Raw genomic sequence first — 114,052 nt, forward strand, 5'->3', positions numbered from 1 at the left:
GATATATTCTCAAACGCCAGCGCCAAAGCTTCCAACGCGCTTTTCCGCTCACTCTCCGCTGTAGCGATCCCTGTCATGTCAAAACAGGTGCCGCGATAGCCTGCCAATTGCGCGCTACTATCAAAAAATGGCTTACCCGACATGTCGATCAGGCGTTCCCGCCCATCGGCCAATGGGATCACCAGCCGCAAATCGCGAAACGGCGCCTGACGGGCCAGCCGCTGTTGCAACACATCATAGTCGCCCTTGCGCCGTGCAATATCGGCCTCCGTGAGTGTCTTGCCCAACTCGAAAATCGGTTTTTCGGCTTCGGTTTGACGGCCCCCGCCTGAAAGAAACGTAAACCGTCGGTGGACATCCATCTCCCACACCCAATCGGTCGCACTTTCGGTGAAATCGCGGAAACGGGTTTCGCTTTCGACCAGATCGCTCAGAACGTTCTGCTGGTCGGTCACATCTTGGATCGCGGCCAAAACATGCACGTTTGGCCCTCGGTCCACGCGGCGAATGCAGGCGCGTGCCTCGATCTGGCGGCCATTGGCGGTCAGAAACTTTATATTTTCGATCACGTCGCGCGTGCGGCTGTCCGCCATATGCAGATTGTTGCGGATAGTCGCACGGCTGCGCGGTTCAACGAACCCCTGTCCCTGTTGCCACATCTCGCGCAGGGTCTGCGCATCACGCCCTAGCAAAGTTTCTACCTCGGGTGAGACATCAATCAGTGCGCCCTCCTGATCCCATTCCAAATAACCCACCCCTGCGACATCGGCGGCAAGCGCATGTTTTGTCGCGCTGATCTCGGCCTCATAAACCGCGTCCTGCAAGGCGGAGCGCTCCATCACCATGACCAAAACGCCCACCACCTGCCCCCGGTCGGACAGCGGTTGATAGATCGCCGCCCCTTGGTTGCGGGTCAAAACCGGGCGGGAAAAATCAAAATGCCATGTCACCTGCCGCCCGGCCAAAGCCTTTTCAAGGTTGGCGGTTATTTCGTCCAACAATTCAGGTGGAACGATCCGAGAAAGATGCTGGCCCACAATATCACGCGCCGGTCGCCCAAAGGACGCGCTATAGGCATCGTTGACAAAAGCGTAAGTCATATCAGGCGTGAGGAAGGCCGCTTGGACAGGCAGATCATTCAGCAGATCGGGCAATTTCCTGCGGGTCTCTTCGCTACCGCCGCCGCCCTGCTGTTTGCGGTGGTTGCGCGCAACCCGCCAGACTTGGGCCACCAGCACAGCAAACGCCGCAGTCGCCAAGACAAGTTCAACCGGATCACGATAGAAAACGCCGCGCGGATCTTGCGCCGATGCAAGCACCACAAGGATGTCCAATAGTAATACCGCAACTGCGCCGAACACGCCAAAGCGGTTCACCGGGTCGCCGATTTGTCTGGCGATCATCACGCAGGTCAAAACCAGTCCGCACAGCGCAATCATTGTGAACGCTGCGACAAAGCTCATGTGGCACCTCTACTTTCACAAAGAAAGTCGGTCTTTTCCGCCGCCCTGTCTATTGGGGAAAACCCTCATAGCGGCTAGCAAGGCTATCCCTGCAACCTCATCGTACCGCCATGCGAAACAAATGCGTAAAAATAAAAGGCGTAATTTCAGCGCCTTGCTTCGGATTATTAGGGATAACCCCGATTTACTTGGGGACAACGCCCAATTGGCGCAAAAACTGTAGGGCAGTAGTTTGCCCCGCAACCACGGGTTCTGCCGTGCGATTTGGGTTCAAAATTCGGATTAGCTAAATGAAAAATAGCCAACGCTGCGCGTCAGAAACATCTGACGAAGTGCAAAAGCCATACAAACCTCCGACGGAAACAGATCTGGTGGAAATTCGCAGTCTCTATGCCCAAGCCGATGCAATGGCCGAAGCCGCAGAGGAGTCACCACAGTGTTGCGGCGAAGGGGAAACCCCACACAGCGCTTCGCCCCCGATGTCATCGCAGCAGGGCGATGAACGGGGTGACACCGACTGAAACGAGTGCCGGTCACTTTTGGCTGTTGGACACCACATGTTCACTGTCGATGCTGCCGAGCGAGTGAAACAGCCCAGAGGTATTGTTCACGCCGAATTTCTTTAGCAATTTGGCGCGATAAACCTCAACCGTGCGGTGGGAAATTTCAAGCTTGATGGCAATTTCCTTGCTGGTCAGCCCCTCGGCCAGATGGCTTAAAATTTCACGCTCTCGCCGAGTGAGCGGCAGATAGGGCCGCTCACCCGACAGGTCGGCAAAGCTCCAAACTGCGCGGTCCAGCGGGCTTTCCGGGGTAAAGGAATGGCCCCGCACCCGGCACCAGAAGAGGCTACCATCGCGGCGCGCCATGATGCGCTCATCCCAATAGGTGTTGGTCTCGCGCAGTTGCACCACGCCCCGGTCGCGGATGTTTACGAACTCTTCATCCGACGGATATAGCACCGAAAACCATTGGTCGCGCAGGGCCGTACGTTCATAGCCAAACATCTGTGCAAAGGCGATGTTGCATTCGCGGATCACCCTGTTCTCCGTCACCACCAGACCGATGGGTGCATGCACGAAGGCCAGTTCAGCGAATTGCCCATCGCGGAAGCAGTCATCGGTACGTATTTCCACCATCTTGCCCCAATCATCTCTTTCTCGGATGCTCGAAACTCAAGCTAGTCGACGGGGGGAGACGGTGCAACAACGCGCTGGCCCGTCCAGGGAGGATACCATGAAGACACTCACGCGGATTGCCGCCGTGACGGCAAGTGTTGCGGCATTTGCCAGCGCGGCATGGGCGCAAGACCCGATCAAGATCGCACTCGTGCACGGGATCTCGGGCAGCAGTTTCGAAGCCTTCTCCAAACAGGCGCAAACCGGTTTCGAGCTGGGCATCGAATACGCCACCGACGGGACCAATACTGTCAAAGGCCACAAGATCGAGCTGATCGTCAAGGACACGCAATTCAAACCCGATGTCGCCCGCGCCGTATTGGCCGAAGCCTACGGCGACGACGAGGTTCTGATGGCCATCGGCTCGACCTCATCAGGCGTCGCCAAGGGTATGCTGCCCATCGCCGAGGAATATGAGAAGATCTTGATCGTAGAGCCTGCGGTCGCTGATAGCCTCACCGGGCCAGACAGCAACCGCTACGTCTTCAAAACCTCGCGCAACTCTTCGATGGACATGCAGGCGCAGGCCTTGGCGCTGAAGCCCGATGAGAACCTCTTTGTCGCCACCATCGCCGAAGATTACGCCTTTGGCCATGACGGGATCGACGCGTTTAAAGCAGCGCTTGACGGCACAGGCGCAACCGTGGTGACCGAGGAATTCGTGCCCCAAGGCACCGCTGATTTCACTGCCGCAGCCGAGCGTATGTTCAATGCGCTGAAGGACAAGGAAGGCCGCAAGGTGATCCTTGTCTATATCGCTGGGGGCGGCGACGCGCCGGGAAAAATTCAGGCGCTTGATCCATCGCGACATGGCATTGAGATTTCCATGGGCGGGCATATCCTGCCTGTACTGCCAACCTACAAGCGTTTCCCCGGCATGGAAGGCGCGGTTTACTACTACTATGAAGCCTACAAAAATCCGGTGAACGATTGGCTGGTCAAAACCCATCAGGAACGGTTCGACGGCCCGCCAGACTTCTTCACTGCGGGTGGCATGTCGGCAGCGCTTGCCGCCGTCAAAGCGATTGAAACAGCCGACAGCCTAGAAACCGAAGACCTGATCGCCGCGATGGAAGGCATGTCTTGGGAGACACCCAAAGGCACCATGACCTTCCGCCCCGAAGACCATCAGGCGCTGCAGTCCATGGTCCACTTCAAAATCCGCGTTGATGAGAACGTCGATTGGGCGATCCCCGATCTGGTGCGCATCATCGAAGCGGACGAGATGGACATCCCCATCGGCCGCACCAACGACTGATCGCACTCCCGGCTGGCCTGCCCGACCCGTCGCATGCGGTGGGCCAGCCCCTCTGTGCCAATTTCCGTACCAAAGGTTTTTCAGATGTCCACGCCGTCACTCATCACGCGCGATCTGACCATTCGCTTTGGCGGTCACGTCGCCGTCAATCAGGTCTCTTGTGCCTTCCATCCCGGTGAACTCACGGTGATCGTCGGGCCGAACGGGGCCGGGAAAACCACCTATTTCAATCTGATCTCAGGCCAGCTCACCGCGACCTCGGGCAAGGTATTGAAAGGCGAGGTCGATCTGACCCGTATGCCACCCTCGGCGCGCGCGCGGCAAGGTGTGGGCCGCGCCTTTCAATTGACCAATCTCTTCCCGCAACTCTCTGTTTTGGAGAACATTCGCCTCGCCGTTCAGGCGCGTGAGGGGGACGGCTGGCGGCTGCTGCGCCCGGTATATCGCTTCACCAAACTGACCCAAGACGCGGAGCACTACCTAGAGGCGACCCGCCTATCCCGCGTCGCCCATCTGCCCGCCGCCGCCCTGCCCCACGGTGACCAGCGCAAGCTGGAAGTGGCGCTGCTGATGGCAATGGAACCTGACATTTACATGTTCGATGAACCCACCGCGGGCATGTCACTGGACCACGCGCCCGATGTGCTGGAGTTAATCGCCCAGATCAAATCCGACCCGTCCAAAACCGTGCTGCTGGTCGAGCATAAGATGGATGTGGTGCGCGCGCTGGCAGACCGGATCATCGTCTTGCACAACGGCGAATTGCTGGCCGATGGCGCCCCAACCGAGGTCATGGAAAGCCAGATCGTGCGCGATGTCTACCTCGGCACCGCCACGGAGGAGACGGCATGAGCCTGCTGACCCTCAACCAGATGAAAACCGACATCGGCCAATATGCCGTGCTCCATGATGTGAGCCTTGAGGTGCCCGAGGGCGGCGTCTTTGTTCTTCTGGGCCGCAATGGAGCGGGCAAGACAACCACGCTCCGCTCGATCATGAGGCTGTGGAAACCCGCGCCGGGTTCGGTGCGCTTTGACGGCCAAGACATCACCGGGCTGCACACCGCCGACATTGCACGCCTTGGCATAGCCTATGTGCCCGAGAACATGGGGATCTTCGGCAATCTGACAGTTGAAGAAAACCTGATCCTCGCCACGGCGAAGGGGCATTTCGATGCCGCGCGCCTGAAACGCATCACTACACTTTTCCCGGCTCTAGAGCGGTTCTGGACCAAACAGGCTTGGTCACTTTCGGGCGGGCAAAAGCAGATGCTGTCTGTCGCCCGCGCCATTGTTGAGCCGCGCCGCTTGATCTTAATCGACGAGCCGACCAAGGGCCTCGCCCCTGCCATCGTCGCCGCCATGGCCGAAGCCTTTACCGAGATTTCACGTGAAGCAACGCTTCTGCTTGTCGAACAAAATTTTCATTTCGCCCGCAGCATTGGCCGCGACATGGCAGTGATTGACGACGGCCGCGTTGTGCACAGCGGCAGCATGGCCGAATTCGCCGCCGACAAACCATTGCAAGACCGGCTGTTGGGCCTGTCGTGATGAGGAAGAACATGGACCGCATTTCAGATATCATGGGCCGGTTCGGCGGGGTCTACCTGCTCCCGCTCGCCCTCGCCGCTTTGGCCTTTCTGCTAATCGGCGCGCCTTCTTCTTGGGCCACGCTGACCGTCGCGGGGCTGGCAATGGGAATGATGGTGTTTCTCATGGCTTCGGGCCTCAGCCTGATCTTTGGGCTGATGGATGTGCTGAACTTCGGCCACTCGGCCTTTGTAAGCTTTGGTGCTTTCGTCGCCGCCTCTGTCCTCGCGGCCCTCAGCGGGTGGCTGGGAGCTGATAACGTGCTCCTTAACATCGTCGCACTGACCCTCGCGATCATCGCGGCCATGTCCTTTGGCCTTGCCGCCGGGTGGTTCTTTGAAACGGTCATCATCCGCCCCGTTTACCACGACCACCTGCGGCAAATCCTGATCACTATGGGCGCGCTGATCGTGTCCGAGCAGATCATCCTCGCGGTTTGGGGCGGCACGCCGATCACCGTTCTGCGTCCGCAGTTCCTTGAAGGGGCGTGGATCATTGGCGACGTGAGCATCGAAATCTACCGCATCTTTGCCTTTGGTCTTGGTCTTGCTGCCTTTATCGGCCTCTACCTTGTGTTGAACCGCACGCGTCTGGGCCTACTGGTCCGCGCAGGCGTCGAAAACCGCGAGATGGTAGAGGCGCTTGGCTTTCGTATCGACCGGCTTTTCATCGGCGTCTTTATGGTCGGCTCGGCGCTGGCAGCTGTCGGCGGTGCGATGTGGGCGGGGTATGAGACGCTGATCACGCCTGCGCTTGGGGGCGAGATGATGATCGTCGTTTTCATCGTCGTCATCATCGGTGGGCTTGGCTCTATCGAAGGCACGCTCTTGGGGGCGCTGTTGGTCGGGCTGACCGCGAATTACGTAGGGTTTCTGGCGCCAAAGCTGGCTTTGGCCAGCAATATGATCCTGATGACGGCGATCCTGCTGTGGCGGCCTAACGGCCTGCGTCCGGCGGTGAAGTGAGATGAATATGCACAGCAAATCAACCTATGGCACCATTGCCGTGAAAACCGCCGTGTTGCTGATCGCCGCCCTGCTGCTGTTTGCGCCGTTTCTGTTTCAGGACGTGCGCGCGCTAGAGGTCGCCGCCCGCATCTGTATCTTCATTGTGTTAGTGGCCAGCTATGACCTGTTGATCGGCTATACCGGCATCGTCAGTTTTGCCCATACGATGTTTTTCGGCTTCGGCGCTTACGGTGCCGCCATCGCCCTGCGCCAGATGGGGCCGGGCTGGGACGCTGTGGCTATAGGCGCTTTGGCGGGTGTGCTGGTCTCGCTGGTGGTGGCCACGGGCGTCGGGCTGTTGAGCCTGCGGGTCAAAGCGATCTTCTTCGCGATGATCACATTGGCGACCGCTTCGGTCGCGCTTGTGCTGGCCTCGCAACTGTCGCAATTTACCGGTGGCGAAGACGGCATCACCTACCGCGTGCCGGACCTGTTCAAACCCGCGACAAAACTGATGGTGGATGAAACCGGCAAGGTGGCGCGGCTTTTCGGCGTGAAACTCAATGGCAAGCTTGCGGCCTATTACTTTGTGTTTTTCACCTCGCTGGCGCTGTTCTTGCTGATGTTGCGGGTGGTGGCGGCGCCGTTAGGGTCCGTTCTGAAAGCCATCCGCGAGAACGAAGCCCGCGCCGAAGCCATTGGCTACCGCGTCGTGGCCTACCGCACATTCGTCTTCTGTCTGTCAGCCGCCGTCGCGTCGCTGGCGGGAACGATATATGCCGTCTGGCTGAAATACACCGGGCCGGACACCACGCTGAGCTTTGCCATCATGATCGACATTCTACTGATGGTGGTGATTGGCGGCATGGGCACGATGTGGGGCGCGGTTGTTGGTGCGGTGCTGATGGTCATGGCGCAATACTATTTGCGTGACCTCATGGGGGCTGCCGCAGAAACCACCGCCAACATTCCATTGCTACCCGATTTGCTCGACCCCGACCGCTGGCTCTTCTGGCTTGGCATTATATTTATCTTGCTGGTCTATTTCTTCCCTCGGGGGATCACCGGCACCATCATGCAAAAGGGTGCGCGCTTATGACCTCCCCCTGTTTTCGCTTTGTCCCTGTAATGGACCACGAAATTCACGTCACCGAATGGGGCGATCCCAGCAAACCTGCGCTGATGATGCTGCACGGGCTGGCGCGCACAGGGCGCGACTTTGATGAGGTCGCAGCCGCGCTATCGGATAATTTCTATGTGCTTTGCCTCGATATGATTGGACGGGGCATGTCGAGTTGGTCGCGCAACCCCGAAGCTGAATACGCGGTCGAATACTACGCGGGCATCACAACTGATGTGATGGATCACTACCAGATTGACCGCGCGGCGTGGTTTGGCACCTCGCTTGGCGGTATGATCGGGATGCACATCGCCTCTGGGCAAGACTCTGACCGGATCAGCGCCTTGGTGGTGAACGACATCAGCCCCGAACTGCCCGCCGCGGCGGTTGATCGGATCTTGTCCTATGTCGGCAGCCTGCCGGATTTTAGCTGTTTTGCCGAAGGAGAGGCGTGGCTGCGCCAAACCTACGCGCCCTTTGGCCCGGCTGCGGATGCCTTTTGGCAGCGCATGGCGCGGTCGTCGCTGCGGCGCCGTGGCGACGGGCGGCTGACGCTTCATTATGACCCACGGATCACCGTGCAATTCACTGCCTCTGCACATGAGCTTTCTACTTGGGACCGCTGGGCGCAGATCACCACGCCAACCCATCTGCTGCGCGGCGCGCAATCCGATCTGTTGCTGCCTGAGGCCGCCAAGCGCATGACCCAAAGCGGCCCGCGCCCCGACGTGACCGAGTTTCCCGATTGCGGTCACGCGCCCAACATGTCCAACCCCGCGGATATCTCCCTGCTGCGCGGTATTCTCCTTGAAACGCTGGGTTAGACTGACGTGCGGTGCTGTCCCTGCCTTTTGCAAAATTGACGCTGTTACAGCTTTTGCCAACATTTCGCCATTTTTTTTGCACCCGCAACCGGCAGTACAGTCTATTAAGCAATAAGGGGGCGGACCCGGCCCATAGAAGGCCGGGGCGCGGAGGATAGGGCAGGTTTGGGCAAACTCGGCATGAAAATGATTAGGAATACGCTGTCACAGCGTGCAAAAAGAATATGTGTTCTGCTGATATTGGCGGGCGTTGTCCTTGGCTTTGGCCACCGGATTGAGACGCTTTCCTATCAAACCTACATGCAGGATCTCGAACTTGAGACCACGCTGGAATTGATAGAAGTGCGGGAACGGATTCGTACTGATATCTTTGACCAAATTCTTAAGCTGCGTGAATTGGCCACCATCATCAGTGAAAACCCTGATATCAGCCAAGCAGAGTTCAGCGCACGCGCAACCGAGTTCATGGCCAAAAACCCCGATGTCATCAACCTTGCTGCCGCACCCAACCTCGTGGTCAGCATCGTACACCCTTATGAAGCCAACCAAAGCGTTTTGGGGCTGGATTACCGCAAGAACCCAGCACAGCTTCCCAAGGTAGAACAGGCCATGCAGAGCGGCGAAGGTTTGGTGACCGGGCCGGTGGACCTTGTTCAGGGTGGACGCGGGCTGATTCTGCGCCACCCGGTCTTTTACGCGAATGACACCACTCAAGGGGCTGGCGCCCCCGCCCGCCCTTGGGGGCTTTTGTCGATGGTTATCGACTACAACGCCTTCCTCACGCGCCTGAACATTCCCGAACTTGCAGAAAATTATGATCTGGCCATTCGCGAGATGACCGCAGATGGCGAGGTTGAGCAGACCATTGTCGGTGATTTTGATTTCACTGGGACTGAGCCCATATCTCTCGATTTTAACTTCGCCTTTGGCGTTTGGGAAATGGCCGCCACGACCAAGGGAGGCTGGCCCGATCACCGACCCGATTTTTGGTTGCACTGGCTGCTCCGCCTTCAAGGCGCGGCAGGCGTTGTTATTTTTGCGTGGTATATTATGCGCTTAACCGACAACCGAAAACTGGCCGAAGAACGTCTCCGCACAGGTGTCGAAGCGTTGGACCATGGTTTTGTGATGTACGATCCCAAGGGCATATTGGTGCTGTGCAATGAGAAATACCGCGAAATCCACGACTATAGCGAAGTGGTAAAACCCGGATCAACCTACGAAAAGATCGTGCGCGACAGCATCCGCCGGGGGCTGGTGCCCGATGCCATCGGCAAGGAAGAGGAATGGATCCGCGTCTGGCTGGAAAAGCGTGAAAACGGCGCGTTTGAAACCGAACAGCGAATGCCGGACGGCCGCATCATCCGCACCTCAGATCGGCGCATGGAGGACGGCAGCGTTGTAGGTCTAAGGATTGACGTGACCGATTTGAAAAGGGCGCTGCTGACAGCCGAGGATGCCAACAAAGCCAAGACCGATTTTATGGGCGTGCTGAGCCATGAGTTGCGCACCCCGCTGACCGTTATCTTGGGCCATGTTCGGCTGGCACGGCATTTTGATCGCACCCCGGCGGCGCGCGATCTTGGCGCTGCCATTGATGCTGATCCGCAAACCCGTGAAACGCTCGCGCCCAAGTTTGCCGCTACCCTCTCCAAGCTGGGCGACATCATGCAAACCGTGGAACGTTCGGGCAATCATCTGCTCACCTTGATTAACGAAGTGCTCGACTTTGCCAAGATCGACGCGGGCAGCCTGTCGATCACGATGGAACCGGTGAAAATCGACGACATCGTAGCACCGACCGCCGATCAACTACGCCCGATGATCGAAGACAAGGGGCTGGAGTTGAAAGTGAAATCAGCGTCCGGCGTGATGTTGGCCGATGGCAAACGCATTCAGCAGGTGTTGATAAACCTACTCAGCAACGCCACGAAATTCTCGGATCAGGGCACGATCTCGCTCACATGTCGCATCCGGGGGGAAGTGGTAGAATTCCGCGTCACGGATTCTGGCATCGGCATCCCCGAAAATGAGCTGGAGCGCGTTTTTGAGCCGTTCCATCAGGTCGATTCCACCGCCACCCGCCGTTTTGGCGGCACTGGGTTGGGCCTTGCGATCTCGCGCGATATTGCCACCGCCCATGGTGGCAGTCTTGTGGCCACCAGCGTCATGGGCAAGGGCAGCAGTTTCCTGCTGACCCTGCCCCTGCGCCCTGCCATTGCCGTTGCAGCGGCCGCCGCCGAAACGCGCGAGGTTGAGGACGCTTAGCGATCCGCCAGTCGCTCGACCACCTGCTCTTGCTCGCCCAGACCTTCGACCCCCAGTCGAACCCGGTCACCCGGGCTGAGGTAGCGCGGTGGTTTGAGGCCCATTCCCACCCCCGGAGGGGTGCCGGTGCAGATCAGATCGCCCGGCTCTAGCTGAATGAATTCAGACATGTAGGCGATGATCGTCGCCACATCGAAGATCATCTTCTCGGTGGTGCCGTCTTGCAGACGTTTGCCGTTTATCTCGGCCCAAAGCGCCAATTTCCCAGGATCGCCCAATTCATCCCCTGTCACCAGAACCGGTCCTGTGGGGCAGAAATTGGGAAAGCTCTTGCCTTTGACCCACTGGCCGCCCCGCTCGGCCTGCCAAGCACGCTCGGACACATCATGAACCACGCAATAGCCCAGCACGTAATCAAGCGCGTCTGCACGGCTTACATTCAGTGCTTCGCGCCCAATCACCACGCCCAGCTCGACCTCCCAATCAAGCTTGCTCATCCCTTTGGCATACAAAAGCGGATCGTTCGGCCCGCAATAGGTCCGGCTGGCCTTATTAAAGAGGATCGGCTCGGTGGGAACGGGCATCCCCGATTCCGCTGCGTGGTCGGAATAATTCAACCCGATCCCCCAGATGTTGCGAGGTTGGCTTACAGGCGGGGCGACGCGTTTTCCTTGGGTTTCAAACAGCGGCAGCCCCTCCAGATCAACACCCTCCAGCGTATTGCGGATCGCCGGAATCGTCTCAGGTGTGAAATCACCAACAAGGCTTGAAACGTCTCGCGCCTGCCCCGCGGCATCCAGCACCACTGGCGTTTTCGCCCCGTCGCGCGTTCCGTATCGCATCAATCGCATGGTCTTGCTCTCCCTCTTTCAACCGTCGCTGGTGGCACCATACCCAATGACACGGCGCTGGCCACAGCTTTGAAACGGGGCTCGTTAAGACGCACGCTTGCTCTACGGCTGAGGAACCGACGATACGCGAGCGGCGTTGGTTCGTAGAAGGGGGTTCCCATGAAAAACCTGCGCGCTGATCTGCTTACCAAACCGATATACCGCTGGGCCAAGAAATCCCTGCCCGCCCTATCTCAAACCGAAAGCGAAGCCCTGACCGCTGGCGAAGTCTGGTGGGAGGCCGAACTTTTCTCGGGCAACCCCGACTGGTCAAAGTTGCAGGCGGTCAAGGCACCCCAGCTAAGCCCAGAGGAACAGGCCTTTTTCGACGGTCCCGTGCAAGAATTTTGCACCATGATCGACGATTGGAAGATCAACCATGAGGCCGCCGATCTGCCGCCAGAAGCATGGACCTTTCTACGAGACAAAAAATTCTTTGGCATGATCATCCCGAAATCTCATGGGGGGTTGGGCTTTTCCGCCTTCGCTCATTCCGAGGTGGTCCGCTATATCTCCACGCGCTCCGTCGCAGCAGCAGTGACGGTGATGGTGCCCAACTCACTCGGACCCGGTGAATTGCTGCACCAGTTTGGCACCGATGCGCAAAAGGATCACTGGCTCCCGCGCCTTGCCGATGGGCGTGAGCTGCCTGCCTTTGGCCTTACCAGCGCCGAGGCGGGTTCTGACGCCTCAGCCATGGTCGATGAGGGCGTGATCGCAAAAGGTATGTGGGAGGGGGAGGAGGTTTTGGGCATCCGCCTCAACTGGGCCAAACGCTATATCACCCTTGCCCCGGTTTGCACGGTCCTTGGGCTGGCCTTTCAACTGCGCGATCCTGATGGCCTGCTGGGCGACACGGCTGACATTGGCATTACCTGCGCGCTGGTGCCCACCGATCTGCCCGGAGTGGAAACCGGGCGGCGACACCTGCCGTCTTCGACGATGTTTATGAATGGGCCAACCACTGGCACAGACGTTTTTATCCCCCTTGATCATATCATCGGTGGGGCGGAATACGCAGGCAAAGGCTGGATGATGCTGATGTCCGCGCTCGCCGCTGGACGTGGCATCTCCCTGCCATCAATGGGCTGCGCTGCCATCGCATTTTCGGCCCATACCACTGGCGCTTATGCCCGTATTCGCCAGCAATTCAATCTGCCGATCGGCAAATTCGGCGGCGTTCAGGCGCGGATGGGGCGGCTGGCTGCGGATGCCTATGCGATGGACGCCGCCCGCCATCTGACCTGCGCCGGGCTTGATGAAGGCCGGGCGCTTTCCGTAATTTCGGCGATCATGAAGGCCCATGCGACCTTTAAAATGCGCGAGGCGCTGAACGATGCGATGGATGTGCATTCGGGCAAAGCCGTGATCGACGGGCCTCTGAACTACCTGCTGCCACTCTACCGCGCCGTGCCGATTGGCATCACCGTGGAAGGAGCAAATATCGTCACCCGCAGCTTGATTATCTTCGGCCAAGGGTCGATCCGGGCGCACCCCCATATGCTCGATAACATGCTAGCCTTGCAGAAGGAGGATGAGGCAGAGTCTCTCGCCGCTTTCGACAAATCTCTGTGGGCGCATGTGGGGCATACCACGAAAACCCTCTTCCGCGCGTGGGGTCGCGCCCTGACGGGCGGCCGTTTTGCTCCTGCCCCTGATGCAGGTGCCGCAACGCCAATCTACCGCGAGCTTTCGCGCTGGTCGGCGGCTTATGCACTCACGGCGGATTTTCTGTTTCTCACCCTCGGCGGAGCACTGAAACGTGAAGAGATGATCTCAGGCCGGATGGGCGATATCTTGTCCGAAATGTATAACCTCTCCGCCGCACTCAAACGTTGGGAGGACGAAGGCCGTCAAAAGGCCGATCTGCCGCTCCTCAAGTTCGCCGCTGCCGATGCCTTTTCGCGCATTCAAACCGCGCTTGATGGGGTCATCGCCAATCTACCTGCCCGCTGGGCGGCGTGGGTGCTACGCGCCATTACCTTGCCGGGACTGGGCCGCCGCGGTCCGGATGACACGCTCACCACAGAATGCAGTGCTTTGATTTATGCCCCGTCTGCCACCCGCGACCGGATCACTGGGCGGTTATTCGAAGGCAGCGCTGGCGACGGGATCGACCTGTTGAACCGCTGCTACGCCAAAGTGATCGAAATGGAGCCGGTCATGAAGCGCCTGCGCGACGCCAAGAAGACCCCCACGGAAGCACAACAGTCAGGCATCCTAAGCGACAGCGATATGGCGGACCTGACCGCGATGAACGAACTGGTATCAAAGGTCATCGCCGTTGATGACTTCAGGCCTGCCGCGCTGGCCCATTACTTCCCTGACTTAGATGTCCCGCAGGAAAATCTTGACGAAACCCCCAACCCTAGAGAGGCCGCCGAATGACCCACCCTAAAGCGCAGCGCGTCTTTCTTGTGGATGGGGCCCGCACTCCATTTTTGAAGGCACGACAAGGCCCCGGCCCCTTTACCCCGGTCGATTTGGCCGTGCAGGCCGGGCGGCCCCTGCTGGCGCGACAGAGCTTTGATCGCGCGGCATTTGATCTGGTTATCCTCGGTTGCGTCAATGTGATCGCGGATGAGATGAACCCCGCCCGCGTTGCGGCATTGCGGCTGGGCTTGGGTGAACAGACGGTCGCTTTTACCGTGCAAATCAACTGTGGCTCTGGCATGCAGAGCATCGACACCGCCTATCGCTATGTCCGCGACGGCAGCCACCAAATGATCCTTGCCGGTGGGGCCGAGGCGCTCAGCCACGCCCCGCTCGTGCTGCGCCAATCAGCGGTGGAATGGTTCGGCCGGATGAATGCCGCCAAGGGCCCGATTGATACGGCTCGCGCCATGACGGGCCTCAGGCCAGAGTTTTTCAAACCCGTCATTGGGCTGGAACGCGGTCTGACCGACCCGATCACTGAACTGAATATGGGCCAAACCGCCGAAGTTCTAGCGCATCGGTTCGGGATCGACCGCGCCACGGCAGATACCTATGCAATGCAAAGTCACCACCGTCTTGCCGCAGCGCAAAACGACGGGCGACTTGCGGATGAAGTCATGCCCGCCTTTGACAAAGATGGCACTGTTTATGATCACGATGACGGCGTGCGTCCTGACAGTGATATGGAGGGCCTTGCCAAGCTGAACCCGGTGTTTGAGAAGCCCCACGGCAAAGTCACTGCAGGCAATTCCAGCCAGATCACCGATGGGGCAAGCTGGGTCATCGTTGCTTCTGAACGCGCTGTTGAGGCGCATGGGCTGACCCCGCTGGCTGAGATTACCGACAGCGAATGGGCGGCACTAGATCCGTCGATCATGGGGCTGGGTCCGGTGCTGTCCGCCACCCCCATCGCGCAACGCCATGGGCTTGAGGTGGGCGACATTGACCTGTGGGAATTGAACGAAGCCTTTGCCGCACAGGTGCTTTCCTGCGTGGCCGCTTGGAACGACGAAGACTTCTGCCGCAACGTATTGGGCTATGACGCTGCTTTTGGCCGGATCGACCGAGACAGGCTGAATGTCGACGGCGGCGCAATATCACTGGGCCACCCGGTCGGCACCAGCGGCAATCGGATTGTCTTGCATCTGGCCAATGCGATGAAAGCGCGCGGTGCGAAACGGGGCATCGCCACGGAATGTATTGGCGGCGGCTTGGGTGGCGCGATGATGCTGGAGGCGGTGTGATGACGGGACATGTTCTAAAGCATTTGGGCGAGAGCAAACTCGAACTTGGCACCGAAAACGCGCGCAAAGGCAACTGGCGCGCGGGACGTGATGCCAATGGCATCTTTTGGCTGGCGCTTGATAAGGCTGACAGCAGCACCAATACGATTTCTGGCGACGTGCTGCGTGAGTTGGAACATCACGTCACCGCAGCCGAAAACGACCCGCCTCATGCCCTCGTAATCCGCTCCGCCAAACCGGGCGGCTTTGCTGCTGGGGCCGATATATCAAGCTTTGCAAAGATGAGCGATGAGGGCGCGGCAGAGCTTCTGACCCAAGGCCATGCGGTACTGGACCGGCTTGAACAACTTTCCTGCCCGACGATCTGCGTGGTGCACGGCGCAGCACTTGGCGCGGGATTTGAGCTGGCGCTTGCCTGTGACATCCGCATCGCAGTGCCGGGGGCCTCTTTCGCCTTTCCTGAGGTACAGCTTGGCCTGCATCCCGGTCTTGGCGGCACTTTCCGCTTGCCCGCGTTGATCGACCCGACCGAAGCGATGACCATGATGCTGAGTGGGAAAACCGCGCATACCAAGCGCGCAAAAACACTGGGAATCATTGATGAAGTGGCCGAAGAACGCCACATCGCCGCCGCGGTTCGCGCATTGGCCGAAACCGGGGTTGAGCGGGCTGAACCAGGCCTTAAAACCCGGGCGCTTGGGCTGGAACAGGCCCGAACCTTGCTGGCCCGTCAAATGCGCAACCGCACCGAAGAGCGTGCGCCGGCGGCCCATTATCCGGCCCCCCATGCGCTGATCGAACTGTGGGAGGAACACGGCACCGACCGGGCAACCATGCAGCGCGGCGAAATCCGGTCTTTCGCCAACCTGTTGAAAACGCCTAGTTCCAAAAACCTACGCCGGGTGTTCTTCCTGCGGCAAAAACTCAAAGAAGCCGCGCGGGGCGACGACGACATCGCCCATGTGCATGTGATCGGCGCAGGCGCCATGGGGACTGAGATTTCGGCCATGGCCGCGATCCGGGGCAAGCGCGTCACCCTGAGCGATCTTGACAGCGCCGCCCTTGGCCGCGCCATCAAACTGGCGGCAAAACTTTGTGCTGACAAACATCTGACCGGCGCAGAAACGCGCGATGCACTCGACCGCCTGATGCCCGACCCTCATGAATATGGTGTGGCCCGCGCTGATCTGGTGATTGAAGCCGCCCCGGAGCGGATGGAGGTCAAAGAGAGGATTTATGCAGGGTTGAAGACCGAAATGAAGGACAGCGCGATCCTTGCCTCCAACACCTCTAGCCTCGCGATAGATGCCCTAAGCGCCCACGCCCCCAACAAAGCGCATTTTGCGGGGCTGCATTTCTTTAACCCCGTCTCGAAGATTCCGCTCGTCGAGGTTGTCGCTGGGGCGGATACAGCAGCGCAGACGGCGCGCCGCTTGGCCGCATTCTGCGGGGCCATTGGCAAACTGCCCGCGCGCGTCGGTGATTATCCCGGCTTTGTCGTGAACCGTATCCTCACCCCCTACCTAATGGAGGCGATGGTGCTAATGGACGAAGGTGTGCCGAAAGAGGTGATCGACAGCGCCGCCCTGCGCTTTGGCATGCCGATGGGCCCGGTGACGCTGGCCGATCAGGTCGGGCTTGATATCGGGTTGCATGTGGCCGAAAGCCTGCGTGACAGGCTGGGCACGTCTATGGCTGAGATTACCGATATGCTGCAAGAACGCGTCGAACAGGGTGATCTGGGTCGCAAAACCGGGAGCGGCTTTTATGACTGGGCCGATGGCACGCCGCATCCTGAAACCGAAGAACCCGGCCCCGCGGATTTGACCGATCGCCTGATCCTACCGATGCTGAACGCCGCCGTCGAAGTGATGCGCGAAAACGTGACAAAGGACGCCGATCAGATCGACGCCGCAATGATCTTTGCCACTGGCTGGGCTCCTTTCCGGGGCGGGCCATTGCACTATGCACGCACGCGCGGTGCGCGTGAAGTGGCCCTCCGCCTGCGCACATTGGCCAAGGCGCATGGCCCGCGATTTGACCCCGATGAAGGATGGAAGAACTTCAGCTAATGTATCGGCAGGGCTGTGCTTCATTCTGTCCAGCCCCTTCGTGCATAGACCCCGCGCCGCTGGCCCGAATTGTGGCAAGACTGAGGTGCTCAGCGAAGACATGCATCAGGACAATAGCCGGGGTCAGTTTGATTAATCTCAAGTAAACCACGCCGCGGCAATTGGTTAGCCGCCTTTGAGCAGGCCCCACATTCCCGGCCCCAGTTTGGTTTTTGAGGATAAAGCGCCCAAATGTCGCCCTAATTCACCCCTGCGGCATTGGCAGCGATGCTTCGCGGGGATACCTAGGGTAAACATCTGACTGCCAAACGAGACCAGATAAGAAGAGCGCGAGCAACCAGAGGCCCATATGAACGACTTTTACAGCGCCTTGGCGGATTTCGATGATCCGCTGCGGCAACTCTACATGCTTGCTGTCGAACCTGATCTTACGACCGAAGACAAAATCGCCAAACTCCTCCGACTGGGCACCGAGGCGCTTGAGCTTGAGCTGGGTATTGTCAACCGCGTCGATCAGCCAGTTTACGAATGTCTGTACGTATATGGACCGGATTGGGCCCCTGCGCCCGGCACCACTTTCGACATCAATGGCACCTATTGTCTGCAAACGCTTTCCAGTGCCGATGTGACCTCTTTTCACCACGCCGGGCAGCAAGAAATTTCGAGCCATCCGTGTTATGAAACCTTCAAACTGGAAAGCTATATCGGGGCGCCCCTGAAATGCGGTGGCGAACTGTTTGGCACAATCAACTTTTCAGGCCGCGCGCCCCGCTCTGGGCCGTTCAGCAGGGCGCAGGTGCAATTCGTACAGTTCCTTGCACGCTGGCTCAGCAGTGAGTTGACCCTTCAATCTGAACGCCGTGAATTGCGCGAACAGCGCGGGCTGCTTAGCGCCATGGTGGATGCCGTGCCCGAAGCAATCATCATGGCAGACCCGAACCGCCGTGTAGCGCTTGTAAACCCTGCGGTTGAGACGCTTTTTGGCTATGAGCCCGAACAGCTATTGGGGCGGCAAACAGCGGTTCTTTATGAAACGCTCGGTGGTTATGAACGCGCGGGCGAAGAGCAGTTTAACCCGCAAGCCTCGACCGCGCCGGGCGCGCTTTCGATTGCCTGCCGCCGCGCCGACGGAACAACATTCGAGGGCCAAGTCTCGACCGCCAAGGTCGAGACGGATCGAGGCGAGCATTTAGGATTTCTGGGTGTCGTGCGCGATGTGAGTGAGCAGCGCGAGTTTGAGCGCGCCAAGGATCAGTTGATCGCCACTGTAAGTCACGAGATGAAAACGCCGCTGACGTCGCTCAGCGGGGCGTTGCGCCTCCTTGAAGTGGGGCAAGACGACCTGCCCCCGCAAAAACAAAAACTTCTACGGCTCGCCCTGCGCAATGCGCGGGCAATTGATCAGATGGTCGCGGATATTCTAGATGTGGAAACCCTGCGCAGGCCAGACCAATCTGGTTTTGCCGAGCGACCATTAGCGCCCTTGCTAACGCAGGCGTCCGAGACACTGATCCCCTATGCGAAAGATCGCGGTGTTCGCCTAGAGATACATCCGACAGCGGCCCCCGCGACCCTACTGCGCCTACACGAAGGACGGCTGATGCGGCTGTTGTCTAACCTGCTTTCCAACGCGATCAAAGCGTCTGACGAAGGCGGCACCGTCAAGCTGGGCGTTTCTGAAAACGGCATGGGGTTTTGGGTACGTGATGAGGGCAGTGGCCTGCCGCTTGATCTTCAGCCGGTCCTATTTGAGCGGTTTTCCCGTGGGTCCAGTTACCGCGTCGAAGAGGGCCACGGTCTGGGCATGAGCATCGTAAAGGCCATCGTCGACCAACACCTCGGCAGCATCAAGTTTGAAACTGCCGAGGGCAAGGGCACCACCTTCTTCGTCGATTTTCCGGCGCTTGAATCTCAGGCAGACGCCATGGCCGCCAATTGACGGCGCATCGCGGGCTGCACCAAGCGTCAAGCCATGAAGGCGCGCAGCGCTTGCAGTGTCCGTTCGATCCCTGCGGCAGTGGTCAACACCCCCGGTGACATGCGCAAGATCTGGCTGCGGTTGTCGACGTAAATGTCCAAGGCGGCCAATTGCGCTACCACATCAGGGGCGTCAATGTGATCTGGCAAAACCACCATCAGACTACCGCCGCGCTGGTCGGGATCGGTGGGGCTTGCAAGGTTCAGCCCCATCTCTTCCAGCCCCTTCTGTAACTGGCCCGTCAATTTGCGATTATGCGCCGACAGTGTCTCTGTATTCTGCCCCATGCGCCATTTCATCGCTGGCAGGCTGGCCACCGCTGGCACCGTCGACGGCGTGCCACTGTCGAGCCGCCGAATGTCGGGCGCAAATTCGAAAGCGTCCAAATCCCACGAAAACGGATTGCCCTGCGAAAACCATCCGCGCATCTCTGGCGCGCATTGCGGGATCAGATCAGCATCCATATAGACGATCCCCGCCCCCGGCGTGCCACACATCCATTTAAGGCTGGTCGACAGCGCGAAATCCACTTTGGGCGCGGTCACGTCATAGGGCAGCAGGCCGACTGCTTGGGTCATATCAACCCCAATGAGCGAGCCCATCTTGCGCCCATGCGCCACCAGTTGAGGGATATCCAACCGGTGCGAGGTGGTTGAGCTGACCCATGTCAGCAGCGCCAGCGCCACGTCTTCGTCCCAATCGGCAATGATATCTTCGGCCTCGACCCAATGCCCACCTTGGCGGATCGGCACAGTGTTCAACGTGAAACCAAAGCGTTTCGACAGGCCGGTGAGCAGGAAATGCAAAGAGGGAAAGCCATCCTCGGCCACCAAGACTTTCTTGCCGCGCAGGGTGCCTTCGGGCAGCGCACCGATGACGGCCATCAGCCCGGTTGTGACGCTCTCTGTCGTGGTCACGGTGCCCTTGGGCGCGCCGATCAGTTCTGCCCAAAGGTCAATGAACTGCTGGCGTTTGGGCAGGACATCCGCCCATTGATCGCCGTTCGGCGCAGCCCATGCATCGGTGAAATCGGTGAGCCCGGCCAGCATATCCGCATGTTTGCCGGGGTATTGGCCGATGGAGTGATAAAGGAGATAGGCGTCGCCCGTTCCTGTTTCTGTGGACATTGTAATCTCCGTAGGATGTGGGCCGCGCAGGCGCGCGGGACGGTAGGATGGTGTGAAATTTTTCGGAAGGGTTCAGCGATAGCCGCGCTTGTAATGTTGCTCTAGCCAGCCGGTGAAACGGACCAAGGGCCAAAGGATTGCGATATAGATCAGCGCGGCCAGCAGCAGCGGTGTGGGGTTAGCGAAAAGCGCCTGCGCGTCGGTGGCCTGTTTCAGCAGATCATCCATAGCCACGACCGAGGCCAGCGAGGTGTCTTTCATGATCGCAACGGCATAGGAGGCCAGCGGCGGGATCATCATACGAAACGCCTGCGGCAGGATCACCTTGCGCATGGTGGTAAAGAAGGACAGGCCAAGCGCATCGCAGGCCTCGAACTGGCCACGCGGCACGGCTTCGATCCCGGCGCGCACGACCTCGGCCGTATAGGCCGCCAGCACCAGCGCCAGCGCAATGGTCGCCGCGACGAAGGAGGAAAAGACAATTCCGGCAAACGGCAGCGCGTAATAGACGAGGATCAGCACCACCAGAACCGGAATGGCGCGAAAGATATCCGTATACAGAACCGCCAGCAGCCGGAACGGCTTGGCCGCGTAAAGCCGCACCAGACAGACCAACACGCCAAGGATGCCGCCAAAGAAGATCGCCGCGAAACCCAGCAGGATCGTGTTGACCAACCCGCGCATCAGAATGGGGAAAGCGCGGCGCATCACGTCGAGATTGAAGAAGATGTCGAGGATTTCCATAGCGCATTCCGTCAGTTTGATCGCAGGAGGCTAGTCAAAAAGCCGCAAGCGAGTGATGCCCCGCCCGCGGCTTCAACTTCGTTAGTCAGCAGAAGTCGGCACAGGCAATGGGGTGACGGCAAGGCTGCCCTCAGCAGGTGCCACGCCCAGCCATTTTTCATAGAGCGCCGCCATGGTGCCATCCTCTTTCATCGAAGAGATCGCGTCATTGACCGCCTCCAGATGTTCGGAGCCTTTGGGCATCATGATCGCGAATTTATCGCCCGTCGGGATCTCGACAGAGACCTGAAGCCCCTGCATCGTCGGCTGGGCAAAGGCATAGCGCAGGCTGACGATATCGTTCACGGCGGCATCAATCCGGCCACTGCGCAGATCGGTCAGCATATTGGCCGTGGTGTCATAGCTGGAATAGGATTTATACCCGAGCTCGGTCTCACGCTCCTTCAACCAGTTCTCCGGGAACGACGTGGCGATGGAGCCGATGCGCTTGCCTTCCAGCCCGTCCAAATCAGCGATACTTGCGTCGGTCTTTGTGCCCACACCAAGCGCGCCTGAGAAATAGGGCTGCGTGAATGACTGGGCCTCAAGCCGCTCATCGGTGATGGTCAGCGAGGAAATGACCGCATCCACACGGCCCGATGCTGTGGCGACAAACAGCGCGCGAAAATCGAGACCGGTGATCTCGGTCGTCTTGCCAAGGCGGGCGGCGACTTCGTTGATGATGTCGACCTCAAAGCCTTCAAATTCGCCAGCTTCGTTCTTGAACTCCCACGGCGGGTTTGCCGGGTAGGAGCCAATTTTCAGCACATCCTGCGCCATGGCAGAGACGCCAGACAGTGCCGTGAAGGCCGCAACGGTGAGGCCAACGATCAGATTTTTCTTCAGATTCATGTTTTTCTCCCTGTGAACATCCCCGCGCAACGCGGCAAGTTTCACAGTATGGCTGCCAGCTTTCGTATACGAATTCAATTGAATTTTACAAGTATGCAAACTTATACCTAGCCATATGCGTATTCCTTGCGCATGCTCGGGTCACAATCGAATACTTTTTCAGAGGTCCGAATGCCCCGCACCACCAAGCGCCACATGAAAGATCAGATCTATGACATCTTCCTTGGGCGGATTCAGCGGGGGGAGATCAACCACGGCGACCGCTTTGTCGATACCGCCGTCGCCGAAGAGTTCAACGTCTCGCGGATGCCGGTGCGCGATGCCCTGATGCGCCTGTCACATGAGGGCTATCTCGACAGCACGACACGGGGCTTTACCCTGCCCAACCTATCGATGCGCCAGATATGCGAGATTTTCGAACTGCGCCGTCTGCTGGAACCCCGCGCCGCCGCGCTGGCGACCAATCAACTGACCGAAGACGACATCGCCACCCTCACCCGCGCGGTCGAGCAGTCCGAACGCACCCTAGAGACTGGCGAAATTGAGAGCCTCTACGCCGCCTCGGAAGACATCCGCCGCACATGGATCATGGCCGTGCCCAATATCGAGCTGCGCGACACGATCCTGCGCTACATGGCGCAAATCCAAGCCGTTCGCATGGCAACCCTGCGCGACGCCACCGCGCATGAAACCCTCGTCGATCTTCAACGCGACATGCTGCGCGCCTTTGTCGAACGCGACGCGGCCAAGGTTGAGCTTTTGCTCCTGCGCTATGTTTTGGCTGGGGAGGATAGCTTCCTGCGCCTCAAAGCCCGCGAGCAGGATTAACCTGCCTCGCACTTCGCCACCGCGCAAAGCCAATCGCGCACGATAATCCCGGCGCTTGAAACCCCTTGGCGCGGGGAGAGCAGGTAGAAGTCCAAGCCGCCCGCCATCACATGAGACACCGGACGCACCAATCGCCCCGCCTCAAGATCGCGCTGGACCAAAAAGCGGCTTGCCAAGGCTACCCCCTGCCCTGCTAAGGCCGCATCAAGGCTCAGTGTCGTCTGATTGAACCGCAACCGCCGCGCCGGTTTTGCGGCGTTGCCAAATGCTTCTTCCGCATAGCGCGGCCAAAGGTCATGCGTGTCGTGCAGCAGGGTCAAACGCGCCAAACCTGCCGCATTCAACGGCGCGTCCTCAACAATCAAACTGGGCGAGCAGACCGCCACAACCTCCTGCGCGAACAGCAGATCAGCCCGCAGGCTTGCACCGAAAGGCGGACGCGCCTGCCGAACGGCGAGGTCGATCCCATCTGCATGAAAGCTCGCCACCCTCTCTGTCGCTGTGATGCGCAGATCGATGCCCGGATGGGCTTCGGTGAAGTCTGACAGGCGGGGGATCAACCATTTCGACGCGAAGGTCGGGGTCACGCTGATTGTCACCCGCGCGGGCGCACTGCGTAGGGCGTCCGTTGCCTCGACCAACTGCTCGAAAGCGCGCGACACAGAGGCATGATAGGCGCGCCCCTCTTCGGTAAAGGCAAGGCCGCGCGGCTCGCGCAGGAACAGGCGCAGCCCAAGATGATCCTCCAGCCCGCGCACCTGCTGGGCGACCGCCCCTTGGGTAACGCCTAACTCATCCGCAGCCGCGCGGAAGTTCATATGCCGCCCCGCCGCGGCAAATGCACGTAGCCCGTTCAGGGGCGGCAGTGGTACGTCACTGGGCACAATAGAATTCCTACAGTCATACGACAATGCATCTGGCTGGTTGCGACTGCCTTCAACGCCTAATTAACAAGACATATCCCCGCAGCGCAATCGCTGCACAGCATAAGGAGCATATCCGATGACAGCAGAAAAAGTAGCACTTGTGACAGCAGGCGGCAGCGGCATGGGCGCGGGTGCGGCCCGCAAACTGGCCGCTGATGGCTTCAAGGTCGGCGTGCTTTCCTCCTCCGGCAAGGGAGAGGCGCTCGGCACAGAATTGGGCGGCTTTGGCATCACCGGCTCGAACCAGTCGCAAGAGGCGCTGGCCCAATTGGTGGACGGCGCGATGGACCGCTGGGGCCGCGTCGATGTGCTGGTGAACTCTGCCGGACACGGGCCGAAGGGCGACATTCTTGAGATGACCGACGAAGATTGGCACGGCGGTCTGGATGTCTACTTGATGAACGTGATCCGTCCCACGCGTCTGGTGACGCCGATCATGGCGGCGCAGGGCGGCGGCGCGATTATCAATATCTCAACATTTGCCACCTTTGAGCCGGATCCGCTCTTCCCCACCTCCGGCGTCTTCCGCGCCGGTCTCGCGGGTTTCACCAAGCTCTACGCAGATCAATACGCGGGCCAGAACATTCGTATGAACAACGTCCTGCCGGGGTTTATCGACAGTCTGCCCGAGACCGAAGACCGCCGGGCGCGCATTCCCATGGGGCGCTATGGCACCGAGGCTGAAGTGTCTTCGCTGATCGGCTGGCTCGCCTCCGAAGGCGGCGCCTATGTCACCGGGCAGAACTGGCGCATCGACGGCGGGCTGACCCGTGGCGTCTGAGGCGATCGCGCGCGCAGCCCCGGCGCGCCTAGCGTTCTGGGTCAAATGGGTGGCTTCGGTGATCCAGATCCTTGGCTATGCCGCCACCGGCTTTGGCTGGACGCCATGGAACCTCTACCTCTTTGTGGTGGGGGTTCTGGGTTGGTTGATCGTCGGGGTGCTTTGGAACGATCGGGCGATTACGCTGGTCCATCTCGTCGCCATGTCCGCGATGCTGGCGGGGATGGCGAGCCAGTAACACGCAGGCGGCCCACGGGTTTTCATCCGGGGCCGCCTTATAGATCGCCCTTGCAGATTACCCACGCCCTCGGAATAGTGCGGAGGAGCGTGCAATCTGAGGCGGCCATGACTGACCTACCAAAACACCCCATGCGCCGCCTGCTGACAAGCCTTGCCATCTGGTTTCTGGTGGTGACCTTCGTGGTGCTGATTTATGCCAAAGGAGACGACCCCATGCCGCTGAGCGTCCTCAGCCGTCTTGGGATTGCTGCAGCCATCGTTGCCTTTGTGAACATTCCACTGATCCGCAAGATCGGCCATATCTACCTGCACACGACACCCGATGACGGTGATCTCGACGACTAGCCGCTCTGCCGCCGCCTGCCTTGCACCCTGCGAAAATCGACCCATATTTCCTTTACAACGGACAACCGCGAGAGACCAAAATGGGCTATGTAAAGACAGCGATGCTGATGGCGGCGATGACCGCGCTTTTCATGGGGGTTGGCTATTTGATTGGCGGGTCAGGTGGCGCGCTGATCGCGCTCGTGGTGGCGGCAGGGATGAACGCCTTCACGTGGTGGAATTCCGACCGCATGGTGCTCAAGATGCACAATGCGCAGCCCGTCTCGCCGGGGGACCGCGCAGGGCTATATGCCATGACGGCTGAGCTTGCCCGGAATGCGGGCCTGCCCGAGCCCAAGGTCTATCTGATCGACACGCCCCAGCCCAACGCATTCGCCACCGGGCGCAATCCGGCCAATGCAGCCGTCGCGGTCACCAAAGGGCTAATGCAAAGTCTCAGCCGCGAAGAACTAGCGGGTGTTATCGCGCATGAGCTGGCGCATATTCGAAACCACGACACCGCGATCATGACCGTGACCGCGACTTTCGCCGGTGCGATTTCGATGCTGGCGAACTTTGCGATGTTTTTCGGCGGGGCGCGGGAGCGGATGGGCATGATCGGCACGCTGATGATGATGTTCCTCGCCCCCATGGCCGCAGCATTGGTGCAGATGGCGATCAGCCGGACGCGGGAGTATGCAGCGGACAAGGCCGGGGCAGAGATCTGCGGTCACCCGCTTTGGCTGGCCTCCGCGCTTGAGAAGATCGCGATGGGCGCCGCGCGGATCGACAATCACGCCGCAGAGCGGAACCCGGCCACGGCGCATATGTTCATCATTAACCCATTGCACGCGCATAAGCATGACAGCCTCTTCGCCACCCACCCCGCGACCGAGAACCGCATCGCTGCCCTGCGGGCGATGACGCCCACCGCACCCCCGGTGCGGGAGCCAAGCCCCCAACCTACCAGCAGCAGCCGCATTCCTAAGAGCGGAAGACGCGGCGACGCAGGACCGTGGAGCTAAGCCGCGCTCAGTCCCGACGCCAGTAAGCTGTGCAAATCTGCCGGGTCTTATCCATGCCGAGCGCGCTTTTGAAATGGCCGCGCAACTGCTGGGCGTTCTGAAACTCTCCGGCAAAAAAGGCATAGCCCAAACCGTCATCAGTCAGCGCCTGCGCGTGACCAAGAACAGCAGTTTCGAATTCTGCCGGTGGCAGGGCGTGAACGCGCAACTTGGTCTTTGGCAGGTAGTCTCGATAGGACACACCGCGCGGCAGGGCGGCCACCACATCGCCCACGGCACCCTCTGGCAAACGCGCCAAAAGCTGCGCAACGGCGGGCAGGCCCGTGCCATCTGCGGCTAAAAAATACGAAGACGCTGACGGCAAGGCGCTGATCCCCACCGGGCCCATGGCACCAATCTTTTGGCCCGCAATCGCGTTCTGCGCCCATTGCGAAATCAGACCAGAGCCATGGCGCACCACGTCGATGTCGACCTCTTCGGTCTCTGGGCGGATGTTCTTCAACGTGACATAGCGCGCGTGCAGCTCATCCGCGCCTTTGGGCCAGACCGGCGCGCCATTTGCACCCATCACGGGCCAAACCGGCGTGCGGCTGGGATGGCGCGGTAGGATCAGCCGCAGATGCAGCCCCTGCGCCGCAAGTGTTGCAATGTCAGGGTAATGCAGGGTGACACGCTGCATCCCCTCAAAAAGAACTTCGCTGTTGAGGACGGTCAGCAACCGGAAGTTCTGCGGCGCGACACCCGCCTCCTGCGTTATACCTTGCCAGCGGATACGCTCGGCCAGCAGCGGATCAAATTCTGCAACATGATGCACCATGCCCTCTTTCGAGAATTGCATGGCGTTTTCACCGGGCGCTTGGAGGTTCACTTCCAACTTGCCCGGGCGAAGGTCAAATTCCACGCGATAGCCGTCTTGTTCAAACACATGGCCGGTCGCCCCTTTGGCGCGGAAAACCATGCCGTGATCATCGACGAGATGCGACAGGATCTGCGAGAGCATCTCCTGAGGGGCGTCGAGGGGGATTGTGGTCTTGGCTTTGGCGATGGTCATCTGTGGCTCCTCCCGGTCAAAGAAAAGCGCGGCACACGAGGGTGGTGCCGCGCTTGAGGCTCACCAGCTGTGGGCCAGCTTCACGGTGACTTCACGGCCGGGGCTGTAGAAATCAGCGTAGAAACCGCCGTAGGAGGTGTGCTTTTCGTCAAACAGGTTGGTGACATTGGCCGAAAGCGATGTCTGCTCGGACAGGTCATAGGTCACTGCGGCATCCACAACGACAAAGCTGCCAGTGTCGCCTGCGGTGTTGCTGTCGCTGTAGTAATAGCCACTGTTGAACCGCGCGCCCAGACCGACAGTCAGATCACCGCGGCCGAGGTTTTCCCACGTCCGGCTGGCCCAGATCGAGGCGACATTCTCAGGCACCAGACCGGGGCGATTACCGACGTTGCCGGATGTCCCGTTTTCTTTGATCTCGGCATCCAGATAGCTGTAGGCGGCGGTGAGGGTATAGGCACCGACCTCGGCCTTGGCTTCCAGATCAATACCGCGCACGCCGATCTCACCAATGGTTTCCGGCAGGTTGGTCGCCGGGTTGGTGCGGGTGATGTTGCTTTTCGACAGGTCATAGACCGAGGCTGTCAACAGTGCATTGGTGCCCGCCGGTTGCCATTTGGTGCCCAGTTCGAACTGCTCGCCTTCTTCCGGTTCAACGCCAAAGCCTGCAGGCACGACCGACTGCGCGTAGTTCCCAAAGACCGCGATATTCGGTTTGATCTTATAGGTCAGGCCCGCCCGGCCTGTCGTTTCGCTGATGTCGTTTGTCTGGACCGTACCCGCAAGGTTATTCGTCTCGGTTACATCGATCCAGTCATGGCGCAGGCCGAAAGAAGCGATGAAACGCTCGTTCCAGTTCAGCTCTTGCTGGACATAAAGCGCCTTGCCTTCTGTTTCGGTGTCGAGGTCGGCAAACATCGGAACGTCAGTTGGGCGACCAGTGTAGGTTGGATTGTCTAGATCAACCGAAGGTGCCGCACCGTAATAGCGTTTGTCTGTGTCATCGGACCAAGAGAATTCGACCCCCGCAGTGGTGGTGCTGGCCGCCCCGCCAAAGAACCCTTCGTAAGTCAAATGCAAGTCAGAGATCATGTTCTCGCTGGTGCCATCGCTGGCAAAGAACGCGCGATCCACGGTGTCATCATCCGGGGTGCCATCGCTGACGTAGGCATAGCCAAAGTCGTCTTCACTATCGCTATAGCGCAGGGTGCCGCCAAAACTCAGCCCATTGCCAAAGTCATGCGTGCCCAGCACAGAGACGGTCGTCCGGTCGGTGCCGCGATAGTTGTAGTCAGGCTCGCCATAGAACACGTCGCCGCGGTCGAAATCGCCGCCCGCTGGGAAGCCACCGCTGCCCGGTACTGAATCGCGGTCAAGATGGTCGACGATCACGGTCAGTTCTGACGCATCGGAGGGCCGCCATGTCAGGCCACCCATCGCGAACAACTCATCATTCTCGGAATAGGGATATTCCAGTTCACCGTTGCGCAGAAGACCGGTGAAGCGATAACTAAGCGTGCCCTCTTCATCCAATGTGTCGCCGAAATCTACGCCGGTTTCCAAGCTGCCGTAAGAATCCACCGATGTGTAGACGGTGCCGAAACGTTCGGCGCGCGGTCTTTTGGTAACATAGTTGACCGAGCCGCCGGGGTCCGACAGACCAAAGGTCGAGGAAGACGCGCCCTTGATGACTTCAACACGTTCAAAGGCAAAAGGCTCTTCCCGGACGGCACCAAAGTTTGCACCCAGCGTCAGGCCGTCACGGTAGGTATAGGCCTCGAACCCGCGCAGGATGAAATAGTCAAACCGGTCATCCGCGCCATAGCTGTCCGTGGTGGCACCGGCGGTGTAGTTCAACACCTGCTCCACGCTGTCCGCGCCGCGGGCTTCGATCTCGCGGCTGGTGATGACTGAGACACTGGCCGGGATGTTGATGATCTCACCCGAAAGCTTGCCGCCGCTGCTGAGTTCGTTGGCGACAACCGTTTCCGCATCCGCCGCGCCCGAGTTTTGAGCGCTTGCCTCAAGGATCACATCATCCAATTGGTACGTCTCTTGCGCGGATAGCGCGCCGGGCACCAGTGCCGTGCAACACAAAAGCGCCGTTTTGATAGAGCCGCGCCCCAGTTGAAGATGAGTGAATTTTGAAGAGGACATGGCGGTCTCCGTAATAACCTAGTTAATCAGTCGGGATTCCCTTACGCCTATGATACGGAGAGCGCCAGAGTCAATCTGACTAATTTAGTAAGTTATTCTCAGGCTGCGGCATCTTTGTGGGAATGCACAGTTTTATGGCGCCCAATCGGCACCATGCAGGGGGTCTGCGAGACGGGGTCGCTGACGATACGGCACGAAAGGCCGAAGACAGTTTTCACCATCTCCTCTGTTAGAACGTCAGCGGGCGGCCCCTCGGCACGGATGCCGCCATCGCCCACGGCGATCAGGTGATCGGCATAGCGAGCAGCAAGGTTGAGATCGTGCAACACCATGATGATTGTTGTGCCCTGCGCGGTGTTAAGGTCGACCAAAAGGTCCAGAACTTCGATCTGATGCGCCACGTCCAAGAAGGTGGTCGGCTCATCCAACAGCAGCAGATCGGTCTCTTGTGCCAGCGCCATGGCGATCCAGACACGCTGACGTTGCCCGCCTGAAAGCGTATCAAGGTCTCGCTCAGCCAGCTCTTCGGTCCCGGTCGCGGACAGCGCGCGGGCCACGGCGCTGTCATCCTCTGCCGACCAGCGCGAAAACAGCCCCTGATGCGGATGCCGCCCGCGCCCGACCAGATCAGCCACGGCAATGCCCTCAGGCGCGATGGGCGATTGCGGCAGCAACCCCATGACTTGGGCCAACTTACGCGATTTCATGCGGTGAACCGACTGCCCATCAAGCAGCACCGCACCGGATTTCGGCTGTAAAATACGCGCCAGCGTCCGCAATAGCGTCGATTTGCCCGACGCATTGCCCCCCACGATCGCCGTGATCTTACCCGCTGGAACGGTAAGGGAGACATCCTCCAGAATGATACGCTTTTCATAACCTGCGCCCAGATTGCGCGTTTCGAGACGGTGATCGTGGGTCATAATGTGCCCCCATTTCTATTGGCGCGAACGATGAGATATAAAAGGAACGGCGCGCCGATCGCGCCAGTGATGACACCCACAGGCAGGCGCGCGGGCAATAGGAACTGCCCTGCGTAATCCCCAGCGATGACGAGCACAGCGCCCACCAGTCCGGCCCCCAAAAGCAAGCCGCGCGAGCCCGGCAAAAGCCGTGCTGCGATGGGGCCAGACAGAAAGGCAACGAATGCGATTGGCCCGGTGGCCGACGTGGCGATGGCCACAAGCCCCACAGCCGCAAGCGTAACCCTTAGCCGCGTGACATCCGACCGGACACCAAGCGCTTCGGCGGTGTCATCGCCAAGACGCAGCACCTCCAGATCACGGGCGGTGCAGGCCAAAAGCCCGCCAAACACCAGCAGCGCCCCGGCCACGGGCAACGCCTGCACCAGTTGCACGCCATTCAGGCTGCCGGTCAGCCAGCGCATCGCCTCGGCACGGTCCCACGCAGGGGCCTCTAGCAGGACATAGGCCGTCACACTGTCGAGCATGGCCGAGACGCCGATCCCGATCAGAATCAACCGCGCACCAGCAGCACCCCGGCGCGACGACAGAGCCCAAATCATGGCGGCCACGCCCAATCCCGCTAGCACCGCGACAAGCGACACAAGCCAGCCATCGAAGGCCAGAATAACAATGGCAAAGACCGCCGCCGCGCCCGCGCTGGCGCTGATGCCAATGATGTCAGGGCTGGCCAGCGGGTTGCGCAGCATGATCTGAAACGCCACCCCGCCCAAGCCAAAACTGAACCCCGCCAGCAACCCCATCACCGCACGGGGCAATCGCAGCTCGGACACCACGAAAGATGCATTGGCCCCCGGCGTACCGGTCAGCGCGGCCACAACATCGCCCGGTGCCAGACAGCCGCGCCCGCAGCTGAGTGTCAGCAAGACAAGGCCCAACACCAGCGCTGCCAGAAACACCAATACCTGAAGGCGACGCGTGCCTGCTTTGCGGGGCACCAGAGGGGCGGCAAGGCTCATATCACTCATAACCCGCGCATCCTGTGATTGCGCACCGTCCAGATAAAGAAGGGCGCGCCGACAAAGGCGGTAACAATACCAACGTCCAATTCATTCGGCCGCGCGACGATACGGCCAAGCACATCCGACAGCCCCAACATCGAGGCGCCTGCCAGCGCCGACAGCGGCAGCACCAGCTTGTAATCCACCCCGGCAATCATCCGGCACAGATGCGGCACCACCAGCCCGACAAAGCCAATCGGCCCGCAAAGCGCCGTCGCCGTGCCACATAGGATCACCGCCCCCGCCGCAGCCATAAGGCGCCCCAAGGCGACGCTTTGACCAAGGCCAGTGGCAAGCTCTTCGCCCAGAGCCAGCGCATTCAGAACGCGGGCCGACGCAAGGCTTAGTAGCAAGCCGACCAAGGCAAAGGGCACGGCAGGCAAAAGTGTCTCGAAACTTGCACCGCCAACACCGCCGACCTGCCAAGATTGCACAGAACCCGCGATATCGTTGCGCGGTAGCACTACCGCGATGATAAAGGCCGATACCGCGACCGAGGTCGCCGTGCCCGCAAGGGTGAGTTTCAGCGGCGTCGCCCCGCCCTGCCCGGCTGAGCCGATCAGATAGACGAAGACCGCCGTCACCCCCGCCCCGGCGATCCCGAGCCACAGATAACTATGCGCGCCGCTGATGTCGAACCAAGCGATGCCCACAACGACAAACAGCGCCGCCCCCGCGTTGACACCTAAGATGCCCGGATCGGCCAGCGGATTGCGGCTGATGCCCTGCATCACCGCCCCCGCAAGGCCAAGCGCGGCACCCGCCAATATGGCCAACGCCGTGCGCGGCATCCGCACTGCAACCGCCGCAGCCCCGATGGTTTCGATCTGGCCGGTTATCCCCGCCCAGATCTCAGCCCATGGGACAGAACGCGCGCCCACGGTCAGCGACAGGCCCGTCATCAGAGCCAAAAGGCCGAGCAAAAGCGCAAAGCCTGCCAACCGTTGGGGGCGCTGCACCTGCATTATTCGCTGCGCGTGGCTGCGGCGCTCAGACGCGCGAGGTAATCGTCGAGCACATAGTCAATCGACAGCGGCGTCGGGTTGGCAGCGGTGCCCATTGGATCATTCGCTAGCAGTACGACCGACCCACGGGCAACCGCCGGAAACCGCGCGATCAACGGGTTCTTCGTCAGCTCATCCAACCGTGCCTGATTGCCATAGGTGACCACCACGTCCACGTCTTCAAATAGGTCGATCCGTTCTGCACTGACGCGGCCTGAATATTTTCCTGCCTCACTGGCGTCACGCACCGCTTGGGGTGTGGCCATGCCAATATCGGTCAGGAATTGCACGCGCTGGTCGGCGGCAGCATAAAAACCGATGGTGCTGAGGTCACGCGGATCAAGGTGAGTTACGAACATGCCGGTTTTGCCTGCCAGTTCAGGATGCTCTGCGCGGGCGGTTTCGATGCGTGTTTCGATTTCGGCGACCATCGCGTCGCCCTCCTCGGCCATGCCAAGGCCCGCAGCATTCTGGCGGATCATCTCGCGCCATGTGGTTGTCCACGCCGCTTCGGGATAGGCGATAACCGGTGCGATACGGCTTAGCGTTTCATAGTCGGATTGGGACAGACCGGAATATGCGGCGAGGATCACATCAGGCTGGGTGCTGGCCACGGCTTCGAAGTCAATACCGTCGCCCTCGTCGAAAAGCGTTGGCACCTCAGCGCCCAATTCGTCGAGCGCTTCGGTCACCCATGGCAGCAACCCATCGCCATCGTCATCGCCCCAGGAGGCGCGCGCGAATCCGACCGGGACAATGCCGAGGGCCAAGGGCACTTCGTGGTTGGCCCAACCAACCGAAGCCACACGCTCGGGGCGCTCTGCGACAACCGTTTCGCCAAAGGCGTGTTCAACGGTGACGGGAAAGTCCTGCGCCATGGCCGCAGTCGCGCCAAAAGCCACACAAATGATTGACAAAGTTCTGAGCACTTTGGCCCCCTTTAATCCGATTCTTTTAGTAAACTATTGCGTGTTAAGCCGCAGCGCGCGGGGATGCAACAGGGCACATCGTCGGATTAGGGATCTGGAGGGTGCAGGGCCGCCCGCAAAAGCGGCCCGTGTTTTGGCTATTGAATGCTGACTTCGAAGGCAACAAATCCCTGCGCGCCCGGTTGCAGCACCCCCGTGCAGGACCAGCGCAATGCACCATCATAGCCCGGCGCATTTGCCAGTGGTTCATCCAGCGTGCACTCCACACCATCGGCCAATGTAATCGGGCTGGGCACCGCAGATGACAGCGCAGTATAGGGCGGCGTTCTGTCGTAGACGACGATATCACGCGCGGGCACGGTGCCGACGGTTTCGACATAGATGCGGTATTCCAGCACATCCCCGGCAGAGGCACCGTTGCTGACCCCTTCGGGGCTGCCTTGGGTCACATTACGGACGGTTTTGGTCAGTTGCAGCGTGCCTTGGGCCGCCTCTACCACCAGCCGATCAGTGTTGTCGTTTCGCTGGCTCAACCCGCTGGCACCATAGCTGGTATCGGCCAAAAGGTCGAAACGATAGGTCGATCCCTGCGTCGCGGCACCTGAGGCAGTGACCCTTGCCAGCACGCAAATCAGCGTGCCCGCATCGGTTGGCAGCGGTCCGGTGATCGCTTGATCGGCTGTACCGTCGCAATCTGTGTCTTCGTAAAGCGCGGTTGAGAATGCCCCGTCGGGGGTAGAGGCTTCGCCCGCGATATTGAACGATACGCTGCCCGGTGCGGCGGCGATATACTCATGCCGCAACACCAAGACCTGCCCGGCTCGGATGGTTCGCTCTTGCGACTGGTTCAACCGGGCCGCTTCGACCATGCCGAAATCGAGCGTAGCATAGGACGTGCCCGCGGCAGGTGTGAAGGTGATGCTGCCATCATGCGGGTCACTGTTGACCAGCCCCGGCAGTGCGGCGTCGCCCTCTGACACGTTCAACAGGCCGCCGCCGGGCAACGCTGTGACGGTGACCGCACCGCTATACCCATCAGGCAATGTCGCGCGCCACATGCCATCCGCCGCCATGGCGGGCGTAGCAAGCAACACGCCTCCCGCATCAAATATCTGCACTTCGGCGCGATCTGTGCCCTGTTCACCGCTCTGCTGCGTCCCGTCATAGGCCGCGCCGCTGGCACCGATGTCAAAAAAGACTGTACCTGAAAGGACGGGTCCGGTTGTGCTAAGGGTCACGCTGGCGCGGGCCTCATCATCGTCCGCCAACCCGTCGCCCAGATCATCCACCAGCGCGCCGGTGTCGGGATCACTGTCTAGGTCGATCAGCGAGCTGCCAATGATCTCTGCCTGATTTTCATATGTCCCATCGCTCTGCATTGTCACGCGGATCGTCAGACTATGGCTGCTGCCCGCAAGAACATCGCCGAGCAACCACACCCCGGTCGCGGGGTCATAACTATCGCCCTGTGCCGCCGCATCATCAGAGACATAGGCAAAGCCATCAGGGATCAGATCAAGCACGCGAACATCTGACGGGCTGCCGGGACCACTGTTCGATAGGGTCAGCACAATATCCAACGCATCCCCCGCCGCTGCCTCGGTCGCGGGCGTACCGTCCCCGGCGTGCAGGATGGTCTGAGCGAGCGCCAGATCGGCCTCTGTCGGCGCATTTTCAAACCCAAAGTCATAGCTGACGGCGCTGCCGCTTCCGATATCAACCGCAAGACTTGCGATCGGGTTGCCAGTGGTCAGGAGCAGCCCCGCAGGAATCTCGGGGTCGGTCTCATCCACTTCCACCAAATAGCCACGCGCCGGGTCAAGATTGCTGAACAGATAGGCCCCCGCTGCATCGGTTTCGGTGGTCCCGACAACCGTGTCATCCGCAGGATCAACCGGGGTGCCCGCATCATCGAAAAGCGTCACGCCAATGCCAGCAGGCAGTGTGGTTTCCGCCCCATCGCGGCTGCCAGAACTGTCGGCGTCTTCGTAAAGTGTGCCTTCTATCGCGCCTTGCGGAAGCAGGTTGACGAGGGTCACAAGGTAATCCTCGACCTCCCCATCGAAGTTCAAACCGCTGAACGGGTCTTGGGTTAGCGCGCTTGAAGTCGACCAACGGACGCGCGCAAAGCTGGTGCCATTGCCGACGTCCGCAGGCACCGGGATATTCAGGGTGATCTGGTTATTGAAGCTGCCATCAGTATCGCCAAGACCACCATCGCGGAAGTTGACGGCAACCTGTTCGGTCGGGTCAAAGACATTGTTCTGGTTGAAGTCGATCCACACCTGAAGGTTTGTGATGCCTTCGGTCACAGGTATGCCAAGGGCAAGCTGCACACTTAACGTCTCATGAGTTTGAATGGTCAGCGGCACGATCGTGCCTGCCTCAAGCACCGGGAAGACGGCGATGGAATCCTCATCGTCAATCCCATCAAGATCGTCCCCATCCGCGTTAGCGCTATACATGGTTTCAGTCTCGGAATCGGGCAACCCACCGCCAAGATAGATGTCCGGCGCAATGATGTGACGCGGTTCGCCATAGCTTGCAGGGGCATCACCCCGGTCCACCAGATCGGCAGCCGCGATCACAAGCGAGTAATCCTCGACCTCGCCGTCGACGGCAAAACTGGCGACAGGCAACCCGGCCTCGGAAGAATAACGGAAGCGTGCGAAAGTGGTGGAAGTGGTAGCGTCGCTGGGCACGCTCACGTCGATCTGGATCACGCCATCGCCCGCTACGTCATCGAACCCGGTGCCATCGTCGCGCAGATCACTTGCGATGTTTTCGCCAAAGGAGCCTTCGAAAACCCCATCCCCGTTAAAGTCGATCCACGCCTGAAGGTAGCCCGCACCGGTGACCGGAACGTTGAGCGTGCTGATCACACCTTGGGTCATTACAGGGAAAACCACCGCATCTTCGTCATCAGTATCCAGCAAGTCATCCGCCGTGGCCGAAGCGTCAGATTGTGCCACCAGTTCAATATCTGGCGGAACGCTTCCAAGGTAGATGAGGGGCGTATCGCTTACCCCATGGGACGCCGTCAGATATGAAATCGGCGCATCGCCAAAATCGACGCCCAAGCCATCAAAGACAGCGATGATTACCCGCGCCCGGTCACATTGCGTGAGGTCTAGGTTATCGCAAAGCTCATACTCGATCTCATAGGTGCCAGAAGGCACGCCGGGCGGAACGATCACCCGACCCGCATCTGCGCCTTGTGTCTCAAGTACGGGCACCGGGTCGCCGGTGTTTTGAGGCACGGCCTCGGTCAGGACATCCAGCGTTGCGGTTGGGAATGCGGCTGGCAAGCCGTTGATCGTGTCGTTGGACATGACCTCTCCGGCGGTGCCGCCCAGCAAGCTGTTAAGGGGGGTCGCCGTATAGTCATCGTCGCCCGCCACCACGCTGGCCGAGGTATTCGTCACCGCGCAGAGCCGGATCGAAGAACCGCGCGCCGCATCATTTTGCGAAGTTCCGGTATAGCCGTGAATGAATTCTCCTTCCGTAAAGGTGCCGTATTCATAGGTCACATAGTTGTCGAAACTGCTCTCATTCGGCTCATCAATCCAATTGGTCGGATCGCCGGTCTTGGCGGGGTCCATCGTGATGGCCTGCCCATTGGCCGGGAATGAGGCCAGAGGTGCGGTGTGAAAATATGAAATTCCATCGGGCGCAAGCAAAGGGCCAACAACGTCAGAACTGTCATCCGTTGTGCCGCGGCTGTCCACGTCCGTCTGCTGAATGATCACACCGTTGATGCGGCTTTGCTCGACCGGCGTCCCTTGAGGATTGGACGGGGTCGCACTGCCGTCTTGGACAAGACGTAGCCGGTAGGTGACAAAGCCATTGTCGATCGGCGTCATCCGCGCTTCGAGCGACCCGTCGATATTGATGTTTATGGCGTTACTAATTTGTGTCGCCTGAAACACGACATCCAAATCGTTACCGTTAATGTCTGTGGTGACATTGTCATAAACGAAGATGTCTGAGGTGGTCAGCGCGAAGGCGCTCCCCGCCCCTGCCAATTGGGTGCGCGGCTGCCCAAAGACGGATTGCGGCGTACAGGTTTGCGGCCCCGTATCGGTCGACAGAACATTGGCGACGATGCTGGCATTCTCTGGGTTGGATTGAAGGCGGGATACGAAAGGCGTACCAATTGCGCCAATCCCTGCCGTGGCCGTGCTATCGACCGCACCCGACAACGCATCAGCCGCCGTAACAGTATATTCCGCCGTACAGGTTACCGTGCCACCGGGTGCCACGGGCGCGGTGATCGCAGGGCAAGTGACCGTTCCCACAAGACTGTCTTGGATCACCACATCTTGGTTCGGGTTAAAGGGCAGCTCGCCCGTGTTCGTCACCTCATAGATAAAGGTAATCGTATTGCCTTGCAGCGCAGACAGCGGGCTGGTGAAACGCGTAAGGCCGATGGTCTGATCCGTGGTGAAATTCACCTCCGCAAAAATGCCAATCCCGCGCGCGCCCGCATTGTAGGGCAGCGTCACAGGATTGTAGTAGCTGCGCACCTCACCGATGCTTTCATCGTACCAAATTTCGATCCGCGAGGTTGCATCGGGATAGGTCAGCCGGATCGACCCGTTCGAATCGTTATTGGATGTAGGAGAAAGAACGGCGCTCCCGTCAATGAACAAACACTGCGCCTCATTTGCATTCAGCAGCCCCGTATCGCCAGAGCCTAGACCAGGGCCAACAACCACGGTGGGCGCGGGGCCTAGCGTGCTAATACTCGGATTGCCGTTGTCACCAAAGGCGGTGACGAAGTCGCACCGGTCGGCCGTGCTGTGCGCATCAGAGGCATCCATGTCGAGAATGTCGACCAATAAGTTGTCAACCTGAAACGCCACTCCGCCAGAGCTTGCCGTTACGCTGGCAGTGATCCTGTCATCCCCGCGCCGCCCCGCGTTCGGCGCGGCATCGCCGATGACAACCAAAGATTCCACGCCGCCGCCGAAAATGTCTACGTCATCCGGGCTAAAAATCGGGTTGCCCTGCGCATCAGTACTATAGGAGCGCAGCGACCCTGTCATCTCTACGGTCGCATCAATCTCAAAGCCGTATTGATCATCTAGGGTTCGCACCAACGGCCCGGCAAATCCTGCGGGCCAGTCGAATGTCGACCAATCGATAGAGAAATCCCCGGCTTCCGCGGCTGTCATGGCGACTGTGGCGCAAACGGCTAAGGAAACGCCGCACAGCATTTTCCGACAATGAAGATGTTTCACAATATACCTTTCGGTCCCGGCCATTGAATCCGCAGAAACAGGCACCCAAACGATGTAACGAGCTTAATTTTCCCTACCTTTATCGTGAATTTCCGTCCTCAAGACGAAGGTGCATTCGATCAGACTCAACAGCCCAGTGGATAGCGCGATATACTTGAGGATAGGTGAAAGTCCTGACAAACCTCGTCGAATGCGCCCCCGGCCTTCCCCCGAGGGGAGGGATGGAGAAAGCCGGAGGGGCGCATCGCTGCAAGACAATCAAGGAGCCGCTCCCTGGGGTGGGGGAACGGGTAGCAGCTCCTGAGAAGGCCCGCGCGCCGAAGCATTTTTCAGACAGATCGGTCGAAAAAGCCGACTGTCAGCTTAGGGGAGCGGTCATTGAACTGGTCAACGATGCCTTCATGCAGACCCGTCGATTGGCGGGTACATCTCAACATAGTCCGTGCCGCGCGCTGTTGCATTTCAGCGGGGGTATAATCGGGCTAGCCTTAAGGATAGGTTACAATGTGCTTGGATTGGTTCCCGTTCTCAGGGACCAACCTGCGCCTGCATCGCCGCCTCTGTGGCGTTCCACGTATCCGGCAAAGCATTGCATAGGCCGCGTGCCTCTTCGGGTTTGTCGGTCTTGCATGCGGTCTCGATCTCTTTGAGCAACCCATGGAGCCGATCCGCTCCGAGCATCCCGCACATCCCGGCCATGGCGTGGGCACGCGCCTGTAGATCAGGCAAGGCGTCGGCCGCCATCAGGGCTGGCAGATCATCCGCGACCTGATCGGACAGCTTTTGAACCCGTTCGCGCAGTTTCTCTTCGCCCAGCAGGTCGATCAAATCTACCATCTGTTGGTCGTTCAACAACGGGCGTTTCGCGGATTTCCCCTGAATTGGTGATGGCACACTTTGCGCCTGTTTTCGCAACGCCTTTTCAAGCATAGCCGTGCGCACCTGAACCTCTCGCAATTCAGCGCGCAACACTTTCATATCCAAGGGCTTTTGCAAGAAACCCGACATGCCGACTGCACTAAACTCCTCGCGCTCTTTGGGCATGGCATGGGCCGTTACGGCAATAATCGGCGTCGCGTGGTTCGGGCCACTGCCGGATAGAATTGCCTTTGTCGCCTGAATGCCATTCACCTCTGGCATAGAGATATCCATCAAAATCGCGTCGAAAGTTGCGCCTTCCGCGATATCAATCGCTTCGCGCCCCCCGGTCGCCAGGGTGACATCATGGCCGATCCGCTCGAGCATCGCTTTGATAAGCTCGCGGTTGATCTCATTATCATCCACCAACAAAAGGTTCAGCCGTTGTGCTGGGGCCTGCTCAACACGTTTGTTATGCACATCAATCGTCTCATCACAGCAGGTCTCTACCATCACAGCGAGTTCCACCGGCAGGCGCAGGGTGAAGCTTGTCCCCTCCCCCACCGTGGACTCGCAGGTGATCTCGCCGCCCAACCGTTTCACCAACCGGCGCACGATTCCAAGCCCCAGCCCGGTGCCCCCGGTTCGGCGCTCATACCGGCTGTCGAGCGAAACGAAATCTTCGAAGATACGATCAATATCATCGGCCGGGATTCCAGAACCGTCATCTTCGACCTGCAGGAGAAATTCCTCCCCCGCGTCTGCCTTTGCGAACCACCCTCTTAGCGTCACATCGCCGCCGGGGCTGAACTTGATCGCGTTGCTTAGTAGATTGACCAGCACCTGCTGGATCGCCCGAGGATCGGTGACGATAGATTTATCGTCCAGCTTTGTCAGATCAAGATGCAGCCGGGTGCCGCCAGCTTCGGCCAGAGGCTCCATCGTGTTGATGATCCCCGCCATCAGCGCGGTCATATCGCAGGCCTGCCGCACCTGTTCATATGTCCCCGCCTCGCTGCGCTCAATCGCTAGCACGTCATTAATATGCCCCAGCAGAATTTCCCCCGAGGTCATTGCCGCATCAAGATAGCGTTTCTGCTCATCATCAAGCCTATCATCCAGCAACAATTGCAAAGCAGAGATCACACCATTGAGCGGGGTGCGCATCTCATGGCTCATCATGGCGAAGAAACGTGATTTTTCTTGATAGGCGTCCAAGGCCTCATCACGTGCGGCGATGATTTCGGCTTCGCGCAGACGCTTTTCGGTAATGTCACGAATATAGGCGATGAAAAGCGACCCCTGCGCCGACGGCGATTGCGAGACGGACATCTCTACAGGGAAAATGCGACCGTGTTGGTCGATCATCTCGAATTCGCGTCGGCCTTTGTCAGCCACCTCCGTCTCACCAGTTTGGCGGAATTTCATAAGGCGTTCGCGGTGCGCCATACGGTCAGCAGGGGGAATCAGCAGACTGATATAGTCACTGCCCTTTGCCGCCTCATGGGTGATCCCAAATATCTCTTCAGCTGACCCGTTAAAATCTTCGATCTCTCCCTGCGCGTTGATCACCACGATAGCGTCCAATGAGGCTTGGAGTGTCGTGGCGAGGCGCAGGTGGTTTTCTTCGACCATCTGCGACGTGCTGTTCAATCGGCTGGCCTGCCGCGACAGGCGATAAACAGCGCCAACCAATGCCAAGGTGACAATCAATACAATCGCCGCCATCACTTCGATCAGGCGCACAATTTCATGGCGTTCGTTTTGGGACATTTCACTTGCGATCGCGATGGAAGCCAAAGCAATTTCGCGCGGGATATCCTCTACTGCGCGCAGCATCCCATCAATATCGCCCAGCGCGGCGGCCAGTTCGGCATCCGTGCCATCAATCGTCGGCAAGAAACTATCGAGTAGAACCCGCAACTCGCGGATCTGCGGCTTGGCCTCGGCATTGTTGCGTACCCGCTCGGCCAAAAGAACGCGGCTGTAGAAGATGTCGAACCGTTTGCGAAGCTCATCCAGTGCTTCCGGCGTGGCGGATTGTGCCTCGGCCAACGCACGGTCTGTCTTGAGAAACTCAATCTCAATTTGGGTAAAAACCCATTCGGCGTGATCCTGCTGCGCACTATCAAGCGCCTGAATCCGATCCCAGATGTTATAGGCCAGATAGGCGGCGATACTCATCCCTACAACAAGGATGAGCATCAGAACCTGCCGGCTTCTGGCCCCTGTTGGCCCAACTCTTCCTGCGTCGTTCATCTGGGCCCTCTGAACCATTTTCAATTACTCGACACTAATTCGGTCAAGCTGCCAGATCGACCGGCTGTAGACCAGTTCAGTCTGGTAGGCGATGTCGCTGTCATAGGGGTACACAACCCAGAGCGGCCCTTTATCCCGGCGCGACATCTCTTCACCGTTAGTGTGGTAGGCGATGATCGGGCCATCCTCGCCGGCGTCGGACATCGGGATTTCCACGGCGTAGTCATTGATCGCCGTTGCGGTAATCGTTCCCTCATCGACGTTTAGGGTCTCAAACAGGTGCTTAAGAGAGACGCCTTCAAACGCCTGCGCGCCATCGGTCCAGATGGTTGTCGTCTCAAAGCGGGAGACCGGCATCGACTTAAGGTCCGATAGCGTAAAGCTGTGAGTTTCTTCGGCCAGCGTCACATTAAGCACTGCTTCTTCGTCTTGGGCGACCACCGCAGAGGCAAGGCCGATTGTGAGTGCGGCAGCGGTGATGGTCTTGCTGAGAGTTCGAGCGATCATGTCCAGTTCCCTTATCTAGCGTTATGACCTGACCATAACCTGCGCGAAAGGAAGGGGCGAAGGCGCAAGAGTGCATCCCCCCTATACCAAAGGATAGGTACGCGTGCCTTTGCGACCTCTTCACTCCAGGCTTTTATCTTTCTTTTCAAACAGGCACCCTCTACCAATAAGAGTACCCCGGCCACGTTAGGCTTCAGGAGATCTATTATGTCTTTGCGTATTTTAATTGCCGATGATCACGACATGGTCCGAGAGACCATCGCTATGTTTCTTGATGCAGATGGTGCAACCGTCACTGAAGCGGCAAGCGATCTGGCAGGAGCACTGGACAAGATCAAAACCCAACCACCCTACGATTTGGTGCTGCTTGATTATACAATGCCCGGCATGAAAGGCCTGCAAGGTCTGCAGACCGTACTTGATATCAATGAAGGCCGCCCCGTCGGGCTGATCTCTGGCACGGCGACCAGACTAATTGCAGAACAAGCGCTGGAAATGGGGGCTATTGGCTTCCTGCCAAAAACACTACCCGCGAAGTCACTGGTCAATGCGGTTCGCTTTATGGCCGCGGGTGAAACCTATGCCCCGGTCTCGTTCATGTCGGGCAAAGATAACCCTGAAGAGACCGATTTTGAGAAAGCCCTGTCAGAACGCGAGCGCCAAGTGCTGCGCGGATTGATGACTGCCCAGTCCAACAAAGAGATCGCGCGCGACCTCGATCTGCAGGAAGTAACGATAAAACTGCATGTCAAAACACTTTGCCGCAAATTGGATGCAAAGAATCGCACGGATGCTGCGATTATTGCACGTGACGCTGGCTTCGTCTGAAACTGCGTTTTCACGCTTGCCCCCCTCTGCGTCTCTAGCGAAAGCGTGGCGTAACCCGCCTCAGTCTACACCGCCTTTGTAAACCTTGCTCGCCCGCCTTGCGCGGGCGTTTTTGCGTTAGCTTTATGGCCTTGGCCAGCGAATCAAAGGTTCGCGGGCACCATTTTTCCCTTCGAAATTAACCATTTTTGCGCCTCATCACCGCGCCAATTGATAGCCCGCAGCGCGACTTGATAGGCCCTCCTATCCTTTCGAATAAACGCCTGACCGCAGGCTCAGCGCATTAACCGTTCGCTCAGATGAACTCGGTATCCGTTTCCCCGAAGATCAGAACAGGACAACGCAATGGGCGTGTCCGTTCATTGCAACTGCCGGCGCTTCACCGGTCAACAAGGGAACTATTAGATGCGTATCCAGATCTCCCAGTTATCCAAAACACTCATTGCCAGTACGGCCTTGTCCATCGCTGGCTTCGCCGCTGCCGCGGAGGCACTGTCGAGCGAATTTTCCTTCCGCGTGGTAGAAACCAACGCCGAAGGTGAAGAGGTTCTCGTTGAGCGCGAAACCATTCGCCCGGGCGAAGTGATCTCCTATGAGCTGCGTCACGAGAACATGACCGACGGCGCGATGGAAGGTCTCGTCATTGCCGCACCGGTTCCAGATGGCGTTTCTCTCGCACTCGGGTCCGAAGTGACCTCTGTCGCCGCTGTGTTTGAAGTCCAGGCCGAGATGGACCCAGAGCAGGAAGGGCTGGAATGGTCGACCGTTCCTGCCACCCGCAAGGTCGTCGATGCCGAAGGCAACATGATCGAAGAGCCGCTCCCCGAAGAAGCCGTCGCCGCTGTGCGCTGGACCCTGTCGGAACCGCTCGAAGCAGGCGGCTCTGCCTTCAACAGTTACCGCGTGCGCCTGAACTAAACCGGCGCCTCTCTCTCCAACCTCCATAGAACTAGGAATATTAACGTGAAATACCAAACAACCTTCCTGCGCTCTGTCAGCGCTATCGCATTGACTTCCGTGATTGGCACCGTCGTTTTCGCGGCCCCAGAAGCGGGCTCGGTGATCGGCAACCAAGCTGTCGCGACCTATACCAACGGTGCTGGCGATACGATCACGGTAACCTCCAACACAGTTGAGACGATCGTTCAGCAGGTTGCTGGCGTGTCTATGACCTCCGACAACACTGAAACCATCGCCCCCGGCGGTAAGGCCTTCTTGCCTCACATCATCACTAACGATGGTAACGGCGCAGATGCGTTCTTGCTGGAAGCGGCGGAAAACAACAGTGGTACGCTCAATTTGCAACCGTTGGTCTTCTACCCAGACGCCAACATGGACGGCGTGGCAGATAGCGCCACTCCGCTGTCTGAAACACCGACCCTGGCCCCGGGCGAGCAGTTCGGCGTCGTGATCGAAGCCACGGCCCCTTCTACGGCTTCCGGCTCTGACACGATCACCGTCACAGCGACTTCCAATCTCGATGGCACAGTGCTCATCACCAACACAGACACGCTGACAATCTCCAACGACGCAATCGTCGAACTCGTTAAATCCATGACGGCGGACCCGGCCTCGGGCGGGAACCCCAACATCATCGACGCAGGCGACGAAGTGACCATCACCTTGACCTATTCCAGCACCGGTCTGGCCGCAGCCAACAACTACTCCGTGCAGGATGTTCTTGATGGCCGCTTGACCTACGTGCCCGGCTCGGCCCGCTGGTCTGACTCTGCAGTGCCCCTGAACGATGACAACGGCTCCACCGTCGTCGATGCCACAAACGGCTCTGGTGAGACGATGGCTTGGGACTATGATGATGGCCAGAACGTCAACTTCTTGATCTCTTCGGTAGGCTCCGGCCGTTCGGGCGAGGTGACATTCCGCGCCGTGATCGCCGACACCGCGAATGCGGGTATCATCACCAACGTGGCGACCCAAGACGTAGACGGCACGGCTTTTCCCCCGTCGAACACAGCCTCCGTTACCGTCGACAACCAATATGCGGTGGCCATTGCCGATACGGCGATTAACGCCAACGGCACCGCGAACCCGGCGATTTCATCGGCAACCGATGATGACGCGGCCAACAACGATATCGTCACCGAAACCGGCGATGTCTTTCAGGGCGGCGTGATCCGTCAGGAATTCGTGCTGACCAACCTTTCAAACAGCCCGGACAGCCTTCAGCTTGACGTGGCCAATGTGGACTTCCCGAACGGCACCACCTTCCGCTTTGTCGGCGCTGACGGTGTCACACCGGTGGTAAGCTCTGTTGGCCCGCTCGGCATTGGTGATAGCGCCAAAGTGACGTTGATCGCGACTTTGCCAACAAACGTCACACCAACCGCCACCACCAACTATACCGCGACGATCACCACGACTTCGGACAACTCTGGCGTCTCTGACGTGTCGACAGCCGAATTCTCAGGTGCGGTGCTCGCCGCTTCGGTCGACCTTGAAAACGACGTTGCTGGTTCCGAAGGTGATGGAGCCGCGCCGACGAACGGTGGCAACCCGTGGGTGACACAAACGACAGACCCCGGCGAACCCGTCATCTTTGAGATGCTGGTCGAAAACAACGGCCCCGTCTCGGACAGCTTCAACCTCTCGCTGGATCAAGCGTTGCCCCCAGGCTGGACCGTTGAGTTCCAACTGCCCGATGGCTCGGTTGTGTCCAACACAGGCACCATCCCGGCAGGGGCTTCGCAGTCAATCCGCGCGGTGATCACGCCGACAGATGATGCCCTGCCCGGCGACACCTTAATCGACATCGCGGTTGTCTCTTCTGTCTCGGGACAGGGTGACCGCATCGTTAACCAAGTGTCGGTCAACGAAATCTACGACGTAAAGATCATCGACGATCAAAGCGCGCAGGCTTCGCCCGGTGGTATTGTGGACATCCTTCACACGATCTCGAACGAAGGTAACGTGGCCGTCACCGAAGGGACGATCACTGCAGGTGGCCTGACGAACTTCTCCGGTGCGATCTTCTGGGATCAGGACGGCAACGGCGTTATTGATCCAAACGAGCCGGTCATCGATAACTTCAATGATCTGGGTGTAGGCGGGCTGGCCCCCGGTGATAGCATTTCGCTGATCTACCGTGTGCAGACCCCATCTACAGCAACCCAAGGTGTGTCCGAAATCGGTACGATCACCATCGGAAGCACTCTGAACGGGACCGGGACCGACATTGACCTGACCAACAACGCCGTCGAAGACCGCGTGGTCATTATCTCGGGCGATGTCACGCTGAGCAAGTACCAGTACATCGACGCTCAATGCGACGGAACCGCGGGCACCTTCACCAAGACGCGCCTTGATGTCGAGCCCGGCCAGTGCATCCGCTACATGGTCGAAGCCGAAAACACCGGGGCTTCTCCGGCGGACAACGTGAACATCTCGGATGCGGCCCCAGCCTATACCACAGTCACTGACTGTGGCGGCGCCTGCTCTGAAAGCCTGTTCCCGGGGGCCAGCACGGCAACCATCACCTCGACAAACGTGTCGAGCGCGCATGGTACGATCCTTCCCGGCGGCTTTGCCCGGGTAGAGTTTACCGTAAGGGTCGACAATTAATCGACCTCCCCGGCACCCCCGGCTGAGCCATGCTCACCGGGGGTGCCACCTCCTCCCCCCGTTTTCGTCTCCCCATTCTATTCACGCCCTTCGCAGGGATCGCAACAGGAGCAAAACTGATGCGCAGTTTCCTTATGTCTACAGCCCGCTCGGCTCTGGCCCTGATAAGCGCCTCCGCATTGGGTCTCAGCCTTCTGCCCCAATCCACCGCAGCTGACGCGGCACTCGCCGGAACCTTCATCCGCAACGTCGCAGAAGTAAGCTATTTCAACACGTCGCTCGGCATCATGGAGCGCGTTCTCTCTAACCCGGTACAGGTCGAAGTCGCCTCGGTTCCTGGGCTCGAAGTGACAGGCTACTCTGACCTTTTGCTGACCCGTGGTGCGTTTGGCCGCTATCACTTTGACGTGGTCAACAGCGGCAACGTGCGCCTTTTCACATCGCTCAGCATCGACGAAGAGAACCAGTCCCCGCTGATGTCGCACCAAACGCTTTACCCCGATCTTAATGGCAACGGCCAGATCGATGGGGAAGACATAGCAGCAGACATGTCAGCCCCGTTCCTGCTGGCCGTGGGCGAGCGGCTCCAACTGATCTATGACTTCCGCATTTCCGCCGAAACCCCGGTGAGCACCCGGTTCTCCAGCATACTGACGGCAGTTGGCGTTGCCGACGATGGTCGGAGCCTGACAGGTCAGGCGATGGGTATCTCGCGCGTCGAAGAAGGCGGGCTTGAGATCGCCAAAGGGCAGGTCATCTCCGAAAACGAAGAAGGCGCGATCATCACCTACACCCTGCGCATGCGCAACGACTCTGAGCGCGACGCTTTTGGCTACCCTGAGATCGACGGCCAGCCCATCGTGATTGATGGTGCACCCCAGACGGGGGTTTTGCTGCGCGATGCGATCCCGCTGAACACGGCCTTCGATGCAATACAAAACGCAGGCGGCATGACGGCGCTGGTCCACATGCGGGGCGCGCCTGTCCATACCTACCGCAGCGCCGTTCCTGCGGGTCTTGCCGACGACGTTGATGCGGTGGCCTTTTTCCACGAGGGCGACTTTGCTGTCGGCCACGCCTCTGCCCCCAGCTTTTCGGTGCGCGTGCCAATGGCTTTGGGCGCGGTCGAAGTGCACAACACCGCTTCTGCCTTTTACAACAACCAAGAAAACACATTGTTGTTGGACTCGAACACCGTGGTCTATGAGCGCGAGACTGATACCCCCGGAACGCTTGTATTCGAGCACCCCGAAACCGGTGCAGACCAACCCTACGGCACACCGGGCAGCGATACGCGCCTGCGCGTCACTGCTGGCATGTGCAACGGCACCACCGAAATCGACAGTACTCCGGTAACCGTCCGCAGCGTACTGACCAATGATGTCGAGACGCTCATCGCGACCGAGACCGGAGCGAACACTGGCGTATTCCTCACCCCCGTTCTGCCTATGGCGCAGATGTCCCCAGCCGTGGCTGGTGACCAGGTCATGGCGACAGACTTTGGCGATACTTTTATCGCCACGGCGCTCTGCGAAAACGAGGTGCTTGAAGACGATCTGATGATCAACCCCGGCAACTTTTTGTTCAACTCAGTCACCAACGCTCCGATCGACGATGTGGTCATCGCTGTTGTCAATGCGCGCTCTGGCGCGGAAGTGGCGCGCACCCAAACAGACCAGCGCGGCTTTTTCACCTTTTTCGATATTCCAGAGGGCGATTACCGCTATGCCGTGATGGATGCGCCAGCGTGGATTTTCCCATCGGCGCGGACGGACTTTGTCGGTATGGGCCGCAACGTGATTGATGCAGGCTATGGCGAAGAGTTCAGCCACGCGGGCGGGGCACTTTTTGTCTCTGACATTCCGGTCGATCCGCATTACGGCACACCGCTAGCGCTGGATAAGACGACAAATCTCGACAGCGTAGGGCATGGCGAATTCGTTACCTATACGCTCAGCTTTACCAACAACATGCACCAAGCCTTGATCGGTGGAGAGATCCTTGACCGTCCTGCCTATGGTGTAAACATCGTTCCCGGCTCGGTTACGCTGAACGGCGCACCGCTGGACGATCCGCAGCAAATTGGCAATGGCGATCTGCGCTTTGATGTTGGCATGCTTGAACCGCTGTCCCGCCATGAGCTGTCCTATGTGATGCTCTTCTCTGCCGCCGCCCGTGAAGGCCGCAACGAAAACGCCGCAATCCTGTCGGGCCGCCAAGCGGGCACCGGAACACTGCGCCAATCGCAGACTTCCCGCGCCATGGTACGCCTCGACAACTCGGGCGGCGTCTTTGCCCGGCAGGGCACAGTGCTCGGCGCTGTGTTCATGGACTGCAACGGCAACGGCCTCCGCGACCGCGCATCGGATGAGCCCGGCATTCCCGGCGTGCGCATCGTGACCCAAGAAGGCCTCTTTGTAGTGACCGACATTGATGGTGCCTATTCGCTGAATGGCATGCGCCCGGTGACACACGCCTTCCTCGTGCAGCCAGAGACCCTCCCCGCCGGGACCGAAGTGCAGGTGACCCGTACCAACGATCTGCGGCGCGGTGGCTCTCGACTGGTGCCGCTGAAGAAGGGCGAGCTCAGTACCGAGAACTTTGCGGTGGCCCAGTGCACCCCCGAAGCGCTTGATGAGGTCAGCAAACGTCGCGACCATTTTGATGGAAAACGTCAGTCCCCCGGCATGAATGCGACCGACCTGCCGATTGATGGCCAACGCAGCAGCACCCGTTCCGTGCGCAGCGAAGCGGGTATCGCGACCACGACACAGCTCACTCCCGGCATGATCGCCGCCCAGAGCGAAGAGGCCGGTGCGAATGCCACCTCTGTGGCCCAGTCCGCCCGTGCGTCGGCCCAGCGCCAGTCACTCGATAGCATGATCCGTAACCTTGATAGCGCCGCCGGCTTTGTCGACTTTGCAGAACACACCAGCGTATCCCGCGCCACCCAGAACATTCGGGTTAAAGGCAAAGCAGACCTGACGCTTGCACTGTTGGTCAATGGCCGCGAACTCGGCGCAGATCGGGTGGGCGAACGTACCAATTGGGAAAAAAACAACGTTCAGGCACTGGAATATGTCGCAGTTAAACTGAGATCGGGCGAAAACGTTCTGACACTGGTGGGCCGTGACGGATTTGGCATCGAGCGTGTCCGCAAGGAACTGCGCCTCACCGCCCCCGGCAAACCCGCCCGGATCGAGATTTTGTTGCCTGACACGGCAGCGGCCAACCCGGCCTCTGTGGTGCCCGTGGTCGTCCGCGTTCTTGATGCCGGTGGCCGCCCAGTGCCAGCCTCTGGCACGGTGACCCTTTCGGCCCGCCGTTCGCTGTGGGATGTGACCGATATCCGCAGCAGCACGCCCGGCGTGCAAGCCTACCTCGACAATGGCGAAGCCACCTTCAACCTGATCCCGCCGCAGGCCTCTGGCCCCGACTTGATCACCGTGCGCTCTTCTTTTGGGGAGGCCGAGGCGACGCTGACCTTCACCCCTGACCTGAACGAACGAGTGCTTATCGGCGTGATCGAAGGCGCGGTATCGCTGAGCGGAGACGCAGGCAATGTGCTTGAACAGGATCGCTTCAGCTCTTTCGAAGACACCACCACCGGTGTTCGGGGTGAGCTTTACCTCAAGGGTGTGATCCGGGGCGATGCCCTGCTCACTCTGCGCTACAGCTCGGATCGTGACACCGAAGACCGCCTGTTCCGCGACATCCGGGGTGAAGAATACTACCCCGTCTACGGCGACAATTCCGAACGCGGTGCCGATGCGCAGTCCTCCTCCAACCTCTTTGTGAAGGTGGAAAAAGGCCGCTCCTATGTTCTCTACGGCGACATCGCCATTGAGCCGGAAGCCAGCGCACTGAAACTCGGCGGACTGCAACGTGTCGCCACCGGGGCCAAGGGGCACTGGGAGAACGACCGTGTGTCGGTTACCGTGTTCGCAGCCCGGACAGCACAAGAGCAGCAAGTACAGGAAATCCGTGGTCGCGGCGTCTCTGGTCCCTATGACCTTGATCTCGGGGGCTATGTGCAAGGCTCTGAGCGCGTTGAAATTCTTGTGCGGGACGAAGATGGCGGCGATATCCTGTCGGCCACACCTCTGCTGCGCGGCACCGACTACCTGCTAGATTTCTTCCGCAACACGATCACCTTCGACAGCCCCGTGCGCCAGTTCGACCTTGATGGTAACCCCGTGTCGATCCGTGTGACCTATGAGGTTGAGGCCGAAGGCGCCGAGGCATACTGGCTCTATGGGGGCGAGGTGAACTACGCCCTGTCCGAGCGGACCTCAATCGGTGCCCGCGCGGTTCATGCCGATGCACCGCTTGGCAACACAGCCCGCCAGCGGATGCACTCTGCCTACCTGCAACACGAAGACCGTCAGGGCGGCGTTTGGGAGGCCGAAGTGGCCCGCTCGGAAAATGCTATGGGCGAAAAAGACACCGCTGCGCGCCTATCTTATGAACTCAAGACCGAGACTCGCCACTTTGCTTTCGAGGCAATCCACACCGGGCGCGACTTTTATGCGCAGGGGGGGCTAGCACGCGCAGGCACCAGCCAGGTTCGTCTAAGCTATGGTGCAGAGATCGACCAACGCAGCGACATTGCTTTTGGTGCGGAATACACCCGTGATCGGATCAATAACCGCGAACAACTGACCGTTGATGCGATCTATTCGCGCCGCCTGAGCAAGACCCTGCGCGGCGGGATCGGCCTTGAATACCGCTATGACCGCAACGATGGCACCAATGAAAGTGATACGGCCTTGATCCTCGGCGCCCATTGGACCCCAGCGGCCCGCCCCGGCACCGTGATCGAAGCCAAGTTGCGTGCGCCGCTCAATGGGGACACCCCAACCGAGCTGACCTTGGGACTTTACGACGAACCCAAGAACGGCTGGCGCGTCTATAACGAGATCGAGCTTCAGTTCGGCAGCGATGAGTTGGTCACCCGCGCGGCTTACGGCTTCACCTACACGCTAAATGAATGGGTGACTGGACGGACCGAGATGACCAAAGCCAGCGGCACTAGCGATACCAACATGGTGCAGGGGCTGTCGGTTGACTGGGACCTCAATCAAAGCACTAACCTGCGCGCCGATCTGGAACATGCGCGCAACCTCGACACCGAAGAAGGCGAACTGACATCCTTTGCGATCGGCACCAGCTGGGAATCGGCCGATGGCGATTGGGTTGGCGATGCCGAGTTGGAAACCACTTGGGAGGATGTGGGCAAAACGCATTACGCCAGCATCGGCATTGCGGGCAACGTCACCCCAGACCTTACAATTCTGGCGCGAAGCCGCGCAGCACTTGATCGGCGCAATGGCGAGAATTTCCGCCAGATGCGCACCCGCATCGGGGCGGCCTATCGGCCCAAGGACAACGCGCGCCTTGATGTTTTGGCTTGGTATGAACACCGGCTTGAGGAAAAGCACAGCAGCACCGAGACGCATATGTGGTCGATCGATGCCAACTATGAACTGGACGCGGACCTGCGGATCAACGGCAAATACGCTGGCCAGTACCAGAAGGTTGGCACCGCGGCGGGCACATCGTCCAATGCAACCACCCAACTGGTCCAAGGCGGTCTGAACTACGAGTTTGGGAATGACCGCTTTCAGCTTGGGCTTAACGCCACGCATCTATGGGACAGTGAGGGCAACTCCTCCAACGGGATCGGCGCTGAGTTCGGCTTCACCCCGCGCGAAGGTGTTCTGCTGGCGCTCGGCTACAACAAAGCGCGCGGACGGGTCGCCGGCCAAAGCAGCCTCTATGACGAAGGGTTCTATTTCCGGTTCAACCTATTGTTGGACAACTCACTCTGGACCCAATTCGACCAGTTCCTCGGAAGCTGACCGGGAGACTCAGCCACGAGGGAGAGCCACGTTCCAAGCGCATCTGGAACGTGGCTCGACTCATTTCATAAGTGCCACCGCGCCCTAAAGCTTACCTAACTACCCCATGCATCAGGACAGCTATCCTTTTGAGAAGCTAACTACCTGCCCGCATTAATGAAATATCGATTTTAAGCGGGCATCATCTGAGTCAACGCAACTTGAAACCCAGATGGGAAACTCCGATGAAAAAGCTCGCTGCCAGCACTGCCTTTTGTCTAATCGCCGCCACCCTTTCCAGCGCGGCCAGTGCGAATGAACTCGCCCGCTTTGATAGTAGAAAGATTGCCGTGACCGGGTTGAACTTTGCGCTCTCGCCCTCTGCCTCGGAAAGCCGCATTCATTTAAACCGCAGCATGATAGCGACACCGTCAAAACCGTCGGCGCGCAGGCTGACCATCCCCACAAGCGGTGGGCCATCAGCGGCCGTGCGCCATGTGATCGCCACGGCTGAGGCCGGTGGCAAAGGCTATGATGCCGTTCAGCATGGCGCGCGGATCAAGCCGCCGAAACGCCCCACCGGTATGACCATTGGTGAAATCTATCGCTGGATCGCCGCAACGCCTGGTCAACCGCATGCAATCGGGCGTTATCAATTCATTCCCAACACACTAAAAACACTGGTCGCCGAAGCGGGGCTGAATAGGAATGATGTCTTTACACCGCAGGTTCAGGACCTGCTTGCCGATTTCCTGCTTGAAGATGCGGGGTTCACCCCCTTCATGCAAGGTAAGATCAGCCGCCATCGCTTTATGGAGAATCTCGCCCGTATTTGGGCTGGGTTACCGACATCGACGGGCCGCTCATATTATCACGGCCATGCAGGCAACCGGGCCGTCATCACTTGGAATGAGTTCGACAGCCATATGAAAAGCATCTTCGACAGCAGCCTGCGCGGCACCTCCTAGCTACGCGGCACCTCTCTCTCCCTCCCACCTGACCAAAGCGCGAGCATTCTCTCCGCTTTGGTCATTTTTCTTTGCTGCGCTGTATCTCAATACGTTTACAGATCAACGGAAATGGCAGGGACTTCCGATGCAGCGGAAGAGCCTTCTGCCAGACTGCGCTGCTGAACAACTCTCTATGCAGTGATTGGTTCTTTCGGATCGCGCCAAATTAACCAAACGCACCTTAGGTTGGCCCAGATCGATATCCACCTCTTACCGAGGAGGTTTGCTCGGCGCACTGCACATCTCAACCATGATGTCCGAGTTCGCTAAAGGATTCGGCTATATTGCGCGTAGGATCACGCCAATGCGCTTTCACACAAAGCTACAAAAACACGGCATCACAGAGCGCTAAACCCCTGCTTAAATTTAATTTTGGGTAGTGGCGGACCGAGGAGGATTCGAACCCCCGACCCCCTGATTCGTAGTCAGGTACTCTATCCAGCTGAGCTATCGGTCCACTGAGCGGGGGTTTAGTCTTACCTCCGGAGAGTTGCAAGCCCTCGTTTTGAGGAAATGCAATTTTCTTCGAAGTTTATAAAGTGCCGTCGCCTTTGGGCAGGGTAATGTCAAAAACGGTGCCTTCGGGCCCAGTGCTGCGCAGCGCCAAAGTGCCGCCATGGCCGCGCACCAGTTCCGACGCGATGACCAAACCCAGCCCCGAGCCGCCCTTGCGCGCACCGCCTTGAAACGCCGTAAACAGATGTTCGCGCGCTTTGGGCGGCAGGCCCGGGCCAGTATCGCTGACTGTGATGCACCAGGCCCCTGCCCCATCTTCGGCACGCAGATGCACCTCACCCGGTTTGCCGGTGGCTGTGATCGCCTGACGCGCGTTGCGCATCAGGTTGGCCAGCACGCGGTACATCTGTTCAGGGTCCGCACGCACAGTCAGTTGCGCAGGAATGTCGGCAGCAAAGCTGATCTCGCTTTCGGGATCTGCAAGGCGTTCGCCATCAATCACCTCTTCCACCAGCTCATCCAGCGCCATGAGGGTCAACGTCGGCCCCGGCTCTTCGGCCTTGCCGAAAGCCAGCGTCGATTCGCATAGATGAACCGCGCGGGTGATCGAACCAACCAGTTTTGGCGCCATGCGCTTGACGGTAGGGTCTTCTGACATTTCAATGCGGTCGGTGAACAGCTGCGCCGAGGTTAGGATATTGCGCAGGTCATGGCTGATCTTGCTGACCGCGCTGCCCAGTTGGGCCAATCGCTCTTTCTGTTTCAGCGCCTGCGTCAGGTCTGTTTGCAGTTTTTTCAGCGCCTCTTCGGCCTCGCGCAGCTCGGTCACGCTGGAGGATGGCTCAAAGATTCGGCGCGCATCTTCGGGCGCGGCGGCATAGCGCTGCATATGGCCCGCCACCCGCTTGATCGGCTTTAGCAACAGGGCACGCATGGCAAAGAACAAAAGCACCGCCGTAATAACCGAGATTACCGCCGACAACATCAGGATCCGAATCCCGTAGTCGAGCATGGCGACACGCATAGGCGCGGTTTCCATTGTTACTTCGATCAGCAACCCCGCCTCGCGCACGGGTGCACCGATCACCCGCACAACTTCATTGCCGGGCCGGAACAGCCGCAGCATCGCGTCGCGGATCAGCACCATCGCAGTGGCATCGCGCAGGTCATAGGTTTGCGACACGGTGCGCGGCATGGGTGAGGCCAACATCAGCTGCCGCGCCTCATCCCGGCGCAAGACGACGTTGAAAACTTCGGCGTTGCGCAGCAGCTCCTCTTCCAGCTCTGGGTCGAGCATGTCGTCAGCCAACAGCGCCAATGACGCAATCTGCGCCCTTTCCAACCGCGTCAGCATATATTCCTCGCGGAACCGCGCGATTGAAGGAACAAAGATCAGCACTTCGGCCAGCATCACAAAGATGGTGGTGAGGATCAGCAGACGGCCAGAAAGCGAGTGGATCATAAGCTATCTCAGGGCAGCAAGCGCTGCACAGCCCGCACGACCGTCTTGACCAGCGCGCTTTCAAACAGGCGCGGGCTGAAATAGGCGCCCGCAGCGCGTTTGTTAATTTCCGAGATCGTGGGGTAAGGGGCGACCATAGCCGCAATTTGGCTCATCTTCATGCTATTGACCAGCGCCAGCGACCACAAAGAAATCAATTCACCCGCTTGATGGCCCACGATACTGGCACCAACTGGGCGACCTTTAACCACCATAACCTTAATAAAACCTTTCGTCTGACGCTCGGCGATGGCGCGGTCGTTGTGGTTATAGTGAAAACGCACAACCTCCAGCTTATCCCCATGTTCCTCATGCGCCTGCGCCTCGGTCAGCCCGACCTGGGCCAGTTCCGGCGCGGCATAGGTGACCCATGGGATATGATTCAGCTTGGTCTTGCTCGGCAGGCCAAACAGAATCGAACGGATCACCACCCCGGCGTGATAGCCTGCCACATGGGTGAATTGCAGCCCGCCTGCCACGTCGCCAATGGCATAGACGCGGCGGTTGCTGCTGCGCAGGCTGTCGTCCACCTTGATGCCCGCTTTGGTAGTTTCCACCCCCGCTTTATCGAGGTCGAGCCGGTCGATATTGCTTTTGCGCCCCACGGCCATCAGCAGATGCGAGCCATTGATCACCCGACCATCCTTGGTTTCAACCGTGATCGCGCCCGCCGCGCCGCTGATTTTGGCGGCATCACTGCCCTCTTCAAAGACCACACCTTCGTCGCGCATGGTTTGCAAAACAACTTCGGCCAGCTCTGGATCATCCTTGCCAAGCGCACGACTGCCTTCGATCACCGTGACCTTGCAGCCCATCCGCACATGGGCCTGTGCCATTTCGATGCCGATAGGCCCGCCACCGATGATGATCAAATGCTCCGGCTTCTCCCGTAGCTCAAAGAGGGTTTCGTTGGTCTCATACGGCACATCATTCAGCCCCGGAATCGGCGGCACCAGAGGGGATGACCCTGTGGCCACAACAATGCGCCGCGCGGTGATGATCGTATCGCCCGCCTGCACCTCTTTATCGGAAATGAAACGCCCGTATTCGCGGATCACCCGCACGCCCAAGCCCTCGAACCGCTCAACCGAATCGACCGGCGCGATTTGCGAGATGACATCGGCCACGTGATCCTTGGCAGCCGCGTAATCCACCACCCCGGCGGCAGCCTCCACCCCGTATTGCGCGCTGTGTTGTTGGGTATAGGCGGCCTTGCCGGTCTTGATCAGCGCCTTAGAGGGCACGCAGCCATAGTTCAGGCAATCGCCCCCCATTTTATGCCCTTCCAGCAGGGTCACATTCGCGCCCATCTGCACGGCCCCCGCTGCCACCGACAACCCGCCAGAGCCTGCGCCGATGATCAGAACGTCGGTCTTGATACGGTTGGTCATTTCAGCAGATCCTTCTTGCCGGTAAATGTCTTGATCGCCACGGGCAGCAGCGACAGCACGCAGAGGCCCAGAATGGGCAGCAAAATATGGGGTTCAAAAATGATCCCGAGGTTGGGCGTCTCACCTCGGGCAAAGACTGCACCTAGCCCAGCCCCGACAGAGGTAAAGACCAGCGCCCCCGGCATGATGCCGAAAAACGTTGAGATGGCGAAACGAAACAACGGCACGCCGAGAAAAGCAGGCACCAGATTCGCAACAAAGAACGGCACCACCGGCACGAGCCGGATAAAGAAGAGCATCGACCATTGGTTGTCGTCGATCCCCGCCTTGATCTTGCGCACCACTCCATCGGAAGCATCCATCCGTTCTTTCAGCCGGTCGCCCAGACCCCATTGCGCGGCCAGAAAGATCACGATCGCGCCAAGTGTCGCACCGCCCACGTTATAAAGGACGCCCGGAAACAGCCCAAACAAGAACCCACCCGTCAGCGTCGCCACCGTGGCACCGGGCAACGAAAAGGCCACGATCACCACATAGGCGGCGACAAAGGCCAGCGCGGTCAGCAGATAGTTGCTGTCACGAAAGGCGATAAGCGCCTCGCGATTCTCACGCAGGGCGTCGAAACTCAGGTAATCACGCAGGGTAAACGCGCCGATGGCGGCAACAGCCACAATCACCGCGAGGGGCAGGTAACGCATTAGCGTTGGTTTACTTTGGTCATTGGGGCTCATGTCATCACTTCCATTGGGCCTGCATCAGACCATCTGTGTTTCTATAATGATGGCGTGCCGCGGCCCGCACGAACAGGCTCTTCACGCGTGGTTGATAGGACTTGTGCGCAAAGGGCCGATTTTGCAGGGTACGGGGGCAAACTGAAACAATCCGGCCCCTACGGACCGGCATTTTGTTGCAAAGCGCGGTTTTTCCCTGTCAGGGGGTTTGACTTGCGCGCCCTCCCGCATTAGAGGACGGGCTTGAATTGACGCTGGCCGCGGTGGAACCCTTTAAGTGATTCCGTGCCCAGCCAGCTTTAAATGGAGACGGAGCGATGAAACGCACCTTTCAACCCTCGAACCTCGTGCGCAAGCGGCGCCATGGTTTCCGCGCACGTATGGCAACCAAAGCCGGTCGTAAGATCATCAACGCACGCCGCGCACAGGGCCGGAAATCGCTGAGCGCGTAAGCGCTTTCGATCTTCGGAACCAGAATATGACACCGCCGGAGGCACCCTTGAATGGCACTTGCGCCACGAAGGGGAACCCTGCCCCGGCGGTTTCTCTGCGTTTGGAAACCCTGACCAAACGGGCGGATTTCCAGCGTGCGAGCCGCGCCAAACGTGTGGCGACCCCGGGATTCATCCTGCAAATGCGACCCCGCCGGGAGGAAGAGCCCAGCGCGGCGCCCATTCGCGTGGGATTTACCTGCTCGAAAAAGGTCGGCAACGCCGTTGCCCGCAACCGCGCCAAGCGCCGCTTGCGTGAAATCGCACGGCTGACCCTGCCGCAGACGGGCCAAGCGGGCATGGACTATGTCTTTGTCGGGCGGCGCGAGGCGACGGCGGCCCTGCCCTTCGACCAATTGCTTGCCGATCTCACCCGCGCGCTCGATATCCTGCACGGGGCGCGCAAATGACCCCCTTGGCGGCGCTGCTCGCCCTACCGGTGCGCGGCTACCGGCTGCTTTTCAGCCCGTGGGTCGGATACAATTGCCGCTACCAGCCCACCTGCAGTGCCTATGCGCTGGAAGCGTTGCAAAAGCACGGCGGTCTGCGGGGCGGATGGCTGGCCGCGCGGCGCATCGCCCGCTGCCATCCATGGGGACAAAGCGGAATCGACAACGTCCCCGATTAGCGTCACGCTTGCGGCAAAGGGGTAAAATGCCCTAGGTGAAGCCAAGTTGATAGTGAGAGACAGACGATGCTGGACGAAACCAACGAGATTCACCCCCTCTTTGCCGGCGCACCGCAAAGCACCGAGTTCAAGAAACTGCGCAAGCGTATCGTCCGCATGACCCGCGAGGCGATCGACCAATACGGTATGGTCGAGCCGACCGCCGAGGGCGCGCCGAAACCCAAATGGCTGGTCTGCCTGTCGGGCGGCAAAGACAGCTACACCCTGCTTGCGGTCCTGCATGAATTGCAATGGCGCGGCCTGCTGCCTGTCGAGCTTCTGGCTTGCAACCTCGATCAAGGCCAGCCAAACTTTCCGGCCACCGTGCTGCCGGAATTCCTTGAAAAGATGGGCGTTCCGCATCGCATCGAATATCAAGACACCTACTCAATCGTGATGGACAAGATCCCCGCCGGACGCACCTTTTGCGCCCTTTGCAGCCGCCTGCGCCGCGGCAATCTCTACCGGATCGCGCGGGAGGAGGGCTGCTCTGCCGTGGTGCTGGGGCATCACCGGGATGACATTCTAGAAACCTTCTTCATGAACCTCTTCCACGGCGGGCGACTGGCGACGATGCCGCCCAAACTGGTTAACGAGGAAGGTGACTTATTCCTCTACCGCCCCCTCGCCCATGTGGCTGAAAGCGATTGCGAACGCTTTGCCACGGCGATGAATTACCCGATCATTCCTTGCGATCTTTGCGGGTCTCAAGACGGGCTACAGCGCCAGCAGGTAAAGGCGATTCTCGATGGTTGGGAGACTAATAGTCCCGGCCGACGGCAGGTGATGTTCCGGGCCCTGATGAATGCCCGCCCCTCGCATCTTCTGGATCCAAATCTCTTCGACTTTACGGGGCTGATGCGGAACGTTGAGGGTACGAAGCAAGAACAATTTTAGATAAGAATCCACAAGAAACTGCTCTCTGTTAACCCACAGCACACCCCAAAGGCGATATTCCACTTTCGAAGGCGCAGACATTGCGTACATAAGATAGGGATATCGCGATGGCACTTTACCAGCGTTCTGGGCTAACGCAGCTGCGCCAGTCGTTTGCCGCTTTGCTCAGCGGACAGGCCGCTTTGGCTTTCCTTCCTGCGATGTCATTGCTTGCATTTTGGCTTGGCGGTGAATTGGCTTTGATCACGACCTCCGCCGCGCTGCCGCTTCTATACCTTGCAGGACAGCGTTTCGGTGGGGGGGTAATGTTGCCCCGGGATGCGGTCAGCGGCATACTTCAGCGCCGCACTTTTGAAGAATTGACCGAACAAATCTTTCAGCGCGCCCAATCACAGGGGCGATTGTCAGCAACGTTTTTCATCGCGATTGAGGAATTCGACCAGCTTATCGAACGTTACGGTCATGCGGCTGCCGACATCATTGTCCGACAAAGCGGCCAACGTCTGGTTAGCGCCCTACGGGATGACGACAACATCGGCAAAATGGGAGAGGCGCGTTTTGCGATCTGCATGGCCCCAGTGCGCCAGCTTGACCTTGAGCTTTGCATCCAGCTCGCTGGAAGGGTTCAGACAGCATTGGAAGAGCCTATCTCTGTCGACGGCGTGACCGTTTATCTAACCGCCTCGGTTGGCTTTTGCCTCAGCACCCGCGCCCCAGGTCCCGATGGCGCCGCATGGCTTGCTGCTGCAGCCACCGCCCTGCGTATTGCGCAACAACACGGACCTTCTTCCATACGTGCCTTCTCTGATCAGATGCGGCGCGAAACCGAAAACCGCGCAGAACTGCGCGAGGACGTCACGATCGCCTTGGATGGCGGCCAAATTCAGCCTTGGTTCCAGCCGCAAATCTCAACCGACACAGGCCAGATCACCGGGTTTGAAGCCTTGGCACGCTGGAACCACCCGGTGCGCGGCATGATCCCCCCTTCGGATTTCCTACCCGCGATCGAAGAAGCCGGCCTTCTAGAACGATTGGCCGAGGTGATGATGTACCATTCCTTCGCCGCGCTCAAAGCCTGGGACAGCTCCGGCACGGAGGTGCCGCAGATTGGCGTGAACTTCGCCGGTGGCGAACTTGCCAACCCCCGGCTGATTGACAAAATAACTTGGGAGCTGGACCGTTTTGATCTGAGCCCAAACAGACTTGCTGTCGAAGTTCTTGAGACTGTCGTCGCATCTACCCCCGACGATGTGATCACGCGAAATATCAATGCCTTGGGCAAGCTGGGCTGTCGTATTGACCTTGATGACTTTGGCACTGGCAATGCCTCCATCGCCTCAATCCGCCGTTTTTCGGTCAGTCGGATCAAAATTGATCGGTCGTTCGTCATGAAAGCGGACCGAGACCCGGACCAACAGCGTATGATTGGTGCGATCCTCACCATGGCCGAAAGGCTGGGCGTCGAAACCCTTGCCGAAGGGGTGGAAACGGTGGGAGAGCATGTTTTGCTGGCGCAACTTGGCTGTGATCATGTGCAGGGATTCGGCATCGCACGCCCCATGCCGTTTGAACAAACACTCGACTGGATTGCCCGCCACAATGCAAAATTACAAGATGTTCCACGTATCATGGACGGCCGCGCAACCTAGCGCGTCCATTTTGCCCAAGCATCAGCAAAATCCAACATTTAGCCGCAGCAGGCAAACGAGAGGCGCATGACAAACCAGTAACCGTTTCACAATCCCAAAGAACTTCCCAGCTTGCGCGATGGGCCAAAGCCGCCACGCAACCAACCCTATCAACTCACCCCGGCAAAACTCCGCAAAACCCATGCCAGATGGAGCAAAACCACCCCATACGCCCAGTGATCCTACCCGATTCCGCTTGACCTTTGGCCCCGCACTCTGTTGAACCCCCGTGATATTCAAAGACATCAGGTGGCGGTCCCCATGGACGAACAGAACAAGAATCTCATCCTTGCCACGGCGCTCAGCTTTGCCGTCATCCTCGTGTGGTTCCTCTTGTTCCCGCCCCCCGAAGCCGACCCCGCGCTAGAGAACAGCGTCGAGATGACCCAAACCGAAGATGGCACCTCCGTTCCCGCTTCCCCAGCAGAGACGGCTGCGGCACCCGGTGCGGATACCGGCGAAGGCGCCGCTCCCGAAGGCCGCCGCGCCGCACTGGCCGATGCGCCTCGGGTGGAAATCGCGACCGATAAGGTCAGTGGCTCTATTTCCCTGATGGGTGGTCGGATTGATGATCTCAAGCTGAACGACTACCAAACCACTCTCGATGAAAACGCCGAAGTGGTCACCTTGCTCTCTCCCGAAGGGTCGAGCGACGCCTATTACGCCCTGCACGGCTGGGCGGCAGGCTCCGGCCTTGGGCCTGATGCGGTTCCGGGCGTAGACACGCTTTGGACCCTCAGCGAAGGTGAGGCATTGGGCGTTGACAGCCCCGTCACCCTGACATGGGACAACGGTGCCGGTCAGGTCTTCACCCGCCAAATTTCGGTTGATGATGAATATATGTTCGACATCACCCAGAGCGTCACTAACAACGGCGAGGCGCCCGTCAACCTTGCCCCGTTTGGCATGATCGCTCAGCACGGATTGCCCGAAGACCTGAAAAGCTTCTTCATCTTGCACGAAGGCGCCGTATCGATGGCCAATGGCGAGTTGTCGGAAGTTGATTGGGACGATATCGCCGAAGCTGAGGTAAACAGCACTTGGGGCCGCCCCGCCGTGGTCACCGAAGGCGTCACCGAAGGCTGGGTCGGCTTTACCGATCACTATTGGCAGGCGGTGCTGATCCCCGAAGCAGGCGAGACCTTTGAACAGGCGCTCACCTATGACCCGCGCGCCGACACCTACCGCGCTTTCACCCGCCAACCGACCCGCTCGGTCGCCGCAGGCGAAAGCGTAAGCACTTCCAGCAAGTTCTTCGCAGGCGCGAAGGAATGGGAAACACTGCAAGATTACCAATCCGCAGGCGTTGCCAAATTCATCGACAGCATCGACTGGGGTTGGTTCTTCTTCCTGACCAAGCCGATCTTCTGGCTGCTGCACAACCTGAACCAACTGATCGGTAACATGGGCGTTGCGATTATCGGCCTGACCCTGCTGATCAAAGCGCTGCTCTTCCCTCTGGCCTATAAATCCTACGTCTCCATGGCGCGGATGAAAGAGCTTCAGCCCGAGATGGAAAAACTGAAGAAGGATGCGGGCGACGACCGTCAGAAGATGCAGCAAGGCATGATGGAGCTTTACAAGAAGAACAAGGTGAACCCCGCTGCGGGCTGTCTGCCGATCCTGATGCAGATTCCAATCTTCTTCTCGCTCTACAAAGTTATCTTTGTCACCATTGAACTGCGCCACGCGCCCTTCTTTGGCCCGTTCCAAGACCTTAGCTCACCCGATCCAACCTCGATCATGAACCTTTGGGGGCTGCTGCCCTATGCTGCGCCCGAGCCTGGCTCGATGCTGGCGCTGGTGTTCATCGGCATTCTGCCGCTGCTCTTGGGTATCTCCATGTTCTTGCAGCAAAAACTGAACCCGGCCCCCACCGATCCGACACAGCAGATGATCTTTGCTTGGATGCCTTGGGTCTTCATGTTCATGCTGGGCGGCTTTGCATCTGGCCTCGTGGTGTACTGGATCGCGAACAACACGATTACCTTTACGCAGCAGTACCTGATCATGCGCAGCCAGGGATACAAACCTGACCTTTGGGGCAACATCGCGGGCGGCTTTAAACGGACGCCCAAGGGCAACGCAGCCAACGCAGATGCCAAAGCCAAGTCTGGCAAGTCGAAAAAGTGATGCAGATCACCGCGCTCAACCGGCATCCGCTCAAGGCCCATGGCCGCGAGACGGTTGAGCGTGTGACCCTGTACGCCGGGCAATCTATGCCCTATGACCGCCTTTGGGCCGTGACGCATGATGCCTCCAAAGCCGTGCCCGGCGACTGGGCGCGGTGTTTGAATTTTACGCGGGGCGCGTCCTCTCCGCAGTTGCAAGCGATTACGGCCAAGCTTGACGAAACAAGCGAGATGCTGATCTTGCATCATCCAAAGCGAGGCGAGATCACCTTTCACCCTGATCGCGACAAAGCAGCCTTCCTTGATTGGGTTGGCCCTTTGGTGGCTGAAGGCCGGGCCGCGCCGGTGGACATCCTGCGCCTTGATGGCCGCGGCTATACCGACAGTGCCGAGCCGACACTTTCGCTGAACAGCCTTGCCTCTCACGCCGCTGTCGAAGCGCTTTGCGGCACACCGCTGCAAACCGCCCGTTGGCGCGGCAACATCTGGTTTGACGGGGCCGCCCCTTGGGATGAATTCGAATGGGTCGGGCGCGATATGAAAATCGGTAGCGCACGGTTGCATGTGTCCAAACGCATCACTCGCTGCCTTGCAACCACCGTAAACACCGACACCGGCGCACGCGACGTGGACACACTCGCGGCACTTGACCAATTGGGTCACCGCGACTTCGGTGTTACCCTGACCGTCACCACCGGCGGAGAGATCGCCGTGGGCGACGAACTGGAGCTGATTTGATGCAAGTGAACTACACCATTGCCGAGGAGCCGGACGCGCCGAGCGCCGAAAAAGGCCGGATGCTTTTCGCCGGTGAGACGACATTCGTCAAAGGCGTGGTGGCGATGGACGGGCTGCCGCCCCCCGACCGGATGGAGGTCTGCTTTGCGGGCCGCTCGAACGTCGGGAAATCGACCCTGATCAACGCGCTGACGGGGATGAAGGCGCTTGCACGGGCTTCCAATACGCCGGGCCGCACGCAGGAGATTAACTTCTTCACCGCGGGCGAAGAGCATTACCTCGTTGACCTGCCGGGCTATGGCTATGCCAATGCCCCACTGCCCGTGGTCGAGAAATGGCAGCGCCTGCTGAAACAGTACCTCTCGGGCCGCCAGACTTTGCGCCGCGCCTTCGTGCTGATCGACGCGCGGCATGGGGTCAAAAAGGTCGACAATGAAATTATGTCCCTGCTCGACAGCTCTGCCGTGACCTTCCAAGTGGTGCTGACCAAAGCCGATAAGGTCAAAGAAGCCGAGCGTGAGAAAATCCTAACGCAGGTGAAAGACGCGCTGAGCAAACACCCCGCCGCCTACCCGGAGATTGTCGTGACATCTTCGGAAAAGGGCTGGGGCATCCCGACCTTGCGTGCCATCATCGCCACGCTGGTATAACACCTCCGCCGCTATCGGCTTCCCATGGGTCAACAGATGAGAACGCAAGACATGAACCGCGACTGGATCGCCACTGCCCGCACACTCAGCCAAGCCCTGCCCTTTTTGCAACGCTACGCCGATGCCACCGTGGTCATCAAACTTGGCGGTCATGCAATGGGCAGCGATGAGGCGATGGATGAATTCGCCCGCGATGTCGCGCTGATGCGGCAGGTCGGGGTGAACCCGGTGATCGTCCATGGCGGCGGGCCGATGATCAACGACATGCTGGCGCGGCTGAACATCAAATCGGAATTCGTGAACGGCAAGCGCGTCACCGATGCCGCGACCATGGAAGTGGTCGAGATGGTCCTGTCGGGCCTCGTCAACGCGCGGATCGTGCAGGCGATCTCGGAGCAAGGTGGCCGTGCGGTTGGTGTCTCGGGCAAGGACAGCGGCCTGATCGTTTGCGACCCCGAAGACCCCGTTCTGGGCCTCGTGGGCAACCCAACGCAGGTCAATCCGCGCATCCTGCGCGATTTCGCCGATAAGGGCATCATTCCCGTCATCGCACCTCTCGGCATGGGCCGCGGGGGGGAGACCTATAACATCAACGGTGACACCGCCGCAGGCGCCATTGCGGGCGCGCTGAAGGCTGATCGTCTGTTACTGCTTACTGATGTGGCAGGCGTCAAAGATGGCTCGGGCGAGGTGGTTACCGACCTGACGGCAAGCCAGATCAACGAGATGATCGCGGACGGCACAATTGCGGGCGGGATGATCCCGAAGGTGCAGACCGCGCTGGATGCGCTCGAAGGTGGCGTGCGTGCGGCGGTGATCCTCGATGGTCGTGCGCCAAATGCCTGCCTGTTGGAACTCTTCACCGAACACGGCGCGGGCAGCATCATTCGCAAGGGGTAAAGCCCTTGCCCCCTGCCCCTGCTTCGCGCCTATGATGGGCCGAGCAGTGAAAGGAATGACATGCGCCGCCTGATCCTAATGCGACATGCGAAATCGGACTGGTCCCACGGGACCAGCGATCACGATCGCCCTTTGAACCCCCGTGGGCGTAGCGCTGCCGAAGCGCTTGGCAACTGGCTACGGGCTGAAGGGCTGCTGCCTGATGCGGTGCTCTGTTCCACGGCGGCGCGCACGCGCGAAACCTGCGCGATTTTGAACCTGCCTGAAAGCTGCGCAGTGGAACACCTCCGCCAGCTTTACCTCGCCGAACCCAGTGAGATTATAGCAAACCTGCGCCAGCGGGCGACCGGCGACACAGTGTTGCTTGTAGCGCATAACCCCGGCATTGCCGCTGCCGCAGCGCTGCTGTTGCAGCAGACGCCCGATCAGGATGCCTTTGATCGCTATCCTTCCGGCGCAACCACGGTGATGGATTTCGACATCGACAATTGGGCCGACCTTGCCCCCGGTAGCGGTGCGCTGCACACCTTTACCGTCCCGAAGCAACTGGTCTGAAACGCAAACGCCCCGACCGATTGGCCGGGGCGTTTAGTTCACGGTACTGGCGCAGCGCGGATCAGTGACCCAGAATCTGACTCAGGAACAGCTGTGTGCGCGGGCTCTGTGGGTTGTTGAAGAAGGCTTCCGGCTCGTTCTGCTCAACGATTTGACCTTCATCCATGAAGATCACCCGGTTCGCCACCTGACGGGCAAAGCCCATCTCGTGGGTCACGCAGAGCATAGTCATGCCCTCTTCCGCGAGCTCGATCATCGTGTCGAGCACCTCTTTGATCATCTCAGGATCAAGCGCCGATGTCGGCTCATCGAACAGCATGATGCGCGGGCGCATGCAAAGCGAACGGGCAATCGCCACCCGCTGCTGCTGACCACCCGAAAGCTGGCCGGGGTATTTGTTGGCCTGATCGGGGATCTTCACCTTTTCAAGGAAATGCATCGCCGTTTCTTCGGCTTCTTTCTTGGGTGTTTTGCGCACCCAAATCGGCGCCAGCGTGCAGTTTTCAAGGATCGTCAGATGCGGAAAGAGGTTGAAGTGCTGAAAGCACATGCCGACCTCGGAGCGGATCTTGTCGATGTTCTTGAGGTCCGAGGACAGAAGCGTGCCGTCAACCTCGATGGAGCCCTTCTGGTGCTCCTCCAGCGCGTTGATGCAGCGGATCAGCGTCGACTTGCCCGAACCCGAGGGCCCGCAGATCACGATCCGCTCGCCGCGGTGCACAGTCAGGTCGATGTCGCGCAGCACGTGAAACGCGCCATACCATTTGTTCATGTTATCGATACGGATCGCGACTTCGTCGGATACTTTCATTTGTGCGGTCTCAGCCATGCGAGAACCCTCCCTTAACGATGGTCAGTCGCAAGACGGCGTTCCAGCCACTGCGAATATTGTGAAATGCCGTAGCAAACGATGAAGAACAGCAACGAGGCGAACATAAAGAGTTCCCAGTAAACGCCGTTCCAATCGGTCGAAGCGAGGATCGGTCCGCGGATCATGCCGATGATATCAAACAACGAGATGACCGAGACCAACGTGGTATCCTTGAACAGACCCACGGCGATGTTAACGATGCCCGGAATGGAGATCTTCATCGCCTGCGGCAGGATGATCAGACGCATCGCCTGCGGGTAATCAAGGCCAAGGCTGTCAGCGGCCTCATACTGGCCCTTCGGCAATGCGGCGAGGCCCCCCCGGATCACCTCGGCGATATAGGCCGAAGAGAACATGGTGATCATAATGACCACGCGGATGAAGAGATCGACCCCCGAGCCCGGCGGGAAGAAATAGGCCAGCATCACGTTCGCCACGAAGAGCAAGGTAATCAGCGGCACGCCCCGCACGAATTCGATAAAGACCACGCAGATGCCTTTAACGATTGGCAAGTGGGACTGACGCCCCAGAGCCAGCGCGATGCCAATGGGCAGCGAAAGGGACACACAGGTGATACCCAGCATCATATTGAGCATGAAGCCACCAAGGTCACGGCTTGGGATCGCCTCTAGTAGGGGCGACGCGGGGCGCAATACATCCCCGATGAAGCCGCCGATGTACCAAACGACCACCGCGGCAGCGAGCCCCCCAGCCAAGGCCAAGGCGAAGCTTTTGTGCACCAGACGGCTGTAGACGACATAGCCCGCAATCACGCCCAACAAGGCAAAGATCGGCCCCCAGATCGGGCCACCCCAGATCAGCCAGAAGGCAAGGAATGGATAAAGACCTGTAAAGAGCAGCATCTTGCGCGGCAGGTCGATGAACAGGACAGGCGCGGCAGCAAGGAACAGCAGCACCAGCGCAAGGGTCGGACGCCAGTATTGATCACTTGGGTATTTGAACCCAAAGAGCAACTGGTGCCAACGCTCGCTGAGCACCGAGAAACAGGCCCCCGAAGCACCATCAAGTATCTCACGGCACTCCGATAGGCTGCTGGCAGACCAGACCCCGTTCAGCAACCAAGGTAGAGAGCCCGCAAGCAGCAGATACAGGAAGTAAAGCGCCACGAGGGTCAGAATCGCATTGGCCCATGTCGGGAAAAGGTTGTCTTTCACCCATTTCAGCGGCCCGCCAACTTTGTCAGGCGGAGCGGCTGGCGGCAGGGAGGACTCGCGCACGAAGGCGATGGATTCAGCATGTGTATCTGACATGGCTTAACGCTCCTTCAGCTTCGTTGCGTTGTTATAAACGTTCATCACCATGGAGATACCCAGCGAAATCACGAGGTAGAACAGCATAAGCAGAACGACGCATTCAATCGCCCGCCCGGTCTGGTTCAGGGTGATCCCGCCCAGCGTTGCGGTGATGTCGGCATAGCCCACAAGGATCGCCAGCGACGAGTTCTTGGTGATGTTAAGATAGTTGGAGATCAGCGGCGGGATGATCACGCGCAGCGCCTGCGGCAGGACCACAAGGTTCATTACTCGGCCCGGACGGAGGCCCAAAGCGGCTGCGGCCTCTGACTGGCCGCGGCTTACCGCTTGAATGCCTGCGCGGACGTTCTCGGCGATGAAAGCCCCCGTATAGATCGACAAAGCGAACCACAGTGCGATCAGCGGCGCACCGATCTGGATTCCCCCCCGGAAGTTAAAGCCCGCGAGTGCCGGAAAATCCAAGCCAATGGGCATACCCATTATAAAGAACACAACAATCGCGGGCACAAACAGGATCGCGACCGATGGCCAGAGCATCGGCAACAGACGGCCCGTGTCATAAAGCAGTTTGGTCGCGTAGCGGCGATAGGCGAAGACGCCGATGATGGACGCCACAAATGTCGCCACCACGATCATGGACCCCGGTCCCCAGACCGGTCCCGGAATATAGACACCCCGGTTGGTAAAGGCGAAAGAGCCAAGCATCATGGTTGAAGCCGGATCATCGCCGCGGAAGGCCGAAGGCGCGGGCATCGCGGCGGTCATGATAGTGTAGATGATCAGAATCCAGATCAGCACCGGGATGTTGCGGAAAATCTCGACGTAGCCCGCCATCAGCTTGCGCACGAGCCAGTTGTTCGACAGGCGCAGAACCCCGGCGATGACGCCAAAGATCGTCGCGGTGACACAGGCAAGGAAGGACACCAGCAGCGTATTGATGATACCCACCCAAGCGGCCTGAAGGTTGGACGACTGGCTGGTATAGGGAATCAGCGTTTGGTTGATGTCATAACCGGCTGGATTGCCGAGAAACTGGAAGGAAATGTTCAGGCCAGCGGCGCGCAGGTTGGCAGCAAGGTTAGAGCCCAGATACCAGATCGCCGTGACCAGCAGCGCCAGCGCAATCACCTGAAAGGTGATCGACCGATAGCGGGTGTCGCTCAACAGCATAGATGGCCGGAACGACGCCTTGGGAGGGTCGGAGAATGTCGTCATGTATGTATCCCTGTGTTCCGGCTTGTTTTTTATTGGTGCATTTAGCGCACCTTGGCCGAATCATTTTTGGTCGTTGATCGTTTTAGCCGATCGTGGGTTTTTATTGTCTTCTTAGCGCGTTGTTGTTCGCTTTGGAGTAGCTTGCTTTAGTTAAGTCCAAGTTACCCGGTTCCGAGGCACAAGGGGCGCAGGAATTCCCGCGCCCCTTGGCAACTAATTTAGCGTACTGGCGGTGCGTAGAGCAGGCCACCGTCTGTCCACTGAGCGTTCAGCCCACGTGCCAGACCGATAGGTGTCTCTTCGCCGATGTTCTTGGCAAAGATTTCACCGTAGTTGCCTTCGGCCATGATGGCGCGCTTGGCCCACTCATTGTCGAGGCCGATCATCTCACCCAGCGTACCCTCGGTGCCCAAAAGGCGAGCAATCTCAGGGTTGTTGGTGTTGCCGGTCATCTCTTCGATGTTGGCAGAGGTGATGCCCAGCTCTTCGGCTGCGATCAGCGCGTTCAGCACCCAGCGGGTGATGTCGCCCCACTCGTTGTCACCGTGACGGACCAGCGGGCCGAGCGGCTCTTTCGAGATGATTTCGGGCAGCAGAACGTGGTCGCCAGGGGTTTCAAAGGTCGCACGTGTGGCGGCCAGACCGGAGGCGTCAGTTGTGTAGGTGTCGCAGGCACCAGCAAGGTACTGCTGCTGGCCTTCGGCGTTGGTTTCAACAGGCACGGGCTCGTAGCTGATGTTGTTCTTGCGGAAGAAGTCCGCGAGGTTCAGCTCGGTTGTGGTGCCGGTCTGGATGCAGACGGTCGCGCCGTCCAGATCCTTGGCCGAGGAAACGCCAAGCGCTTTCGGAACCATGAAGCCCTGACCGTCGTAGTAGTTCACGCCGATGAAATCGAATTTCAGGTCGGTGTCACGGCTGAAAGTCCATGTGGTGTTCCGTGCGAGGAAGTCGATCTCGCCCGAAGCCAGCGCGGTGAAGCGGGTTTTGCCAGTTGTCGGAACGAATTCCACGGCGTTCTTGTCGCCCAGAACGGCTGCGGCAACGGCACGGCACACGGCCACGTCGAAACCTTCCCATTCGCCGTTGGCGTTAGGCGCGGCAAAGCCTGCAAGGCCTGTGGTCACGCCACAGTTCAGCTTGCCGCGGGCCTTGACGTCATCAAGCGTAGCGGCACCAGCAGCACCGGCCGCAAGGCCAGCAACGGTCAGCGCGCCAAAAATTACGGTTTTTTTCATTTTTACCTCTTCCTGATAGTCCGCCACGTTCACTGGCGGTTAATCCGACGCCAAGTGACGCCGAAAGCGATCATGTGCAGGGTCTCCCCTGCTCAATGGAAAGCAGTGTGGGCGGATTCAGGTTTGAAGGTCAAGGGCGCGATGGGCAAATTTAGAACGTGATTTGCCCATCCGCACGCAAAGCTTTTAGCAAGTTAAGCAGCCTTGGAAAGCACAATCATTGCACATGCATGTAAAAATGCCTGCCGCTTAATTTCGGCCTCTTGCTCGGCCACGTCATCGCGGCCCCATTGCTCAGCCTGCCAAACCTCATCCAAGCGCGAAAGCGCCCATATTTTTTGAGGGTCAAACGCCTGTTCATAGGCGGCAAAGCCCAGCACCAGCGAGCCGGTCAAGCTTACGAGATCATGAAATGCTGCCAGTTCAAAAGCATCCAGCGCAGCCGTCCGGCGGTGCATTTCGGCCAAAGCGTCAGGCGATTGCGGCTGATGCATAATGCCCTGCCGCGTCTCTAAATTGACGCCAAGGAACGCAGCGGCCCAATCAAGCATCGGATCCCATTCAGCCGCCTGCCGCGCAACCAATTCTGCGGGATTGTCGGCGCGGTAGCACAGAAGATCACTGTCGCCATAAGCGGCCAGCATATCAACGACCTCATCCTTTTGCACCGCGACCTTATCAATCGCCGCATTTGCAGTCTTGGTCACCGGCATGGTGCGCGGGTCAATCTGTTTCTCTTGCGCCTGCCATTCGGCGGCCACGGCTTCTGCCATGGCACGGGTCGGCAAGGTCAGCGGGCGCTTGGCCGGTGTTTTCACCCGGCGGCCATCCAGTTCGACGGTAAAGCCGCCATCGACCTCGACCACGGCAGCATCTTTCCAAAAACGTTTGGCTTTCCAGTCACTCATGCGGGAATGCTCCAGATCTGTTCCAGCAGGGCGGGTAGCGCCGCGAAGTCCTCGACAAGATGCGCGGCAGCGGCCAGCCGTTCCGGGCCGTGATAGCCCCATTTCACGCCGATCCCAGTCACCCCGGCAGCGGCGGCCATGTCCATGTCGAACGAAGTGTCGCCGATCATAACCGTCGCGTCTGGCCCGACCCCAGCATCCGCCATCGCCTGATGGATCATCGAAGGATGCGGTTTTGAAGGATGAAAATCCGCAACTTGCTGGGTTATGAACAACCCTTCCAGCCCATGGCCCGCGATCAGCTTGTCCAAACCGCGCTTTGATTTGCCCGTGGCAACACCCAAAAGCACCTCTGGCTCAGCGTGAAGACAGCGCAGTGTTTCTGTCGCGCCGGGATAGAGCGGCGAAGACTGCGCCACCCCGGCCTCTGCCCGAAGGGTCATGTAAGACGTCTTATAGGCCTCAACCATCACAAGGTGATCCCCAGCAGAGCGCGTAGGGGCAAGTGTCGGCAGCGCCACATCAAGTGACAAACCAACGATCGATAGGATTTCATTGCGCGATGGAACAGGCGCGTCCACGGCTGCAAACGCCGCCGTCATCGCGGCAATGATATCAGCCTGACTGTCGACGAGCGTGCCGTCGACGTCAAAGATCACTAAGCGCAGCGGCTTGCTCATTGCAACGACTCAAACGGGTCTTCATCAGCCAAGTCTTCGGTCCAGCCGAAGGTGTCCCAGCTATGCTTCATATGATCCGGCAGCTCAGCCGTGATCGTGACAACCTTGCGCGTCTGAGGATGCTCAAACCGCATCATCCGCGCGTGCAGGTGAAGTTTCTTCGAGATGATCCCGCCCAGTTGTGCGCCCCAACCATCGCCAAGGTTCTCTTGACCAGAGCCGCCGTATTTCCCATCGCCGACAATCGGATGCCCGATCTCGGCCATATGCGCGCGCAGCTGGTGCGTGCGGCCGGTGACTGGCTCCATCGCCACCCAAGACGCGCGCGAGCCGACGCGGAACAGCGTGGCGTAAAGTGTATGCGCGCGTTTCGCGCCCGGCGTCGCATCCATGTCGCGCGGATGCACGGCGATCATCTTTTCGCCCTCCCCGCTGCGGCCATGACCGCCTGCTTTGACGAGGCCGTATTTGATCTCGCCCAGGTAGGGCGTCGGAACACCGGCCACGATGGCCCAGTAAATCTTGCGGGTCTCACGGTGGCGCATCGCCGCCGTCAGCGCCTTGGCCGCCAGACGCGTTCGCGCCAGCAGCAGTACGCCGGAGGTGTCGCGGTCCAACCGGTGTACCAGACGTGGCTTTTCCTCGGCGTCAAAGATCAGCGCTTCCGACAGCGCATCGACATGGCGATCCGCCTGCCCCGAGCCGCCCTGCACCGCCAGACCGGGCGGCTTGTTCAGCGCAATCACATGATCGTCGCGGTAAATCACGCAGTTGCGGATCATCTTGGCGTCGGCATCGGTGATCCGCGTCCGCTTGGGCGGCGGCGGAGGCGCGCTGTCGGGCAGCGGCGGCACGCGCACCTCTTGGCCCGCCTCCAGCCGCGTGTTGGCCTTGACCCGGCCCCCATCGACACGGATTTCGCCCTTGCGGCACATCTTCTCGATGAGCCCTTGGTTGATCTGCGGAAACATCCGCTTGAACCAACGGTCCAGCCGCTGGTCGCCATCGCCCACGGCGACGGTAATGGTTTGTACGCGGCTCATGCCAACACCTCTCGGGCCAACCAGAGGCCCAGCAAACAGGCGGCCAGCGACAAGATCACCGAGGCCCCCACATATGAAAATGCGACCCCTGCACGGCCCGCTTCAAGCAGCCGCAGGGTATCGAGTGAAAACGCCGAAAAGGTCGTGAAGCCGCCCAGCAGCCCGGTCATCAAGAAGGGCAGCAGCAGCGACGTCTTGTCGGCCAGCACCCAGACCACGCCAATCGCCAGCGAGCCAGTGACATTGACGGCCAAGGTGCCCAGCGGAAAGCCCACCGCGACCCCGACTAGGAACCGCAAGCTGGCGCCCAAAGCGCCGCCGAGGGCCACCATGATCAGTGTTTTCATCATCGACACCCCATCGCGCGGGCGCGGCCCGGAGTCAAGTTTTCCGCTTGGCGCGCAGCCCTGCAAAGTAATCCTGTCGCTTTTTCAACTCGCGCTCGAAACCGCGCTCCACCGGCTCGTAAAGACTGGGACGTTCCATCGTGTCGGGAAAGTAGTTCTGCCCCGAGAACCCGTCTTCGGCGTCATGGTCATAGGCATAGCCGCTGCCGTAGCCTTGCTCCTTCATCAGCTTGGTCGGCGCGTTCAGGATGTGTTTGGGCGGCGGCTCTGACCCGGTGCTGCGCGCCAGTTTGCGCGCACCTTTATAGGCCTTGTAAACCGCGTTCGATTTTGGCGCGAGGCAGATGTAGGTCAACGCTTGCGCAATGGCCAACTCCCCCTCGGGACTGCCAAGCCGCTCGTATGTCTCCCAAGCCTGAAGGCAAAAGGCCTGCGCCTGCGGATCGGCAAGGCCCACATCCTCGACCGCCATTCGGGTAATACGGCGCATCAGATAACGGGGGTCTTCGCCCCCCTCCAGCATCCGCCCCAGCCAATAGAGCGCCGCGTCGGGGTCTGACCCGCGCATAGACTTATGCAGGGCGGAAATGAGGTTGTAATGCGAATCGCCTGACTTGTCGTACTGTGCCGCACGGCGCATCAAGCGTTTGGAGAGCCCGATTTTATCGAGCAATTCATCGCCCTTCCACGCAGTCACCTGTTCGATCAGGTTCAGCAAAGCGCGCCCGTCGCCATCGGCCATTTCCAATAGCGCTTCGCGAGCGTCCGGTTGTAACGGCAATGGCTTACCTAGCTCCTGCTCTGCCCGTTGCGCCAATCGTTCAAGATCGTCATGCGGCAAGCGCTCTAGTACCAGCACCTGCGCCCGAGAGAGCACCGCAGCGTTTAGTTCAAAGCTGGGGTTTTCCGTTGTGGCACCAACCAGAAGGATCGTTCCGTCCTCCATATGCGGCAGAAACCCGTCTTGCTGCGCTTTGTTGAAGCGGTGGATTTCATCGACAAACAGCAGCGTCCCCTGCCCCTGTCGCCGCCGCAGCTTGGCCGCGTCAAAAACCTTGCGCAGTTCCGGTACGCCAGAGAAAATTGCGCTGATCTGTACGAAATGTAGATCTGTCTCATCCGCCAAAAGACGCGCGATGGTCGTCTTTCCCACCCCCGGAGGACCCCAAAAGATCAGCGACGACAATGCACCCGACGCGAGCATTACCGTCAGCGGCGCATCGGGGCCAAGCACTTGTTCCTGCCCGATAACCTCCGCCAATGCGCGCGGGCGCAAGCGGTCTGCCAATGGCCGGTGGCCGCTTTCTGCTGCCGCTGCATCGCTGTCGCCGAATAAATCCGCCATACTACCCCCCCTAGGCCGCTGCGCCGATCACGGCGGTTGTGTCATAATGCGAGCGCAGATGGCCAACCCTGCTTGGTGCAGCCAGCGGTATTAAGAACGCCAAAAAGTATCTCATACGTCCTGATATGCGCAGCCGCCTTCACTGGTGCAACTGCCTATCCCTACGCCGCCAAAAGAAAAAGCCCCGCCAAATGGCAGGGCTTTCCCATCCGCGATCTGCGAAATCTTATTCTGCGGCGTCTTCTTCGGCCAGACGCGCTTTGTCTGCGGCGCCTTTGGCGTCGCGGTCGCGGTCGACGAATTCGATGATCGCCATCGGCGCCATGTCACCATAGCGGAAGCCAGCTTTCAGCACGCGAACGTAACCACCTTGGCGGTCTTTGTAGCGCGGGCCGAGGATGTCGAACAGTTTCGCGACATACTGGTCTTCTTTCAGCTTGCTTGCGGCCTGACGACGGGCGTGCAGATCGCCACGTTTGGCCAGCGTGATCATCTTTTCGATGATCGGCTTCAGTTCCTTGGCTTTCGGCAAGGTTGTTTTGATTTGCTCATGCTCGATGAGCGAGCCTGCCATGTTCGAGAACAGCGCCTTGCGGTGTTCATGTGTACGGTTCAGGCGGCGGTATCCACGTGCGTGACGCATTGTCTTACTCCAATCGTGATGCCCTCTACGGGCGGTTTTGCTTTGTCTGGCCCGCGATGCGTGTCACGGGCTCTCCTTGGGGCTTGCGCCCGGTCGTAACGGTGCCCGATTTCTTTTGAAGAAATCGGCCCGGAAACTTTGAAAGTTTCCGGGTCCGTGTCTCTTAGAACGAATCCTCGAACTTCTTGGCGAGGTCTTCGATGTTTTCTGGCGGCCAGTCCTCGACGTCCATGCCAAGGTGCAGACCCATGCCCGACAGCACTTCCTTGATCTCGTTCAAGGACTTGCGGCCAAAGTTCGGCGTGCGCAGCATTTCGGCTTCGGTCTTCTGGATCAGGTCGCCGATATAGACGATGTTGTCGTTCTTCAGGCAGTTCGCCGAACGGACCGAGAGCTCCAGCTCGTCGACTTTCTTGAGCAGCAGCGGGTTGAACTCAAGACCATCGTCGTCGTCCTGACGGGACGCCGATTCCGGCTCGTCGAAGTTGACGAAGATGCCCAGTTGGTCCTGCAAGATGCGCGCGGCGAAGGCCACGGCGTCATCCGGCGTGATGGAGCCGTCTGTCTCCACTTTCATGGTCAGCTTGTCATAGTCCAGCACCTGGCCCTCACGGGTGGGCTGCACGTCATAAGAGACCTTCTTGACCGGCGAATAGATCGCGTCGATCGGGATCAGGCCAATGGGCGCATCTTCGGGCTTGTTCTTGTCAGCCGAGACATAGCCCTTACCGGTGTTGACGGTCAGCTCCATGTAGACATCTGCACCATCGTCGAGGTGGCAGATCACATGCTCGCGGTTCAGAATCTCGATACCGGCGGATTCGGAGATGTCACCGGCAGTGACAACGCCCGGACCCTTCGCAGAGATCGACAGGCGTTTGGGCCCTTCGACTTCCATGCGCAGGCTGACGCCTTTGAGGTTCAGGATGATGTCGGTCACGTCTTCGCGCACACCGGCCACGGAGGAAAACTCGTGCAGCACGTTGTCGATCTGCACGGATGTGATCGCCGCACCCTGCAGCGACGACATCAGCACGCGGCGCAGCGCGTTGCCGAGCGTCAGACCAAAGCCCCGCTCCAGCGGTTCTGCCATAACAGTTGCCTGACGGGCTGGGTCATTGCCCGGCTTGACGTCAAGCTGTTGCGGCTTGATCAATTCAGCCCAATTTTTGTGGATCATGCGTCCCTCCATCCTTGTTTGTGCCTCATGTCCAAATGACACAAACGCTCGAGGTTTCTGAAAAGCGGTATGGGGCCGCACGTAAGGCGCGACCCCATGTCAAACAGTCCCGACTTAAACGCGGCGGCGTTTGGGCGGGCGGCAACCGTTGTGGGCCATCGGGGTCACATCACGGATCGACGTGATGTTGAAACCGGCAGCAGCCAGAGCGCGCAGTGCGGATTCACGGCCGGAACCGGGGCCTTGCACTTCGACTTCCAGCGTCTTGACACCGTGATCCTGAGCTTTGCGGCCAGCATCTTCTGCGGCCATCTGAGCTGCGTAAGGTGTCGATTTACGCGACCCTTTGAAGCCCATGGTGCCAGCGGAGGACCAGGAGATTGCGTTGCCTTGAACATCCGAGATCAGGATCTTGGTGTTGTTAAAGCTCGAGTTCACATGCGCCACACCTGCGGCGATGTTCTTGGAGACCTTACGCTTGGTCTTTGTCTTATCGCGTGCCATTGATCAGACCCTCCCTTATTTCTTCTTGCCAGCAATGGCCTTAGCGGGGCCTTTGCGGGTGCGAGCATTGGTGTGGGTACGCTGACCACGGACGGGCAGGTTACGACGATGGCGCAGGCCACGGTAGCAACCAAGGTCCATCAGGCGCTTGATGTTCATCTGCGTGTCACGACGCAGGTCGCCTTCTACGGTGTAGTTGGCGTCGATGTGCTCACGCACGGCCAAAACTTCGGCGTCGGACAGTTCGTTAACGCGACGGGTCGCGTCGATACCAACGGCTTCGCAAATGGCTTTGGCGGAGGAGGTGCCAATACCGGTGATATAGGTGAGGGCGATTGGAACCCGCTTTGCAGTCGGGATGTTTACGCCGGCAATACGTGCCACGTTAGCTATTCCTTTTCGTTGCGGGTCCGTCGTTCCAGACCCTTTTTTCACAACACAAGCCCGAGGCGATAAGGCCATCGGGCTGAGGCTGATCAGGTGATCTTGCGGGGTTGGGTTGAACCCTTGCCACAATTTGATTCTCTCGCGAGATAGGGGTGACTATGAGGTTTTGCGCAGGGCGTCAAGCCACTGCGCAAAACTGTGCTGCCGATGCGCCATCTAGGGAAAGAGAGCGTCGCCGCCTGCCCTTCCCTGCGACCCGATCAAGCGTCGAGGATTGCTGCGATCTCGGCGCGAACTTCGTCGATCTTACCCAAACCATTAACGCTCTGAAGCATGTCTTTGGCATAGTAATAGCCCAGCAACGGAGAGGTCTGTTTGTAGTAGGCCATCAGACGGGTCTTGAGACTTTCCTCATTGTCGTCCGCCCGGCGTTTGAACTCTGTGCCGCCGCAATTGCTGCATTTGCCATCTTCGGGAATCGGCTTGGTCAGGTCGTTGTAAACCTCACCGCAGCTTGCGCAGGTGGAGCGAGCGGTGATGCGGGCGACCAGCGCCTCATCGTCGACCTTCATCTCGATTACGGCATCAAGGTTTTGATCCTCATCCGCCATCAATTCGGCCAATGCGTCGGCTTGGGCCAGCGTGCGCGGGAACCCGTCAAAGATGAAACCGCCATGCTCGGCCTTGTCGGTCAGCTTTTCACGGATCAGGCCAATGACGATCTCATCAGTGACCAGCGCGCCACGGTCCATAACGTCCGCGACGATCTTGCCCATCTCTGTACCGCTGTCTTTCGCTTCACGCAGCATGTCGCCGGTGGAGAGTTGAACCATATTGCGGGTCTCGACGAGATGACGTGCTTGGGTGCCTTTGCCTGCGCCCGGAGGCCCGAGTAGAATAATGTTCATCGACGTACGGGGCTCCGTTTCTTGCGTGTACCTTTGCCTTTGCCTGCACCTTTGCCGCGCAATTGCGAGCGTTCAAGCAAACCTTCGTATTGATGCGCGAGCAGATGGCTCTGCACCTGTTGGATGGTGTCCATCGTCACCGACACGACGATCAGCACCGATGTACCGCCGAAGTAGAAGGGAATAGCGAACTGACCGCGCAGAATTTCCGGCAGAACACAGACCGCAGCGAGGTAGAACGAGCCCAAGACCAGAATGCGGTTCACGACATACTCAAGATACTCGGCGGTGCGTTTGCCCGGACGGATGCCCGGCACGAAACCGTTCTGGTTCTTCAGGTTGTCGGCCACGTCATCGGGTTTGAAGCTGACGTTGAACGTATAGAAATAGGCAAAGAAGACGATCATCGCCACGAAGAACAGCAGATAAAGAGGCTGGCCGGGGCCAAAGTTCGCCAAGAGCCAAGACATCACAGGGCTGGTGGAGTTGCCCGAGAATGTGCTGACCGTCACTGGCAGAAGCAGCAGTGAGGAGGCAAAGATTGCCGGGATCACGCCTGCGGGGTTCACTTTGATCGGCAGGTGCGACGTGCCGCCGTCATACATCTTCATGCCGACTTGGCGACGGGGGTACTGGATATGGATCTTGCGCAACGCGCGCTCCATGAAGACCACGAACATGATCGTCGCGATCACCATGACCAGCACACCAACAATCACCGCAGGGCTGATCGCGCCAGAGCGGCCCGAAGCAAAGAACTGGGCTATGGCGGCGGGAACTTCGGCGATAATGCCGACGAAGATGATCAGCGAGATACCGTTGCCGATGCCGCGTGCGGTGATTTGCTCACCGAGCCACATCAGGAACATAGTGCCGCCGACGAGCGTGATCATACAGGCTGCGATAAAGCCAAAGCCCATCTGCCCGTCAGCAACAATGTCACCCGCCTGAAGACTGACCGCGAGACCATAGGACTGCAAAGTCGCCAGCGCCACGGTGCCGTAGCGTGTGTACTGGTTAATCTTCTTGCGTCCCTGCTCGCCCTCTTTTTTCAACTGCTCCAGCGCCGGAACCATGGAGGTCAGCAGCTGAACGATGATCGAGGCCGAAATATAAGGCATGATGCCCAGAGCGAAGATACCCATCCGGCCTAGCGCGCCGCCGGTAAACATCGACACCATGCCGCCGATGCCTTGGCCCGCGCTTTCCATGAAGTCACGCAGCGCCCCACCATCGATGCCGGGCACCGGGATAAAGGTGCCAAGGCGGTAAACGATAAGCAGCCCGAGCGTGAACAGGATCCGGTTGCGCAGGTCAGTTGCCTTGCCCAATGCGGCCCAGCTCGTGTTCGCGGCCATGTTTTCGACGGCAGATACCATGAGGGGTCTCTTCTTTTGTTACAAAAACGCCGCCCGGGCCGTTTTCCGGCGGGCGGCGTTCGGGAAAACTTGAGGATATGTAAGCGGCTGGCGCGCCGCTCACAAGCCTTAAGGCCGCATTACTCGGATGCTTCGACCGCCTTGGGGGCAGTCACAGTCACCTTGCCGCCTGCCTTCTCGACCGCCTCGATGGCAGACTTAGAAGCGCCGGCAACGTTCAGGTCGATCTTAGAGGTGATGTCACCTTTGGCCAGAACGCGGATACCGTCCAGCTCACGACGAACCAGACCGGACGCAACTAGAGCAGCACCGTCGATGGTGTTGCCAGCGTCGATCTTCTTGGCGTCGATGAACTTCTGGATCAGGCCTAGGTTCACAACAGCGAAAGACTTGCGGTTGGGCTTGTTAAAGCCACGCTTGGGCAGACGCTGATAGATCGGCATCTGGCCGCCTTCAAAGCCCTTGATCGCCACGCCGGAACGGGACTTTTGACCTTTGATACCACGGCCACCCATTTTACCCTTGCCGGAGCCAGGGCCACGGCCGACGCGCATACGCTTCTTGGTTGCGCCTTCGTTGTCGGAAAGTTCGTGCAGTTTCATGTCGCTTCTCCTTTTGCCGGAAATGGCCCCCAGCGACGGGAGTGGCCAAACGCGGCGTTTCGATTCCATTGCAACCCAACACGGGCCACCGGGGGCGTATAGGGGATGGCGCAAGGCGTGACAAGGGGGTGGCGGCAAACATGGGCTCTTACGAGGCAACACGGGCCATCGCCTGCCCGTGAGGTGGCGACCTCAACAGTGATCCAGGCCACTTTAGCCTGCAGTGATAGTGTGACTGCGCAGAAGAGCGCCAAACCTCACTAACTCGCCAGCACGCCCGGCGCCTGCAGCTTGATCCGGGCCGGTGGCACAATCAGCCCAAAAAGCAAAACGCCCAGCAGTTTCCTGCGAGGCGTCTTCGTAGAGTGGTCCCCCACTCTACCGCTGAACCCTAGGTTCAGCCTTTCTCTTCAACGATCTCGACCATGTGCGAGACCTTGTTGATCATGCCGCGGACGGAAGGTGTATCTTCCAGTTCACGGGTACGACCCATTTTATTCAGACCCAGGCCAACCAGAGTTGCCTTTTGCTTGGCGGGGCGGCGGATCGGCGAGCCGACCTGCTTGATTACGAGTGTCTTGGCCATGCTTATGCCTCCTCAGCCACTTGTGCGGAGGACTCTACGTTGTCATCACGCTTGGGCAGAATGTCAGCCACTTTCTTGCCGCGACGTTGCGCGACGGAACGGGGCGATTGCTCTTTTCTCAGACCGTCCAAAGTGGCGCGGATCATGTTGTATGGGTTCTGCGAACCGACCGACTTGGACACAACGTCCTTTACGCCCAGCATCTCGAATACGGCACGCATCGGACCACCGGCGATGATACCGGTACCTTCAGGTGCTGTACGCATGATGACTTTGCCGGCGCCGTGGCGGCCGTGCATGTCATGGTGCAGCGTACGACCTTCGCGCAGCTGCACGCGGATCATCTGACGCTTGGCTTGCTCAGTCGCCTTGCGGATGGCCTCGGGCACTTCTTTCGCTTTACCCTTACCAAAGCCGACGCGGCCTTTTTGATCGCCCACGACTACAAGTGCGGCAAAGCCGAAACGCTTACCACCCTTAACGGTCTTGGACACGCGGTTGATCGCGACCAGACGGTCAGCGAATTCCGGGGTCTCGTCGCGCTGGTTGCGGCGGTTGCCCCCACGGTTGTCATCTCTTGCCATCTGGCATCTTCCTTTTTCTGTGGCCCTTGGGCCCCCTTTGGTCAATCCTGGTGGGCCAGCGGCCCCCGGATCATCGAGAGGGCCAGCGTGGCCCTCTTCGTAGGAAAGCTGCACACGCGGCGCAGCCTCCATATGAAAGCAGGTGCGTGGTTGCCCACGCACCGCACAATCAGATCTTCAGACCGCCTTCGCGGGCCGCTTCGGCCAAAGCTTTCACTTTGCCGTGGAACAAGAAACCGCCACGGTCGAAGTATGCTTCTTCCACGCCAGCTTTCTTGGCACGCTCGGCGATCAATGCGCCGACCTTGGTTGCCGCTTCGACGTTGTTTTTGCCAACGACGCCCAGATCCTTCTCCATGGTGGAGGCGGATGCGAGTGTAACGCCGTTCACATCGTCGATCAGCTGAGCCGAGATGTTCTTGGACGAACGGTGTACCGACAGGCGCATGCGCCCGGCGTTCACTTTGCGGAGTTTGTTCCGAACGCGCATGCGGCGTTTCAGGAACAGCTGTCTTTTGGTATTTGCCATCTTTCCGTTCCTTACTTCTTCTTGCCTTCTTTGCGGAACACGAACTCACCCTTATAGCGGATGCCTTTGCCCTTATAGGGCTCGGGCTTGCGCCAAGCGCGGATGTTCGCAGCGACCTGACCAACAAGCTGTTCGTCAATGCCTTCCACAACGATTTCGGTCTGCTTCGGTGCTGTTACGGTGACGCCCTCGGGCGCAACATAGTCAACATCGTGGCTGAGGCCGAGGTTCAGGCGCAGCGTGTTGCCGTTGATGGCAGCACGATAACCAACACCTTGGATCTCAAGCTCTTTCTTGAAGCCCGTGGTGACACCGGTCACCAGGTTTTCGATCATAGTCCGGGACATGCCCCACTGCTGACGTGCGCGCTTGGACTTGCCGCGCGGTGTCACAGTGATTGCGCTGTCTTCGACCGTCAGCGTCACGTCATCAGTCGCACGGAAGGTGCGGGTCCCCTTAGGGCCCTTCACTTCAATCGTCTGACCGCTGACCTCTGCCGAGACGCCCGAAGGCATGGCGACAGGTTTCTTACCAATTCGAGACATTGTCTTCTCCTTAGAATACGGTGCAGAGCACTTCGCCGCCAACATTGGCAGAGCGTGCAGATGCGTCCGACATCACACCTTTGGAGGTGGAGACAATCGACACACCGAGGCCCTGACGGACAACAGGGATGTCATTGACGGCCATGTAAACGCGACGACCGGGCTTGGAAACCCGCTTCAATTCGCGAATAACAGGCTCGCCTTCGTAGTACTTGAGGCTGATCTCGATGGCGGGGTGGCCATCGGCGCCCGTCACCTTTTCGTAGCCGCGGATGTAGCCTTCGTCGGCCAGCACGTCCAACACCCATGCACGCAGCTTGGAAGCTGGTGTGGATACGGTGGATTTGCCGCGCAGCGAAGAGTTACGGATGCGTGTCAGCATATCTGCGATAGGATCGTTCATCTGATGCGCTCCTTACCAGCTCGACTTGACCATGCCGGGGATCTGGCCCGAAGAGCCAAGGTCCCGCAGCGCGATCCGCGAAATTTTCAGTTTACGATAGTAGGCGTGCGGGCGGCCCGTCAGCTGGCAGCGGTTGTGCAGACGCACAGCAGAGCTGTTGCGCGGCAGTTTCGCCAGTTTCAGGGAAGCGCGGAAACGCTCTTCCATCGGTTTGCTTTCGTCGCTCACGATCTCTTTCAGAGCCGCGCGCTTCTCAGCGTATTTTTTGACCAGTGCTTCGCGCTTCTTTTCGCGCTCAATCATGGATTTCTTAGCCATTTCTAATCCTTCCCGCGCTTATGAATTGAAGGGCATGTTGAAAGCTTTCAACAGCGCCTTGGCTTCAGCGTCGGTTTTCGCCGTGGTGGCGATCACGATGTCCATACCCCAAGTCTCGTCAACTTTGTCGAAGTCGATTTCGGGGAACACGATATGCTCTTTCAAGCCCATGGCGTAGTTGCCACGGCCGTCAAAGCTTTTGCCTGGCACGCCGCGGAAGTCGCGGATACGGGGCATTGCGATCGTGATCAGACGGTCAAGGAATTCGTACATGCGGTCACCGCGCAGGGTTACTTTCGCACCCAGCGGCATTTCCTCACGAACGCGGAAACCAGCGATGGATTTCTTGGCCACGGTTGTCAGGGCCTTCTGGCCTGCAATCACGGTCAAGTCTTCCTGAGCCGACTTGGCTTTCTTGCTGTCACGTACGGCTTCGGCACCACAGCCGATGTTCAGAACGATTTTGTCCAGCTTGGGGATCATCATGTCGTTCTTGTAGCCGAATTCCTCTTTCAGGGCGGCGCGGATCTTTTCGCGGTATTCGGCCTGAAGGCGGGGTGTGTAGGTTGCGGTATCAAGCATCGATCACGTCCCCCGTGGTCTTGGCAAAGCGCACTTTTTTGTCGCCTTCGATTTTGAAACCCACGCGGGTGGCTTTGCCATTGGCATCCACCAGTGCGAGGTTGCTCAGGTCGATCGGCATCGCCTTGGGGATGCGGCCGCCTTGAGATGTCTGTGTCTGGCGTGTGGCGCGGATGGCGATTTTCACGCCGTCAACGATGGCCTTGTTCGACTTGGGGTCAACGGACGAGATGGTGCCCGTTTTGCCTTTGTCCTTGCCGGACAGCACGATGACCTTGTCACCTTTGCGAAGTTTAGCAGCCATGATTACAGCACCTCCGGAGCGAGCGAGATGATTTTCATGAAGTTCTTCGCGCGCAGCTCACGAACAACCGGCCCGAAGATACGGGTGCCGACAGGCTCGTTGTTGTTATTCAGGATAACAGCAGCGTTGCGGTCGAAACGGATGGCGGTGCCATCGTCGCGACGAACTTCTTTGGCGGTGCGAACAACAACGGCCTTACGGACGTCGCCTTTTTTCACACGACCGCGAGGGATGGCTTCCTTGACCGACACGACAATGATGTCGCCGACGGATGCGTATTTACGCTTGGAACCACCCAAGACCTTGATGCACTGAACACGGCGCGCGCCGCTGTTGTCAGCAACATCCAGGTTGGTCTGCATCTGGATCATTTGGTTTCTCCCGACCTTCTGGGGGGCGATGCGGCCCTCGTCCCAGGGTTTCGTTTAAGGGGCTCAGGCTTCGGTCTTGTCCGAAGTCAGAACTTCCCAACGTTTGGTTTTCGACTTTGGTGCACACTCGATGATGCGAACGCTGTCGCCCACTTTGTATGTGTTGTTCTCATCGTGAGCCCGGTACTTCTTGGACTTACGGATGGTCTTTTTCAGAACCGGATGCGTAAAGCGACGCTCTACGGAAACGGAAACTGTTTGTGCGTTGGCGTCCGATGTCACGGTGCCTGTAAGGATACGCTTGGGCATGTTTCAGGCTCCTATTATTCGGCTGCCGCAGCAGCGGCTTTCTGGTTCAGCACGGTGTGGACACGGGCCACGTCACGCTTCACGGTCTTCAAACGTGCGGGATTCTCCAGCTGGCCGGTGGCCTGCTGAAAACGCAAGTTGAAGGATTCTTTTTTCAGGTTCACAAGCTCGTCGCGGAGCTGGTCCGGCGTCTTGTCGTGCAGTTCGCTGGCTTTCACGGCCTCTTCCTTTCAACATCACCAGTAGGCCCCTGTCAGGGTGACCATGATTCTGGTGGAGTTCATGATGAAAGGTGCCAATACGCGCTGAGGTCGCACATGGCAACCCCCGATGGCCCGGCGCCTGTGAATTAGGCGGGAAAGACGCTGGCGATAGGAACATGTTCCGCATAAGAAGGGCCTATGTCAAACATCAAATCGCTTTTCGCCACCCGCCTCTATCACGCCGCCCTGTCGGCGCATGGCAAACCCATCGACACTGATGAGCTGGCCGCCTCTTGTTTCTCGATTGCCGAGGATGACGAGGCCGGACAGGATTGGTGCGAGGAGAACGGCTATGCGGGTTACACCTCTTATGCCTCATTGGACGACCTGCCCTACCGCTTCCCGATCTTCAAAGATCTGGTCGCCGTGCTGGACAAACATGTGGCGGAATTTGCCAAAGATCTAGAGTTCGATCTGGGCGCGCGCAAACTGGTGCTGGATTCACTGTGGCTGAACATCCTGCCCGAAGGCGGCATCCACACATCGCATATTCACCCGCATTCGGTAATCTCGGGCACGACCTATGTCACCATGCCCGAAGGCGCCAGCGCGATCCGCTTTGAAGACCCGCGCTTGCCGATGATGATGGCAGCCCCCGGCCGGGTGAAGGACGCCCGCGAGGAGCTGCGCCCCTTCATCTATGTCGCGCCCCAAGCTGGTGATGTGCTGCTGTGGGAAAGCTGGCTGCGCCACGAGGTGCCGATGAACATGATTGAGGAAGATCGCGTGTCGGTGAGCTTCAACTACAATTGGGCCTAGGATGGCAAAACACGCCGATGGGCGGCCCCTGACTGCGTTAACGATTGACCCAGACACCCGCCCGCCGATGCCTCAGCTAGGTAAGGTAACCGACAGTCAGCGGCAAGCGGGGCGGCATCTGGCGGCCATTCACAGACATTACTTAAAGGATCTTGCCCGGATTGCACAGGTCATGGCCTGGATGGAAGGCGGAGAGACACCACCCGCCGATCTGGCCCATATCGTGCTGCATACAGAAATGGCCCAGAATTTCGCCGCTGCCGGAACGCTCTGCGGGCAGCAATGCTGGGCGTTGACGATGCATCACAACATCGAAGAACAAAGCATTTTTCCGCAATTGCAGGCCCGTGGCTCTGATTCTGTCCGCACCATCGTAGATCGGCTACGGGAGGAGCATGAGGTAGTGCATGCGCTTCTAGAGCGGCTCGGCAAGGCCGCAGAAAGCTTGACCGAAGCACCAAGTGCGAAGGACTTCGCCGAAACCCGCGCGATCTTTGACCAACTCGTTACTGTCGTGCAATCGCACTTTCATCTCGAAGAAACCGCGCTGGCCGAGGCTTTGGGCGTCTATCAGGTCGATATCTGACGGCACACCCTCGCGCTCGACACTACTTCTTGGCCGCCTTTGCCGCCTCTTCCTGCGCCTTTACTGCGGCTTTCTCCTCTTTCGTCAGCTTATTGCCCCACTGATTGTTGCTGAGCCCCAAATCGCTGGGCATCGGCTTGGTCTTTCCCTTTTTGACCTCCCCACCCTTGTCGAGGAACGCACGGATCAAGTCTTCGTCGGTATTGGGCTTTGGGACGTGCTTCATGTGGCTGGGCCTTTCCTGTCGCGATGGGTTGTGACGAGGCTACCGACTATTAGGCGGGATGGCCAGTACGGGCCGCCGCGCCTTGCTCAACGCGCCTATTTGCCTGACACTCAACCTTAAGCACTATTCAACGCAGTTATCTCAAATATGATTTGCCCCTTCTTATTATTACTCGGTTCTTTGGTCCTGACCATCGCCGGAGCATCTATCCCCGGCTGGCAAGATCTCACGCTGCTCGGTGTGCCCTGCGTTATCGCCAGTGCGATCCTCTTGCTGCGCGCCCTGGCTCAACCCAAGCGCGCCCAGAAAAAGTGGATCATCGTGGATGGCTCGAACGTTATGTATTGGAAGTCGGGCGAGCCGAGCATCAAAGTCGTGCGCGAGATCGTGGACGAGCTGCGCGACCGCGGTTACACACCCGGCGTCGTGTTTGATGCCAATGCCGGTTATCTGCTTATCGGGCGATATCAACACGATAATGCGTTAAGCAGACAACTTGATCTTCCGGTGGACCGGGTAATGGTGGTCCCCAAAGGCACCCCGGCCGATCCCTATATCCTCCAGTCGGCGCGGGACTATGGGGGGCAGGTGGTGAGCCGTGATCGGTTTCGCGATTGGGCGGATGCTCACCCTGAAATCGCCGAACCGGGGCATTTGGTCAAAGGGGGCTACCAGAAGGGCAAGCTCTGGCTTGACCTCAAAAACGAAGCCCTCGTCTGACAAAGAAAAACCCCCGCCGATCGCTCGACGGGGGTTCATTTCTCTTACCCACCCCTCGCGGGGGGTGCGGCTTACCAGTCCTCGCGGACGACAACCCGGGTCTTGATCGGCAGCTTCATGGCTGCCAGACGCAGGGCTTCGCGTGCCACGTCTTCACCGACACCGTCGATTTCAAACATGATGCGGCCCGGCTTGACCTTGGCTGCCCAGAAGTCAACGGAACCTTTACCCTTACCCATACGAACTTCGACGGGCTTGGAGGTGACCGGAACGTCCGGGAAGATGCGGATCCAGACACGGCCCTGACGCTTCATGTGACGCGTCATGGCGCGGCGTGCCGCTTCGATTTGACGGGCTGTAACCCGCTCCGGCTGCAGTGCCTTCAGGCCGTAGGTGCCAAAGTTCAGGTCAGACCCGCCCTTTGCCAGACCCTTGATCGAGCCCTTAAACTGCTTGCGGAATTTAGTACGCTTTGGTTGAAGCATTTGTCATTCCCCCTTAGCGACGACCGCCGGCACCGCGAGGTGCTGGGCCGTCTTGGAGTTCCTGTGCCTTACGGTCACGCGCGGCGGGGTCATGTTCCATGATCTCGCCTTTGAAGATCCATGTCTTGATCCCGATGATGCCGTAAGCGGTGGCCGCTTCGACATGCGCGTAATCGATGTCGGCACGCAATGTGTGCAGAGGCACGCGACCCTCACGGTACCATTCGGTACGCGCGATTTCAGCACCACCAAGACGACCCGCGAGGTTCACGCGGATGCCCAGTGCGCCCATGCGCATGGCGTTCTGCACGGCACGTTTCATGGCACGGCGGAAAGAAACCCGGCGCTCCAGCTGCTGTGCAATGCTCTCACCAACCAGATGTGCGTCCAGCTCGGGCTTGCGGATCTCAACGATGTTGAGGTGCAGTTCCGAGTTGGTCATCTTGGCGATCTTCTGGCGCAGCGTCTCGATGTCCGCGCCTTTCTTGCCAATGATGACACCGGGGCGTGCTGTGTGGATCGTGACGCGGCACTTTTTGTGCGGACGCTCGATGATTACACGGGCAACACCAGCTTGGTGGCACTCTTTCTTGATGAAGTCGCGGATTGCGAGGTCTTCGAGAAGAAGATCACCGTAATCCTTGGTATCGGCGTACCAGCGGCTGTCCCAGGTGCGGTTCACCTGAAGACGCATACCGATCGGATTTACTTTGTTACCCATCAGGCTTGCTCCTCAACTTGACGCACTTTGATCGTGATCTCGGCAAACGGCTTGATGATCTTGCCGAAACGGCCACGGGCACGCGGGCGACCGCGCTTCATGGTCAGGTTCTTACCGACATAGGCCTCGGCCACGATGAGCTCATCGACGTCCAGGTTGTGGTTGTTCTCGGCGTTGGCAATCGCGGACTGAAGGCATTTCTTCACGTCCTGGGCGACCCGCTTCTTGGAGAAGGTGAGGTCGGTCAACGCTTTGTCCACGGACTTGCCACGGATCAGAGCTGCAACCAGGTTCAGTTTCTGCGGGCTGGTGCGAAGCATGCGCAGTTTTGCCATTGCTTCGTTGTCTGCCACGCGGCGGGGATTCTTATCCTTGCTCATGGCTTATTTCCGCTTCGCTTTTTTGTCGGCGGCATGACCGTAGTAGGTCCGAGTCGGGGAGTACTCACCGAACTTCTGACCGATCATGTCTTCGCTGACGTTAACAGGGATGTGCTTATGACCGTTGTACACGCCAAACGTCAGACCCACGAACTGGGGCAGGATCGTGCTGCGGCGCGACCAGATCTTGATCACTTCGTTACGGCCGCCCTCGCGGGAAGCCTCTGCCTTTTTGAGGACATAAGAGTCAACAAAAGGACCTTTCCATACTGAACGAGCCATGAATTAACGCCCCTTCTTCTTGGCGTGACGCGAGCGGATGATAAGCTTGCTGGACGCTTTGTTCTTGTTGCGGGTCTTGGCACCCTTCGTCGGCTTACCCCAAGGAGTAACCGGGTGACGACCACCAGAGGTCCGGCCTTCACCACCGCCGTGCGGGTGGTCGATCGGGTTCATCACCACACCACGTACAGAAGGACGGATGCCCTTGTGACGCATGCGGCCCGCTTTACCGTAGTTCTGGTTGGAGTTGTCGGGGTTGGACACGGCACCAACGGTGGCCATGCATTCCTGACGCACGAGACGCAGCTCGCCGCTGCTCAGACGGATCTGAGCGTAGCCACCGTCACGACCCACGAACTGGGCGTAGGTGCCGGCGGCACGTGCGATCTGACCGCCCTTGCCGGGCTTCATCTCGATGTTGTGGACGATCGTACCGATTGGCATGCCCGAGAAAGGCATCGCGTTACCGGGTTTGATGTCCACTTTGGCGCCGGCGATGATCTTGTCGCCGATGGCCAGACGCTGGGGGGCCAGGATGTAGGCCTGCTCGCCGTCTTCGTACTGAATCAGTGCGATGAAAGCGGTCCGGTTGGGGTCATATTCGATCCGCGCGACAACAGCGGACATGTCCAGCTTGTTACGCTTGAAATCAACGATACGGTAGAGGCGCTTTGCACCACCACCTGTCCGACGCATTGTGATTCGTCCGGTGTTGTTCCGACCGCCAGATTTGGTCAAACCCTCAGTAAGGGCTTTGACCGGGCGGCCTTTCCACAGCTCCGAACGGTCGATCAGTACCAGTCCACGCTGGCCTGGCGTCGTCGGTTTGTACGACTTGAGTGCCATGTTCTCTGTCTTCCGTTTGCTTGGCACGCATCCATCATGATGAAAGCGCGTTGGTTGTAGGGCCCCGAAGGTCCCCTGTAGGAGTGGTGGATGGGCTTAAATCTCTTGCGAGGCAGGCATCCCAACCACCGGGATCGTTCAAATAGCCAAACCCCGGACGAATCCGGGGTCTGAGCCGATGTGGCGACCTAGCAGGTTCAAATCTGCCCGTCCAGTGGGCATAGAAAGATTCCTCCCGCCGCGCCTACACAAACGAAAAGATGGCGCCGGGGCGCCTTCTTCAATATGCTCAGATTTTCCGGAAGGCGGGATCAGTCAAGGCCAATCTTTCGGCCAGACGCATACCCGGATCAAGGATTGCAAATTCGGGTTCGTTGAGTTCCGGCATATGATTGGAGCGGCCTGTCCCGCGCTCTCATTTTGGTTTTAAGTGAAGGACGTAAATGCAAAAAACCCCGCCGAAGCGGGGTTTATGTCTATGCCTAGGTCGGTTGCGCGTCAGGCCGCGCTGCGGGCCTGAGCGAATGACAACAGGCGCTTGGTCTTCTCATCCCACAGATGCAAACGCGCATTGGAAAGGCTCTCGCGGATGGTCATCCGGTTCCCCTCTGCCAGCGCCGCGTGGTCACGCAACACCTCAGGCAGACGGTAGAATGGGATACGGCTGTAGAGGTGGTGAACGTGGTGGATGCCGATGTTGGCGCTCAACCACTGCAACGGCCGCGGCAGGATATAATGCGACGAGCCGTGGAACGCAGCATCATGCAAATCCCATGCCTCGTTTTCCTCCCAATGAGTCGTCTCAAACTGGTGCTGAACGTAGAACAGCCACATGCCTGCCGTCGCCGCCAATAGCGTGCTGGGCACAAAGATCAGCAGGATCGGCATGATCCCCCCGAAATAAAAGATCACCGCCAGCGCTGCGAGGATCGACAGGTTGGTGCCCATCGCGCTCATCCAATAGCGCGCTTTGGCCATCAACCCCAGCGGGATGCGGTTCTGCACGAAAAACAGATAGCTTGGTCCAAGTCCAAACAGCACCACCGGGTTGCGATAAAGCCGATAGTGAAACCTTCCGAACACCCCAAGCGCGCGGTATTCTCCAACTGTCAGCGTGTGAATATCCCCAATCCCCCGGCGCCCAAGATTCCCGGCAGAGGAGTGGTGGATCGAATGCGTACGGCGCCAAACGTCATAGGGCGTCAGTGTCAAAACCCCCAACACACGCCCAACCCAATCACTGGTACGTCGGCTGCTAAAGAACGCAGCATGACCACAATCGTGCTGGATCGCAAAGAGCCGCAGCAAAAAGCCCGCATTGACCAGCGAGATCGCCAGTGTCAGCCAGCCGCTGATCGACATCGCCCACCACGCCAGTGCCCAAAGCAGGACGAAGGGCCCAAGCGTGATCGCCAGCTCGAAACTGCTGCGCCAAGTGCTCGGCTCGCGGTAGCGAGCCAGCACGCGGACCCAGTCGCGCGCGTTCGACACGTCCGCAGACGCGCCAGAGGGAGATTTTTCGTGAAACATAGAACTGCTTTTTATCGTTGCTCTATGCCTTGTAGAGGAAAGCACGCAGCAAGCAACTTATCCGTTGACTATTAACGTCGGGTTTCGGTGTCTGTGGCCAAAATTAGCCGGTAGGGCGACGCTTTGGTACACCCCGACAATTGAACATGCCGCCCTCCCCTCCTAGGCTGACGCATGAATTCATCCAGCCCACCGCTTCAAAACGAAGGCGTAGCAGCCGCTTTTGCGTGTTTTCCTGCGTTGGCACGCGCTGGCCTTCTGGAGATACGGCAGCTTATTTACGAAGTTGCAGAGACCGAAGGCGTAGGCCCTATCGAAGAAACTCTCAAATGGGGGCAACCGGCCTATCTTACTTCCCAAAGAAAATCGGGAACGTCTTTGCGACTAGGTGTGCCGAAATCCGGCGGATACGCGCTCTATGTTCATTGCCAGACCACACTCATTTCAGACGCGCGCACGGCGTTCGGGGATGCGTTCACCTATGAAGGGAACCGCGCAGTCCTATTTAATGCACAGACTAGCATCTCAGACACACCACTGGCGCTTTTGATTGCCAGTGCGCTGACTTACCACCGCCGCAACAAAAAAGGCCCCCGCTAAGCGGAGGCCTTTTTCCAGATCATTCACCGAAAGCTTACAGCCCGGTGGATACGTCGATTGTGTTGCCTTCTTCGAGCGTCACATAAGCCTTTTTCACGTCTTTACGGCGGCCCATCTGGCCCCGGAAACGCTTGACCTTGCCTTTGGTGATGGACGTGTTCACGGCCTTCACCTTGACGTTAAAGAGCGCCTCAACGGCCTCTTTGATCATTGGCTTGTTGCTCTCGATCGCCACTTCGAAAACGACAGCGTTCTGTTCGGACGCCATTGTTGCTTTCTCGGTGATGATCGGCTTGCGGATCACATCGTAATGTTCATGCTTGGCGCTCATTTCAGGCGTGCCTCCAATGCTTCGATCCCCGCTTTGGTGATCACCAGAGTGTCACGCTTGAGGATGTCATAGACGTTTGCGCCCATCGACGGCAGGATATCCAAACCTTCGATGTTGCGTGCGGCCTGTGCGAAGTTCTCGTTGACCGAAGCGCCATCGATGACCAGCGTGCGCTTCCAACCCAGGTTCGAAACCTGCTTGGCCAGAGCGGCTGTTTTGCCTTCGGACGTTGCTTCGTCGATGATGACCAAGGAACCGGCTTTTGCTTTGGCGCTGAGCGCGTGGCGCAGACCCAGCTTGCGGAACTTCTTGGTCAGCTCATGGCCGTGGCTACGCGGGGTTGGGCCCTTGTAGATACCACCCTTGCGGAAGATCGGCGCGTTACGGTCACCGTGGCGTGCGCCGCCGGTGCCTTTTTGGCGATAGATCTTCTTGGTCGAGTAGCTGGTCTCGGACCGCGTCTTGACCTTGTGCGTACCCTGCTGCGCGTTGTTACGCTGCCAGCGCACGACGCGGTGCAGGATGTCGGCACGCGGCTCAAGGCCGAACAGTGCTTCGTCCAGGTCTACGGACCCGGCCTTGCCACCGTCGAGTTTGATGACATCGAGTTTCATGCGTCACCTTCTTTCTTGTCAGCGTCGGCATCGGAATTGTCGGCATCCGAACCTTCAGCTGCGATTTCAGCTTCTGCGGCTTTCAGCGCTTCGGCTTCCTGTGCGGCTTGCTCTTCGGCCAAACGCTTGGCTTCGGCTTCTGCCTCTGCTGCGGCTGCGGCGGCTGCCTCTTCGGCGGCTTTCGCGGCTTCTTCAGCGGCGGATTTCAGAGCGGCGGGCAGAATCGCGTCTTCGGGGAACGGCTTTTTGACCGCATCCTTGACGGTGACCCAGCCACCTTTGGAGCCAGGAACGGCGCCTTTAACCATGATCAGGCCACGCGCGCTGTCAGTCTTGACGACCTCGAGGTTCTGCGTGGTGACACGGGCAGCGCCCATGTGACCGGCCATTTTCTTACCTTTGAAAACCTTGCCGGGATCCTGACACTGGCCTGTGGAACCGTGCGAACGGTGGCTGATGGAAACACCGTGTGTCGCCCGCAGACCGCCAAAGTTGTGACGCTTCATCGCACCGGCAAAACCTTTACCGATCGAAGTGCCTGCAACGTCAACGTACTGACCTGCGAAGTAATGGTCCGCGATGATTTCCTCACCGACTTCCAGCATCGCTTCCGCATCGACGCGGAATTCAGCAACCTTGCGCTTGGGTTCCACTTTCGCTGCTGCGAAGTGGCCACGCATGGCTTGGCTTGTGCGTTTGGCTTTCGCCGAACCTGCACCGAGCTGAACGGCAGTATAGCCGTCACGGTCTGCGGTGCGCTGTGCGACAACCTGAAGCTTGTCCAACTGAAGAACGGTCACAGGAATCTGCTTGCCGTCTTCCATGAACAGCCGGGTCATGCCGACTTTTTTTGCAATAACGCCTGAGCGCAACATATGATTACCCTCCCAGCTTTACGATTGCAGCTTGATCTCGACATCCACGCCAGCGGCGAGGTCGAGCTTCATCAGCGCGTCCACGGTCTGGGGGGTCGGATCAATGATATCCAGCAGACGCTTGTGCGTGCGGATTTCGAACTGGTCACGGGATTTCTTGTCAACGTGGGGACCACGCAGAACGGTGAATTTCTCGATTTTGTTCGGCAGCGGAATGGGTCCGCGAACCGAAGCGCCTGTGCGCTTCGCGGTGCTGACGATTTCCTGTGTAGAAGAATCGAGCACCCGATAGTCAAACGCCTTCAGGCGAATGCGGATGTTCTGGCTTGGAGCGGCCATATGCATATCCCTTGTTTTGGGATTTCAACGGATTGGAGGAAGCAGGCTCATCCGGCCCCCTCATCGCGCCTTGGTATCAAATCAAACGGGGCGCGTCTGACGCACCCCGGTGATTGGCGTCCTATAGGGGGAATCGATGGCCGTGGCAAGCAGGTTCTAAAAACCCCCGTGTTTTTAGAACCTGTGCGCAAAGTCATGCCGCTCGCGGCGTGACAGCGCACACCGCCAGAGTTCAATCACGACCGAAAAAACACCTGATTCCTGACTTGGCCGGCAGGCGCAATAGCTCCTCCCCCGCAAACGCAAAAGGCCGCAGCGAATGCTGCGGCCTTTCGAAAGTCTTACAAGTCAGGCCCAAAGGCCTACCCCATAATTACTCAGTGATCTTCGACACAACACCGGCGCCAACTGTACGGCCACCTTCGCGGATCGCGAAGCGCAGGCCGTTTTCCATGGCGATCGGTGCGATCAGCTCAACGCCGAAGGACACGTTGTCACCAGGCATGACCATCTCGGTGCCTTCTGCCAGCTGAACGGTGCCGGTCACGTCAGTTGTACGGAAGTAGAACTGTGGACGGTAGTTCGCGAAGAACGGCGTGTGACGGCCACCTTCCTCTTTGGTGAGGATGTAGGCTTCGGCTTCGAACTTGGTGTGCGGGTTCACGGAACCGGGCTTGCAGAGAACCTGACCGCGCTCAACGCCGTCACGCTCAACGCCACGCAGCAGCGCGCCGATGTTGTCGCCTGCTTCACCACGGTCCAGCAGCTTGCGGAACATTTCCACACCTGTGCAGGTGGTTTTCTTGGTGTCGCGGATGCCGACGATTTCGATTTCGTCGCCAACGTTGATCACGCCACGCTCAACACGGCCGGTCACAACGGTACCACGACCAGAGATCGAGAACACGTCTTCGACTGGCATCAGGAACGGCTGGTCAACAGCACGCTCAGGTGTCGGGATGTAGTTGTCGACTTCTTCCATCAGCTTGCGGATCGCGTTCTCGCCGATGTTTTCGTCACGGCCTTCCATCGCCGCCAGAGCGGAACCGGGCACAACAGGGATGTCGTCGCCGGGGTAGTCATAGGAAGACAGCAGCTCGCGGATTTCCATCTCAACCAGCTCAAGCAGCTCTTCGTCGTCGACCTGGTCAACTTTGTTCATGAAGACGACCATGGCGGGGATGCCAACCTGACGGCCGAGCAGGATGTGCTCACGAGTCTGGGGCATCGGGCCGTCGGCCGCGTTCACAACCAAGATCGCGCCGTCCATCTGAGCCGCACCGGTGATCATGTTTTTCACATAGTCAGCGTGGCCGGGGCAGTCGACGTGGGCGTAGTGACGTGCTTCGGTTTCATACTCAACGTGCGCGGTCGAGATGGTGATGCCGCGGGCCTTTTCTTCGGGCGCGCCGTCGATCTGGTCGTACGCTTGGAAGTCACCGAAGTATTTGGTGATCGCCGCGGTCAGCGTGGTTTTACCGTGGTCAACGTGGCCGATTGTGCCGATGTTGACGTGTGGCTTGTTACGTTCAAACTTTGCCTTTGCCATGGTGTTGGCTCCTTTAGATGTTGGGTGGTGGGCTTAAAGACCCACCCTACAGATTGGGTAGGGCGGGGTTCACCCCGCCATCCCGGTTATGCAAATTTGGCCTGAATCTCGTCAGAGATGTTCTGCGGCACAGGCTCGTAGTGGTCGAACTGCATGGTGAAGTTCGCACGACCGGAAGACATCGAACGCAGCGTGTTGATGTAGCCGAACATGTTGGCCAGCGGTACGAAGGCGTCGATCGCGATGGCGTTGCCGCGCGTGTCTTGACCCTGCACCTGACCCCGACGGGATGTCAGGTCACCGATGATGCCACCGGTGTACTCTTCCGGTGTCACAACTTCGACCTTCATGATCGGTTCCAGCAGTTTCGCGCCAGCTTTCTTCATGCCTTCGCGCATACCCATACGGGCGGCGATTTCGAAGGCAAGAACGCTGGAGTCAACGTCGTGGAACTTACCGTCGATCAGAGCCACCTTGAAGTCGATGACCGGGAAGCCCGCTAGCGGACCGGAGTCCAGAACCGACTTGATACCCTTTTCCACGCCCGGGATGTATTCCTTGGGAATGGCACCACCGACGATACGGCTCTCGAAAGAGTAACCTTCGCCCGGCTCGGTCGGCATCAGGATCATCTTAACTTCACCGAACTGACCCGAACCACCCGACTGCTTCTTGTGGGTGTAGGTGATTTCGGCTTCGCGGCTGATGGTCTCGCGGTAAGCCACCTGCGGCGCACCGATGTTCGCTTCAACTTTGAATTCGCGCTTCAGACGGTCCACCAGAATGTCGAGGTGAAGTTCGCCCATGCCCTTCATGATGGTCTGACCGGATTCCAGATCGGTTTCGACGCGGAAAGAGGGGTCTTCGGCGGCCAAACGGGCCAGACCTGCAGACATTTTCTCTTGGTCGGCCTTGGTCTTTGGCTCAACCGCGATCTCGATAACCGGATCGGGGAAGGTCATGGTTTCCAGAACCACCGGATCGTTGGCAGCACAAAGCGTGTCACCTGTGGTGGTGTCTTTCAGACCGGCAAGCGCGATGATGTCGCCCGCAAAAGCTTCTTCGATCTCTTCGCGGTTGATCGAGTGCATCATCATCATACGACCGACGCGCTCTTTCTTACCTTTGGTCGAGTTCAAGAGGGTATCGCCCTTCTTGAGCACGCCCGAATAAACGCGGGTGAATGTCAGCGAGCCAACAAAGGGGTCGTTCATGATTTTGAACGCAAGGCCAGAGAACGCCATTTCATCATCCGCACGACGCGGGATGTTACGGGTTTCTGTCTCATCGCCCGGCTTGAAGCCCATGTAGTCGACAACGTCCAGCGGGCTGGGCAGATAGTCGATCACGGCGTTCAAGAGTGGCTGAACACCTTTGTTCTTGAAGGCAGAGCCACAAAGAACGGGGATGAATTTGATCGCCAGCGTGCCCTTACGGATCAGCGCGCGCAGGGTGTCGACGTCCGGCTCAGCACCGTCCATCAGGTAGTTTTCCATCGCCTCGTCGTCCATCTCGACCGCGGTCTCGATGAGCTTGGCACGCCATTCGTCAGCGGACTCTTTCAGGCTGTCACGGATCTCGCGCTGTTCCCAGCCGGCACCCAGATCTTCACCGGACCAGACCCATTCCTTCATTGTGACGAGGTCAACGAGACCTTCAAGCTCGTTCTCGGCGCCAATTGGGATCTGGATCGGAGCAGGTGTGGCACCTGTGCGGTCTTTGATCATCTTCACGCAGTTGAAGAAGTCAGCGCCGATTTTGTCCATCTTGTTGACGAACACAATGCGCGGAACTTTGTAGCGGTCAGCCTGACGCCACACGGTTTCGGTTTGCGGCTCAACACCAGCGTTGGCGTCAAGCACGGCAACCGCGCCGTCGAGAACGGCCAGCGAACGCTCAACTTCGATGGTGAAGTCAACGTGGCCGGGGGTGTCGATGATGTTCATCCGGAACTTGGTGTCGGATGTCGCATCGGCTGTAGGCTCTTCCTGGCGCTGCCAGAACGTGGTGGTCGCGGCGGATGTAATGGTGATCCCGCGTTCCTGCTCTTGCTCCATCCAGTCCATCGTCGCGGCGCCGTCATGCACCTCACCGATGTTGTGGCTTTTGCCAGTGTAGAACAGGATGCGTTCGGAACAGGTGGTTTTGCCGGCATCGATGTGAGCCATGATGCCGAAGTTGCGGTAGCGTTGGAGCGGATAGTCGCGTGCCATGGGGCTGCTTCCTCGAAAATATCAGTACGAACAGATCGCGCCCGAAACCGGGCGCGACGTTGAAATTACCAGCGGTAGTGGCTGAACGCTTTGTTGGCGTCGGCCATCTTGTGCGTATCTTCGCGCTTTTTAACGGCAGTACCACGGGACTGGACAGCGTCCATCAGTTCGCCTGCAAGACGCTCTTCCATGGTGTTTTCGTTGCGGGCGCGCGCGGCTTTGATCAACCAGCGGATCGCCAGGGCCTGACGACGCTCGGGGCGCACTTCGACTGGCACCTGATAGGTGGCACCACCAACGCGACGCGAACGAACTTCGACGGACGGCTGGATGTTTTCAAGTGCTTCGTGGAACACTTCGATCGGGGCGCGCTTGATCTTGTCTTCGACGCGGGTCATCGCGTTGTAGACGATGCGCTCGGCGACAGATTTCTTGCCGTCGATCATCAGGTTGTTCATGAATTTGGTGAGAACCAGATCGCCGTATTTGGCGTCTGGCAGGACTTCGCGTTTTTCAGCGGCGTGGCGGCGTGACATGTCAGTGTCTTCCTCTTGGCGGGTGGTGGGGCCATGCCCCACCCAACATCGAATGGATTGGTGGGGGCATGCCCCACCACTGCGAGATTACTTCGGACGCTTCGCGCCGTACTTGGAGCGACGCTGCTTCCGGTCCTTGACACCTTGGGTATCGAGAACACCGCGCAGGATGTGGTAACGCACACCGGGAAGGTCTTTTACACGACCGCCGCGGATCAGAACCACGGAGTGTTCCTGAAGGTTGTGGCTCTCACCCGGGATGTAGGAGATGACTTCGAAACCATTGGTCAGGCGCACTTTGGCAACCTTACGCATGGCCGAGTTCGGCTTCTTGGGTGTTGTTGTGTAAACCCGTGTGCAGACGCCACGCTTTTGCGGGCACTCCTGCAGGTGCATGGATTTCGAACGTTTGACTTTCGGCTGCCGCGGCTTGCGGATCAGCTGTTGGATCGTTGGCATTCCGGATATATCCCCGTATCGCTCAGATTTCATACACGGGGGATCCCCCATGCGGCTAATTTCGGTTACCTTGCGCGTCCACAAAGCAAAATGACCGCAACGTTCCCGTACCGAGGAAAACGACGCGGTGGGTTAACAGAGGATCGGGCCAGTAGTAGGCCGGATCGTGACCACTTCAGTAATGATGTCGGATTGGCAGAGCGGCCTCCGCCTCCGAGATAGCGGGCGTATAGAAGGTTGCGCAGGGGCTGTCAACAGCCCGGCCCTCGGAGGGCCGTCCAGAGCGGGCCGCGGCGCCCCCGGTTCCGAGCAACCCGCCGGTTCTGGCTCCGCCCCCTTGCCAGCAACAAAGCTCTGCCGCCATATTCATCAGAGACTTATCCTTGAGGGACAATATCATGCAAGCCATCGGCCTGTGCCGTTTTTCTTACCCTGCCCTTGGCGGGTTTCAGGTCGGGCACGAGACCATCGAGGAGCGGATCGCATACCTTTACGCGGAAGCACGGCTTGAAGAGCGCTTGCGATTGCTAGAGACGGTCGCCCTGCCCTGCCTCAAGGCGCAAACGGACCCAGATTTTTCCATCGTCTTCCTAATCGGAGACCAATTTCCAGCCCGGCATGTCCAACGGCTCGAATCGCTTCTCACTGACCTTCCTCAGGCCGTAATTCACCGCGAGCCCCCCCGACAGCATCGCGAAGTGATGAAAGAGGTGCTGAACGCCGCGCGGATAAACCCCAAGGAACCCTGCCTGCAATTTCGCTATGACGATGACGATGCGGTTTCGGTGGATTTCATCGCCCGCCTGCGCGGCACAGTCGAAGACAGCGCGGGCCTGCTCCGCGGGCAACGTTCCGTCGCCTTTGATTGGCCCAAGGGCTATATTGCCGAATTTGGGCCAAACGGCATTCGCGCGGCAGAGGTTTTTCGCCCGCTGAACGTCGCGGCATTGGCGATGTATGTCAAAGGCGGCAGCTCCCTGACCATAATGAACTTCGCGCATATGAAGCTGCCCCGGTTCATGCCCTACGTCAGCCTGCCTGACCCCGCGATGTTTGTGCGCAGCCACAACGGGTCAAACGATTCGCGGCAGGGGCTTGCGCATAAGGTACAAGTCTCCCCACTCAACGCAGAGGGCGAAGCGCTCTTTCGGGAACGCTTTGCCATTGATGCGGGTCAGATACGCCGGACTTTTGCCGCCTGAATTTTCAGCTTTCGCTCGCGGTAGAGGGTGAAGACCCCCGTGGCGACAACGATGCCCGCGCCGATCAGGGTAAGCGTGCCCGGCCAATCGCCAAAAATAAGCCACCCCAGCAACAGCGCCCAAAGCAACCCGGTGTAGCGAAACGGCGCGATGAACGCGACATCGCCGGTGCGCATGACTTGGATCGAAAAGAAGTAACCGCCCAAGACAAACACCCCAGAGCCGCCGATCAGCAACGCCAGCGAAGGCGTCACTGGTGCCCAAGGTGCGCTGAGCGATGCTAGCCCCGCCGCCGTCATCACCGACAAGGCGGTGACCAGCGTCACAGTCATCGATGGCACCGACGCCGACAGCGCCCGCGTCGAGAGGTCGCGTACCGTTACGCAAAGCACGGCGATCAACACGTAGATAGACCAGATGTTAAAGCCCTCTGCCCCCGGTTTGACGATTAACAATACACCACAAAAACCGATCCCGATGGCGAGCAGCCGCCGCCAACCCACCGCCTGCTGCAGCACCAGTGCCGCGGCCAGTGTGACCGAAAGCGGCACCGCCTGAAGGATCGCTGTGACATTGGCCAAAGGCATGTTGAACAGCGCGGTAAGAAAAAAATATGCCGCGGCAATCTCGGCAACAGAGCGCAAGGCGATCACACGCCAATCCCGTGCCTCTAGCCGAAAATCGATGCGCCCTAACTGCCTGCTGAGGGCAAAGATCAATACCGAAGTCGTCGCACCTCGAAGAAACAGCAATTGGAACAGTGGCAGCGCACCGTCCGTCATTTTCAACAGCGTGTCGTTAAACGTGAAACATGCCATCGAGGCGATCATCAGCAATGCGCCGATGGTATTGGGGGACATGAACGCGCTCCGGGAAATTGGGTGCGGCTTATATCGGTGCCGCTGTCCAATGACTGGCAGCGGGCACTAGGGCTGTCAAGAACGGTGGCTTGCGCCCATCGTCTGCGGGTTAACTAGTACAACAGTTGACGGATCGATCAGCGGCTGCCCGTTCTCACTGGTTCGACGCCTGCGTCATCTGTTGTTGCTGACTGGCAAGCAGTTGCCGGACCGTGCTGCGAAGTTGTCCCGGGTCGACAGGTTTCTGCATCACGGTGGCTTCCAGGTCGCGGAAGGCGTCATAGACCTCAAGGTCGCGGGTACGCCCACTGAGGAAAATGATCGGTGTTCCCGCGATGGCAGGATTCTGGCCAAACCGATGTGCGAGTTCCATCCCCCCCATATCAGGCATCGAGATATCGCTGATGATAAGATCGGGTTTCAGGTCTTCGACCACCGCCAGCGCATCGCGGGCGTTCAGGCAAGAGACAAAGGTCAAAGAGAGATCGTCGGAAAAGATCATCTTTACCAATTCCAGAATGATCGGATCATCATCGATATGTAAAATGCGGGATGCCATCTGAAGAGCCTTGCGACGGTTGAGCTGCCCCCGTCCTATTGCGGCTATGTGGCGGATGTAAGGCTAGCGCGACAGAACCGTGCAATCTGGCAGCCACTGTGCCTTAGGAGCCGCGGCGCAATCGAGGGAACGAAAAAGCCCCCGCAGCTTTCACTGCGGGGGCCATTGATTTTCAGGTCAAGCCTGCGATCAATCGCGGCTTTCGTCATCACCCACTGGCGTGTTGAACACATCGCCACCAACGACGTCGTCCTGCGCAGAAGCGGTCGGAGCGGCCAGAGCGGCTGCCGCCTCGGCTTCTTCGCGGCGCGCTTCGATCACAACGTTGTCGCGGTCTGTCGCCACTTTGCGCATCTGCTGGGTCGCCCCACCAGTACCCGCCGGGATCAAACGGCCCACGATGACGTTCTCTTTCAGGCCAACCAGCTTGTCCCGCTTGCCCTGAACCGAAGCTTCGGTCAGCACGCGCGTTGTTTCCTGGAAGGACGCGGCAGAGATAAAGCTGCGGGTCTGAAGCGACGCCTTGGTGATGCCCAGCAGGATCGGTTCGCCCTTGGCAGGACGGCCACCTTTCTTCAGCGCCTTCTCGTTGGCGGTGTCGAACTCCTGCTTGTCGACGTGTTCGCCCTTCAGCAGTGTGGTGTCGCCGCTTTCTTGGATTTCCCACTTTTGCAGCATCTGACGGACGATGACTTCGATGTGTTTGTCGTTAATCTTCACACCCTGCAGGCGGTAAACGTCCTGCACCTCGTCAATCATGTACTCGGCCAAGGCCTCGACGCCCATAATCGCCAGAATGTCGTGCGGCGCGGGGTTGCCGTCCATGATGTAGTCACCCTTCTGCACGAAGTCGCCTTCGGCAACGGGGATGTGTTTCCCCTTGGGCACCATGTATTCAACCTTCACGTCCGGATCATCCGAGCTTTCAATCGCGATGCGGCGCTTGTTCTTGTAGTCCTTGCCGAAGCGCACATAGCCGTCGATTTCCGCGATGATGGCGTGATCTTTGGGGCGACGTGCCTCAAAGAGTTCGGCCACACGAGGCAGACCACCGGTAATGTCCTTGGTCTTGGCACCTTCACGCGGGATACGCGCGATGATGTCACCCGCTTGGATTTCGGTCTGATCCTCAACGGACAGAACGGCATCCACGGACATTGGATAGGTCACCGGGTTGCCCGCGTCGTTGCGTACCGGTTCGCCATCGTCACCAACCAGAATGATCTCAGGCTTAAGCTCGTTGCCTTTGGGGGCCGCGCGCCAGTCGATCACAATCTTCTGGGTCATGCCTGTCGCGTCATCAGTGTCGTCTTTGACAGCGATGCCCGACACAAGGTCGACGTATTTGGCCATACCTGGCTTCTCGGCGATGATCGGCAGGGTATAGGGATCCCACTCGAACAGCTTGTCGCCGCGCGCAATGGTATCGCCATCCTTGACGAAGAGTTTGGTACCGTAGCCGACTTTGTGGCTGGACCGCTCATCACCGCTTTCGTCAACGATCGACAGCTTCATGTTCCGACCCATGACGAGGATCTCGCCAGAGCTGTTTTCCAACGTCTGAGCGTTTTCGAACACGATTTTACCGGACTGGCTGGCCTCTTGGAAGGACTGCTGGCCACCCTGAGCAACGCCGCCGATGTGGAACGTCCGCATCGTCAGCTGTGTACCTGGCTCACCAATCGACTGGGCCGCGATGATGCCAACGGCCTCACCTTGGTTCACCAGCGTACCGCGTGCAAGGTCACGACCATAGCACATGGCACAGACGCCTTCTTCGGCCTCACATGTCAGCGGGCTACGGATACGGGCAACCTGAACAGCCGCCGCATCAATCGCATCGGCCATCCGCTCGTCGATCAGACCACCGGCGGGCACGATGACCTCCTCGGTGCCTGGCGCCAGAATGTCATCAGCTGCAACACGGCCCAGCAGACGCTCGGCCAGCGAGGAGACGACTTCGCCATCGTTCACAGCCGCTTCGGCAGTGATCGCAGTTTCGGTCCCGCAGTCATGCTCACGCACGATGCAGTCCTGGGCTACGTCCACCAGACGGCGAGTCAGGTAACCGGAGTTCGCTGTTTTCAGAGCGGTATCCGACAGACCTTTCCGCGCACCGTGTGTCGAGTTGAAGTACTCAAGAACGGTCAGACCTTCTTTAAAGTTCGAGATGATCGGCGTCTCAATGATGTCGCCATTCGGCTTCGCCATCAGGCCGCGCATCCCGCCCAGCTGTTTCATCTGCGTGACCGAGCCACGCGCACCGGAGTGGGCCATCATGTAGACCGAGTTCGGCTCTTTTTCGGAACCATTCTCGTGGTACGTGGTGGCCGAGATGGAGCCCATCATCGCTTCGGTGACTTTGTCGTTACACTTCGACCATGCATCGACGACTTTGTTGTACTTTTCGCCCTGAGTGATCAGGCCGTCCATATACTGCTGCTCAAAGTCCTTCACCTGCTCGCGGGTCTCTTCAACCAGCGGCCATTTGGTGTCGGGGATCAGCATGTCGTCTTTGCCGAAGGAGATGCCCGCTTTGAAAGCTTCACGGAAACCCATCGTCATGATCTGGTCACAGAAAATAACCGACTCTTTCTGACCGCAATAACGGTAGACGGTGTCGATGACCTGCTGCACTTCTTTCTTCCGCAGCAGACGGTTGACCAAGTCAAACGGCGCTTTGGCGTTCAACGGCAGCAAGGCACCAAGACGCACACGGCCGGGGGTCGTGTCGAAGCGCATCATCACTTCGTTGCCTTCGGCATCGATCTGTTTGATCCGTGCCTTGATTTTCGAGTGCAGGTGAACCGCACCGGCGTCGAGGGCGTGCTGCACCTCATCAACCGAACCAAAGACCATGCCTTCGCCAACCATGCCTTGGCGCTCAAGGGTCGTGTAGTAGAGACCCAAGATCATATCCTGCGACGGCACGATGATCGGCGCACCGTTTGCAGGCGACAGAACGTTGTTCGTGGACATCATCAGAACACGCGCTTCGAGCTGGGCTTCCAGCGAGAGCGGCACGTGAACGGCCATCTGGTCACCGTCAAAGTCAGCGTTAAAAGCCGAGCAAACCAGCGGGTGAAGCTGGATCGCTTTACCTTCGATCAGAACGGGCTCGAACGCCTGAATGCCAAGACGGTGAAGCGTCGGCGCGCGGTTGAGCATGACGGGGTGTTCGCGGATCACCTCGTCAAGAATGTCCCAAACCTCGGGGCGCTCTTTTTCTACCAGCTTTTTCGCCTGTTTCACGGTGGAGGACAGACCTTTGGCCTCAAGCCGCGAGTAGATGAACGGCTTGAAAAGCTCCAAAGCCATCTTTTTGGGCAGACCACATTGGTGCAACTTCAACTCAGGGCCGGTCACAATGACCGAACGGCCCGAGAAGTCGACGCGCTTACCCAAAAGGTTCTGACGGAAGCGACCCTGCTTACCTTTCAGCATGTCGGACAGCGACTTCAGCGGGCGCTTGTTGGCACCGGTGATGACGCGGCCACGACGGCCGTTGTCGAACAGAGCGTCGACGGATTCCTGCAGCATCCGCTTTTCGTTGCGGACGATGATGTCAGGTGCGCGCAGCTCAATGAGACGCTTCAAACGGTTGTTCCGGTTGATCACGCGGCGGTACAGGTCGTTCAGGTCGGAGGTCGCGAAACGGCCACCATCCAGCGGTACCAGCGGGCGCAGTTCTGGCGGGATCACCGGGATCACGGTCATGACCATCCACTCAGGACGGTTGCCCGACTCGAGGAAGGACTCAACCACTTTCAGACGCTTGATGATCTTCTTGGGCTTCAGCTCGCCTGTCGCCTCTTTCAGATCGGCGCGCAGGGTCTCGGCTTCGGCTTCCAGATCGATGGCGGCCAGCATTTCACGGATCGCTTCGGCACCGATGTTGGCGGTGAAAGCGTCCATGCCATAGGCGTCTTGGGCGTCCATGTACTCTTCTTCGGTCATCATCTGACCGTATTGAAGATCGGTAAGGCCCGGCTCGATTACGACGTAGTTCTCAAAGTAGAGAACACGTTCCAGATCACGCAGGGTCATGTCCAGCATCAGGCCAATGCGCGAGGGCAGCGACTTGAGGAACCAAATGTGCGCGACGGGCGAGGCCAGCTCGATGTGGCCCATACGCTCACGACGGACCTTTTGCAGCGTCACTTCGACACCGCATTTCTCGCAGACAACGCCGCGATACTTCATCCGCTTATATTTGCCGCAAAGGCATTCGTAGTCTTTGATCGGGCCAAAGATACGCGCGCAGAACAGGCCGTCACGCTCGGGCTTGAACGTCCGGTAGTTGATGGTTTCCGGCTTTTTGATCTCACCGAAGGACCAGCTGAGGATCCGCTCGGGCGAGGCCAAAGAGACCTTGATTTCGTCAAACGCTTTTTGTGGCGTCAGCGGGTTGAACGGGTTGTTTGTCAGTTCCTGGTTCATTTTCAAATCCTTGAAAGGGGTGCGTTAGGAGGGGACGGCCCCGTTTTCTTTGAAAGAAAACGGGGCGGAATTTTTGAAAAATTCCGTTACCGCGTCACTCATCCTCGTCCGCATCCAGGAGTTCCATATTCAGGCCGAGGCCGCGCACTTCCTTGACGAGAACGTTAAAGCTCTCTGGAATGCCCGCTTCGAAGTTATCCTCGCCCTTGACGATGCTTTCATAGACCTTGGTTCGGCCCGCGACGTCGTCCGACTTGACGGTCAGCATTTCCTGCAATGTGTAAGCGGCGCCGTAGGCTTCGAGCGCCCAGACTTCCATCTCACCAAAGCGCTGGCCACCGAACTGTGCCTTACCACCCAGCGGCTGCTGTGTGACGAGGGAGTACGGCCCTGTAGAACGTGCGTGGATTTTGTCGTCCACCAAGTGGTGCAGCTTGAGCAGGTACTTGACGCCGACAGTCACCGGGCGGGCAAACTGCTCACCTGTACGACCATCGAACAGCACCGACTGACCGGAGGTGTCGAACCCGGCCCGCTTGAGGCTGTCGTTCACGTCCGCTTCCTTGGCACCGTCAAAGACCGGTGTGGCGATCGGCACACCGCGGCGCACGTTGTCGGCCACTTCAAGAAGCGTGTCCTCGTCCATGCCGCTGATGCCCTCTTCGTAGACATCATCACCATAGGCCAGCTGCATTGCTTCACGCACAGGTGTCAGATCACCGGAACGCTTATACTCTTGCAGCGCCTCGTCGATGTTGATGCCCAGACCGCGTGCGGCCCAGCCCATATGTGTCTCAAGAATCTGACCAACGTTCATCCGCGATGGAACACCGAGCGGGTTGAGGCAGAAGTCGACCGGGGTACCATCGGCGAGGAACGGCATGTCCTCCATCGGCACCACTTTCGAGATCACACCCTTGTTCCCGTGACGACCGGCCATCTTGTCGCCCGGCTGCAGCTTACGCTTCACCGCCACGAACACTTTGACCATCTTCATCACACCCGGGGGCAGATCGTCACCACGACGTACTTTCTCGACCTTGTCCTCGAAACGCGCATCCAAGGTCCGCTTCTGGATCTCATACTGCTCGTTCAGGGCTTCGACGATCTTCGCGTCATCCTCGTCCTCAAGGGCCAGCTGCCACCACTGACCACGGGTCAGCGTTTCCAGCAGTTCCTCGGTTATCTGGCTGTTCGCCTTCACGCCTTTCGGGCCTTTGACGGCAATTTTGCCAAGGATCATATCCTTAAGACGCGCGTAGATGTTGCGGTCAAGGATCGCCAGCTCGTCGTCCCGGTCACGGGCCAGACGTTCGACTTCCTCACGCTCGATCTGCAGCGCACGCTCGTCTTTCTCGACGCCATGACGGTTGAAGACGCGCACTTCGACAACGGTGCCGAAATCGCCCGGCTTCACACGCAACGAGGTGTCGCGCACGTCAGAGGCTTTCTCACCAAAGATGGCACGCAGAAGCTTTTCTTCCGGCGTCATCGGGCTTTCGCCCTTCGGTGTGATCTTACCCACAAGGATGTCGCCCGGCTCTACGTCCGCACCAATATACACGATACCGGCTTCGTCGAGGTTGCGCAGGGCTTCCTCGCCGACGTTGGGAATGTCGCGGGTGATCTCTTCTGGCCCAAGTTTCGTGTCACGCGCGGCGACCTCGAATTCCTCGATGTGGATCGAGGTGAAGACGTCGTCTTGCGAAATCCGCTCGGAGATCAGGATGGAGTCTTCGTAGTTGTAGCCATTCCACGGCATGAAGGCGACGACGACGTTCTTGCCGAGCGCCAGTTCCCCCATGTCGGTGGACGGACCATCCGCGATGACCTGACCCTTGGTGACCTTCTCGCCCACTTTCACCAGCGGACGCTGGTTGATGCAGGTGTTCTGGTTCGAGCGCTGGAACTTGCGCATGCGGTAGATGTCCACACCCGCGTCGCCCAGCTCGAGGTCTTCGGTGGCCCGGATCACGATACGCGACGCATCGACCTGGTCGATGATACCCGCACGGCGTGCCGTGTAGGCCGCCCCGGAATCGCGTGCCACAACTTCTTCGATGCCGGTGCCGACGAGCGGCGCTTCGGCTTGAAGAAGCGGTACGGCCTGACGTTGCATGTTCGAGCCCATCAGAGCGCGGTTGGCGTCGTCGTTTTCAAGGAACGGAATCAAGGAGGCAGCGACCGAGACCAACTGTTTCGGTGAAACGTCGATCAGGTCCACGTTTTCCGTCGGCGCCAGCGTGTAGTCGCCGGATTGACGGGTCGAGACCATCTCGTTCACGAACTTCATGTTCTCGTCGAGGTTGGCGTTCGCCTGTGCCACGGTGTGACGCATTTCCTCGGTCGCGGACATGTAGTGCACTTCGTCGGTGACGGTGCTGTCTTTGACAACGCGGTAAGGCGTTTCGATGAAGCCGTATTTGTTCACGCGGGCAAAGGTGGCCAGCGAGTTGATCAGACCGATGTTCGGCCCTTCCGGCGTTTCAATCGGGCACATCCGACCATAGTGGGTCGGGTGAACGTCACGCACTTCAAAGCCCGCACGCTCACGTGTCAAACCGCCGGGTCCAAGCGCCGAGAGACGACGCTTATGCGTCACTTCGGAGAGCGGGTTGGTTTGGTCCATGAACTGCGACAGCTGCGAGGAGCCAAAGAATTCCCGCACCGCAGCCGCGGCTGGCTTAGCGTTGATCAGGTCTTGCGGCATCACGGTGTCGATCTCGACGGAGGACATCCGCTCTTTGATCGCGCGCTCCATGCGCAGCAGGCCAACGCGGTACTGGTTTTCCATCAGTTCGCCGACGGAACGCACACGACGGTTGCCAAGGTGGTCAATGTCGTCGATGTCGCCACGGCCATCGCGCAGGTCAACCAGCGCTTTGATACAGGCGACGATGTCGTCACGGTCCAGCGTACGCTGTGTGTCGGGCTTGTCGAGTGCCAGACGCATGTTCATTTTCACGCGGCCAACGGCCGAGAGGTCATAGCGTTCGCTATCAAAGAACAGCGTGTCAAAGAGCGCGGAGGCGGCCTCAACGGTGGGTGGCTCGCCCGGGCGCATGACGCGGTAGATGTCCATGAGCGCGGTGTCGCGGTTCATGTTCTTGTCCATCGCCATGGTGTTGCGCATGTAGGGGCCGACGTTGACGTTGTCGATGTCCAACAACGGAATCTCGGTGATGCCCGCGTCGATCAGCTCCTTCGCGGTGCCACCGATCAGCGTGCCGTCCTTGTCATACTCCAGCGTCAACTCGTCACCGGCCTCGACATAGATCGCGCCGGTTTCTTCGTTGATGATGTCGCGCGCGACGAACTTGCCAACGATGTGATCGAAGGGCAGCAGCAGTTCTTTGACTTTGCCTTCGTCGAGCAGCTTTTTGACGGCCCGAGGCGTGACCTTTTTGGTGGCTTCGAACAGAATTTCGCCAGTGGCCGCATCAACCAAGTCATAGGTCGGACGGGTGCCGCGCACGCGGTCGGGGAAGAAGGGTGCAATCCAGCCCTTGTTCTTCTCAAGCGTGTAGGTGACCGTCTTGTAGTAGGCGTTCATGATCGCCTCCTGGTCCAGCCCGAGGGCATAGAGCAAGGTCGTCACAGGCAGTTTGCGGCGGCGGTCGATCCGGGCAAAGACGATGTCTTTGGCGTCGAATTCGAAGTCCAGCCAAGAGCCGCGGTAGGGGATGATGCGGCAGGCGAACAGGAGCTTACCCGAAGAGTGGGTTTTGCCCTTGTCGTGGTCAAAGAACACGCCCGGGGAGCGGTGCATCTGGGATACGATCACACGCTCGGTGCCGTTTACGACGAAAGTGCCGTTCGGCGTCATCAGGGGCATGTCGCCCATGAACACGTCTTGTTCTTTGATGTCTTTGACCGACTTGGCACCGGTGTCTTCGTCCACATCAAACACGATGAGGCGCAGCGTCACCTTCAGGGGCGCGCTATAGGTCATGTCACGCTGCTGACATTCCTCAACATCGTATTTCGGCTTTTCGAGCTCGTACTTGACGTATTCAAGCACGGAGGTCTCATTGAAATCCTTGATCGGGAAAACCGACTGGAAAACGCCTGTGATACCTTCACCATCGGTGGGGGTCTCGGCGTCGCCGGAATTCAAGAACAGATCGTAAGAGGATTTCTGAACCTCGATGAGGTTCGGCATCTCCAGCACTTCGCGGATTTTGCCGTAATATTTACGCAGACGTTTCTGGCCAAGGAAGGATTGTGCCATGTGTCGTGTCACCTTTCGTGTCTCTTGCCGAGCGCATCAACCACCGGGGCCGTGGTGCGCGCCCATAAGAGCGGAAAATCCGGGTCAATTCTTGGAATGCGTCCCACTGCATCCCTTCCGACCATGGACCTCTCCAGAGAAATACTCCGCGGCGCGGAACATTCGTCAAAACAGGTCAGGCTGGACAGGAAAACCTCCCGTCCAGCCCTTGTTCATGCGTGGTGCGTGAGAACACGCACCTCTGGCTCAGGCCAGCTCGACTTCGGCGCCAGCTGCTTCCAGCTTGCCTTTGATGTCTTCGGCTTCGGCTTTGTCGACGCCTTCTTTGATCTTGCCACCGGCTTCGACCAGGTCTTTGGCTTCTTTCAGGCCGAGACCTGTGATGCCGCGGACTTCCTTGATCACGTTGATCTTGGATGCGCCGGCGTTCTTCAGAACGACGTCGAATTCGGTCTTTTCTTCTTCGGCAGCGCCGCCGTCAGCAGGACCAGCCATCATCACTGCGCCGCCAGCGGCGGGCTCGATGCCGTACTCGTCTTTGAGGATGGTTTTCAGTTCTTGTGCTTCAAGCAGAGTCAGACCAACGATGTCTTCTGCCAGTTTTTTCAGATCAGCCATGTTTAGCTCTTTCCGTTACGATATGTGTGTTCCAACGCGCGTGTTCAACCCGAGCGCCGGCTTGACGATATGCCTTACGCAGCCGCCTTGTCCTCGATCGTGGACAAGATGGATGCGATGTTGCTTGCAGGTGCGCCAATGGCCCCGGCGATGTTCGAAGCAGGTGCGCCGAGCATGCCCGCAATGGTGGAGATAAGCTCCTCCCGCGAAGGCATTTTCGACACGGCTTCGACACCAGCGGCGTCCAACGCGTTCTCACCCATGGAACCACCGAGGATCACCAGCTTTGGGTTTTCCTTGGAGAATTCCTGAGCAACCTTGGCCGCAGCCACAGGATCCTCAGAATAGGTCAGAACGGTCATACCCGTCAGAAGGTCAGCGATGCTTTCGCATGGCTTGCCCTCAAGGGCGATCTTGGCGAGCCTGTTTTTGGCAACACGCACGGCCCCACCGGCAGCGCGTGCGCGCGCCCGAAGGTCCTGCATTTCGGCAACTGTCAAACCGACGTAGTGGCTAACCACAACGACGCCAGAGCTTTCAAAGATCTGGCCGAGTTCGTCGACCAGCTGTTCTTTTTGTGCTCTATCCACAGTTTCACTCCAAATTTGGGGGTTGCCCCCCGGCTCAGTTCAGGATGCGGTCTTCTGCATCCCATTCGGGTCCAATGTCAGGGTCCCGGCCAAAACCGCCCGAGGGCAGAATTTTTCCGGTTTCCCATCTCAGGAAGGAATTATTCAGGCCAAAGCCCAAACCCTCCGTCTCGGACAGACGCGCGGACCGATCTTCTGGTCCTTGCGTATCTGACGGCCGAAGCCGCCAAATCTCGGGTCGTAAGGTGGGAGGCTGGCTCCCACCTCACTGGATCACTCGGCGGTTGCGTTCTCGACAGCGACCGACACGCCCGGGCCCATTGTGGAGCTCAGGTTGATCTTTTTCATATATGTGCCTTTGGCACCGGCAGGCTTGGCTTTGGACACCGCGCCAACGAAGGCACGGATGTTTTCGGCCAGCTTGGCTTCGTCGAAGGACAGTTTGCCAACGCCTGCGTGGACGACACCGCCCTTTTCGGCTTTGAACTGAACTTCACCACCCTTGGCCGCTTTCACGGCGTCAGCGACGTCCATGGTCACGGTGCCAACCTTGGGGTTCGGCATCAGGTTACGGGGGCCAAGCACTTTACCCAGACGGCCAACGATCGGCATCATGTCGGGTGTCGCGATGCAACGATCAAAGTCGATCTTGCCGGACTGCACGGTTTCCATCAGGTCTTCGGCACCAACGATATCTGCGCCAGCCTTTTCGGCTTCTTCAGCTTTCGCGCCACGGGCGAAGACAGCAACGCGCATGGTTTTGCCGGTGCCGTTGGGCAGGCCGACAACACCGCGGACCATCTGGTCTGCGTGGCGTGGGTCAACACCGAGGTTCATCGCGATCTCGATGGTTTCGTCGAACTTTGCGTTTGCGTTTGCTTTTATGAGGCTTACCGCTTCTTCAACGGTGATCTCTTCTTTGCCAGCAAAGGCTTCACGGGCGGCGCGGGTGCGTTTTCCAAGTTTTGCCATCTTACTTCACCTCGATGCCCATGGACCGGGCAGAGCCCAGAATGATTTTCATCGCCGCTTCCACGTCGTTCGCGGACAAGTCGGCGGCTTTTGCTTCTGCGATCTCGCGCAGCTGCTTGGTGGTCACGGTGCCGACGGTTTCACGGCTCGGCGTTTTCGCGCCAGAGTTCACCTTGGCAGCTTTTTTCAGGTAGTAGGACGCCGGGGGCGTCTTGATGTCCATGGTGAAGGACTTGTCCTGATAGTAGCTGATCACGGTGGGGCACGGTGCGCCCGGCTCCATGTCTGCGGTCTTGGCGTTGAACGCTTTGCAGAATTCCATGATGTTAATGCCGCGCTGACCCAGGGCTGGACCCACGGGCGGGGACGGGTTTGCTTGACCCGCTTTAACTTGCAACTTCATCGTACCGACGAGTTTCTTGGCCATCTGACCATTCTCCTTTCAACACCCTTGGGGCGCGCCCCGCGGGATCTTCGTTGCGTGGTCCGGATTGGGCGCCGCGGCGCCCTTGCCTCCCACAGTGACCGACACCCTCGGGCGCCGGGATGACGGGTATCGGCCCGCCTTACACTCAGATCTGCTTGTTGACCTGCGTGAATTCCAATTCGACCGGGGTTTCCCGGCCAAAGATCGAGACCGACACCTTGAGGCGCTGGTTGTCCTCGTCGACCTCTTCGATCATGCCGTCGAAGTCCTCGAACGGACCGTCGGCAACCTTGACCTTCTCGCCGATCTCGAAGTGGATCAGCGTGCGTGGGGCTTCTTCGCCTTCCTGCACACGACCCAGGATCGCTTGAACCTCAGCATCGCGCATCGGCATCGGACGGCCTTGCGGGCCCAAGAAACCGGTGACGCGGTTGATCGAGTTGATCAAGTGATAGCCCGCGTCGGACATTTCCATATGCACCAGCACATAGCCGGGCATGAAGCGACGCTCGGTTGTCACCTTCTTGCCGCGCCGGACCTCAATCACCTCTTCGGTGGGCACCAGCACTTCGTCAATCTGGTCTTCAA

General features: G+C 58.8%; 107 protein-coding genes and 1 tRNA gene (2 of these 108 running past the window's edge). 37 read left to right on the forward strand and 71 right to left on the reverse strand.

Going from position 1 to position 114,052, the window contains the following annotated elements; genetic code table 11:
• Positions 1-1,463, reverse strand: partial view of a PAS domain-containing sensor histidine kinase gene (locus tag ACSQ16_RS16580; RefSeq protein ID WP_243262279.1) — the 5' portion only. The gene continues 1,060 nt to the left of window position 1, outside the view; only the first 1,463 of its 2,523 coding nucleotides appear in the window; the start codon lies at positions 1,461-1,463; its stop codon lies off the left edge, out of view.
• A gap of 290 nt (positions 1,464-1,753) precedes the next feature.
• Between ACSQ16_RS16580 and ACSQ16_RS16585 the strand changes: the two genes are divergently transcribed.
• Positions 1,754-1,984, forward strand: coding sequence for a hypothetical protein (locus ACSQ16_RS16585; RefSeq protein ID WP_243262278.1), 231 nt, complete (start codon positions 1,754-1,756; stop codon positions 1,982-1,984).
• 12 nt (positions 1,985-1,996) lie between these two features.
• On the opposite strand, the gene ACSQ16_RS16590 is transcribed toward ACSQ16_RS16585, so the two are convergent.
• The gene (locus tag ACSQ16_RS16590; RefSeq protein ID WP_243262277.1) at positions 1,997-2,602 is read right to left on the reverse strand and encodes a LuxR C-terminal-related transcriptional regulator; all 606 of its coding nucleotides are present in this window, start codon (positions 2,600-2,602) and stop codon (positions 1,997-1,999) included.
• A gap of 97 nt (positions 2,603-2,699) precedes the next feature.
• On the opposite strand from ACSQ16_RS16590, the gene ACSQ16_RS16595 reads away from it, so the two are divergent.
• The 7 genes from ACSQ16_RS16595 (at position 2,700) to ACSQ16_RS16625 (ending at position 10,647) form a co-directional block, all read left to right on the forward strand.
• The gene (locus ACSQ16_RS16595) at positions 2,700-3,899 is read left to right on the forward strand and encodes a substrate-binding domain-containing protein (RefSeq protein WP_243262276.1); all 1,200 of its coding nucleotides are present in this window, start codon (positions 2,700-2,702) and stop codon (positions 3,897-3,899) included.
• Between the two features lie 84 nt (positions 3,900-3,983).
• Positions 3,984-4,751, forward strand: coding sequence for an ABC transporter ATP-binding protein (locus ACSQ16_RS16600; RefSeq protein WP_243262275.1), 768 nt, complete (start codon positions 3,984-3,986; stop codon positions 4,749-4,751).
• Entirely contained in the window at positions 4,748-5,449 is a 702-nt protein-coding gene (locus tag ACSQ16_RS16605) for an ABC transporter ATP-binding protein (RefSeq protein ID WP_243262274.1), read from the forward strand. The genes ACSQ16_RS16600 and ACSQ16_RS16605 overlap by 4 nt, the downstream gene beginning before the upstream one ends.
• An 11-nt stretch (positions 5,450-5,460) precedes the next feature.
• Positions 5,461-6,453: a branched-chain amino acid ABC transporter permease gene (locus ACSQ16_RS16610; protein WP_243262273.1), complete on the forward strand. Its 993-nt coding sequence runs from the start codon at positions 5,461-5,463 to the stop codon at positions 6,451-6,453.
• A 7-nt stretch (positions 6,454-6,460) separates the two neighbouring features.
• Positions 6,461-7,534 (forward strand): branched-chain amino acid ABC transporter permease, encoded by a 1,074-nt coding sequence (locus tag ACSQ16_RS16615; RefSeq protein WP_243262272.1) that lies wholly within the window; start codon positions 6,461-6,463, stop codon positions 7,532-7,534.
• Positions 7,531-8,379, forward strand: a complete 849-nt coding sequence (locus tag ACSQ16_RS16620) for an alpha/beta fold hydrolase (protein ID WP_435988572.1) — start codon at positions 7,531-7,533, stop codon at positions 8,377-8,379. The genes ACSQ16_RS16615 and ACSQ16_RS16620 overlap by 4 nt, the downstream gene beginning before the upstream one ends.
• A 180-nt stretch (positions 8,380-8,559) precedes the next feature.
• The gene (locus ACSQ16_RS16625) at positions 8,560-10,647 is read left to right on the forward strand and encodes a sensor histidine kinase (protein ID WP_243262269.1); all 2,088 of its coding nucleotides are present in this window, start codon (positions 8,560-8,562) and stop codon (positions 10,645-10,647) included.
• On the opposite strand, the gene ACSQ16_RS16630 is transcribed toward ACSQ16_RS16625, so the two are convergent.
• Positions 10,644-11,498: a fumarylacetoacetate hydrolase family protein gene (locus ACSQ16_RS16630; RefSeq protein ID WP_243262268.1), complete on the reverse strand. Its 855-nt coding sequence runs from the start codon at positions 11,496-11,498 to the stop codon at positions 10,644-10,646. The two genes, ACSQ16_RS16625 and ACSQ16_RS16630, sit on opposite strands and share 4 nt — an antisense overlap.
• 159 nt (positions 11,499-11,657) lie before the next feature.
• On the opposite strand from ACSQ16_RS16630, the gene ACSQ16_RS16635 reads away from it, so the two are divergent.
• The 4 genes from ACSQ16_RS16635 (at position 11,658) to ACSQ16_RS16650 (ending at position 19,228) form a co-directional block, all read left to right on the forward strand.
• Positions 11,658-13,925 (forward strand): acyl-CoA dehydrogenase, encoded by a 2,268-nt coding sequence (locus ACSQ16_RS16635; protein WP_243262267.1) that lies wholly within the window; start codon positions 11,658-11,660, stop codon positions 13,923-13,925.
• A complete protein-coding gene (locus ACSQ16_RS16640) occupies positions 13,922-15,217 on the forward strand; it encodes an acetyl-CoA C-acetyltransferase (RefSeq protein WP_243262266.1) in 1,296 nt (431 codons plus the stop codon). Before ACSQ16_RS16635 ends, ACSQ16_RS16640 begins: the two co-directional genes overlap by 4 nt.
• Positions 15,217-17,289, forward strand: a complete 2,073-nt coding sequence (locus tag ACSQ16_RS16645; protein WP_435988573.1) for a 3-hydroxyacyl-CoA dehydrogenase NAD-binding domain-containing protein — start codon at positions 15,217-15,219, stop codon at positions 17,287-17,289. The genes ACSQ16_RS16640 and ACSQ16_RS16645 overlap by 1 nt, the downstream gene beginning before the upstream one ends.
• A 349-nt stretch (positions 17,290-17,638) precedes the next feature.
• Positions 17,639-19,228, forward strand: coding sequence for an ATP-binding protein (locus ACSQ16_RS16650; protein WP_243262264.1), 1,590 nt, complete (start codon positions 17,639-17,641; stop codon positions 19,226-19,228).
• Between the two features lie 26 nt (positions 19,229-19,254).
• On the opposite strand, the gene ACSQ16_RS16655 is transcribed toward ACSQ16_RS16650, so the two are convergent.
• The 3 genes from ACSQ16_RS16655 to ACSQ16_RS16665 form a co-directional block, all read right to left on the reverse strand.
• Entirely contained in the window at positions 19,255-20,394 is a 1,140-nt protein-coding gene (locus ACSQ16_RS16655) for an aminotransferase class V-fold PLP-dependent enzyme (RefSeq protein ID WP_243262263.1), read from the reverse strand.
• A 72-nt stretch (positions 20,395-20,466) separates the two neighbouring features.
• The gene (locus ACSQ16_RS16660; RefSeq protein ID WP_243262262.1) at positions 20,467-21,138 is read right to left on the reverse strand and encodes an amino acid ABC transporter permease; all 672 of its coding nucleotides are present in this window, start codon (positions 21,136-21,138) and stop codon (positions 20,467-20,469) included.
• A gap of 81 nt (positions 21,139-21,219) precedes the next feature.
• Positions 21,220-22,029, reverse strand: coding sequence for an ABC transporter substrate-binding protein (locus ACSQ16_RS16665; RefSeq protein WP_243262261.1), 810 nt, complete (start codon positions 22,027-22,029; stop codon positions 21,220-21,222).
• 171 nt (positions 22,030-22,200) lie between these two features.
• On the opposite strand from ACSQ16_RS16665, the gene ACSQ16_RS16670 reads away from it, so the two are divergent.
• The gene (locus ACSQ16_RS16670) at positions 22,201-22,857 is read left to right on the forward strand and encodes a GntR family transcriptional regulator (RefSeq protein ID WP_243262260.1); all 657 of its coding nucleotides are present in this window, start codon (positions 22,201-22,203) and stop codon (positions 22,855-22,857) included.
• Here the strand turns inward: ACSQ16_RS16670 and ACSQ16_RS16675 are convergent.
• On the reverse strand, positions 22,854-23,675 hold the full coding sequence (locus ACSQ16_RS16675) for a LysR substrate-binding domain-containing protein (protein ID WP_435988802.1): 822 nt from the start codon (positions 23,673-23,675) through the stop codon (positions 22,854-22,856). The genes ACSQ16_RS16670 and ACSQ16_RS16675 overlap by 4 nt on opposite strands.
• Positions 23,676-23,859: 184 nt before the next feature.
• On the opposite strand from ACSQ16_RS16675, the gene ACSQ16_RS16680 reads away from it, so the two are divergent.
• From ACSQ16_RS16680 to htpX, 4 genes are all read left to right on the forward strand, one after another.
• Positions 23,860-24,564 (forward strand): SDR family oxidoreductase, encoded by a 705-nt coding sequence (locus ACSQ16_RS16680; RefSeq protein ID WP_243262258.1) that lies wholly within the window; start codon positions 23,860-23,862, stop codon positions 24,562-24,564.
• Positions 24,554-24,802, forward strand: coding sequence for a DUF6552 family protein (locus ACSQ16_RS16685; RefSeq protein WP_243262256.1), 249 nt, complete (start codon positions 24,554-24,556; stop codon positions 24,800-24,802). The genes ACSQ16_RS16680 and ACSQ16_RS16685 overlap by 11 nt, the downstream gene beginning before the upstream one ends.
• A gap of 107 nt (positions 24,803-24,909) precedes the next feature.
• Positions 24,910-25,149: a hypothetical protein gene (locus ACSQ16_RS16690; RefSeq protein ID WP_243262255.1), complete on the forward strand. Its 240-nt coding sequence runs from the start codon at positions 24,910-24,912 to the stop codon at positions 25,147-25,149.
• Positions 25,150-25,229: 80 nt separating this feature from the next.
• Positions 25,230-26,153, forward strand: a complete 924-nt coding sequence (gene htpX, locus ACSQ16_RS16695; RefSeq protein ID WP_243262253.1) for a zinc metalloprotease HtpX — start codon at positions 25,230-25,232, stop codon at positions 26,151-26,153.
• Positions 26,154-26,160: 7 nt separating this feature from the next.
• On the opposite strand, the gene ACSQ16_RS16700 is transcribed toward htpX, so the two are convergent.
• From ACSQ16_RS16700 to ACSQ16_RS16740, 9 genes are all read right to left on the reverse strand, one after another.
• On the reverse strand, positions 26,161-27,204 hold the full coding sequence (locus tag ACSQ16_RS16700; RefSeq protein WP_243262252.1) for a siderophore-interacting protein: 1,044 nt from the start codon (positions 27,202-27,204) through the stop codon (positions 26,161-26,163).
• Positions 27,205-27,264: 60 nt separating this feature from the next.
• A complete protein-coding gene (locus ACSQ16_RS16705; protein WP_243262250.1) occupies positions 27,265-29,361 on the reverse strand; it encodes a TonB-dependent siderophore receptor in 2,097 nt (698 codons plus the stop codon).
• A gap of 98 nt (positions 29,362-29,459) precedes the next feature.
• Complete coding sequence (locus tag ACSQ16_RS16710) at positions 29,460-30,284, reverse strand: ABC transporter ATP-binding protein (protein ID WP_093927097.1); 825 nt, start codon at positions 30,282-30,284, stop codon at positions 29,460-29,462.
• Positions 30,281-31,312: a FecCD family ABC transporter permease gene (locus tag ACSQ16_RS16715; protein WP_394805056.1), complete on the reverse strand. Its 1,032-nt coding sequence runs from the start codon at positions 31,310-31,312 to the stop codon at positions 30,281-30,283. The genes ACSQ16_RS16710 and ACSQ16_RS16715 overlap by 4 nt, the downstream gene beginning before the upstream one ends.
• Positions 31,309-32,310, reverse strand: a complete 1,002-nt coding sequence (locus ACSQ16_RS16720) for a FecCD family ABC transporter permease (RefSeq protein ID WP_093927098.1) — start codon at positions 32,308-32,310, stop codon at positions 31,309-31,311. The genes ACSQ16_RS16715 and ACSQ16_RS16720 overlap by 4 nt, the downstream gene beginning before the upstream one ends.
• On the reverse strand, positions 32,310-33,227 hold the full coding sequence (locus ACSQ16_RS16725; RefSeq protein ID WP_243263117.1) for an iron-siderophore ABC transporter substrate-binding protein: 918 nt from the start codon (positions 33,225-33,227) through the stop codon (positions 32,310-32,312). Before ACSQ16_RS16725 ends, ACSQ16_RS16720 begins: the two co-directional genes overlap by 1 nt.
• 188 nt (positions 33,228-33,415) lie before the next feature.
• Positions 33,416-38,455, reverse strand: coding sequence for a GEVED domain-containing protein (locus ACSQ16_RS16730; protein WP_243262248.1), 5,040 nt, complete (start codon positions 38,453-38,455; stop codon positions 33,416-33,418).
• Positions 38,456-39,049: 594 nt separating this feature from the next.
• A complete protein-coding gene (locus ACSQ16_RS16735; protein WP_243262247.1) occupies positions 39,050-41,584 on the reverse strand; it encodes a hybrid sensor histidine kinase/response regulator in 2,535 nt (844 codons plus the stop codon).
• Between the two features lie 78 nt (positions 41,585-41,662).
• Entirely contained in the window at positions 41,663-42,145 is a 483-nt protein-coding gene (locus ACSQ16_RS16740) for a molybdopterin-dependent oxidoreductase (protein ID WP_243262246.1), read from the reverse strand.
• A gap of 207 nt (positions 42,146-42,352) precedes the next feature.
• Between ACSQ16_RS16740 and ACSQ16_RS16745 the strand changes: the two genes are divergently transcribed.
• The 5 genes from ACSQ16_RS16745 to ACSQ16_RS16765 all read left to right on the forward strand — a co-directional run bounded on the left by ACSQ16_RS16745 (position 42,353) and on the right by ACSQ16_RS16765 (position 53,360).
• Positions 42,353-42,973: a response regulator transcription factor gene (locus ACSQ16_RS16745; RefSeq protein ID WP_093927102.1), complete on the forward strand. Its 621-nt coding sequence runs from the start codon at positions 42,353-42,355 to the stop codon at positions 42,971-42,973.
• A 405-nt stretch (positions 42,974-43,378) separates the two neighbouring features.
• On the forward strand, positions 43,379-43,891 hold the full coding sequence (locus ACSQ16_RS16750) for a hypothetical protein (protein ID WP_093927103.1): 513 nt from the start codon (positions 43,379-43,381) through the stop codon (positions 43,889-43,891).
• A 45-nt stretch (positions 43,892-43,936) separates the two neighbouring features.
• The gene (locus tag ACSQ16_RS16755) at positions 43,937-46,552 is read left to right on the forward strand and encodes a beta strand repeat-containing protein (protein WP_317405366.1); all 2,616 of its coding nucleotides are present in this window, start codon (positions 43,937-43,939) and stop codon (positions 46,550-46,552) included.
• Between the two features lie 119 nt (positions 46,553-46,671).
• A complete protein-coding gene (locus ACSQ16_RS16760) occupies positions 46,672-52,413 on the forward strand; it encodes a hypothetical protein (protein ID WP_243262244.1) in 5,742 nt (1,913 codons plus the stop codon).
• A 224-nt stretch (positions 52,414-52,637) separates the two neighbouring features.
• A complete protein-coding gene (locus ACSQ16_RS16765) occupies positions 52,638-53,360 on the forward strand; it encodes a hypothetical protein (RefSeq protein WP_243262242.1) in 723 nt (240 codons plus the stop codon).
• A 422-nt stretch (positions 53,361-53,782) separates the two neighbouring features.
• On the opposite strand, the gene ACSQ16_RS16770 is transcribed toward ACSQ16_RS16765, so the two are convergent.
• From ACSQ16_RS16770 to ACSQ16_RS16785, 4 genes are all read right to left on the reverse strand, one after another.
• Positions 53,783-53,859, reverse strand: a tRNA-Arg gene (locus ACSQ16_RS16770).
• A gap of 75 nt (positions 53,860-53,934) precedes the next feature.
• Positions 53,935-55,320, reverse strand: a complete 1,386-nt coding sequence (locus tag ACSQ16_RS16775; protein WP_093927116.1) for a sensor histidine kinase — start codon at positions 55,318-55,320, stop codon at positions 53,935-53,937.
• 8 nt (positions 55,321-55,328) lie between these two features.
• A complete protein-coding gene (locus ACSQ16_RS16780; RefSeq protein ID WP_243262241.1) occupies positions 55,329-56,750 on the reverse strand; it encodes a dihydrolipoyl dehydrogenase family protein in 1,422 nt (473 codons plus the stop codon).
• The gene (locus ACSQ16_RS16785; RefSeq protein ID WP_093927118.1) at positions 56,747-57,481 is read right to left on the reverse strand and encodes a TVP38/TMEM64 family protein; all 735 of its coding nucleotides are present in this window, start codon (positions 57,479-57,481) and stop codon (positions 56,747-56,749) included. The genes ACSQ16_RS16780 and ACSQ16_RS16785 overlap by 4 nt, the downstream gene beginning before the upstream one ends.
• Positions 57,482-57,798: 317 nt before the next feature.
• On the opposite strand from ACSQ16_RS16785, the gene rpmH reads away from it, so the two are divergent.
• The 10 genes from rpmH (at position 57,799) to ACSQ16_RS16835 (ending at position 66,199) form a co-directional block, all read left to right on the forward strand.
• Positions 57,799-57,933 carry a 50S ribosomal protein L34 gene (gene rpmH / locus ACSQ16_RS16790; protein WP_007118882.1) on the forward strand — a complete coding sequence of 45 codons (135 nt, stop codon included), beginning with the start codon at positions 57,799-57,801 and terminating at the stop codon, positions 57,931-57,933.
• A 26-nt stretch (positions 57,934-57,959) separates the two neighbouring features.
• Positions 57,960-58,382 carry a ribonuclease P protein component gene (gene rnpA / locus ACSQ16_RS16795; protein ID WP_243262239.1) on the forward strand — a complete coding sequence of 141 codons (423 nt, stop codon included), beginning with the start codon at positions 57,960-57,962 and terminating at the stop codon, positions 58,380-58,382.
• On the forward strand, positions 58,379-58,600 hold the full coding sequence (gene yidD, locus ACSQ16_RS16800) for a membrane protein insertion efficiency factor YidD (RefSeq protein WP_243262238.1): 222 nt from the start codon (positions 58,379-58,381) through the stop codon (positions 58,598-58,600). Before rnpA ends, yidD begins: the two co-directional genes overlap by 4 nt.
• Before the next feature lie 66 nt (positions 58,601-58,666).
• Entirely contained in the window at positions 58,667-59,536 is an 870-nt protein-coding gene (ttcA, locus tag ACSQ16_RS16805; RefSeq protein WP_243262236.1) for a tRNA 2-thiocytidine(32) synthetase TtcA, read from the forward strand.
• A gap of 107 nt (positions 59,537-59,643) precedes the next feature.
• Positions 59,644-61,185 (forward strand): putative bifunctional diguanylate cyclase/phosphodiesterase, encoded by a 1,542-nt coding sequence (locus ACSQ16_RS16810; protein WP_243262235.1) that lies wholly within the window; start codon positions 59,644-59,646, stop codon positions 61,183-61,185.
• Between the two features lie 300 nt (positions 61,186-61,485).
• On the forward strand, positions 61,486-63,357 hold the full coding sequence (gene yidC / locus ACSQ16_RS16815; RefSeq protein ID WP_243262234.1) for a membrane protein insertase YidC: 1,872 nt from the start codon (positions 61,486-61,488) through the stop codon (positions 63,355-63,357).
• The gene (locus tag ACSQ16_RS16820; protein ID WP_243263116.1) at positions 63,357-64,094 is read left to right on the forward strand and encodes an MOSC domain-containing protein; all 738 of its coding nucleotides are present in this window, start codon (positions 63,357-63,359) and stop codon (positions 64,092-64,094) included. The genes yidC and ACSQ16_RS16820 overlap by 1 nt, the downstream gene beginning before the upstream one ends.
• Positions 64,094-64,744, forward strand: a complete 651-nt coding sequence (gene yihA / locus ACSQ16_RS16825; protein WP_093927124.1) for a ribosome biogenesis GTP-binding protein YihA/YsxC — start codon at positions 64,094-64,096, stop codon at positions 64,742-64,744. Before ACSQ16_RS16820 ends, yihA begins: the two co-directional genes overlap by 1 nt.
• A 36-nt stretch (positions 64,745-64,780) precedes the next feature.
• A complete protein-coding gene (argB, locus tag ACSQ16_RS16830) occupies positions 64,781-65,644 on the forward strand; it encodes an acetylglutamate kinase (RefSeq protein WP_208604036.1) in 864 nt (287 codons plus the stop codon).
• 60 nt (positions 65,645-65,704) lie between these two features.
• Positions 65,705-66,199, forward strand: a complete 495-nt coding sequence (locus tag ACSQ16_RS16835; RefSeq protein ID WP_243262232.1) for a SixA phosphatase family protein — start codon at positions 65,705-65,707, stop codon at positions 66,197-66,199.
• Between the two features lie 61 nt (positions 66,200-66,260).
• Here the strand turns inward: ACSQ16_RS16835 and ACSQ16_RS16840 are convergent, their stop codons facing one another.
• The 27 genes from ACSQ16_RS16840 to rpmC form a co-directional block, all read right to left on the reverse strand.
• Complete coding sequence (locus ACSQ16_RS16840) at positions 66,261-67,028, reverse strand: amino acid ABC transporter ATP-binding protein (protein WP_093927127.1); 768 nt, start codon at positions 67,026-67,028, stop codon at positions 66,261-66,263.
• A gap of 14 nt (positions 67,029-67,042) precedes the next feature.
• On the reverse strand, positions 67,043-68,341 hold the full coding sequence (locus ACSQ16_RS16845) for an amino acid ABC transporter permease (protein WP_243262231.1): 1,299 nt from the start codon (positions 68,339-68,341) through the stop codon (positions 67,043-67,045).
• Positions 68,342-68,344: 3 nt separating this feature from the next.
• Entirely contained in the window at positions 68,345-69,559 is a 1,215-nt protein-coding gene (locus ACSQ16_RS16850) for an amino acid ABC transporter permease (protein ID WP_243262229.1), read from the reverse strand.
• Positions 69,560-69,777: 218 nt separating this feature from the next.
• On the reverse strand, positions 69,778-70,794 hold the full coding sequence (locus ACSQ16_RS16855) for an amino acid ABC transporter substrate-binding protein (RefSeq protein ID WP_093927130.1): 1,017 nt from the start codon (positions 70,792-70,794) through the stop codon (positions 69,778-69,780).
• A 194-nt stretch (positions 70,795-70,988) separates the two neighbouring features.
• Positions 70,989-71,702 carry an ATP12 family chaperone protein gene (locus ACSQ16_RS16860; RefSeq protein ID WP_093927131.1) on the reverse strand — a complete coding sequence of 238 codons (714 nt, stop codon included), beginning with the start codon at positions 71,700-71,702 and terminating at the stop codon, positions 70,989-70,991.
• Entirely contained in the window at positions 71,699-72,382 is a 684-nt protein-coding gene (locus ACSQ16_RS16865) for an HAD-IA family hydrolase (protein WP_243262228.1), read from the reverse strand. Before ACSQ16_RS16865 ends, ACSQ16_RS16860 begins: the two co-directional genes overlap by 4 nt.
• Entirely contained in the window at positions 72,379-73,425 is a 1,047-nt protein-coding gene (locus ACSQ16_RS16870; protein WP_243262227.1) for an RluA family pseudouridine synthase, read from the reverse strand. Before ACSQ16_RS16870 ends, ACSQ16_RS16865 begins: the two co-directional genes overlap by 4 nt.
• The gene (locus tag ACSQ16_RS16875) at positions 73,422-73,775 is read right to left on the reverse strand and encodes a fluoride efflux transporter FluC (protein WP_139226270.1); all 354 of its coding nucleotides are present in this window, start codon (positions 73,773-73,775) and stop codon (positions 73,422-73,424) included. The genes ACSQ16_RS16870 and ACSQ16_RS16875 overlap by 4 nt, the downstream gene beginning before the upstream one ends.
• 31 nt (positions 73,776-73,806) lie before the next feature.
• Positions 73,807-75,117 (reverse strand): replication-associated recombination protein A, encoded by a 1,311-nt coding sequence (locus ACSQ16_RS16880; RefSeq protein ID WP_243262226.1) that lies wholly within the window; start codon positions 75,115-75,117, stop codon positions 73,807-73,809.
• Positions 75,118-75,343: 226 nt separating this feature from the next.
• Positions 75,344-75,760: a 50S ribosomal protein L17 gene (gene rplQ, locus ACSQ16_RS16885; RefSeq protein WP_007118863.1), complete on the reverse strand. Its 417-nt coding sequence runs from the start codon at positions 75,758-75,760 to the stop codon at positions 75,344-75,346.
• A 163-nt stretch (positions 75,761-75,923) separates the two neighbouring features.
• Entirely contained in the window at positions 75,924-76,940 is a 1,017-nt protein-coding gene (locus ACSQ16_RS16890; protein ID WP_007118862.1) for a DNA-directed RNA polymerase subunit alpha, read from the reverse strand.
• A 114-nt stretch (positions 76,941-77,054) separates the two neighbouring features.
• Positions 77,055-77,444 (reverse strand): 30S ribosomal protein S11, encoded by a 390-nt coding sequence (gene rpsK, locus ACSQ16_RS16895; protein ID WP_067622222.1) that lies wholly within the window; start codon positions 77,442-77,444, stop codon positions 77,055-77,057.
• Between the two features lie 15 nt (positions 77,445-77,459).
• Complete coding sequence (gene rpsM, locus ACSQ16_RS16900; RefSeq protein WP_007118860.1) at positions 77,460-77,828, reverse strand: 30S ribosomal protein S13; 369 nt, start codon at positions 77,826-77,828, stop codon at positions 77,460-77,462.
• A 263-nt stretch (positions 77,829-78,091) separates the two neighbouring features.
• Positions 78,092-78,739, reverse strand: a complete 648-nt coding sequence (locus tag ACSQ16_RS16905; RefSeq protein WP_093927137.1) for an adenylate kinase — start codon at positions 78,737-78,739, stop codon at positions 78,092-78,094.
• Positions 78,736-80,118, reverse strand: a complete 1,383-nt coding sequence (secY, locus tag ACSQ16_RS16910; RefSeq protein WP_093927138.1) for a preprotein translocase subunit SecY — start codon at positions 80,116-80,118, stop codon at positions 78,736-78,738. Before secY ends, ACSQ16_RS16905 begins: the two co-directional genes overlap by 4 nt.
• A 119-nt stretch (positions 80,119-80,237) precedes the next feature.
• Positions 80,238-80,720: a 50S ribosomal protein L15 gene (rplO, locus tag ACSQ16_RS16915; RefSeq protein WP_243262224.1), complete on the reverse strand. Its 483-nt coding sequence runs from the start codon at positions 80,718-80,720 to the stop codon at positions 80,238-80,240.
• Between the two features lie 397 nt (positions 80,721-81,117).
• On the reverse strand, positions 81,118-81,306 hold the full coding sequence (gene rpmD / locus ACSQ16_RS16920) for a 50S ribosomal protein L30 (protein WP_007118856.1): 189 nt from the start codon (positions 81,304-81,306) through the stop codon (positions 81,118-81,120).
• Between the two features lie 2 nt (positions 81,307-81,308).
• Complete coding sequence (rpsE, locus tag ACSQ16_RS16925; RefSeq protein ID WP_093737988.1) at positions 81,309-81,890, reverse strand: 30S ribosomal protein S5; 582 nt, start codon at positions 81,888-81,890, stop codon at positions 81,309-81,311.
• 169 nt (positions 81,891-82,059) lie between these two features.
• Positions 82,060-82,419, reverse strand: a complete 360-nt coding sequence (gene rplR / locus ACSQ16_RS16930; RefSeq protein ID WP_093927140.1) for a 50S ribosomal protein L18 — start codon at positions 82,417-82,419, stop codon at positions 82,060-82,062.
• A gap of 11 nt (positions 82,420-82,430) precedes the next feature.
• Positions 82,431-82,964: a 50S ribosomal protein L6 gene (gene rplF, locus ACSQ16_RS16935; protein ID WP_093927141.1), complete on the reverse strand. Its 534-nt coding sequence runs from the start codon at positions 82,962-82,964 to the stop codon at positions 82,431-82,433.
• 10 nt (positions 82,965-82,974) lie between these two features.
• Complete coding sequence (gene rpsH, locus ACSQ16_RS16940) at positions 82,975-83,367, reverse strand: 30S ribosomal protein S8 (protein WP_067622243.1); 393 nt, start codon at positions 83,365-83,367, stop codon at positions 82,975-82,977.
• Between the two features lie 12 nt (positions 83,368-83,379).
• Complete coding sequence (rpsN, locus tag ACSQ16_RS16945) at positions 83,380-83,685, reverse strand: 30S ribosomal protein S14 (protein WP_007118851.1); 306 nt, start codon at positions 83,683-83,685, stop codon at positions 83,380-83,382.
• Positions 83,686-83,703: 18 nt separating this feature from the next.
• Positions 83,704-84,267, reverse strand: coding sequence for a 50S ribosomal protein L5 (rplE, locus tag ACSQ16_RS16950; protein WP_093927142.1), 564 nt, complete (start codon positions 84,265-84,267; stop codon positions 83,704-83,706).
• Positions 84,260-84,571, reverse strand: a complete 312-nt coding sequence (gene rplX, locus ACSQ16_RS16955) for a 50S ribosomal protein L24 (RefSeq protein WP_067267981.1) — start codon at positions 84,569-84,571, stop codon at positions 84,260-84,262. Before rplX ends, rplE begins: the two co-directional genes overlap by 8 nt.
• A 2-nt stretch (positions 84,572-84,573) precedes the next feature.
• Positions 84,574-84,942, reverse strand: a complete 369-nt coding sequence (gene rplN / locus ACSQ16_RS16960; protein ID WP_007118848.1) for a 50S ribosomal protein L14 — start codon at positions 84,940-84,942, stop codon at positions 84,574-84,576.
• A 63-nt stretch (positions 84,943-85,005) separates the two neighbouring features.
• On the reverse strand, positions 85,006-85,251 hold the full coding sequence (gene rpsQ / locus ACSQ16_RS16965; protein ID WP_093927143.1) for a 30S ribosomal protein S17: 246 nt from the start codon (positions 85,249-85,251) through the stop codon (positions 85,006-85,008).
• 14 nt (positions 85,252-85,265) lie between these two features.
• The gene (rpmC, locus tag ACSQ16_RS16970; protein WP_007118846.1) at positions 85,266-85,469 is read right to left on the reverse strand and encodes a 50S ribosomal protein L29; all 204 of its coding nucleotides are present in this window, start codon (positions 85,467-85,469) and stop codon (positions 85,266-85,268) included.
• 183 nt (positions 85,470-85,652) lie between these two features.
• Here rpmC and ACSQ16_RS16975 point away from each other — a divergent pair, with 183 nt between their 5' ends.
• Both ACSQ16_RS16975 and ACSQ16_RS16980 read left to right on the forward strand, forming a co-directional pair.
• A complete protein-coding gene (locus ACSQ16_RS16975; RefSeq protein WP_093927144.1) occupies positions 85,653-86,273 on the forward strand; it encodes a TIGR02466 family protein in 621 nt (206 codons plus the stop codon).
• Between the two features lies 1 nt (position 86,274).
• Complete coding sequence (locus ACSQ16_RS16980) at positions 86,275-86,859, forward strand: hemerythrin domain-containing protein (RefSeq protein ID WP_243262223.1); 585 nt, start codon at positions 86,275-86,277, stop codon at positions 86,857-86,859.
• Positions 86,860-86,881: 22 nt separating this feature from the next.
• Here ACSQ16_RS16980 and ACSQ16_RS16985 read toward each other — a convergent pair whose 3' ends face one another.
• The gene (locus ACSQ16_RS16985) at positions 86,882-87,085 is read right to left on the reverse strand and encodes a hypothetical protein (protein WP_093927146.1); all 204 of its coding nucleotides are present in this window, start codon (positions 87,083-87,085) and stop codon (positions 86,882-86,884) included.
• 147 nt (positions 87,086-87,232) lie between these two features.
• Here ACSQ16_RS16985 and ACSQ16_RS16990 point away from each other — a divergent pair, with 147 nt between their 5' ends.
• Positions 87,233-87,805, forward strand: a complete 573-nt coding sequence (locus ACSQ16_RS16990) for an NYN domain-containing protein (RefSeq protein ID WP_243262222.1) — start codon at positions 87,233-87,235, stop codon at positions 87,803-87,805.
• Between the two features lie 71 nt (positions 87,806-87,876).
• Here ACSQ16_RS16990 and rplP read toward each other — a convergent pair whose 3' ends face one another.
• The 6 genes from rplP to ACSQ16_RS17020 form a co-directional block, all read right to left on the reverse strand.
• Positions 87,877-88,290, reverse strand: coding sequence for a 50S ribosomal protein L16 (rplP, locus tag ACSQ16_RS16995; protein WP_007118841.1), 414 nt, complete (start codon positions 88,288-88,290; stop codon positions 87,877-87,879).
• A gap of 13 nt (positions 88,291-88,303) precedes the next feature.
• Complete coding sequence (rpsC, locus tag ACSQ16_RS17000; RefSeq protein WP_093927148.1) at positions 88,304-89,011, reverse strand: 30S ribosomal protein S3; 708 nt, start codon at positions 89,009-89,011, stop codon at positions 88,304-88,306.
• Entirely contained in the window at positions 89,011-89,391 is a 381-nt protein-coding gene (gene rplV, locus ACSQ16_RS17005) for a 50S ribosomal protein L22 (RefSeq protein WP_067267968.1), read from the reverse strand. Before rplV ends, rpsC begins: the two co-directional genes overlap by 1 nt.
• Positions 89,392-89,394: 3 nt before the next feature.
• Entirely contained in the window at positions 89,395-89,673 is a 279-nt protein-coding gene (gene rpsS, locus ACSQ16_RS17010) for a 30S ribosomal protein S19 (protein WP_007118838.1), read from the reverse strand.
• Positions 89,674-89,676: 3 nt separating this feature from the next.
• Positions 89,677-90,519, reverse strand: a complete 843-nt coding sequence (gene rplB / locus ACSQ16_RS17015; protein ID WP_067625855.1) for a 50S ribosomal protein L2 — start codon at positions 90,517-90,519, stop codon at positions 89,677-89,679.
• A 498-nt stretch (positions 90,520-91,017) separates the two neighbouring features.
• The gene (locus ACSQ16_RS17020) at positions 91,018-92,049 is read right to left on the reverse strand and encodes a fatty acid desaturase family protein (protein WP_243262221.1); all 1,032 of its coding nucleotides are present in this window, start codon (positions 92,047-92,049) and stop codon (positions 91,018-91,020) included.
• A 174-nt stretch (positions 92,050-92,223) separates the two neighbouring features.
• Between ACSQ16_RS17020 and ACSQ16_RS17025 the strand changes: the two genes are divergently transcribed.
• A complete protein-coding gene (locus tag ACSQ16_RS17025) occupies positions 92,224-92,649 on the forward strand; it encodes a DUF1801 domain-containing protein (protein ID WP_243262219.1) in 426 nt (141 codons plus the stop codon).
• A gap of 34 nt (positions 92,650-92,683) precedes the next feature.
• Here ACSQ16_RS17025 and ACSQ16_RS17030 read toward each other — a convergent pair whose 3' ends face one another.
• The 8 genes from ACSQ16_RS17030 to rpsL all read right to left on the reverse strand — a co-directional run bounded on the left by ACSQ16_RS17030 (position 92,684) and on the right by rpsL (position 99,565).
• Positions 92,684-92,980 (reverse strand): 50S ribosomal protein L23, encoded by a 297-nt coding sequence (locus ACSQ16_RS17030; protein ID WP_007118833.1) that lies wholly within the window; start codon positions 92,978-92,980, stop codon positions 92,684-92,686.
• Entirely contained in the window at positions 92,977-93,594 is a 618-nt protein-coding gene (gene rplD / locus ACSQ16_RS17035; protein WP_093927151.1) for a 50S ribosomal protein L4, read from the reverse strand. Before rplD ends, ACSQ16_RS17030 begins: the two co-directional genes overlap by 4 nt.
• The gene (gene rplC / locus ACSQ16_RS17040) at positions 93,591-94,469 is read right to left on the reverse strand and encodes a 50S ribosomal protein L3 (RefSeq protein WP_007118831.1); all 879 of its coding nucleotides are present in this window, start codon (positions 94,467-94,469) and stop codon (positions 93,591-93,593) included. The genes rplD and rplC overlap by 4 nt, the downstream gene beginning before the upstream one ends.
• Positions 94,470-94,487: 18 nt before the next feature.
• Positions 94,488-94,808 carry a 30S ribosomal protein S10 gene (rpsJ, locus tag ACSQ16_RS17045; RefSeq protein WP_093927152.1) on the reverse strand — a complete coding sequence of 107 codons (321 nt, stop codon included), beginning with the start codon at positions 94,806-94,808 and terminating at the stop codon, positions 94,488-94,490.
• A 373-nt stretch (positions 94,809-95,181) separates the two neighbouring features.
• Positions 95,182-96,357 (reverse strand): elongation factor Tu, encoded by a 1,176-nt coding sequence (tuf, locus tag ACSQ16_RS17050; RefSeq protein ID WP_067622157.1) that lies wholly within the window; start codon positions 96,355-96,357, stop codon positions 95,182-95,184.
• A gap of 86 nt (positions 96,358-96,443) precedes the next feature.
• On the reverse strand, positions 96,444-98,570 hold the full coding sequence (gene fusA, locus ACSQ16_RS17055; protein WP_093928963.1) for an elongation factor G: 2,127 nt from the start codon (positions 98,568-98,570) through the stop codon (positions 96,444-96,446).
• Between the two features lie 65 nt (positions 98,571-98,635).
• Positions 98,636-99,106, reverse strand: coding sequence for a 30S ribosomal protein S7 (gene rpsG / locus ACSQ16_RS17060; protein WP_007118827.1), 471 nt, complete (start codon positions 99,104-99,106; stop codon positions 98,636-98,638).
• Between the two features lie 87 nt (positions 99,107-99,193).
• Positions 99,194-99,565: a 30S ribosomal protein S12 gene (gene rpsL / locus ACSQ16_RS17065; RefSeq protein ID WP_007118826.1), complete on the reverse strand. Its 372-nt coding sequence runs from the start codon at positions 99,563-99,565 to the stop codon at positions 99,194-99,196.
• Between the two features lie 398 nt (positions 99,566-99,963).
• Here rpsL and ACSQ16_RS17070 point away from each other — a divergent pair, with 398 nt between their 5' ends.
• On the forward strand, positions 99,964-100,767 hold the full coding sequence (locus ACSQ16_RS17070) for a putative rhamnosyl transferase (protein ID WP_243262218.1): 804 nt from the start codon (positions 99,964-99,966) through the stop codon (positions 100,765-100,767).
• Here the strand turns inward: ACSQ16_RS17070 and ACSQ16_RS17075 are convergent.
• The 9 genes from ACSQ16_RS17075 to nusG all read right to left on the reverse strand — a co-directional run.
• Positions 100,740-101,627, reverse strand: a complete 888-nt coding sequence (locus tag ACSQ16_RS17075; protein WP_243262216.1) for a DMT family transporter — start codon at positions 101,625-101,627, stop codon at positions 100,740-100,742. The two genes, ACSQ16_RS17070 and ACSQ16_RS17075, sit on opposite strands and share 28 nt — an antisense overlap.
• A 154-nt stretch (positions 101,628-101,781) precedes the next feature.
• Positions 101,782-102,186: a response regulator gene (locus ACSQ16_RS17080; protein WP_243262214.1), complete on the reverse strand. Its 405-nt coding sequence runs from the start codon at positions 102,184-102,186 to the stop codon at positions 101,782-101,784.
• Positions 102,187-102,375: 189 nt separating this feature from the next.
• Positions 102,376-106,626: a DNA-directed RNA polymerase subunit beta' gene (rpoC, locus tag ACSQ16_RS17085; RefSeq protein ID WP_243262213.1), complete on the reverse strand. Its 4,251-nt coding sequence runs from the start codon at positions 106,624-106,626 to the stop codon at positions 102,376-102,378.
• Positions 106,627-106,720: 94 nt separating this feature from the next.
• Positions 106,721-110,857: a DNA-directed RNA polymerase subunit beta gene (rpoB, locus tag ACSQ16_RS17090; RefSeq protein WP_243262212.1), complete on the reverse strand. Its 4,137-nt coding sequence runs from the start codon at positions 110,855-110,857 to the stop codon at positions 106,721-106,723.
• A gap of 246 nt (positions 110,858-111,103) precedes the next feature.
• Positions 111,104-111,475, reverse strand: coding sequence for a 50S ribosomal protein L7/L12 (gene rplL / locus ACSQ16_RS17095; RefSeq protein ID WP_067622135.1), 372 nt, complete (start codon positions 111,473-111,475; stop codon positions 111,104-111,106).
• 74 nt (positions 111,476-111,549) lie between these two features.
• Complete coding sequence (gene rplJ / locus ACSQ16_RS17100) at positions 111,550-112,065, reverse strand: 50S ribosomal protein L10 (protein WP_007118819.1); 516 nt, start codon at positions 112,063-112,065, stop codon at positions 111,550-111,552.
• Positions 112,066-112,338: 273 nt separating this feature from the next.
• Positions 112,339-113,037, reverse strand: coding sequence for a 50S ribosomal protein L1 (rplA, locus tag ACSQ16_RS17105; RefSeq protein ID WP_067622131.1), 699 nt, complete (start codon positions 113,035-113,037; stop codon positions 112,339-112,341).
• A 1-nt stretch (position 113,038) separates the two neighbouring features.
• A complete protein-coding gene (rplK, locus tag ACSQ16_RS17110; RefSeq protein ID WP_067622128.1) occupies positions 113,039-113,464 on the reverse strand; it encodes a 50S ribosomal protein L11 in 426 nt (141 codons plus the stop codon).
• A gap of 145 nt (positions 113,465-113,609) precedes the next feature.
• A protein-coding gene (nusG, locus tag ACSQ16_RS17115) for a transcription termination/antitermination protein NusG (RefSeq protein WP_007118816.1) crosses the window boundary here: on the reverse strand, positions 113,610-114,052 show its 3' portion. The gene runs 91 nt beyond the window's last position; 443 of the gene's 534 nt are visible here — the last part of the coding sequence; its start codon lies beyond the right edge, outside the window — the gene reads right to left on this strand; its stop codon occupies positions 113,610-113,612.

The organism is Sulfitobacter sp. SH24, assembly GCF_965641895.1.
Lineage (GTDB): Bacteria > Pseudomonadota > Alphaproteobacteria > Rhodobacterales > Rhodobacteraceae > Sulfitobacter > Sulfitobacter dubius.

What these genes read in the sequence shown, in the direction of transcription:
- ACSQ16_RS16585 (WP_243262278.1), top strand. Translation starts at nt 1,754, where the DNA reads ATGAAAAATAGCCAACGCTGCGCGTCAGAAACATCTGACGAAGTGCAA.
- ACSQ16_RS16590 (WP_243262277.1), bottom strand. Translation starts at nt 2,602, where the DNA reads ATGGTGGAAATACGTACCGATGACTGCTTCCGCGATGGGCAATTCGCT.
- ACSQ16_RS16595 (WP_243262276.1), top strand. Translation starts at nt 2,700, where the DNA reads ATGAAGACACTCACGCGGATTGCCGCCGTGACGGCAAGTGTTGCGGCA.
- ACSQ16_RS16600 (WP_243262275.1), top strand. Translation starts at nt 3,984, where the DNA reads ATGTCCACGCCGTCACTCATCACGCGCGATCTGACCATTCGCTTTGGC.
- ACSQ16_RS16605 (WP_243262274.1), top strand. Translation starts at nt 4,748, where the DNA reads ATGAGCCTGCTGACCCTCAACCAGATGAAAACCGACATCGGCCAATAT.
- ACSQ16_RS16610 (WP_243262273.1), top strand. Translation starts at nt 5,461, where the DNA reads ATGGACCGCATTTCAGATATCATGGGCCGGTTCGGCGGGGTCTACCTG.
- ACSQ16_RS16615 (WP_243262272.1), top strand. Translation starts at nt 6,461, where the DNA reads ATGCACAGCAAATCAACCTATGGCACCATTGCCGTGAAAACCGCCGTG.
- ACSQ16_RS16620 (WP_435988572.1), top strand. Translation starts at nt 7,531, where the DNA reads ATGACCTCCCCCTGTTTTCGCTTTGTCCCTGTAATGGACCACGAAATT.
- ACSQ16_RS16625 (WP_243262269.1), top strand. Translation starts at nt 8,560, where the DNA reads ATGAAAATGATTAGGAATACGCTGTCACAGCGTGCAAAAAGAATATGT.
- ACSQ16_RS16630 (WP_243262268.1), bottom strand. Translation starts at nt 11,498, where the DNA reads ATGCGATTGATGCGATACGGAACGCGCGACGGGGCGAAAACGCCAGTG.
- ACSQ16_RS16635 (WP_243262267.1), top strand. Translation starts at nt 11,658, where the DNA reads ATGAAAAACCTGCGCGCTGATCTGCTTACCAAACCGATATACCGCTGG.
- ACSQ16_RS16640 (WP_243262266.1), top strand. Translation starts at nt 13,922, where the DNA reads ATGACCCACCCTAAAGCGCAGCGCGTCTTTCTTGTGGATGGGGCCCGC.
- ACSQ16_RS16645 (WP_435988573.1), top strand. Translation starts at nt 15,217, where the DNA reads ATGACGGGACATGTTCTAAAGCATTTGGGCGAGAGCAAACTCGAACTT.
- ACSQ16_RS16650 (WP_243262264.1), top strand. Translation starts at nt 17,639, where the DNA reads ATGAACGACTTTTACAGCGCCTTGGCGGATTTCGATGATCCGCTGCGG.
- ACSQ16_RS16655 (WP_243262263.1), bottom strand. Translation starts at nt 20,394, where the DNA reads ATGTCCACAGAAACAGGAACGGGCGACGCCTATCTCCTTTATCACTCC.
- ACSQ16_RS16660 (WP_243262262.1), bottom strand. Translation starts at nt 21,138, where the DNA reads ATGGAAATCCTCGACATCTTCTTCAATCTCGACGTGATGCGCCGCGCT.
- ACSQ16_RS16665 (WP_243262261.1), bottom strand. Translation starts at nt 22,029, where the DNA reads ATGAATCTGAAGAAAAATCTGATCGTTGGCCTCACCGTTGCGGCCTTC.
- ACSQ16_RS16670 (WP_243262260.1), top strand. Translation starts at nt 22,201, where the DNA reads ATGCCCCGCACCACCAAGCGCCACATGAAAGATCAGATCTATGACATC.
- ACSQ16_RS16675 (WP_435988802.1), bottom strand. Translation starts at nt 23,675, where the DNA reads ATGAACTTCCGCGCGGCTGCGGATGAGTTAGGCGTTACCCAAGGGGCG.
- ACSQ16_RS16680 (WP_243262258.1), top strand. Translation starts at nt 23,860, where the DNA reads ATGACAGCAGAAAAAGTAGCACTTGTGACAGCAGGCGGCAGCGGCATG.
- ACSQ16_RS16690 (WP_243262255.1), top strand. Translation starts at nt 24,910, where the DNA reads ATGACTGACCTACCAAAACACCCCATGCGCCGCCTGCTGACAAGCCTT.
- htpX (WP_243262253.1), top strand. Translation starts at nt 25,230, where the DNA reads ATGGGCTATGTAAAGACAGCGATGCTGATGGCGGCGATGACCGCGCTT.
- ACSQ16_RS16700 (WP_243262252.1), bottom strand. Translation starts at nt 27,204, where the DNA reads ATGACCATCGCCAAAGCCAAGACCACAATCCCCCTCGACGCCCCTCAG.
- ACSQ16_RS16705 (WP_243262250.1), bottom strand. Translation starts at nt 29,361, where the DNA reads ATGTCCTCTTCAAAATTCACTCATCTTCAACTGGGGCGCGGCTCTATC.
- ACSQ16_RS16710 (WP_093927097.1), bottom strand. Translation starts at nt 30,284, where the DNA reads ATGACCCACGATCACCGTCTCGAAACGCGCAATCTGGGCGCAGGTTAT.
- ACSQ16_RS16715 (WP_394805056.1), bottom strand. Translation starts at nt 31,312, where the DNA reads ATGAGTGATATGAGCCTTGCCGCCCCTCTGGTGCCCCGCAAAGCAGGC.
- ACSQ16_RS16720 (WP_093927098.1), bottom strand. Translation starts at nt 32,310, where the DNA reads ATGCAGGTGCAGCGCCCCCAACGGTTGGCAGGCTTTGCGCTTTTGCTC.
- ACSQ16_RS16725 (WP_243263117.1), bottom strand. Translation starts at nt 33,227, where the DNA reads ATGGCGCAGGACTTTCCCGTCACCGTTGAACACGCCTTTGGCGAAACG.
- ACSQ16_RS16730 (WP_243262248.1), bottom strand. Translation starts at nt 38,455, where the DNA reads ATGACAGCCGCGGAAGCCGGGGATTTCTCTATCGATTGGTCGACATTC.
- ACSQ16_RS16735 (WP_243262247.1), bottom strand. Translation starts at nt 41,584, where the DNA reads ATGCTCATCCTTGTTGTAGGGATGAGTATCGCCGCCTATCTGGCCTAT.
- ACSQ16_RS16740 (WP_243262246.1), bottom strand. Translation starts at nt 42,145, where the DNA reads ATGATCGCTCGAACTCTCAGCAAGACCATCACCGCTGCCGCACTCACA.
- ACSQ16_RS16745 (WP_093927102.1), top strand. Translation starts at nt 42,353, where the DNA reads ATGTCTTTGCGTATTTTAATTGCCGATGATCACGACATGGTCCGAGAG.
- ACSQ16_RS16750 (WP_093927103.1), top strand. Translation starts at nt 43,379, where the DNA reads ATGCGTATCCAGATCTCCCAGTTATCCAAAACACTCATTGCCAGTACG.
- ACSQ16_RS16760 (WP_243262244.1), top strand. Translation starts at nt 46,672, where the DNA reads ATGCGCAGTTTCCTTATGTCTACAGCCCGCTCGGCTCTGGCCCTGATA.
- ACSQ16_RS16765 (WP_243262242.1), top strand. Translation starts at nt 52,638, where the DNA reads ATGAAAAAGCTCGCTGCCAGCACTGCCTTTTGTCTAATCGCCGCCACC.
- ACSQ16_RS16775 (WP_093927116.1), bottom strand. Translation starts at nt 55,320, where the DNA reads ATGATCCACTCGCTTTCTGGCCGTCTGCTGATCCTCACCACCATCTTT.
- ACSQ16_RS16780 (WP_243262241.1), bottom strand. Translation starts at nt 56,750, where the DNA reads ATGACCAACCGTATCAAGACCGACGTTCTGATCATCGGCGCAGGCTCT.
- ACSQ16_RS16785 (WP_093927118.1), bottom strand. Translation starts at nt 57,481, where the DNA reads ATGAGCCCCAATGACCAAAGTAAACCAACGCTAATGCGTTACCTGCCC.
- rpmH (WP_007118882.1), top strand. Translation starts at nt 57,799, where the DNA reads ATGAAACGCACCTTTCAACCCTCGAACCTCGTGCGCAAGCGGCGCCAT.
- rnpA (WP_243262239.1), top strand. Translation starts at nt 57,960, where the DNA reads ATGACACCGCCGGAGGCACCCTTGAATGGCACTTGCGCCACGAAGGGG.
- yidD (WP_243262238.1), top strand. Translation starts at nt 58,379, where the DNA reads ATGACCCCCTTGGCGGCGCTGCTCGCCCTACCGGTGCGCGGCTACCGG.
- ttcA (WP_243262236.1), top strand. Translation starts at nt 58,667, where the DNA reads ATGCTGGACGAAACCAACGAGATTCACCCCCTCTTTGCCGGCGCACCG.
- ACSQ16_RS16810 (WP_243262235.1), top strand. Translation starts at nt 59,644, where the DNA reads ATGGCACTTTACCAGCGTTCTGGGCTAACGCAGCTGCGCCAGTCGTTT.
- yidC (WP_243262234.1), top strand. Translation starts at nt 61,486, where the DNA reads ATGGACGAACAGAACAAGAATCTCATCCTTGCCACGGCGCTCAGCTTT.
- ACSQ16_RS16820 (WP_243263116.1), top strand. Translation starts at nt 63,357, where the DNA reads ATGCAGATCACCGCGCTCAACCGGCATCCGCTCAAGGCCCATGGCCGC.
- yihA (WP_093927124.1), top strand. Translation starts at nt 64,094, where the DNA reads ATGCAAGTGAACTACACCATTGCCGAGGAGCCGGACGCGCCGAGCGCC.
- argB (WP_208604036.1), top strand. Translation starts at nt 64,781, where the DNA reads ATGAGAACGCAAGACATGAACCGCGACTGGATCGCCACTGCCCGCACA.
- ACSQ16_RS16835 (WP_243262232.1), top strand. Translation starts at nt 65,705, where the DNA reads ATGCGCCGCCTGATCCTAATGCGACATGCGAAATCGGACTGGTCCCAC.
- ACSQ16_RS16840 (WP_093927127.1), bottom strand. Translation starts at nt 67,028, where the DNA reads ATGGCTGAGACCGCACAAATGAAAGTATCCGACGAAGTCGCGATCCGT.
- ACSQ16_RS16845 (WP_243262231.1), bottom strand. Translation starts at nt 68,341, where the DNA reads ATGTCAGATACACATGCTGAATCCATCGCCTTCGTGCGCGAGTCCTCC.
- ACSQ16_RS16850 (WP_243262229.1), bottom strand. Translation starts at nt 69,559, where the DNA reads ATGACGACATTCTCCGACCCTCCCAAGGCGTCGTTCCGGCCATCTATG.
- ACSQ16_RS16855 (WP_093927130.1), bottom strand. Translation starts at nt 70,794, where the DNA reads ATGAAAAAAACCGTAATTTTTGGCGCGCTGACCGTTGCTGGCCTTGCG.
- ACSQ16_RS16860 (WP_093927131.1), bottom strand. Translation starts at nt 71,702, where the DNA reads ATGAGTGACTGGAAAGCCAAACGTTTTTGGAAAGATGCTGCCGTGGTC.
- ACSQ16_RS16865 (WP_243262228.1), bottom strand. Translation starts at nt 72,382, where the DNA reads ATGAGCAAGCCGCTGCGCTTAGTGATCTTTGACGTCGACGGCACGCTC.
- ACSQ16_RS16870 (WP_243262227.1), bottom strand. Translation starts at nt 73,425, where the DNA reads ATGAGCCGCGTACAAACCATTACCGTCGCCGTGGGCGATGGCGACCAG.
- ACSQ16_RS16875 (WP_139226270.1), bottom strand. Translation starts at nt 73,775, where the DNA reads ATGATGAAAACACTGATCATGGTGGCCCTCGGCGGCGCTTTGGGCGCC.
- ACSQ16_RS16880 (WP_243262226.1), bottom strand. Translation starts at nt 75,117, where the DNA reads ATGGCGGATTTATTCGGCGACAGCGATGCAGCGGCAGCAGAAAGCGGC.
- rplQ (WP_007118863.1), bottom strand. Translation starts at nt 75,760, where the DNA reads ATGCGTCACGCACGTGGATACCGCCGCCTGAACCGTACACATGAACAC.
- ACSQ16_RS16890 (WP_007118862.1), bottom strand. Translation starts at nt 76,940, where the DNA reads ATGATCCACAAAAATTGGGCTGAATTGATCAAGCCGCAACAGCTTGAC.
- rpsK (WP_067622222.1), bottom strand. Translation starts at nt 77,444, where the DNA reads ATGGCACGCGATAAGACAAAGACCAAGCGTAAGGTCTCCAAGAACATC.
- ACSQ16_RS16905 (WP_093927137.1), bottom strand. Translation starts at nt 78,739, where the DNA reads ATGAACATTATTCTACTCGGGCCTCCGGGCGCAGGCAAAGGCACCCAA.
- secY (WP_093927138.1), bottom strand. Translation starts at nt 80,118, where the DNA reads ATGGTATCTGCCGTCGAAAACATGGCCGCGAACACGAGCTGGGCCGCA.
- rplO (WP_243262224.1), bottom strand. Translation starts at nt 80,720, where the DNA reads ATGAAACTGCACGAACTTTCCGACAACGAAGGCGCAACCAAGAAGCGT.
- rpmD (WP_007118856.1), bottom strand. Translation starts at nt 81,306, where the DNA reads ATGGCCAAGACACTCGTAATCAAGCAGGTCGGCTCGCCGATCCGCCGC.
- rpsE (WP_093737988.1), bottom strand. Translation starts at nt 81,890, where the DNA reads ATGGCAAGAGATGACAACCGTGGGGGCAACCGCCGCAACCAGCGCGAC.
- rplR (WP_093927140.1), bottom strand. Translation starts at nt 82,419, where the DNA reads ATGGCAAATACCAAAAGACAGCTGTTCCTGAAACGCCGCATGCGCGTT.
- rplF (WP_093927141.1), bottom strand. Translation starts at nt 82,964, where the DNA reads ATGTCTCGAATTGGTAAGAAACCTGTCGCCATGCCTTCGGGCGTCTCG.
- rpsH (WP_067622243.1), bottom strand. Translation starts at nt 83,367, where the DNA reads ATGAACGATCCTATCGCAGATATGCTGACACGCATCCGTAACTCTTCG.
- rpsN (WP_007118851.1), bottom strand. Translation starts at nt 83,685, where the DNA reads ATGGCTAAGAAATCCATGATTGAGCGCGAAAAGAAGCGCGAAGCACTG.
- rplE (WP_093927142.1), bottom strand. Translation starts at nt 84,267, where the DNA reads ATGCTTGATACCGCAACCTACACACCCCGCCTTCAGGCCGAATACCGC.
- rplX (WP_067267981.1), bottom strand. Translation starts at nt 84,571, where the DNA reads ATGGCTGCTAAACTTCGCAAAGGTGACAAGGTCATCGTGCTGTCCGGC.
- rplN (WP_007118848.1), bottom strand. Translation starts at nt 84,942, where the DNA reads ATGATCCAGATGCAGACCAACCTGGATGTTGCTGACAACAGCGGCGCG.
- rpsQ (WP_093927143.1), bottom strand. Translation starts at nt 85,251, where the DNA reads ATGCCCAAGCGTATCCTTACAGGCACCGTGACATCGGACGCCAACGCA.
- ACSQ16_RS16975 (WP_093927144.1), top strand. Translation starts at nt 85,653, where the DNA reads ATGTCAAACATCAAATCGCTTTTCGCCACCCGCCTCTATCACGCCGCC.
- ACSQ16_RS16980 (WP_243262223.1), top strand. Translation starts at nt 86,275, where the DNA reads ATGGCAAAACACGCCGATGGGCGGCCCCTGACTGCGTTAACGATTGAC.
- ACSQ16_RS16985 (WP_093927146.1), bottom strand. Translation starts at nt 87,085, where the DNA reads ATGAAGCACGTCCCAAAGCCCAATACCGACGAAGACTTGATCCGTGCG.
- ACSQ16_RS16990 (WP_243262222.1), top strand. Translation starts at nt 87,233, where the DNA reads ATGATTTGCCCCTTCTTATTATTACTCGGTTCTTTGGTCCTGACCATC.
- rplP (WP_007118841.1), bottom strand. Translation starts at nt 88,290, where the DNA reads ATGCTTCAACCAAAGCGTACTAAATTCCGCAAGCAGTTTAAGGGCTCG.
- rpsC (WP_093927148.1), bottom strand. Translation starts at nt 89,011, where the DNA reads ATGGGTAACAAAGTAAATCCGATCGGTATGCGTCTTCAGGTGAACCGC.
- rplV (WP_067267968.1), bottom strand. Translation starts at nt 89,391, where the DNA reads ATGAGCAAGGATAAGAATCCCCGCCGCGTGGCAGACAACGAAGCAATG.
- rpsS (WP_007118838.1), bottom strand. Translation starts at nt 89,673, where the DNA reads ATGGCTCGTTCAGTATGGAAAGGTCCTTTTGTTGACTCTTATGTCCTC.
- rplB (WP_067625855.1), bottom strand. Translation starts at nt 90,519, where the DNA reads ATGGCACTCAAGTCGTACAAACCGACGACGCCAGGCCAGCGTGGACTG.
- ACSQ16_RS17020 (WP_243262221.1), bottom strand. Translation starts at nt 92,049, where the DNA reads ATGTTTCACGAAAAATCTCCCTCTGGCGCGTCTGCGGACGTGTCGAAC.
- ACSQ16_RS17025 (WP_243262219.1), top strand. Translation starts at nt 92,224, where the DNA reads ATGAATTCATCCAGCCCACCGCTTCAAAACGAAGGCGTAGCAGCCGCT.
- ACSQ16_RS17030 (WP_007118833.1), bottom strand. Translation starts at nt 92,980, where the DNA reads ATGAGCGCCAAGCATGAACATTACGATGTGATCCGCAAGCCGATCATC.
- rplD (WP_093927151.1), bottom strand. Translation starts at nt 93,594, where the DNA reads ATGAAACTCGATGTCATCAAACTCGACGGTGGCAAGGCCGGGTCCGTA.
- rplC (WP_007118831.1), bottom strand. Translation starts at nt 94,469, where the DNA reads ATGTTGCGCTCAGGCGTTATTGCAAAAAAAGTCGGCATGACCCGGCTG.
- rpsJ (WP_093927152.1), bottom strand. Translation starts at nt 94,808, where the DNA reads ATGGCCGCTCCAAGCCAGAACATCCGCATTCGCCTGAAGGCGTTTGAC.
- tuf (WP_067622157.1), bottom strand. Translation starts at nt 96,357, where the DNA reads ATGGCAAAGGCAAAGTTTGAACGTAACAAGCCACACGTCAACATCGGC.
- fusA (WP_093928963.1), bottom strand. Translation starts at nt 98,570, where the DNA reads ATGGCACGCGACTATCCGCTCCAACGCTACCGCAACTTCGGCATCATG.
- rpsG (WP_007118827.1), bottom strand. Translation starts at nt 99,106, where the DNA reads ATGTCACGCCGCCACGCCGCTGAAAAACGCGAAGTCCTGCCAGACGCC.
- rpsL (WP_007118826.1), bottom strand. Translation starts at nt 99,565, where the DNA reads ATGCCAACGATCCAACAGCTGATCCGCAAGCCGCGGCAGCCGAAAGTC.
- ACSQ16_RS17070 (WP_243262218.1), top strand. Translation starts at nt 99,964, where the DNA reads ATGCAAGCCATCGGCCTGTGCCGTTTTTCTTACCCTGCCCTTGGCGGG.
- ACSQ16_RS17075 (WP_243262216.1), bottom strand. Translation starts at nt 101,627, where the DNA reads ATGTCCCCCAATACCATCGGCGCATTGCTGATGATCGCCTCGATGGCA.
- ACSQ16_RS17080 (WP_243262214.1), bottom strand. Translation starts at nt 102,186, where the DNA reads ATGGCATCCCGCATTTTACATATCGATGATGATCCGATCATTCTGGAA.
- rpoC (WP_243262213.1), bottom strand. Translation starts at nt 106,626, where the DNA reads ATGAACCAGGAACTGACAAACAACCCGTTCAACCCGCTGACGCCACAA.
- rpoB (WP_243262212.1), bottom strand. Translation starts at nt 110,857, where the DNA reads ATGGCACAATCCTTCCTTGGCCAGAAACGTCTGCGTAAATATTACGGC.
- rplL (WP_067622135.1), bottom strand. Translation starts at nt 111,475, where the DNA reads ATGGCTGATCTGAAAAAACTGGCAGAAGACATCGTTGGTCTGACTCTG.
- rplA (WP_067622131.1), bottom strand. Translation starts at nt 113,037, where the DNA reads ATGGCAAAACTTGGAAAACGCACCCGCGCCGCCCGTGAAGCCTTTGCT.
- rplK (WP_067622128.1), bottom strand. Translation starts at nt 113,464, where the DNA reads ATGGCCAAGAAACTCGTCGGTACGATGAAGTTGCAAGTTAAAGCGGGT.